At 70.9% G+C, this 113,560-nt stretch carries 106 protein-coding genes and 2 pseudogenes (2 of these 108 only partly in view); 34 read left to right on the top strand and 74 right to left on the bottom strand.

The window, feature by feature from the left end:
• Positions 1-689 carry the 5' portion of an RNase adapter RapZ gene (gene rapZ, locus G6N25_RS00250; protein WP_083074331.1) on the bottom strand. The gene continues 190 nt to the left of window position 1, outside the view, so the window shows 689 of its 879 coding nt (coding positions 1-689); the start codon lies at positions 687-689; the stop codon falls past the left edge of the window.
• The gene (uvrC, locus tag G6N25_RS00255; protein ID WP_083074330.1) at positions 686-2,629 is read right to left on the bottom strand and encodes an excinuclease ABC subunit UvrC; all 1,944 of its coding nucleotides are present in this window, start codon (positions 2,627-2,629) and stop codon (positions 686-688) included. Before uvrC ends, rapZ begins: the two co-directional genes overlap by 4 nt.
• 96 nt (positions 2,630-2,725) lie before the next feature.
• Here uvrC and G6N25_RS00260 point away from each other — a divergent pair, with 96 nt between their 5' ends.
• Positions 2,726-2,989, top strand: coding sequence for a type II toxin-antitoxin system Phd/YefM family antitoxin (locus G6N25_RS00260; RefSeq protein WP_232065668.1), 264 nt, complete (start codon positions 2,726-2,728; stop codon positions 2,987-2,989).
• A gap of 3 nt (positions 2,990-2,992) precedes the next feature.
• Entirely contained in the window at positions 2,993-3,418 is a 426-nt protein-coding gene (locus tag G6N25_RS00265) for a type II toxin-antitoxin system VapC family toxin (protein ID WP_083074329.1), read from the top strand.
• Positions 3,419-3,444: 26 nt separating this feature from the next.
• Here G6N25_RS00265 and G6N25_RS00270 read toward each other — a convergent pair whose 3' ends face one another.
• From G6N25_RS00270 to G6N25_RS00285, 4 genes are all read right to left on the bottom strand, one after another.
• Entirely contained in the window at positions 3,445-3,915 is a 471-nt protein-coding gene (locus tag G6N25_RS00270; protein WP_083074328.1) for a PH domain-containing protein, read from the bottom strand.
• Positions 3,912-4,394 carry a 6,7-dimethyl-8-ribityllumazine synthase gene (gene ribH, locus G6N25_RS00275; protein WP_083074327.1) on the bottom strand — a complete coding sequence of 161 codons (483 nt, stop codon included), beginning with the start codon at positions 4,392-4,394 and terminating at the stop codon, positions 3,912-3,914. The genes G6N25_RS00270 and ribH overlap by 4 nt, the downstream gene beginning before the upstream one ends.
• 52 nt (positions 4,395-4,446) lie before the next feature.
• Positions 4,447-5,724 (bottom strand): bifunctional 3,4-dihydroxy-2-butanone-4-phosphate synthase/GTP cyclohydrolase II, encoded by a 1,278-nt coding sequence (locus G6N25_RS00280; RefSeq protein ID WP_083074326.1) that lies wholly within the window; start codon positions 5,722-5,724, stop codon positions 4,447-4,449.
• A 226-nt stretch (positions 5,725-5,950) separates the two neighbouring features.
• The gene (locus G6N25_RS00285; RefSeq protein ID WP_083074325.1) at positions 5,951-6,550 is read right to left on the bottom strand and encodes a riboflavin synthase; all 600 of its coding nucleotides are present in this window, start codon (positions 6,548-6,550) and stop codon (positions 5,951-5,953) included.
• Positions 6,551-6,634: 84 nt separating this feature from the next.
• Between G6N25_RS00285 and G6N25_RS00290 the strand changes: the two genes are divergently transcribed.
• Together G6N25_RS00290 and G6N25_RS00295 are read left to right on the top strand one after the other, a co-directional pair.
• Positions 6,635-7,351 (top strand): LppX_LprAFG lipoprotein, encoded by a 717-nt coding sequence (locus G6N25_RS00290; RefSeq protein ID WP_083074324.1) that lies wholly within the window; start codon positions 6,635-6,637, stop codon positions 7,349-7,351.
• On the top strand, positions 7,348-8,997 hold the full coding sequence (locus G6N25_RS00295) for an MFS transporter (protein ID WP_083074323.1): 1,650 nt from the start codon (positions 7,348-7,350) through the stop codon (positions 8,995-8,997). The genes G6N25_RS00290 and G6N25_RS00295 overlap by 4 nt, the downstream gene beginning before the upstream one ends.
• A gap of 3 nt (positions 8,998-9,000) precedes the next feature.
• On the opposite strand, the gene ribD is transcribed toward G6N25_RS00295, so the two are convergent.
• Genes ribD through fmt form a run of 4 tightly spaced genes read right to left on the bottom strand, consistent with a single transcriptional unit; the run spans position 9,001 to position 13,038 of the window.
• Positions 9,001-10,029 carry a bifunctional diaminohydroxyphosphoribosylaminopyrimidine deaminase/5-amino-6-(5-phosphoribosylamino)uracil reductase RibD gene (gene ribD / locus G6N25_RS00300; RefSeq protein WP_083074322.1) on the bottom strand — a complete coding sequence of 343 codons (1,029 nt, stop codon included), beginning with the start codon at positions 10,027-10,029 and terminating at the stop codon, positions 9,001-9,003.
• The gene (gene rpe, locus G6N25_RS00305; RefSeq protein WP_142272653.1) at positions 10,026-10,721 is read right to left on the bottom strand and encodes a ribulose-phosphate 3-epimerase; all 696 of its coding nucleotides are present in this window, start codon (positions 10,719-10,721) and stop codon (positions 10,026-10,028) included. The genes ribD and rpe overlap by 4 nt, the downstream gene beginning before the upstream one ends.
• A 23-nt stretch (positions 10,722-10,744) precedes the next feature.
• Complete coding sequence (locus tag G6N25_RS00310; protein ID WP_083074320.1) at positions 10,745-12,109, bottom strand: RsmB/NOP family class I SAM-dependent RNA methyltransferase; 1,365 nt, start codon at positions 12,107-12,109, stop codon at positions 10,745-10,747.
• The gene (gene fmt, locus G6N25_RS00315) at positions 12,106-13,038 is read right to left on the bottom strand and encodes a methionyl-tRNA formyltransferase (RefSeq protein WP_083074319.1); all 933 of its coding nucleotides are present in this window, start codon (positions 13,036-13,038) and stop codon (positions 12,106-12,108) included. The genes G6N25_RS00310 and fmt overlap by 4 nt, the downstream gene beginning before the upstream one ends.
• A gap of 180 nt (positions 13,039-13,218) precedes the next feature.
• Between fmt and G6N25_RS00320 the strand changes: the two genes are divergently transcribed.
• The gene (locus tag G6N25_RS00320) at positions 13,219-14,037 is read left to right on the top strand and encodes a class I SAM-dependent methyltransferase (protein WP_083074318.1); all 819 of its coding nucleotides are present in this window, start codon (positions 13,219-13,221) and stop codon (positions 14,035-14,037) included.
• A 12-nt stretch (positions 14,038-14,049) separates the two neighbouring features.
• Here G6N25_RS00320 and G6N25_RS00325 read toward each other — a convergent pair whose 3' ends face one another.
• From G6N25_RS00325 to G6N25_RS00335, 3 genes are all read right to left on the bottom strand, one after another.
• Positions 14,050-14,538, bottom strand: coding sequence for a MarR family transcriptional regulator (locus G6N25_RS00325; RefSeq protein ID WP_083074317.1), 489 nt, complete (start codon positions 14,536-14,538; stop codon positions 14,050-14,052).
• 129 nt (positions 14,539-14,667) lie between these two features.
• Positions 14,668-16,668, bottom strand: coding sequence for a primosomal protein N' (locus G6N25_RS00330; RefSeq protein WP_179961636.1), 2,001 nt, complete (start codon positions 16,666-16,668; stop codon positions 14,668-14,670).
• A gap of 21 nt (positions 16,669-16,689) precedes the next feature.
• On the bottom strand, positions 16,690-17,442 hold the full coding sequence (locus tag G6N25_RS00335; protein WP_083074316.1) for a lysoplasmalogenase: 753 nt from the start codon (positions 17,440-17,442) through the stop codon (positions 16,690-16,692).
• On the opposite strand from G6N25_RS00335, the gene G6N25_RS00340 reads away from it, so the two are divergent.
• Both G6N25_RS00340 and G6N25_RS00345 read left to right on the top strand, forming a co-directional pair.
• Positions 17,441-18,424, top strand: coding sequence for an alpha/beta hydrolase (locus G6N25_RS00340; RefSeq protein ID WP_083074315.1), 984 nt, complete (start codon positions 17,441-17,443; stop codon positions 18,422-18,424). The two genes, G6N25_RS00335 and G6N25_RS00340, sit on opposite strands and share 2 nt — an antisense overlap.
• Positions 18,425-18,497: 73 nt before the next feature.
• Positions 18,498-20,009, top strand: coding sequence for a flavin-containing monooxygenase (locus G6N25_RS00345; protein ID WP_083074314.1), 1,512 nt, complete (start codon positions 18,498-18,500; stop codon positions 20,007-20,009).
• Positions 20,010-20,077: 68 nt separating this feature from the next.
• On the opposite strand, the gene metK is transcribed toward G6N25_RS00345, so the two are convergent.
• From metK to mihF, 5 genes are all read right to left on the bottom strand, one after another.
• The gene (gene metK, locus G6N25_RS00350) at positions 20,078-21,289 is read right to left on the bottom strand and encodes a methionine adenosyltransferase (RefSeq protein ID WP_083074312.1); all 1,212 of its coding nucleotides are present in this window, start codon (positions 21,287-21,289) and stop codon (positions 20,078-20,080) included.
• 96 nt (positions 21,290-21,385) lie between these two features.
• Complete coding sequence (gene coaBC / locus G6N25_RS00355) at positions 21,386-22,627, bottom strand: bifunctional phosphopantothenoylcysteine decarboxylase/phosphopantothenate--cysteine ligase CoaBC (RefSeq protein ID WP_083074309.1); 1,242 nt, start codon at positions 22,625-22,627, stop codon at positions 21,386-21,388.
• 22 nt (positions 22,628-22,649) lie between these two features.
• On the bottom strand, positions 22,650-22,973 hold the full coding sequence (gene rpoZ, locus G6N25_RS00360) for a DNA-directed RNA polymerase subunit omega (RefSeq protein WP_083074307.1): 324 nt from the start codon (positions 22,971-22,973) through the stop codon (positions 22,650-22,652).
• 61 nt (positions 22,974-23,034) lie between these two features.
• Complete coding sequence (gene gmk / locus G6N25_RS00365) at positions 23,035-23,661, bottom strand: guanylate kinase (RefSeq protein WP_372506968.1); 627 nt, start codon at positions 23,659-23,661, stop codon at positions 23,035-23,037.
• A gap of 53 nt (positions 23,662-23,714) precedes the next feature.
• Entirely contained in the window at positions 23,715-24,032 is a 318-nt protein-coding gene (mihF, locus tag G6N25_RS00370; RefSeq protein ID WP_003407240.1) for an integration host factor, actinobacterial type, read from the bottom strand.
• A 422-nt stretch (positions 24,033-24,454) separates the two neighbouring features.
• Between mihF and G6N25_RS00375 the strand changes: the two genes are divergently transcribed.
• Positions 24,455-24,877, top strand: a complete 423-nt coding sequence (locus tag G6N25_RS00375) for a TOBE domain-containing protein (RefSeq protein WP_083074302.1) — start codon at positions 24,455-24,457, stop codon at positions 24,875-24,877.
• A gap of 170 nt (positions 24,878-25,047) precedes the next feature.
• Here G6N25_RS00375 and pyrF read toward each other — a convergent pair whose 3' ends face one another.
• The 7 genes from pyrF to pyrR all read right to left on the bottom strand — a co-directional run bounded on the left by pyrF (position 25,048) and on the right by pyrR (position 33,793).
• Entirely contained in the window at positions 25,048-25,884 is an 837-nt protein-coding gene (gene pyrF, locus G6N25_RS00380; RefSeq protein ID WP_083074300.1) for an orotidine-5'-phosphate decarboxylase, read from the bottom strand.
• Positions 25,881-29,228, bottom strand: coding sequence for a carbamoyl-phosphate synthase large subunit (gene carB / locus G6N25_RS00385; RefSeq protein WP_083074298.1), 3,348 nt, complete (start codon positions 29,226-29,228; stop codon positions 25,881-25,883). Before carB ends, pyrF begins: the two co-directional genes overlap by 4 nt.
• A 109-nt stretch (positions 29,229-29,337) precedes the next feature.
• Positions 29,338-30,468 carry a glutamine-hydrolyzing carbamoyl-phosphate synthase small subunit gene (gene carA / locus G6N25_RS00390; RefSeq protein WP_083074296.1) on the bottom strand — a complete coding sequence of 377 codons (1,131 nt, stop codon included), beginning with the start codon at positions 30,466-30,468 and terminating at the stop codon, positions 29,338-29,340.
• Positions 30,465-30,962, bottom strand: a complete 498-nt coding sequence (locus tag G6N25_RS00395) for a PH-like domain-containing protein (RefSeq protein ID WP_083074293.1) — start codon at positions 30,960-30,962, stop codon at positions 30,465-30,467. Before G6N25_RS00395 ends, carA begins: the two co-directional genes overlap by 4 nt.
• A gap of 49 nt (positions 30,963-31,011) precedes the next feature.
• Positions 31,012-32,304 (bottom strand): dihydroorotase, encoded by a 1,293-nt coding sequence (locus G6N25_RS00400; RefSeq protein ID WP_083074291.1) that lies wholly within the window; start codon positions 32,302-32,304, stop codon positions 31,012-31,014.
• Entirely contained in the window at positions 32,301-33,245 is a 945-nt protein-coding gene (locus tag G6N25_RS00405) for an aspartate carbamoyltransferase catalytic subunit (RefSeq protein WP_083074289.1), read from the bottom strand. The genes G6N25_RS00400 and G6N25_RS00405 overlap by 4 nt, the downstream gene beginning before the upstream one ends.
• Positions 33,242-33,793, bottom strand: a complete 552-nt coding sequence (gene pyrR / locus G6N25_RS00410) for a bifunctional pyr operon transcriptional regulator/uracil phosphoribosyltransferase PyrR (RefSeq protein WP_083074286.1) — start codon at positions 33,791-33,793, stop codon at positions 33,242-33,244. The genes G6N25_RS00405 and pyrR overlap by 4 nt, the downstream gene beginning before the upstream one ends.
• 127 nt (positions 33,794-33,920) lie before the next feature.
• Between pyrR and G6N25_RS00415 the strand changes: the two are divergent.
• The 5 genes and pseudogenes from G6N25_RS00415 (at position 33,921) to G6N25_RS00435 (ending at position 38,569) form a co-directional block, all read left to right on the top strand.
• Positions 33,921-34,789: pseudogene (locus G6N25_RS00415) on the top strand (HNH endonuclease).
• Positions 34,790-34,799: 10 nt separating this feature from the next.
• A complete protein-coding gene (locus tag G6N25_RS00420) occupies positions 34,800-35,456 on the top strand; it encodes a class I SAM-dependent methyltransferase (protein ID WP_083074367.1) in 657 nt (218 codons plus the stop codon).
• A 5-nt stretch (positions 35,457-35,461) separates the two neighbouring features.
• Positions 35,462-36,667: a serine hydrolase domain-containing protein gene (locus G6N25_RS00425; protein WP_158084878.1), complete on the top strand. Its 1,206-nt coding sequence runs from the start codon at positions 35,462-35,464 to the stop codon at positions 36,665-36,667.
• Positions 36,668-36,671: 4 nt separating this feature from the next.
• Positions 36,672-37,211 (top strand): GNAT family N-acetyltransferase, encoded by a 540-nt coding sequence (locus tag G6N25_RS00430; RefSeq protein ID WP_083074284.1) that lies wholly within the window; start codon positions 36,672-36,674, stop codon positions 37,209-37,211.
• Between the two features lie 128 nt (positions 37,212-37,339).
• Positions 37,340-38,569: an FAD-dependent monooxygenase gene (locus tag G6N25_RS00435; protein WP_083074282.1), complete on the top strand. Its 1,230-nt coding sequence runs from the start codon at positions 37,340-37,342 to the stop codon at positions 38,567-38,569.
• On the opposite strand, the gene G6N25_RS00440 is transcribed toward G6N25_RS00435, so the two are convergent.
• The 7 genes from G6N25_RS00440 to G6N25_RS00470 form a co-directional block, all read right to left on the bottom strand.
• Positions 38,536-41,220 (bottom strand): fumarate reductase/succinate dehydrogenase flavoprotein subunit, encoded by a 2,685-nt coding sequence (locus G6N25_RS00440; RefSeq protein WP_179961637.1) that lies wholly within the window; start codon positions 41,218-41,220, stop codon positions 38,536-38,538. The two genes, G6N25_RS00435 and G6N25_RS00440, sit on opposite strands and share 34 nt — an antisense overlap.
• Positions 41,217-41,954, bottom strand: coding sequence for an ABC transporter ATP-binding protein (locus tag G6N25_RS00445; protein ID WP_083074278.1), 738 nt, complete (start codon positions 41,952-41,954; stop codon positions 41,217-41,219). Before G6N25_RS00445 ends, G6N25_RS00440 begins: the two co-directional genes overlap by 4 nt.
• A complete protein-coding gene (locus tag G6N25_RS00450) occupies positions 41,951-42,808 on the bottom strand; it encodes an ABC transporter permease (protein ID WP_083074276.1) in 858 nt (285 codons plus the stop codon). The genes G6N25_RS00445 and G6N25_RS00450 overlap by 4 nt, the downstream gene beginning before the upstream one ends.
• Positions 42,805-44,193 carry an ABC transporter substrate-binding protein gene (locus G6N25_RS00455; RefSeq protein ID WP_083074274.1) on the bottom strand — a complete coding sequence of 463 codons (1,389 nt, stop codon included), beginning with the start codon at positions 44,191-44,193 and terminating at the stop codon, positions 42,805-42,807. Before G6N25_RS00455 ends, G6N25_RS00450 begins: the two co-directional genes overlap by 4 nt.
• Positions 44,194-44,209: 16 nt before the next feature.
• A complete protein-coding gene (locus G6N25_RS00460) occupies positions 44,210-44,437 on the bottom strand; it encodes a 4Fe-4S dicluster domain-containing protein (RefSeq protein WP_067014183.1) in 228 nt (75 codons plus the stop codon).
• Complete coding sequence (locus G6N25_RS00465; RefSeq protein WP_083074273.1) at positions 44,434-45,171, bottom strand: GntR family transcriptional regulator; 738 nt, start codon at positions 45,169-45,171, stop codon at positions 44,434-44,436. Before G6N25_RS00465 ends, G6N25_RS00460 begins: the two co-directional genes overlap by 4 nt.
• 123 nt (positions 45,172-45,294) lie before the next feature.
• Positions 45,295-46,797, bottom strand: coding sequence for an FAD-dependent oxidoreductase (locus G6N25_RS00470; protein ID WP_083074270.1), 1,503 nt, complete (start codon positions 46,795-46,797; stop codon positions 45,295-45,297).
• Between the two features lie 83 nt (positions 46,798-46,880).
• Here G6N25_RS00470 and G6N25_RS00475 point away from each other — a divergent pair, with 83 nt between their 5' ends.
• Entirely contained in the window at positions 46,881-47,498 is a 618-nt protein-coding gene (locus tag G6N25_RS00475) for a TetR/AcrR family transcriptional regulator (protein WP_083074366.1), read from the top strand.
• Here the strand turns inward: G6N25_RS00475 and G6N25_RS00480 are convergent.
• The 4 genes from G6N25_RS00480 to G6N25_RS00495 are packed head-to-tail and all read right to left on the bottom strand — an operon-like array spanning position 47,479 to position 52,503.
• Entirely contained in the window at positions 47,479-50,328 is a 2,850-nt protein-coding gene (locus tag G6N25_RS00480; protein ID WP_083074268.1) for an aminotransferase class I/II-fold pyridoxal phosphate-dependent enzyme, read from the bottom strand. The two genes, G6N25_RS00475 and G6N25_RS00480, sit on opposite strands and share 20 nt — an antisense overlap.
• A complete protein-coding gene (gene nusB, locus G6N25_RS00485; protein ID WP_083074265.1) occupies positions 50,325-50,825 on the bottom strand; it encodes a transcription antitermination factor NusB in 501 nt (166 codons plus the stop codon). Before nusB ends, G6N25_RS00480 begins: the two co-directional genes overlap by 4 nt.
• A complete protein-coding gene (efp, locus tag G6N25_RS00490) occupies positions 50,822-51,385 on the bottom strand; it encodes an elongation factor P (protein ID WP_083074263.1) in 564 nt (187 codons plus the stop codon). The genes nusB and efp overlap by 4 nt, the downstream gene beginning before the upstream one ends.
• A gap of 14 nt (positions 51,386-51,399) precedes the next feature.
• Positions 51,400-52,503 (bottom strand): M24 family metallopeptidase, encoded by a 1,104-nt coding sequence (locus G6N25_RS00495; protein ID WP_083074262.1) that lies wholly within the window; start codon positions 52,501-52,503, stop codon positions 51,400-51,402.
• Positions 52,504-52,536: 33 nt separating this feature from the next.
• On the opposite strand from G6N25_RS00495, the gene G6N25_RS00500 reads away from it, so the two are divergent.
• Complete coding sequence (locus G6N25_RS00500) at positions 52,537-53,214, top strand: B-4DMT family transporter (RefSeq protein ID WP_083074261.1); 678 nt, start codon at positions 52,537-52,539, stop codon at positions 53,212-53,214.
• A gap of 2 nt (positions 53,215-53,216) precedes the next feature.
• Here the strand turns inward: G6N25_RS00500 and aroQ are convergent, their stop codons facing one another.
• The 10 genes from aroQ to G6N25_RS00550 form a co-directional block, all read right to left on the bottom strand.
• Positions 53,217-53,651 carry a type II 3-dehydroquinate dehydratase gene (aroQ, locus tag G6N25_RS00505; RefSeq protein ID WP_083074260.1) on the bottom strand — a complete coding sequence of 145 codons (435 nt, stop codon included), beginning with the start codon at positions 53,649-53,651 and terminating at the stop codon, positions 53,217-53,219.
• Positions 53,648-54,745, bottom strand: coding sequence for a 3-dehydroquinate synthase (gene aroB / locus G6N25_RS00510; RefSeq protein WP_083074259.1), 1,098 nt, complete (start codon positions 54,743-54,745; stop codon positions 53,648-53,650). Before aroB ends, aroQ begins: the two co-directional genes overlap by 4 nt.
• Entirely contained in the window at positions 54,742-55,299 is a 558-nt protein-coding gene (locus G6N25_RS00515) for a shikimate kinase (RefSeq protein ID WP_083074365.1), read from the bottom strand. Before G6N25_RS00515 ends, aroB begins: the two co-directional genes overlap by 4 nt.
• Entirely contained in the window at positions 55,299-56,504 is a 1,206-nt protein-coding gene (gene aroC, locus G6N25_RS00520; protein WP_083074258.1) for a chorismate synthase, read from the bottom strand. Before aroC ends, G6N25_RS00515 begins: the two co-directional genes overlap by 1 nt.
• A 98-nt stretch (positions 56,505-56,602) precedes the next feature.
• Positions 56,603-57,019 carry a prepilin peptidase gene (locus G6N25_RS00525; RefSeq protein ID WP_083074257.1) on the bottom strand — a complete coding sequence of 139 codons (417 nt, stop codon included), beginning with the start codon at positions 57,017-57,019 and terminating at the stop codon, positions 56,603-56,605.
• A gap of 10 nt (positions 57,020-57,029) precedes the next feature.
• Entirely contained in the window at positions 57,030-57,827 is a 798-nt protein-coding gene (locus G6N25_RS00530; RefSeq protein WP_142272651.1) for a shikimate dehydrogenase, read from the bottom strand.
• Positions 57,814-59,025, bottom strand: coding sequence for an endolytic transglycosylase MltG (locus G6N25_RS00535; RefSeq protein WP_083074256.1), 1,212 nt, complete (start codon positions 59,023-59,025; stop codon positions 57,814-57,816). The genes G6N25_RS00530 and G6N25_RS00535 overlap by 14 nt, the downstream gene beginning before the upstream one ends.
• The gene (gene ruvX / locus G6N25_RS00540; protein ID WP_083074254.1) at positions 59,018-59,524 is read right to left on the bottom strand and encodes a Holliday junction resolvase RuvX; all 507 of its coding nucleotides are present in this window, start codon (positions 59,522-59,524) and stop codon (positions 59,018-59,020) included. The genes G6N25_RS00535 and ruvX overlap by 8 nt, the downstream gene beginning before the upstream one ends.
• Positions 59,525-62,233: an alanine--tRNA ligase gene (gene alaS, locus G6N25_RS00545; RefSeq protein ID WP_083074251.1), complete on the bottom strand. Its 2,709-nt coding sequence runs from the start codon at positions 62,231-62,233 to the stop codon at positions 59,525-59,527. It lies immediately after the preceding gene.
• 129 nt (positions 62,234-62,362) lie between these two features.
• Positions 62,363-62,752, bottom strand: coding sequence for a secondary thiamine-phosphate synthase enzyme YjbQ (locus G6N25_RS00550; protein WP_142272650.1), 390 nt, complete (start codon positions 62,750-62,752; stop codon positions 62,363-62,365).
• A gap of 137 nt (positions 62,753-62,889) precedes the next feature.
• On the opposite strand from G6N25_RS00550, the gene G6N25_RS00555 reads away from it, so the two are divergent.
• Positions 62,890-63,513, top strand: coding sequence for a hypothetical protein (locus G6N25_RS00555; protein WP_083074247.1), 624 nt, complete (start codon positions 62,890-62,892; stop codon positions 63,511-63,513).
• A gap of 159 nt (positions 63,514-63,672) precedes the next feature.
• Here the strand turns inward: G6N25_RS00555 and G6N25_RS00560 are convergent, their stop codons facing one another.
• Positions 63,673-65,016 (bottom strand): replication-associated recombination protein A, encoded by a 1,344-nt coding sequence (locus tag G6N25_RS00560; protein ID WP_083074246.1) that lies wholly within the window; start codon positions 65,014-65,016, stop codon positions 63,673-63,675.
• Positions 65,017-65,143: 127 nt separating this feature from the next.
• Between G6N25_RS00560 and G6N25_RS00565 the strand changes: the two genes are divergently transcribed.
• The gene (locus G6N25_RS00565; RefSeq protein WP_163672328.1) at positions 65,144-66,172 is read left to right on the top strand and encodes a hypothetical protein; all 1,029 of its coding nucleotides are present in this window, start codon (positions 65,144-65,146) and stop codon (positions 66,170-66,172) included.
• Between the two features lie 51 nt (positions 66,173-66,223).
• Positions 66,224-68,722 (top strand): annotated as a pseudogene (locus tag G6N25_RS00570) (circularly permuted type 2 ATP-grasp protein); the annotation flags it as partial.
• Here G6N25_RS00570 and G6N25_RS00575 read toward each other — a convergent pair.
• Both G6N25_RS00575 and G6N25_RS00580 read right to left on the bottom strand, forming a co-directional pair.
• Positions 68,719-69,774: a zinc-binding metallopeptidase family protein gene (locus tag G6N25_RS00575; protein ID WP_083077429.1), complete on the bottom strand. Its 1,056-nt coding sequence runs from the start codon at positions 69,772-69,774 to the stop codon at positions 68,719-68,721. The pseudogene G6N25_RS00570 and the gene G6N25_RS00575 sit on opposite strands and share 4 nt — an antisense overlap.
• Positions 69,767-70,705 (bottom strand): transglutaminase family protein, encoded by a 939-nt coding sequence (locus G6N25_RS00580; protein WP_083077424.1) that lies wholly within the window; start codon positions 70,703-70,705, stop codon positions 69,767-69,769. Before G6N25_RS00580 ends, G6N25_RS00575 begins: the two co-directional genes overlap by 8 nt.
• A gap of 69 nt (positions 70,706-70,774) precedes the next feature.
• On the opposite strand from G6N25_RS00580, the gene G6N25_RS00585 reads away from it, so the two are divergent.
• Positions 70,775-71,164 carry an MmcQ/YjbR family DNA-binding protein gene (locus tag G6N25_RS00585; RefSeq protein ID WP_083077423.1) on the top strand — a complete coding sequence of 130 codons (390 nt, stop codon included), beginning with the start codon at positions 70,775-70,777 and terminating at the stop codon, positions 71,162-71,164.
• Between the two features lie 6 nt (positions 71,165-71,170).
• On the opposite strand, the gene G6N25_RS00590 is transcribed toward G6N25_RS00585, so the two are convergent.
• The 3 genes from G6N25_RS00590 to aspS all read right to left on the bottom strand — a co-directional run bounded on the left by G6N25_RS00590 (position 71,171) and on the right by aspS (position 74,631).
• Positions 71,171-72,226: an FUSC family protein gene (locus G6N25_RS00590; RefSeq protein ID WP_083077421.1), complete on the bottom strand. Its 1,056-nt coding sequence runs from the start codon at positions 72,224-72,226 to the stop codon at positions 71,171-71,173.
• Between the two features lie 195 nt (positions 72,227-72,421).
• Positions 72,422-72,853 (bottom strand): nitroreductase family deazaflavin-dependent oxidoreductase, encoded by a 432-nt coding sequence (locus G6N25_RS00595; protein WP_083077420.1) that lies wholly within the window; start codon positions 72,851-72,853, stop codon positions 72,422-72,424.
• On the bottom strand, positions 72,850-74,631 hold the full coding sequence (gene aspS / locus G6N25_RS00600) for an aspartate--tRNA ligase (RefSeq protein WP_142272887.1): 1,782 nt from the start codon (positions 74,629-74,631) through the stop codon (positions 72,850-72,852). The genes G6N25_RS00595 and aspS overlap by 4 nt, the downstream gene beginning before the upstream one ends.
• A 54-nt stretch (positions 74,632-74,685) precedes the next feature.
• Between aspS and G6N25_RS00605 the strand changes: the two genes are divergently transcribed.
• Complete coding sequence (locus G6N25_RS00605) at positions 74,686-75,573, top strand: oxidoreductase (protein ID WP_179961694.1); 888 nt, start codon at positions 74,686-74,688, stop codon at positions 75,571-75,573.
• 10 nt (positions 75,574-75,583) lie between these two features.
• Positions 75,584-76,462, top strand: coding sequence for a KPN_02809 family neutral zinc metallopeptidase (gene ypfJ, locus G6N25_RS00610; RefSeq protein ID WP_083077416.1), 879 nt, complete (start codon positions 75,584-75,586; stop codon positions 76,460-76,462).
• On the opposite strand, the gene G6N25_RS00615 is transcribed toward ypfJ, so the two are convergent.
• Positions 76,459-77,337 (bottom strand): dihydrodipicolinate synthase family protein, encoded by an 879-nt coding sequence (locus G6N25_RS00615; protein ID WP_083077415.1) that lies wholly within the window; start codon positions 77,335-77,337, stop codon positions 76,459-76,461. The two genes, ypfJ and G6N25_RS00615, sit on opposite strands and share 4 nt — an antisense overlap.
• An 8-nt stretch (positions 77,338-77,345) precedes the next feature.
• Positions 77,346-78,131: an aldolase gene (locus tag G6N25_RS00620; protein WP_083077413.1), complete on the bottom strand. Its 786-nt coding sequence runs from the start codon at positions 78,129-78,131 to the stop codon at positions 77,346-77,348.
• A 54-nt stretch (positions 78,132-78,185) separates the two neighbouring features.
• Here G6N25_RS00620 and G6N25_RS00625 point away from each other — a divergent pair, with 54 nt between their 5' ends.
• Entirely contained in the window at positions 78,186-78,707 is a 522-nt protein-coding gene (locus G6N25_RS00625) for a helix-turn-helix domain-containing protein (protein ID WP_083077407.1), read from the top strand.
• Positions 78,704-79,042 carry a gamma-glutamylcyclotransferase family protein gene (locus G6N25_RS00630; protein ID WP_083077406.1) on the top strand — a complete coding sequence of 113 codons (339 nt, stop codon included), beginning with the start codon at positions 78,704-78,706 and terminating at the stop codon, positions 79,040-79,042. Before G6N25_RS00625 ends, G6N25_RS00630 begins: the two co-directional genes overlap by 4 nt.
• On the opposite strand, the gene G6N25_RS00635 is transcribed toward G6N25_RS00630, so the two are convergent.
• Complete coding sequence (locus G6N25_RS00635) at positions 79,043-79,483, bottom strand: hypothetical protein (protein ID WP_083077404.1); 441 nt, start codon at positions 79,481-79,483, stop codon at positions 79,043-79,045.
• Between the two features lie 70 nt (positions 79,484-79,553).
• Between G6N25_RS00635 and G6N25_RS00640 the strand changes: the two genes are divergently transcribed.
• Complete coding sequence (locus G6N25_RS00640; protein ID WP_083077402.1) at positions 79,554-81,125, top strand: purple acid phosphatase family protein; 1,572 nt, start codon at positions 79,554-79,556, stop codon at positions 81,123-81,125.
• A 1-nt stretch (position 81,126) separates the two neighbouring features.
• On the opposite strand, the gene G6N25_RS00645 is transcribed toward G6N25_RS00640, so the two are convergent.
• The 4 genes from G6N25_RS00645 to G6N25_RS00660 all read right to left on the bottom strand — a co-directional run bounded on the left by G6N25_RS00645 (position 81,127) and on the right by G6N25_RS00660 (position 85,699).
• Positions 81,127-82,155: an Rv2578c family radical SAM protein gene (locus G6N25_RS00645; RefSeq protein WP_083077401.1), complete on the bottom strand. Its 1,029-nt coding sequence runs from the start codon at positions 82,153-82,155 to the stop codon at positions 81,127-81,129.
• A gap of 46 nt (positions 82,156-82,201) precedes the next feature.
• Entirely contained in the window at positions 82,202-83,701 is a 1,500-nt protein-coding gene (locus tag G6N25_RS00650; RefSeq protein ID WP_163672330.1) for an HNH endonuclease signature motif containing protein, read from the bottom strand.
• 76 nt (positions 83,702-83,777) lie between these two features.
• Entirely contained in the window at positions 83,778-85,040 is a 1,263-nt protein-coding gene (hisS, locus tag G6N25_RS00655) for a histidine--tRNA ligase (RefSeq protein WP_083072598.1), read from the bottom strand.
• Positions 85,037-85,699 carry an MBL fold metallo-hydrolase gene (locus G6N25_RS00660; RefSeq protein WP_083072845.1) on the bottom strand — a complete coding sequence of 221 codons (663 nt, stop codon included), beginning with the start codon at positions 85,697-85,699 and terminating at the stop codon, positions 85,037-85,039. The genes hisS and G6N25_RS00660 overlap by 4 nt, the downstream gene beginning before the upstream one ends.
• 103 nt (positions 85,700-85,802) lie before the next feature.
• Here G6N25_RS00660 and G6N25_RS00665 point away from each other — a divergent pair, with 103 nt between their 5' ends.
• The gene (locus G6N25_RS00665) at positions 85,803-86,705 is read left to right on the top strand and encodes a peptidylprolyl isomerase (protein ID WP_083072599.1); all 903 of its coding nucleotides are present in this window, start codon (positions 85,803-85,805) and stop codon (positions 86,703-86,705) included.
• A 38-nt stretch (positions 86,706-86,743) separates the two neighbouring features.
• Positions 86,744-88,447, top strand: a complete 1,704-nt coding sequence (locus tag G6N25_RS00670) for a protein kinase domain-containing protein (protein ID WP_083072847.1) — start codon at positions 86,744-86,746, stop codon at positions 88,445-88,447.
• A 99-nt stretch (positions 88,448-88,546) separates the two neighbouring features.
• Here G6N25_RS00670 and G6N25_RS00675 read toward each other — a convergent pair whose 3' ends face one another.
• From G6N25_RS00675 to yajC, 8 genes are all read right to left on the bottom strand, one after another.
• Positions 88,547-90,904, bottom strand: coding sequence for a RelA/SpoT family protein (locus tag G6N25_RS00675; protein ID WP_083072848.1), 2,358 nt, complete (start codon positions 90,902-90,904; stop codon positions 88,547-88,549).
• 108 nt (positions 90,905-91,012) lie between these two features.
• A complete protein-coding gene (locus G6N25_RS00680; protein ID WP_083072600.1) occupies positions 91,013-91,525 on the bottom strand; it encodes a hypothetical protein in 513 nt (170 codons plus the stop codon).
• On the bottom strand, positions 91,509-92,582 hold the full coding sequence (locus G6N25_RS00685; RefSeq protein WP_083072601.1) for a hypothetical protein: 1,074 nt from the start codon (positions 92,580-92,582) through the stop codon (positions 91,509-91,511). The genes G6N25_RS00680 and G6N25_RS00685 overlap by 17 nt, the downstream gene beginning before the upstream one ends.
• Positions 92,583-92,703: 121 nt before the next feature.
• The gene (locus tag G6N25_RS00690) at positions 92,704-93,246 is read right to left on the bottom strand and encodes an adenine phosphoribosyltransferase (protein ID WP_083072602.1); all 543 of its coding nucleotides are present in this window, start codon (positions 93,244-93,246) and stop codon (positions 92,704-92,706) included.
• Entirely contained in the window at positions 93,243-94,901 is a 1,659-nt protein-coding gene (locus G6N25_RS00695) for an ABC transporter substrate-binding protein (RefSeq protein WP_083072603.1), read from the bottom strand. Before G6N25_RS00695 ends, G6N25_RS00690 begins: the two co-directional genes overlap by 4 nt.
• Positions 94,902-94,906: 5 nt before the next feature.
• On the bottom strand, positions 94,907-96,175 hold the full coding sequence (gene secF, locus G6N25_RS00700) for a protein translocase subunit SecF (RefSeq protein ID WP_083072604.1): 1,269 nt from the start codon (positions 96,173-96,175) through the stop codon (positions 94,907-94,909).
• 4 nt (positions 96,176-96,179) lie between these two features.
• Complete coding sequence (gene secD / locus G6N25_RS00705) at positions 96,180-98,033, bottom strand: protein translocase subunit SecD (protein WP_083072605.1); 1,854 nt, start codon at positions 98,031-98,033, stop codon at positions 96,180-96,182.
• Positions 98,034-98,105: 72 nt separating this feature from the next.
• Complete coding sequence (yajC, locus tag G6N25_RS00710) at positions 98,106-98,444, bottom strand: preprotein translocase subunit YajC (RefSeq protein WP_083072606.1); 339 nt, start codon at positions 98,442-98,444, stop codon at positions 98,106-98,108.
• 120 nt (positions 98,445-98,564) lie between these two features.
• Here yajC and gabT point away from each other — a divergent pair, with 120 nt between their 5' ends.
• Both gabT and car read left to right on the top strand, forming a co-directional pair.
• Complete coding sequence (gene gabT / locus G6N25_RS00715) at positions 98,565-99,914, top strand: 4-aminobutyrate--2-oxoglutarate transaminase (RefSeq protein ID WP_083072607.1); 1,350 nt, start codon at positions 98,565-98,567, stop codon at positions 99,912-99,914.
• A gap of 147 nt (positions 99,915-100,061) precedes the next feature.
• Positions 100,062-103,547, top strand: a complete 3,486-nt coding sequence (gene car / locus G6N25_RS00720; RefSeq protein ID WP_083072608.1) for a carboxylic acid reductase — start codon at positions 100,062-100,064, stop codon at positions 103,545-103,547.
• Position 103,548: 1 nt separating this feature from the next.
• Here car and G6N25_RS00725 read toward each other — a convergent pair whose 3' ends face one another.
• Complete coding sequence (locus tag G6N25_RS00725) at positions 103,549-104,238, bottom strand: hypothetical protein (RefSeq protein WP_083072609.1); 690 nt, start codon at positions 104,236-104,238, stop codon at positions 103,549-103,551.
• A 248-nt stretch (positions 104,239-104,486) separates the two neighbouring features.
• On the opposite strand from G6N25_RS00725, the gene G6N25_RS24545 reads away from it, so the two are divergent.
• Positions 104,487-106,007, top strand: coding sequence for a PE family protein (locus G6N25_RS24545; protein WP_232065901.1), 1,521 nt, complete (start codon positions 104,487-104,489; stop codon positions 106,005-106,007).
• Between the two features lie 4 nt (positions 106,008-106,011).
• Here G6N25_RS24545 and ruvB read toward each other — a convergent pair whose 3' ends face one another.
• The 3 genes from ruvB to ruvC are packed head-to-tail and all read right to left on the bottom strand — an operon-like array spanning position 106,012 to position 108,226.
• Positions 106,012-107,064: a Holliday junction branch migration DNA helicase RuvB gene (gene ruvB / locus G6N25_RS00735; protein ID WP_083072611.1), complete on the bottom strand. Its 1,053-nt coding sequence runs from the start codon at positions 107,062-107,064 to the stop codon at positions 106,012-106,014.
• Entirely contained in the window at positions 107,061-107,651 is a 591-nt protein-coding gene (gene ruvA / locus G6N25_RS00740) for a Holliday junction branch migration protein RuvA (protein WP_083072612.1), read from the bottom strand. Before ruvA ends, ruvB begins: the two co-directional genes overlap by 4 nt.
• Positions 107,648-108,226 carry a crossover junction endodeoxyribonuclease RuvC gene (ruvC, locus tag G6N25_RS00745; RefSeq protein WP_083072613.1) on the bottom strand — a complete coding sequence of 193 codons (579 nt, stop codon included), beginning with the start codon at positions 108,224-108,226 and terminating at the stop codon, positions 107,648-107,650. Before ruvC ends, ruvA begins: the two co-directional genes overlap by 4 nt.
• Before the next feature lie 142 nt (positions 108,227-108,368).
• On the opposite strand from ruvC, the gene G6N25_RS00750 reads away from it, so the two are divergent.
• The 5 genes from G6N25_RS00750 to G6N25_RS00770 are packed head-to-tail and all read left to right on the top strand — an operon-like array spanning position 108,369 to position 111,968.
• Entirely contained in the window at positions 108,369-108,983 is a 615-nt protein-coding gene (locus G6N25_RS00750) for a DUF4178 domain-containing protein (RefSeq protein ID WP_083072614.1), read from the top strand.
• Positions 108,984-109,496, top strand: coding sequence for a DUF2617 family protein (locus G6N25_RS00755; protein ID WP_083072615.1), 513 nt, complete (start codon positions 108,984-108,986; stop codon positions 109,494-109,496).
• A complete protein-coding gene (locus tag G6N25_RS00760; protein ID WP_083072850.1) occupies positions 109,493-109,924 on the top strand; it encodes a DUF4247 domain-containing protein in 432 nt (143 codons plus the stop codon). The genes G6N25_RS00755 and G6N25_RS00760 overlap by 4 nt, the downstream gene beginning before the upstream one ends.
• A 44-nt stretch (positions 109,925-109,968) precedes the next feature.
• Positions 109,969-110,424 (top strand): DUF350 domain-containing protein, encoded by a 456-nt coding sequence (locus tag G6N25_RS00765; RefSeq protein WP_083072616.1) that lies wholly within the window; start codon positions 109,969-109,971, stop codon positions 110,422-110,424.
• The gene (locus G6N25_RS00770) at positions 110,421-111,968 is read left to right on the top strand and encodes a polyamine aminopropyltransferase (RefSeq protein WP_083072617.1); all 1,548 of its coding nucleotides are present in this window, start codon (positions 110,421-110,423) and stop codon (positions 111,966-111,968) included. The genes G6N25_RS00765 and G6N25_RS00770 overlap by 4 nt, the downstream gene beginning before the upstream one ends.
• Here G6N25_RS00770 and G6N25_RS00775 read toward each other — a convergent pair whose 3' ends face one another.
• The 3 genes from G6N25_RS00775 to tesB all read right to left on the bottom strand — a co-directional run.
• A complete protein-coding gene (locus tag G6N25_RS00775; RefSeq protein ID WP_083072618.1) occupies positions 111,969-112,721 on the bottom strand; it encodes a YebC/PmpR family DNA-binding transcriptional regulator in 753 nt (250 codons plus the stop codon).
• A gap of 203 nt (positions 112,722-112,924) precedes the next feature.
• Positions 112,925-113,521, bottom strand: coding sequence for a pyridoxal 5'-phosphate synthase glutaminase subunit PdxT (gene pdxT, locus G6N25_RS00780; RefSeq protein WP_083072619.1), 597 nt, complete (start codon positions 113,519-113,521; stop codon positions 112,925-112,927).
• Positions 113,518-113,560 carry the 3' end of an acyl-CoA thioesterase II gene (gene tesB, locus G6N25_RS00785; RefSeq protein ID WP_083072620.1) on the bottom strand. 803 nt of this gene lie beyond the right edge of the window, so the window shows 43 of its 846 coding nt (coding positions 804-846); the start codon falls outside the window, past its right edge; its stop codon occupies positions 113,518-113,520. Before tesB ends, pdxT begins: the two co-directional genes overlap by 4 nt.

Here is a 113,560-nt window from a genome sequence, read left to right on the forward strand (position 1 = left end):
GCGTCGAGGAACTCGTCCGCGCCGGGCTGGTTCAACACGTAGTCACGCACCGCCGGATGCTGGCCGGTGAGGGGGCGCAAATCGTCGACCCAGTGCGGGTTGGGCAGGAACCGGACGTCCATCACCATGTCGGCGTCCATGGGCAGGCCGTACTTGAAGCCGAACGACTCGACGGTGACGCTGGTGGACGCGCCGGTGTCGCCGCCGAAGGCGCGCTCGATGCTTTCCCGCAGGCCCCGCACCGACAGCGTCGAGGTGTCGATGATCAGGTCGGCGGTGGCGCGGACCGGGGCCAGCATCCGGCGCTCGGCGGCGATGCCCTCGGCCAGGGTCTGCTCGCCCTGCAGCGGGTGGCTGCGGCGGTTCTGTTCGTAGCGGCGCACCAGCATGTCGTCGGAGGCCTCCATGAACACCACGCGCGGGGTGATGTTGCGGGTGGCCAGCTCGGTGCGCACGGAGTCCAAATCGCCGGTGAATCCCCGCGATCGCACGTCCATCACGACCGCCAGCTGGGTGATCCGCGACCCGGCCGCCAGCCCGAAATCCACCATCCGGGTGATCAGCTGGGGCGGCAGGTTGTCGGCCACATACCAGCCGAGGTCCTCGAGCACCTTGGCCGCGGTGCCCCGCCCGGCGCCCGACAGCCCGGTCACCAGAACGACGTCGATGCCGGCGGCGTTCGCGGTCATCCCGAGGCCCCGTGCCGCTCGGGTCGCAGCGCCTCCAGGACGGCCGCGGCGGTGGCCACGCCGATGCCCGGGACGGCGGTGATCTGGTCGACGGTGGCCTCCTTGAGGCGGGCTATCGATCCGAAATGGGCCACCAGCGCCTTGCGGCGATGTTCTCCCAATCCCGGCACCGAATCCAGCGCCGAGGCGGTCATTCGCTTCGATCGCTTGCTGCGATGGTAGGCGATGGCGAACCGGTGCGCCTCGTCGCGCACGCGCTGCAGCAGGTAGAGCCCCTCGCTGTTGCGTGGCATGATGATCGGGTCCGGCTCCGAGGGCACCCAGACCTCTTCCAGCCGCTTGGCCAGGCCGATCACCGCGACGTCGGTGATGCCGAGTTCGTCGAGCACGGCGCTGGCCGCGTTGACCTGCGGCGCGCCGCCGTCGACGACGTAGAGATTGGGCGGGTACGCGAAGCGGCGCGACCTTCCTTCCGGCGCAAGCATATTCGGATCGTTTTTGTCGCTTAGGTGCCGCACGAACCGGCGGCGGGTCACCTCGGCGATGGAGGCGACGTCGTCGGAGCGTCCCTGGCCGGCGGCCTCCCGGATCGCGAAGTGGCGGTAGTCCGATTTGCGCGGCAGGCCGTCCTCGAACACCACCAGCGAGCCCACCACGTCGGTGCCCTGCACGTGGCTGATGTCCACGCATTCGATGCGCAGCGGCGCGTCGGCCAGGCCCAGGGAGTCCTGAATGTTCTGCAGCGCAGCCGATCTGGCGTTGAAGTCGCCGGCCCGCTTCAGCTTGTGTTGCTGCAGCGCCTCTTTCGCGTTGCGCTGCACCGTTTCGGCCAGCGCCCGCTTGTCGCCGCGCCGCGGCACCCTGATGGCGACCCGGGATCCGCGCAGCCCGGACAGCCAGCTCGTCAACTCGTCGGCGTTGGACGGCAGGCACGGCACCAGCACCTCGCGGGGGACGGGGTTGGTCGATTCGTCGGCGGCGCCATCCAGCTCGGCCTGTTCGCCGTAGAACTGCGTCAGGAATTGCTCGACGAGCTGTTCCTCGCCGGAATCGCCGGGGTCGCCGGGCTTTTCGACGATCCAGCCGCGCTGGCCGCGGACCCGGCCGCCGCGCACGTGGAACACCTGCACCGCCGCCTCCAGCTCGTCGTCGGCGAAGGCGACCACGTCGGCGTCGGTGCCGTCGCCGAGCACCACGGCCTGCTTCTCCATGGCCCGCTTGAGCGCCGACAGGTCGTCGCGAAGCCGCGCGGCCCGCTCGAAGTCGAGTTGCTGGGCCGCGGCGTTCATCTGCTGCTCGAGGTCGCGGGCGAACCGGTCGGTCTTGCCGGACAGGAAGTCGCAGAAGTCGTTGACGATTTGGCGATGCTGCTCGGCGCTGACCCGGCCGATGCACGGCGCCGAGCACTTGTCGATGTAGCCGAGCAGGCAGGGGCGGTCGATCTGGTTGTGCCGCTTGAACACCCCGGCCGAGCAGGTTCGCGCCGGAAACACCCGGGTGAGCAGATCGAGGGTTTCCCGGATGGCCCACGCGTGCGAGTACGGCCCGAAATAGCGCACGCCCTTGCGGCGCGGGCCGCGGTAGACCATCAGCCGCGGGAACTCCTCGCCCAGGGTGACGGCCAGCACCGGGTAGGACTTGTCGTCGCGGTAGCGGACGTTGAAGCGCGGATCGAACTCCTTGATCCAGTTGTATTCCAGCTGCAACGCCTCGACTTCGGTGTTGACCACCGTCCACTCGACCTTGGCCGCGGTGGTCACCATCTGCCGGGTGCGCGGGTGCAGGCCGGCGACGTCGGCGAAGTAGGACGTCAGCCTGCTGCGCAGGCTCTTGGCCTTGCCGACGTAGATGACGCGCCCGTGCGAGTCCCGGAACCGGTACACGCCGGGCTCGACCGGGATGGACCCGGGCGCGGGGCGATACGTCGCGGGATCTGGCACGTGTCCAGGCTAATAGCCGCCAAAAGAGCACCCGGGGGCCGCCATTCGACCGGCATTAACGTACAAATGATTATAGTTCTGTTGTACACTACCGTGATGCAGGTGGCGATCAGTACGTTGCGGGCCGAGCTGGCGGACTGGATCGAGCGGGTCCGCGCTGGCGAGGAGGTCGTGGTCACCGATCGCGGAACGCCGGTAGTTCGGCTGGTGGCCGTGGACACCGCACCGCTGCTCGAGCAACTGACCAAGCAGGGTGTGGTGAGCCGACCGCGCTCGGCCGGCCGGCCCACGGCCACCGGGGCACCACGCGTGCGCGCTCGCGGCTCGGTCTCCGACCTGGTGAGTGAACAACGCCGCTGACCCGTGCCGATCGTTTATTTCGACAGCAGCGCGTTCGTCAAACTCCTGGTCGAGGAGGATGGCAGCGACATCGCCGCGGCGCTGTGGGACGGCTGCGACGCCGCGGTCTCTTCTCGTTTGGCTTACCCCGAGGTGCGTGCCGCGCTGGCGGCCGCCGGACGCGCCCACCGCTTCGGCGCCGACGAGCAACTCCAGTCCCAAGCGATGTGGGAGGAGTACTGGGCGGCCACCCGGGCGGTGGAGCTGACTGAGAACATCGCCCAGCACGCCGGGCATTTGGCCACCGCACACGCCCTGCCTGGCGCCGAGGCGGTCCACCTTGCCAGCGTCCTCGCCGTCGGGGTCGACGACACCGTGTTCGCCGTATGGGACCAGCGCCTACGCACCGCAGCGCAAGAGGCCGCCGTAAGCCTGGCGCCGGGACGGTAACCACGTCCCCGCCGATCTTTCGGCGCTCAGCCCGCGCGCAGGTCCGGCCGATATCGCGCCAGCAGCGACCGCACAGTGTCCATGGCGGCCACGGCGCGCTCCTTGTCGACGGCCTGGATCGCCATCAGCGGGATGTACTCGTCGTCGGGCAGGTCGATGCGCGCCCACCGTCTGCCGGCGGGAAACGACACACCGACCACGTCCGGCCACGGAATAAGCCTGTATCCGAAGAGGTTTCGCACCGACAGCCCGGCCGGCCCCACCCGCAGCCGGGGCCGCGCGAACAACAGCACGGCGCCGGCGATCACCAGACCCAGGATGGCGATCGCCACCTGGTCGGAGGTGTGGAAGATCACGCCGCTGGAGCTGATCTTGAGCAGCAGACCCACCACGATGTGCGCGGCGGCGATCAGAAACGCCGCGGCGTAAACGAATAACGGAGTCCGGTGCGGGCGCAGCTCGACATCCCAGACCTCACCCCGCGCCGGCGGCCTCACGACCGAGCGCGCAGGTCGCGCAGGGTCAGCGCGGCGGTCAGGGCCGCCCCGGCGGCCTGGGCCCCCTTGTCCTCGGCCGACGCCGGAAGCCCGGCCCGGGCCAGCGCCTGCTCCTCGGTGTTGGTGGTCAACACCCCGTTGCCGATCGGTGTGCGGGCGTCCAGCGAGACCCTGGTCAGCCCCTGGGTCACCGAATCACACACGTAGTCGAAATGTGGAGTCTCACCGCGGATTACGACACCCAGCGCGACGACGGCGTCATGATCGCGGGCCAATTCCTGGGCCACCACCGGGATCTCGATCGCGCCGAGCACGCGGACCACCGTCGGGTTCTCGACGCCCGACTCGGCGGCCATTTTGCGGGCACCCGCGAGCAGCGCATCGCAGATTTGGCCGTGCCAGGTGCTCGCCACGATGCCGAGCCGCAGGCCGGACGCGTCAAGCGCCGGAATCTCCGGCACCCCGGCGCTTCCGCTCATCAGCGCCGCTCCTCCTCATCGCTTCGCTCTGCATCGTCGCGGACGCGGACGCTCACAGAGCACCGCCGAATTCCCCCGGCAGATGCACGGATTCGTGGAAGTCGTCCAGCCCGGCGAGGTCGTGGCCCATCTTGTCACGCTTGGTCATCAGGTAGCGGATGTTCTCGGCGTTGGCCCGCACGGGCAGCGGCACCCGCTCGATGATGTGCAGCCCGTAACCGTCCAGCCCGACCCGCTTGGCCGGGTTGTTGGTCAGCAGCCGCATCGAGCGCACCCCGAGGTCGACGAGGATCTGCGCGCCGATGCCGTAATCCCTTGCGTCGGCGGGCAATCCGAGCTTGAGGTTGGCGTCCACGGTGTCGTCACCGGCGTCCTGCAGCTGGTAGGCCTGCAGCTTGTGCATCAGGCCGATGCCGCGGCCCTCGTGGCCGCGCATGTACAGCACCACGCCGCGCCCCTCCCGGGCGACCATCGCCATCGCGGCGTCCAGCTGGGGCCCGCAGTCGCAGCGGCGGGACCCGAACACGTCACCGGTCAGGCATTCGGAGTGCACGCGGACCAACACATCGTCGCCGTCGGCGTTCGGGCCGGCGATCTCGCCGCGGACCAGCGCCACGTGTTCGACGTCCTCGTAGATGCTTGCGTAGCCGATGGCGCGAAACTCGCCGTGCCGCGTCGGGATCCGTGCCTCGGCGATCCGCTCGATGTGCTTCTCGTGCTTGCGCCGCCATTCGATCAGGTCGGCGATGGTGATCAGCGCGAGGTCGTGCTCGTCGGCGAAGACCCGCAACTCGTCCGTCTGGGCCATCGAGCCCTCGTCCTTCTGGCTGACGATCTCGCAGATCGCGCCCGCGGGCTGCAGCCCCGCCATCCGGGCCAAATCGACCGCGGCCTCGGTGTGGCCGGGCCGGCGCAGCACGCCGCCGTCCTTGGCGCGCAACGGAACCACGTGGCCGGGGCGGGTGAAATCGTCGGCGACGCTGGCGGGATCGGCCAGCAACCGCATCGTGGTCGCGCGGTCGGACGCCGAAATCCCGGTGCCGACACCATTTTTCGCGTCGACCGTGACGGTGTAGGCGGTGCCGTGCTTGTCCTGGTTCACCGCGTACATCGGCAGCAGCCCGAGCCGGTCGCAGATCGCGCCGTCCAGCGGCACGCACAGATATCCCGAGGTGTAGCGGACCATGAAGGCCACCATCTCCGGCGTCGCCTTTTCGGCGGCGAAGATCAGGTCGCCCTCGTTCTCGCGTTCCTCGTCGTCGATGACGATGACGGCCTTACCGGCCGCGATGTCGGCAACCGCCCTCTCGACGGAGTCCAACCTCGTCATCTTTTGCTGCCTTGCTCTCGTAGGGCCCCTAGGAGAAGCCCAAGTGTCGCATTCAGTATGAACCACCGTGGCGGGGCGGTTATTGCCACGGCTTTTCCGGGCGGACGCCTCTCTCCCGACGCCCTGTTCGTCGAGATCGACGGGAGCGCGGAAAAGTGCGGGTGACCATCACGGTAACGTCGATTTCGGCGTGCTGCCGGCGCGGTAAAGCCTGATAGCGGCCGTACTAACGCGACAGGAGCCGCTCGACGTACTTGGCGATGACGTCGGCCTCGAGGTTCACCGGCGTCCCGACCGGGGCGCGGCCCAGGGTGGTCAGTTCCCGGGTCGTCGGGATCAGCGAGACCTCGAACCAGTCCCGGGGCTCGGAGCCCAGCCCGGAGACCGTCAGGGAAATCCCGTCGACGGTGATCGACCCCTTCTCGACGACGTAGCGGGCCACCGCCTCGGGAACCTCGATCCGCACCACCTCCCAGTGCTCCGAGGGTGCGCGGGACACCACCCGGCCGGTGCCGTCGACGTGGCCCTGCACGATGTGCCCGCCGAGCCGGGCGTTGACGGCCGCGGCGCGCTCGAGGTTGACCCGGCTGCCGATCTCCAGCGCGCCGAGGTTGGACCGGCTCAGGGTCTCGCCCATCACGTCGGCGGTGAATCGGCCGCCGGGCAGCAGCTCGGCGACCGTCAGGCACACGCCGTTGACGGCGATCGAATCGCCGTGTCCGGCATCGGTGGTCACGACCGGCCCGCGAACCGTCAGCCGGGCGGCATCCGCGAGCACGTCCCGGCCGGTGATCTCCCCGAGCTCCTCGACAATTCCGGTGAACATTGCACCAGGTTAATGGGCCGATGCGCGGCGACGCGGCCCCCGCGTTCCGAAAGCCGGTCACCGGCACCCTCTACGATGCAGGGTATGCAAAACCCCCGCCGTCTGTCGGCCGTCCTTGCATTCTTGAGCCTCGCCACCGCCCTGATCGCCGGCTGCTCGTTCAGCTCGTCGAAGAGCGGGGGCCCACTGCCCGACGGCACGACGCTGGTGAAGCAGTCCACGGACGCCACCAAGAACCTCAAGAGCGCGCACCTGGTGCTGACGGTGACCGGAAAAATCGCTGGGTTGCCCGTCAGGACTTTGACCGGCGACCTCACCACGACGCCCAGCACCGCGGCGCAGGGCAACGCCGAGATCACCCTGGCCGGGCAAGACATCAGCGCCGACTTCGTCGTCGTGGGCGGTGACCTCTATACCAACGCCCTCAACCCCGGCGACAAGACGATGACCGATGTCGGTCCGGCCTCCCAGGTCTATGACCCGTCGGCGATCCTGAACCCGGACACCGGCCTGGCCAACGTGCTGGCGAACTTCACCAACGCCAAGGCCGAGGGCCGCGACCAGGTCAGCGGCCAAACCACCGTCCGCATCAGCGGCAACGTCTCCGCGGACGCCGTGAACAAGATTGCGTCCCCCTTCAAGGCGACCCAGCCGGTGCCGGCCACGGTCTGGATCGTCGAGAGCGGTGACCACCAGCTGGCCCAGGTCAACCTGCAACAAAGCCAGGGCAACAGCGTCCAGATGACCTTGTCGAAGTGGGGCCAGCCGGTGCAGGTGACCAAGCCCGCGGCGAGCTCATGAGCGGGCTGGCGGGGCGCCGGGTCGCGATCGGCGCGGGCAGCCTGGCGGTCCTGCTGGGCGCCCTCGACGCGTACGTCGTGGTCACCATCATGCGCGACATCATGCACGACGTCGGCATCCCGATTAACCAGCTGCAGCGGATCACCCCGATCGTCACGATGTACCTGCTGGGCTACATCGCGGCCATGCCGTTGCTGGGCAAGGCGTCCGATCGGTTCGGCCGCAAGCGGCTGCTCCAGGTCAGCCTGGCCACCTTCATGCTCGGCTCCGTGATCACCGCGCTGTCGGTGCAGATCGGCAACTTCGACGTGGCCACCGTGAACATCGAGATTCTCGGGCACCCGCTCCGGGACCTGGTGGTCCTCGGGTACCCGATACAGAACTTTCACGTGTCGAGCCTTCACGTGCTGGTCGTGGGCCGCACCGTCCAGGGCGTCGCCAGCGGCGCGCTGCTGCCGGTCACCCTGGCCCTGGGCGCCGACCTGTGGGCGCAGCGCAACCGCGCGGCGGTGCTCGGCGGCATCGGCGCGGCGCAGGAGCTGGGCAGCGTGCTGGGCCCCCTGTACGGGATTTTCATCGTCTGGTTGCTGCGCGACTGGCGGGACGTGTTCTGGATCAATGTGCCGCTGACCCTGGTCGCCATGGCGTTGATCCAGATCAGCCTCCCGTCGCACGACCGCAGCGCCGCGCCCGAGAGAATCGACCTGATCGGCGGTGTGCTGCTCGCCATCACCCTCGGCCTGGCGGTCATCGGGCTGTACAACCCCAACCCGGACGGCAAGGAGGCGCTGCCCAGCTACGGGTTGCCCCTGGTGATCGCGGCGGCCGTCGCCGCGGTGGCCTTCCTGCTCTGGGAACGCTTCGCGCGGACCCGGCTCATCGACCCGGCGGGCGTGCAGTTCCGGCCGTTCCTGGCCGCGCTGGCCGCGTCGTTCGCCGCCGGCGCGGCGTTGATGGTGACGCTGGTCGACGTGGAGCTGTTCGGCCAGGGCGTGCTGGGGAAGAACGAGAACGAGGCGGCCGGGATGCTGCTCTTCTTCCTGGTCGCGCTGCCGGTCGGTGCGGTGGTGGGGGGCCTGATCGCCACCCGGGCCGGTGACCGCGCGGTCACCGTCGCAGGGCTGCTCATCGCCGCCGGCGGCTACCTGCTGATCTCGCACTGGCCGGTCGACCTGCCGCACTACGGCTACGACGTCGTCGGATTGGTCACCCTGCCCGCGATGCAGACCGACCTGCTGATCGCGGGTCTGGGGCTTGGGCTGGTGATCGGGCCGCTGACGTCGGCGGCGCTGCGCGTCGTCCCGGCGGACGAGCACGGCATCGCCTCGGCGGCGGTGGTGGTGGCCCGGATGACCGGCATGCTGATCGGCGTGGCCGCGCTGAGCGCCTGGGGGTTGTACCGCTTCTACCAGATCCTCAACAGCAAATACGCCGCGCTGCCGAGCGACCTGACCGGGACGGATCGGGCGATCGCCCAGGCGCATCAGGTCCTGCCGTCGTTCGCGGCGATGTACGGCGAGATATTCACCATCACCGCGATCGTCTGCGTGGTGGGAGCGCTGCTGGGCCTGCTCATCAGCGGTCGCCACGAACACGCCGACGAGCCGAAAGTCCCCGAGGAAAAGGCCTTCGCGCCCGCCCCCTGAGCGCTAGCCGCCGTGCGGCACCAGGCTGAGCACCAGGTCGGGGCCGGCCCGGTCGATGCCGTCGAACTGCCAGCGCAACGCCCGGGCGATGGTGGGCACCCCCACGTCGCCGACCGCCGCGCCGGGGCCACCCACCAGGATCGGCGCCACGTAGGCCAGGATGCGGTTGATCGCCCCCGCCCGCAGGAAGGCGCCGGCCAGGGTGGGGCCGCCCTCCACGAGCACGTCGGTGCGGTCCGACAGCGCCTTGATCACCTCCATGGGGTCGTGGGTGCGGATCACCATGGTGCGCGAGTCGTCGTTGAGAACCTTCGCGTCCGGCGGTATTTCGCGCATGCCCACCACCACCCGGAGGGGTTGGCGGCGCGCCAGCGAGCCGTCGGCCAGCCGGGCGGTCAGCGCCGGGTCGTCGGCCAGCACGGTGCCGGTGCCGACGACGATCGCGTCGGCGATGGCGCGGCGCCGGTGCAGGTCCAGCCGCGCGGCCTCGCTGGAGATCCACTGGCTGGTGCCATCGGCGGCGGCGCTGCGGCCGTCGACGCTGGCGGCGTACTTCCACGTCACGTGGGGCAGCCCGGTCCGGACCTTGTGCAGCCATTCCCGCAGCGGCCCCGCCGCCACCAGGTCGGCGAGCACGCCGGACCGCACCTGCACGCCCGCGGCCTGCAGCCGGCCCGCGCCGCCGCCGGCGATCGCGTTCGGGTCGCCGACGGCGTACACCACCGTGCCCACCCTGGCCTCGATCAGGGCGTTCACGCACGGCGGCGTCTTGCCGTAGTGGTTGCACGGCTCGAGGGTGAGCACGGCGATGCCGCCGGCGGCCAGGCCGCCGGCGCGCCGCAGGGCCAGCACCTCGGCGTGGTCGCCGCCGGCGGGCTCGGTGGCGCCGACGCCGACCACCCGGCCCTGCGGGTCCACGATGACGGCCCCGACCGGCGGATTCGGATAGGTGGTGCCCTTGACCTGGTAGGAGTGTTCCATCGCCAGGCGCATGGCCGCGTCGATGCTGTCGACCGACTGGGGCTGGTTCATGCGCGTAGATGCGGTGACGCGGCCGCGGCCTGTTGCCGTAATGCTTCCACCGCGGCCTCCGGGTCCTCCGCGCCGTACACCGCCGACCCGGCGACGAAGCAGTCGACGCCGGCCTCGGCGGCCTGCTCGATGGTGTCCTCGTTGATGCCGCCGTCGATCTCGACCAAAATCGTCAACTCCCCCGCCTCGATCAGCTTGCGCGCGGTGCGGACCTTTCCGAGCACCTCCGGGATGAAGCTCTGGCCCCCGAACCCGGGCTCGACCGACATGATGAGCAAAGTGTCGAAGTGCGGCAGGATCTCCAGGTAGGGCTCCAGCGGGGTCCCCGGCTTCACGCTGATCCCCGCCCTGGCGCCCGCGGCGCGGATGTCGCGGGCCACCGCGATCGGATTGTCGGTGGCCTCGGCGTGGAAGGTGACGTTGTAGGCGCCCGCCTCGGCGTACGGGGGCGCCCAGCGGTCGGGGTCCTCGATCATCAGATGGCAATCCATCGGGATGGTGCAGGCCGCCAGCAGGCTCTCCACCACGGGCAGGCCGATGGTCAGGTTCGGGACGAAGTGGTTGTCCATCACGTCGATGTGCAGCCAGTCGGCGCCGGCCACCGCGGCCGCTTCGTCGGCGAGCCGGGCGAAGTCGGCGGCGAGGATCGACGGGGCGATCAACGGTCCCGTACGGCAAGGCATGAGCGACAGACTACGCAGCCCGGCCGCCAACCTCACTTCAGGCGGCGCAGCGCCGCCGCAAACATGGCGTCGGTGCCGTGCCGGTGCGGCCACAGCTGCGCGTGCGGGCCCTCCCCCAGGCCCACGGGCTCGAACAGCGGGCGGGCATCCAGCGCCGACACCGGGTGGCGGCGCAGCGCGTCGCCGACGACCCCGCTGGTTTCGGCGAGGTGCGGCGAGCAGGTCGCATACAGCACCACGCCGCCGGGCCGGGTCAGCGCGATCGCGGCGGCCAGCAACTCGCGTTGCAGCTTCGCCAGCGCCGGCACGTCGGCCGGCTGGCGCCGCCAGCGGGCCTCGGGCCGCCGGCGCAGCGCGCCCAGCCCGGTGCAGGGGGCGTCGACGAGCACCCGGTCGAAGCCCGGCTCGAGACCGGTCTGCCGCCCGTCGACCCGCAGCACGTCGACCGGCAGCCCGCGGGTGTTTTCCGCGACGAGGTCGGCGCGGCGTGGCGACGGCTCCACCGCCGTCACGCGGGCGCCCGACGGCACGCCCAGCGCGGCCAGCAGCGCGGTCTTGCCGCCCGGCCCGGCGCACAGGTCCAGCCAGCGCCCGGTGTCGCCGTCGACCGGTGCCAGCGTCAGCGCGCGGGCCACCAGCTGGCTGCCCTCGTCCTGGACCAGCGCGGCGCCGTCGCGCACGGGCGCCAGCCGCCCGGGGTCGCCGCCCGGCAGGTACACCGCATACGGCGAATAGCGGCCGACGGTGCCGCCCACCGCCTCGGCCAGCTCGGCGGCCGTCAGCACGCCCGGGCGCGCCGCCAGGTGCACCTGGGGCCGTTCGTCGTCGCTGGCCAGCACCGCGTCGAGTTCCGTCGCGGCCGCGCCCAGCGCGTCGGCGAAGGCCTGGGCGATCCAGCGCGGGTGCGCGTGCACGAACGCGGCGTGGCCGATCGGATCCCGCGACGGGTCGGGGGCCAGCTCGCCGACCCAGGATTGCTCGTCCCGCCCGGCGATGGTGCGCAGCACGCCGTTGACGAAACCCGCTCGGGCCGAGTCGAATTCGATGCCAGCCTGTTCGACGGTGGTGGACACCGCGGCGTGGGCGTCGACGCGGGTGCGCAGCAGCTGGTAGGCGCCGAGCCGGAGCAGGTCGAGCAGCACCGGGTCGATGGCCTCCGGCGCGCGCCCGGCCGCCGCGCCGATGATCGCGTCGAGCAGGCCCCGGGCGCGGCAGGCGCCGTAGGTCAGTTCGGTGGCGAAAGCGGCGTCGCGGCCTGCGATCCCGCGTTCGCGCAGCAGCGCGGGCAGGGCCAGGTTCGCGTACGCGTCGCGCTCGCTGACGGCCCGGAGCACCTGGAACGCGGCGGCGCGCGCCGGGTCCAGCGGCCGGCGCCGCCTGCGCGGTGGGGCGCTCATGTCGCCCGCGCGGCGGGGTCGAGCCGGGCGCCGCGCGCCCAGTCGGCGGCGTTCATGAATGTCTTTCCGGGCGGCTGGATTTGGCCCAGCCACACCGGATCCGAACCGGTGCCGATCCACACGCCTTGGCGGTCTATGCGAATGGCGCCGGGCGGCAAGGGTTTTGGCGCTTCCGGGTCGAGGCGCACCGGCCCGAGCTTGATCCGCAGGTCGCCGACGAGCGTCCAGGCGCCCGGGTTCGGCGTGACGGCGCGGATCCGGCGCTCCACCACCGGCGCCGGCAGGTCCCAGCGCACCCGGGCCTGCTCGACGGTGATCTTGGGCGCCATGCTGACCCCGTCGGGCGGCTGCGGTCGCGCCGTCAGCGTCCCGTCGGCGATGCCGTCCAGCGTGGTCGACAGCAGCGCCGCACCCGAAAGAGCAAGGCGCTCAAGCAGATCGCCGGCGGTGTCGGTCGGCCAGATGGCCTCGGTGACGACGCCGTAGACCGGGCCGGAGTCCAGGCTCGGCTCGATCCGAAAGGTGGTGGCCCCGGTGATGGCATCCCCCGCGGCGATCGCGGCCTGCACCGGCGCCGCGCCGCGCCAGGCGGGCAGCAGCGAGAAGTGCAGGTTGATCCAGCCCCGCGGGGGCACCGCGAGCAGGTCGTCGCGCAGCAGCGCGCCGTAGGCCACGACCGCGCAGCAGTCCGGCGCCAGCTCCGACAGCTCGGCGACGAACTCGGGCGAATTCGGCCGCGCCGGCCGCAGCAGCGGGACGCCCCGGTCGAGCGCCTCGCGGGCGACCGGCGACGGTTCCGGCCTGCCGCGCCGGCCCGACGCCGCGTCGGGGCGGGTCAGCACGGCGACCACCTGGTGCCGCGGCGAGTCGATGAGGCGCCGCAGCGCGGGCAGGGCGGGCTCGGGGGTGCCGGCGAAGACGAGGCGCACGGCCTCAGTCTAGGAAGCGGCCGATCCCGGCCCGACACGCCGGCATAGATTGCATGCGTATACTATCGTCGATAAATATTATTTCTAACGGTAATGGTTGGGGCGCGTGAGCCGCACCGCCGTGCCAGCGACGACGACGTCGAGTGGGCAGCCCGTTCATTGCATCTACGAGGAGGTCTGATGACTCTCGACACCACCGTCCGCGACGACCTCGCGGCCACGCACCGAACGATGTGGGCGCTGGGTGACTACGCCCTGATGGCCGAGGAGGTGATGGCCCCGCTGGGCCCGGTCCTGGTCGCCGCCACGGGCATCGCGCCGGGCGCCCGGGTGCTCGACGTCGCCGCCGGCTCGGGCAACATCTCGCTTCCCGCCGCCAGGGCGGGCGCCGCCGTCGTCTCCACCGACCTCACGCCCGAGCTCCTGCGGCGGTCCCAAGCCAGGGCCGCGGTGCAGGGGTTGACGCTCGACTACCGGGAAGCCAATGCGCACGCGCTGCCATTTGGCGACGGCGAATTCGACACGGTGGTGTCGGCGATCGGCGTGCAGTTCGCGCCGGACCACCGGCGCGCCGCCGACGAACTGGTCCGCGTCTGCCGGCCGGGCGGGATGATCGGTGTGATCAGCTGGACCCCGGAGGGGTTTTTCGGCCGGATGCTGACCACCATCAGGCCGTACCGGCCGAGCCTGTCGCCGGCGGTGCCCCCGGCGGCGTTGTGGGGGCGCGAAGGCTATGTCGCCGCGCTGCTGGGCGATCGCGTGGGCCGGGTCACGACGGTGCGGGCCGATTTGGAGGTCACCCGGTTCGACAGCGCCGAGGCGGTGCACGGCTACTTCAAGACCCACTACGGCCCGACGATCGAGGCCTACGCGAACATCGGCCACAACCGGGTGCTGGCCGACGAGCTCGATGCCCAGCTCGTCGAACTCGCGCGGCACTACCTGGCCGGCGGCGCGATGCGCTGGGAGTACCTGTTGCTCACCGCCGAAAAGCTGTGAAAACGGGCCGGGCTACAGGTCCATGTCGACGTCGAGGTGGACGTCGGGCTCGCCGCCGGCGGCGGTGAAGGCCGTCAGCGCCCGCACCAGCCCGTGGCGCTCCGGCGCCGGCATCTTCTCCACGATGGCGGCGAGCTCGGCGCGCCGGTGCGCGGTGACCCGGCGGACGACCTCGCGCCCGCGCTTGGTCAGCTCGGCGAGCAGCTCGCGCCGGGAGGTCGGGTGCGGCAGGCGGTCGATCAGCCCGGCGGCGACGAGCCGGTCGACCATCCGGCCGGTGGCCGACGGTTGCACGCCCAGCAGGCCGGCCAGCGTGGCGAGGTTGACCGGGCCCCGGTTGGACAAAATCACCAGGGTGCGGAACTGCGGGATGGTGATGGTGTCGTCGACCTGCCCGATCGAGCGGGCCGAGATGGCCACCAGCAGCCGGGAAGCCGTCAGCAACGCATCGGTGATCACATCGAGTGACTCGTCAGCCGTCGTCGCGTTGTCCGCCGCCATCGCGCCCCTCCTCCGAGCCTTTTCCGGGCCACCAGCAAAGAGTTGAAAGTGTAACAGCCTTCCAATATCGAAGTCAGAGACTGTTTCTCACGCATACTATCGCCGCCAGTCAGATTCGGTCCGGCGCGGCTATCCGATGTGCAGCGGGTCGATCTGCACCCTGACCGGCTCGTGGGCCTGCCGCGCGCTGAGCACGCCGACCCCGCGCCGCAGGCTCGCGGCCAGCGCCAGGCCCTGCTCGCGGCGAACACGGACCAGCATCCTGGTCACCGGCGCGCCGGCGGGGGTGCCCGCCGGTCGGCGCACGCCCGGCGGCAGGTCCACCGGGCCGAGCAGGTCGGCCCCCTCGGGCAGCCGGGCCTCGTCGAGCAGGGCGGCGACGGCGCCGGCCGTCCCGTCGAGGGCGGCCATGTGCACGCTGGGCGGCAGGCCGACCTCGGCGCGGGCCGTCAGTTCGGCCTCCGCGTGCCCCACCGGATCCCAGCGGATCAGCGATTGCACTGTGGGGATGGACGATTCGGCGACCACCAGCACCACGCCGCCGTCGCCGCGGGCACGCACCAGCGCGGCGGCGGTCATCCAGCGCCACAGGGCGTCCTCGGCCGCGCGCAGGTCCTGCCGGCCCAGCAGCGCCCAGGTGTCCAGCAGTAGCGCCGCCCCGTACCCGCCCGGGGCGTGGGGCTCGGCGCCCGGGGTGGCCACCACCAGGGCCGGGCGGGCCGCGACCTCCGCCACGATGGCGTCGCCCGCCGAGGTGACGACCGGCGTGCCGGCGAACGCGCGGCCCAGCTCCTCGGCCGTGCGCCGGGCCCCCACGACCACCGCGCGCACCGCGTCCGACCCGCACCGCGCGCACCGCCGGATCGGGTCGACGCGGCCGCACCAGCGGCAGACCAGGGCCGGCCCGCTCTCCTGCGGCGACCCGGCCAGCGACAAGGGGCCCGTGCAGTGCCGGCATCGGGCGATGGCGCGGCAGCGCCCGCACGCCAGCGAAGGGACATACCCGCGCCGCGGCACCTGCACCAGCACCGGCGCGCCGGCCTGCAGCGACGAGCGGGCGGCGCGCAGGGCGATGGACGGGATGCGCGCGGTGCGCGCCGCGGGGTCGCGTTCGTCGGCGTAGCCGCTGTCGTCCAGGGCGATCACCCGCGGGGTGCGGGCCCGCACCACCGGCCGGGCCGCGACGATGTCGTGCGCCCATCCGCTGCGCACCAGGGCGTGGGCCTCGGCGGTCCGGGCGTAGCCGCCGATCAGCGCCGCGCACCGGGCCTGGTGCGCGCGCAGCATCGCCACCTCCCGGGCGTGCGGGTACGGCGCCCGCGGCTCGGCCAGGGTGTCGTCGGCGTCGGCCCACACCATGACCAGGCCCAGGTCGCTCAGCGGCGCGAACACCGCGCTGCGGGTGCCGATCACCAGCCGCGCGCCGCCGCGCAGCGCGGCGAGCCACCGCCGGTAGCGGGCCGCCGGGCCCAGGCCCGCGGACAGCGCCGCCACGCATCCCTCGTCGATCCGGGTCGTCGCGGCCGCCCACAGCGCGTCCAGGTCGCGCTGGTCGGGCACGATCGCCAGGACCGCCCGCCCCGCCCGAATGGTTTGCGCCGCGGCCTCGGCGAAGCGGTCCGCCCAGGACTCGCCCGGCAGCGCCTGCCAGACGGCGCGGGCGGCGCGGGACTCGGCCAGCGCGGCCAGGAACTGCGCGCCGCGGCCGTACGGTTCCCAGCCCGCCGGGTCGACGGGCGCGGGGACGGACGGCGGGGTTGTCGGCGCCGGTTCCCGCTCCACCCTGGCGTGGCGGGCCGGGACCGCCAGCCGCAGCACGTCGGGCCGCGTCCCCGCGTAACGGGCCGCCACCGCGTCGACCAATCGGCGGATTTCCGGCGTCAGCACCGGTTCGGGCGACACCACGCGGTCGAGCCACCCGAGCTTGCCGGTGTGGTCGGTGTCGTTGCGGCGCTCCAGCACGAACCCGTCGACCAGGCGGCCGTGGAACCGCACCCGCACCCGCACCCCGGGCTGGGCATCGTCGGACTGCTCGGCCGACACCAGGTAGTCGAACTCGCGGTCCAGGTGCGGCACCGACAGCATGGGCAGCACCCGCGCGATCGGTTCCACCTCGACCGGGGTGCGCATCCTTCCCGCCCGGGGCAACGCCTAGCCTTCGTCGGCCTCGGGCTCGTAGTCGGCCTCGTAGTCGGGCTCGTAGCCGGCGTCCTCGCGACCGAAGAAGAACCCGGCCGTGATCAGGATCTGGGCCGCGGCGTACAGCCACCAGATCGGGACCGCCAGCGCGTCGTTGTACAGGACGAACCGGCCGATGGCGATCATCGCATCGGACACCCCGAAACACACCGCCCCCACCGCGGTCCAGATGGTCGGCAGTTCCGCCAGCAGGGCCACGCACACCATCGCGGTCAGCACGATCACGTAGGCCGTCACCGGAATCGTCAGCTTGTCACGGCCCAGGTGCGGCCAGAACCATGCCAGCAACGACACGGACACGAGGCACACCAGGACGATGGCGGCCAGCCGCACCCGCGACGACCGGGCCAGGGGAAGCAGCGCGGCCACGAAGCACAAGTGCGCCAACAGGAATGCCGCCAACCCGAAGCCGAACGACAGCGTCCACCACGGGATCGCCAACAGCCAGTCGCCGACGGCCGACAACGCCAGCGCCGGCATCAGCCAGCGCCGCTCCCGGACGATGGGGTGCGCCACCGCGGCGACGGTCAGCAATATCGCCATCGATGCCTTGAACGGGGGCTGCAGGACCCAGTGTCCGGTCAACTCCGCTCCCGGCGCGGAGCGCAACGCGAGCACGGTCAGGTAGACGCCGTAGCCGAGGCCCGCCCAGCCGGCCATCACCCAGGCGCCGGACACCAGGCGAGGTGCGTACGGTACTTCCATGCCCAGCTTGGACAGCACACCCGACGAGAAACCCGGTATCGACCCCATCCTGCAGAAGGTACTGGATGTGGTTCCATTCCGGCTAACAACCGACGATGGTGTCGACGCCGCGCGGCAGCGGCTCCGCGACCTGCCGCGCCGCCCGCTGCACCCCGAGCTGCGCGTCGAGGACCGGGCCATCCCCGGCCCCGAGGGCCCCCTCGGCATCCGGATCTATTGGCCGCCAACCGATCCCGCGGCCGGCGGAACCCCCGTCGTGCTGTACTTCCACGGCGGCGGGTTCGTCGTGGGCGACCTCGACACCCACGACGGCACGGCCCGCCAGCACGCGGTGGGCGCCCACGCGATCGTGGTCTCCGTCGACTACCGGTTGGCGCCCGAGCACCCCTACCCCGCCGCGGTCGAAGACGCCTGGGCGGCAACGCTCTGGGTCGCCGAGCACGGGCCCGCGATCGGCGCCGTGACCGACGGGGGGACCACGCGGATGGCCGTCGCCGGGGATTCGGCCGGCGGGACCATCGCCGCGGTGACCGCACAGCGCGCCCGCGACAACGCCGATCGGGGCGGCCCGGAGCTGGTGTTTCAGCTGCTGTGGTACCCGTCCACGCAGTGGGATCCGTCGCTGCCGTCGTTCACCGACAACGCCACCGCGCCGATCCTCGACGCCAGGGCCATCACCGCGTTCTCCCGTTGGTACGCGGGCGAAGTCGACCTGGCCGACCCGCCGCCGGGCATGGCGCCGGGACGGGCGAAGAACCTGGCCGACCTGCCGCCGGCCTACATCGGCGTCGCCGGGCACGACCCGCTGCGCGACGACGGCATCAGGTACGGCGAGCTGCTGGCGGCCGCCGGCGTCGCCGTCGAGGTGCACAACGCCGAGACGATGGTGCACGGCTACCTCGGCTATGCGGGCGTGGTCCCCGCCGCCACCGCCGGGATGGAGCGGGGCCTGGCGGCACTGCGGGCGGCGCTGCACCCGTAAGATTTTCTGCGGCAAGGGCTTTCACCGCGGTCGGTGCGGCGGCTCGGCGTGGTCGGGTACACTGGGTGGCTCAATGTGGGACATCACCGACCGCCGCCGCGAATTCGTCACGCCCGACTATCACACCCTGATCGTCGGCGCCGGATTCTCCGGCATCGGCGCCGCCATCAAGCTGGACGGGGCGGGGCTCTCCGATTACCTGCTGGTCGAGGCCGGCGACGGCGTCGGGGGGACGTGGCACTGGAACACCTATCCCGGTATCGCCGTGGACATTCCGTCGTTCTCCTATCAGTTCTCCTTCGAGCAGAGCCCGCACTGGTCGCGGACCTACGCGCCGGGCCGCGAGCTGAAGGCCTACGCCGAGCACTGCGTCGACAAATACGGCATCCGGTCGCGGATCCGGTTCAACACCAAGGTCGTATCCGCCGACTTCGACGACGAGCGATCGTTGTGGCGGGTGCAGACGGATCCCGGCGGCGTACTCACGGCGAGATTCCTGATCGGCGCCAGCGGCGTGCTCACCGTGCCGAACCTGCCCGACATCGACGGCGTGGACTCCTTCGCCGGCGTCACCATGCACACCGCGCGGTGGGATCACGGCCAGGACCTGACCGGCAAGCGCGTCGGGATCATCGGCACCGGCGCCTCGGCCGTGCAGGTCATCCCGGAAATTGCGCCAATCGTCAAGCGGCTGACCGTGTTTCAGCGCACCCCGATCTGGTGCTTCCCCAAGTTGGACGTCCCGCTGCCCGCGCCGGCCCGCTGGGCGATGCGCGTCCCCGGCGGCAAACTCGGCCAGCGGCTGCTCAGCCAGGCCTTCGTCGAGCTGACCTTCCCGATCTCGGCGCACTACTTCACGAAGTTCCCGCTCGCCCGGCGGATGGAGTCGGCCGGGCTCGCCTATCTGCGCCAACAGGTCCACGACCCGGCGGTGCGCGAGCGGCTCACCCCGCGCTACGCCGTCGGCTGCAAGCGGCCCGGCTTCCACAACGGCTACCTGGCCGCCTTCAACCGCGACAACGTCAGGCTGGTTACCGAGCCGATCGACACGATCACGCCCACGGCGGTGGCCACCAGGGACGGCGAGGCCCACGAGATCGACGCGCTGGTGCTGGCCACCGGCTTCAAGGTGATGGACACCGATCACGTCCCCACCTTTGCGGTCACCGGCAGTGGCGGCAGGTCCTTGAGCCGGTTCTGGGACGAGCACCGCCTGCAGGCCTACGAGGGCGTCAGCGTTCCCGGCTTCCCGAACATGTTCACCGTGTTCGGCCCGTACGGCTACGTCGGCTCCTCGTATTTCGCGCTCATCGAGACCCAGGCCCACCACATCGTCCGGTGCCTGACGCGGGCCCGGCGGACCTCCGCGACCCGCGTCGAGGTCACCGAGGAGGCCAACGGCCGGTACTTCGCCGAGATGATGCGCAAGCGGCACCGGCAGGTGTTCTGGCAGGACAGCTGCCGGCTGGCCAACAGCTACTACTTCGACAAGAACGGCGACGTGCCGCTGCGCCCCACCACCACGGTCGAGGCCTACTGGCGCAGCCGGCGGTTCGACCTCGACGACTACCGGTTCACCACGTAGCGCGAGCAGTCGCAGAATCGCACGCGCGGGGCCCGCGCAGTGCGATTCTGCGACTGCTCGCCAAGGAACTAGATCGCGCGCTTGAGCTCGTCGACCTTGTTGAGCTGCTCCCACGGCAGGTCGATGTCGGTGCGGCCGAAGTGCCCATAGGCGGCGGTCTGCGCGTAGATCGGGCGCAGCAGGTCCAGGTCGCGGATGATCGCGCCGGGCCGCAGGTCGAAGACCTCGGGGATGACCTTCTCGATCTTGACGGGGTCGACCGCCTCGGTGCCGAAGGTCTCGATGAACAGGCCGACGGGGGCGGCCTTGCCGATGGCGTAGGCGACCTGCACCTCGACCCGCTCCGCCAGGCCGGCCGCGACGATGTTCTTGGCCACCCAGCGCATCGCGTACGCCGCCGACCGGTCCACCTTGGACGGATCCTTGCCGGAGAAGGCCCCGCCGCCGTGCCGGGCCCATCCGCCGTACGTGTCGACGATGATCTTGCGGCCGGTCAGTCCCGCGTCGCCCATCGGCCCGCCGAGGACGAACTTGCCGGTCGGGTTGATCAGCAACCGCGTCGACGAGGTGTCCAGCGTGTCGTGGGCCAGGTCGTCGAGCACGGTGTTGAGCACCTTCTCCCGGATGTCGGGCGTGAGCGTGTGCTCCAGGTCGACGTCGGCCGCGTGCTGGGTGGAGATGACCACGGTGTCGAGTGCGACCGGAACGTTGTCCTCGTAGGCGATGGTGACCTGCGTCTTGCCGTCCGGCCGCAGGTACGGCAGCACCCCGTTCTTGCGGACCTCGGTCAACCGCCGCGACAGGCGATGGGCCAGCGCGATCGGCAGCGGCATCAGCTCCGGGGTGTCGTTGATCGCGTAGCCGAACATCAGGCCCTGGTCGCCGGCGCCCTGCGCGTCCAGCGGGTCCGCCGCGCCCTCGACGCGGGCCTCGTGGGCGGTGTCGACGCCCTGGGCGATGTCGGGCGACTGCGCGCCGATGCCGATGTTGACCCCGCACGACGCCCCGTCGAAGCCCTTCTCCGACGAGTCGTAGCCGATCTCCAGGATGCGCTCGCGCACGGTGTTGGTGATGTCGGCGAACGCCTCCTTCGCCGTCGTCGTCACCTCGCCCACCACGTGCACCTGGCCCGTGGTCACCAGCGTCTCGACCGCGACGCGCGAGCGGGGGTCCTGTGCCAGCAGCGCGTCGAGGACCGAGTCGCTGATCGCGTCGCAGATCTTGTCGGGATGCCCCTCCGTCACCGACTCACTGGTAAACAGCCGACCCTTTTCGCTCACAGTCCCAATCCTTCCCAATAATTAGTTAGCCGAAGTATATCCGCCGGCGTCATGCTCGTGCTCCAGGAGCCCCGCAGAACCGGGCCCGCGGATTCGCTATCCGCCCCCGCCGTCCAGGAACGTGACGATCGCATCCACGATACGACTGGCCATCAGCGTCTTGGAGCCGTGCTGCAGCGCCGACTCCGTGCCGTCGGACGCCAGCAGCCAGCCGTCGTTGCTGTCCACCTCGAACGCCTTGTTCTCGCCGACGGCGTTGACCACCAGGAGGTCACAGCCCTTGCGCCGCAGCTTCGCCCGGGCGTGAAACAACACGTCGCCGTTGGCGTCGCCGGTCTCGGCGGCGAAGCCCACGATGGCCCGCATGTTGGGCAGCTGGCCGTGCGCGCGGGCCCGCACCGCTCCGGCCAGCACGTCGTCGTTGCGGACCAGTTCGATCGTCGGCGGCGCGTCGGCCCCCTTCTTGATCTTGGCGGACGCGACCTGCGCGGGCCGGAAGTCGGCGACGGCCGCGGCCATCACCAGCACGTCGGCCTCGGGCGCGTGCTTGGACACCGCCTCGCCCAGTTGCTCGGCCGAGCTGACGTGCACCACGTTGACGCCCGCGGGGTCGACCAGCCCGGCGGTGTGCCCGGCGATCAGGGTGACCTCGGCGCCGCGCTGGGCGGCGACCCGCGCCACCGCGTAGCCCTGCTTGCCCGAGCTGCGGTTGCCGACGAAGCGCACCGGGTCGATGGGTTCGCGGGTGCCGCCGGCGGTCACCAGCAGCCTGCGGCCGGCGAGGTCGTAGGGCAGCGCGTCGTGGCGCTCCAGCAGCAGGTGGGCCAGCGTGGTGATCTCCTCGGCCTCGGGCAGCCGGCCCGCCCCGCTGTCGGTGCCGGTGAGCCGCCCGGACGCGGGTTCGAGCACCACCGCGCCGCGACGGCGCAGCGTGGCCACGTTGTCGACGGTGGCCGGGTGCAACCACATCTCGGTGTGCATCGCCGGCGCGAACAGCACCGGACATCGGGCCGTCAGCAGCGTCGCGGTCAGCAGGTCGTCGGCGCGGCCGTGCACCGCCCTGGCCAGCAGGTCGGCGGTGGCCGGCGCCACCACGACGAGGTCGGCCCGCTTACCGAGCTGGACGTGTGGCACCTCCGGGACGTCGTCGAAGACGCCGGTGTGCACCGGCAGGCCGGAGAGCGCCTCGAACGTGGCGGCCCCCACGAAGCGCAAGGCGGATTCGGTGGGGATGACGCGGACCTGGTGGCCGGCCTCGGCGAGCTGACGGACGACGGTACAGGCCTTGTAGGCGGCGATGCCCCCGGAGACGCCGACGATGACCTGTTTGCCGTCCACAGCGCGCCCGGCCCCTGCCCTGTTACTCGCCCTCGGTGTGCTCGAGCAGGTCGGCGTGGATCTCGCGCAGCGCGATGGACAGCGGCTTTTCCTGCAGCCCGGGCTCGACCAGCGGGCCCACGTACTCGAGGATGCCCTCGCCGAGCTGGTTGTAGTAGTCGTTGATCTGCCGGGCCCGCTTGGCCGCGTAGATCACCAGGGCGTACTTGCTGGACACGCGGTCCAGCAGCTCGTCGATGGGTGGGTTGGTGATGCCCAGCGGGGTGTCGTAGGCGCCCTGCCCGCCTGCCGACGGGTCGAACTGGTCGACGGCGGTCAGCGACGCGTCGGACGGGGAAATGCTCACGTAGGTCAGTCTCCTGGCGGATCGAGGTCGTGTGAAAGTGGTCTGGCTGCCACCAGGCCGTTCATGCCGGGCCCGGTGCAGTTCCCACCAGCAAGGATACCAATTCGGCGCACGCGGATTCCAATCGACCGTTGACCACGATCTCGTCGAAGTCGTCTTGGGCCGCCATCTCGACGCGGGCGGTGTCGAGGCGGCGCCGTATCGCCTCGGGTGTCTCGGTGCCGCGGTCGACGATCCTTTTTTCCAGGTCCTCCCAGCTGGGCGGCGCCAGAAACACGGTGATGGCCTCGGGCATCGCCCTCTTGACCGCCCTGGCCCCGGCCAGGTCGACCTCGATGAGCACCGGGAGTCCGGACGCGGTGGCGGCGCGCACCGGCTCGGCCAGGGTGCCCGATCGGTGCAGGCCGCCGTGGATGTCGGCCCACTCCAACAGGGCGCCCTCGTCGATCAATCGCTGGAAGCGGGCGGGCGTGACGAAGTGGTAGTCGACGCCGTCGACCTCGCCCGGCCGCGGCGCGCGGGTGGTGGCCGAGACGCTGAACTGCAGGTCCGGAATCCGCTCGCGCAGACAGCGGACCACGCTCGACTTGCCGACCCCGGAGGGACCGGACAGCACGACCACACGCCCCTGACCCGTTGGGTGGGGGCGTGTCCCCCGTGCGACGTCCGGTCCCACGCCGGCGCTCACCGGCGCCACCGGGTCGGCGCCCCCACAGGCCATGCGGCCTGCATCGTCGCGATTTAGGCGGAGCCGAACTTTTCCAGCAGGGCCTTGCGCTGCCGGTCACCGAGGCCGCGCAGGCGGCGGGTGGGGGCGATTTCCAGCTCGGTCATGATCTCCTGCGCCTTGACCTTGCCCACCTTCGGCAACGCCTCAAGCAGCGCAGACACCTTCATCTTGCCCAGGACTTCATCGCTCTCGGCGTCCTTGAGCACCTGGGTGAGGTTGGTGCCGCCGCGCTTGAGCCGGTCCTTGAGCTCTGCTCGCGCTCGACGTGCGGCAGCCGCCTTCTCCAACGCGGCCGCGCGCTGCTCGTCGGTCAACTGGGGAAGGGCCACGATTCCTCCGTATCTGATCGATCATCAAAATCGATCGCTTTTTGTCCCTGCCGGGTACTTCTGCCAGCGGAGACGACCGTACTCAGGCTTCCTAACGAAATCTAACCCGACCCCCTGGTTAATGGGGCAAATGCGCAGTATGAGCTTGGCGGGCGGGGCCCGCCAGGCGGCCGTGACACCGGTTCGGGAGGGTGTCGCTTCGGGGTGGTCGCCGCCGGCGGCCGCATCAAAAATAGGCTATTTACCTGCGGTTTTGTCTCAGGCGGGCGCGGCGGACGGGTGCCGGCGGCCGCCCCGGTTCCGGGGGCGGACGGCCACAAGTCGCGGTGCGACGAGGTCACGCATTTCTCGTGGCGTGTCGCGCGTGTCGCGCCCGCGGCCGATCGGCCGGCCGGCGGCCGGGAAGGCGTTACGATCGAGCCGTGCCCAACCTGCGCATCCGTCAGGCGGCTGAGCTGCTGGGAGTCAGCGACGACACCGTCCGGCGATGGATCAACCAGGGCACGTTGTCGGTGAGTCACGACGCGGCCGGCCGCAAGGTCATCGCCAGCGAGGATCTGGCCGAGTTCTCCCGGACCAACGCGCCCGCCCCGCCGCCGGATCCGCTGAGCATCGGCAGCTCGGCGCGCAACCGGTTCGTCGGCCTGGTCACCAAGGTCATCAGCGACAAGGTGATGTCGCAGGTCGAAATGCAGTGCGGTCCGTTCACCGTGGTTTCGCTGATGAGCACGGCCGCCGCCGAGGAGTTGGACCTGCGGCCCGGCAGCGTTGCGGTGGCCGTCGTCAAGGCCACCACGGTCATCATCGAAACCGCCAGGCCCAGCACGGCGATAGCGTCGGACTGAAGTCCGGCCGTTGTGCGGCCGGTCCACGGCGTTCGGTGTGAGCTGACGGCTTTCGGTGTGAGCCCAGGGCGCGATGTGGGGCGCGATTTCTCCGCCGTGGGCTCACACGCAGCGCCGTGGGCTCACACTCAAACCCGGACACCGTCCCGCCGCGGCGTAGCGCCCCCCGCCTACCCGTCGGACAGGTACGCGACGGCGTCCAGCATCCGCTCCCCCGCCGCCCGCAGGTCCGACACGCCTGGTCCGGCCCGCAGCACCTCGCGCGCCACCGCGGGCAGCAGCTGGCCCGGCGCCGCGTTGCCCAGGCCGCGGAGCGCCTCGGGCCGTCCGCCCTGCACGCCGACACCGGGCACCAGCACCGGTCCGCCCAGCCCGCTGACGTCGGGCGCCTCGAACACCGTCGCCCCCACCACCACGCCGACGTATCCGGGCTCGGACGGGGTGGCGGACCGGTTGGCTTCGTTGACCAGGGCCGCCTGGTCGACGATCAGCTGGGACACGGTGCGGCCGTCGAATGTCGCGCGCTGCACGGTGGCGCCCTCCGGGTTGGAGGTCGCCGCCAGCACGAACACCCCGCGGTCGTGCGCGGCAGCGGCTTCCAGCAGCGGGCGCAGCGAGCCGAACCCCAGGAACGGCGAGGCGGTCACGGCGTCGGCGGCCAGCGGCGAATCGCCGGCCCAGGCGGTGGCGTAGGCCGCCATCGTCGTCCCGATGTCGCCCCGCTTGGCGTCGGCCAGCACCAGGACTCCCTTGGCTCGCAGCGCGGCGATGGTGCGTTCCAGCACCGTGAATCCGGCGGCGCCGTAGGCCTCGAAGAAGGCCACCTGCGGTTTGACGACGGCGAAACCGGCGAACGCGTCGACGCAGGTGTCGCAGAACGCGGCCAGCCCGTCGGCGGTCGTCGGCAGGTCCCAGGCCCGCAGCAGCTCGGGGTGCGGGTCGATGCCCAGGCACAGCGGCCCGCGGCTGCGCTTCGCCTCTACCAGCCGGGCGCCGAACCCGGTCACCGGGCGCCGTTCCCGATCGCGCTGTGCAGCTCCTGCAGCGACCGCACGCCGATGTCGCCGCGGATGCCCGCCTCGATGCCCTGCACGGCGGCCGACGCGCCCTGCACCGTCGTGACGCACGGGATGTTGACACTTACGGCGGCAGAACGGATTTCGTAGCCGTCGATGCGCGGGCCGGAGTTGCCGTAGGGCGTGTTGATCACCATGTCGACCTCGCCGGCCTTGATGGCGTCGACCGCCGACGCCGCAGGGCGGCCGGGCCGCTGCTCCTCGAAGTGCTTGCGCACCTCGTCGCAGGGAATCCCGTTGCGGCGCAACATCTCCGCGGTTCCCTCGGTGGCCAGGACGCGAAATCCCAAGTCGGCCAGCCGCTTGACGGGGAACACCAGCGACCGCTTGTCCCGGTTCGCGACCGAAACGAATATCGTGCCCCGCGCCGGCAGCGACCCGTAGGCGGCCGTCTGGCTCTTGGCGAAGGCGCTGCCGAAGTCACGGTCGATGCCCATCACCTCGCCGGTCGATTTCATCTCCGGGCCGAGCAGCGAGTCGATGCCCGAGCCGTCGGCGCGGCGGAACCGGTGGAACGGCAGCACGGCCTCCTTGACCGCGATCGGCGCGTGGGGCGGCGCGTGGGCGCCGTCCCCGTCGGACGCCAGCAGTCCCTCGCCCCTCAGCTCAGCGATGGTGGCGCCCAACATGATTCGCGCACACGCCTTGGCGAGCGGGATCGCGGTGGCCTTGGACACGAACGGGACCGTGCGGCTGGCGCGAGGGTTGGCCTCCAGGACGTAGAGGACGTCGTCCTTGAGGGCGTACTGCACGTTGAGCAGCCCGACGACGCCGATGCCCTGCGCGATCGCCTCGGTCGCTTTCCGGACCTTCTCGATGTCGCTGCGGCCCAACGTGACCGGCGGCAGCGCGCAGGCGGAGTCGCCGGAGTGGATGCCGGCCTCCTCGATGTGCTCCATGATCCCGCCGATGTAGACCTCGGCGCCGTCGCACAGCGCGTCGACGTCGATCTCGACCGCGTCCTCGAGGAAGCGGTCGACGAGCACCGGGTGCTCCGGGGACAGCTCGGTGGCGCGGGTGATGTAGCCCTTCAGCGTCTCCTCGTCGTAGACGATCTCCATGCCGCGGCCGCCCAGCACGTACGACGGCCGCACCAGCACCGGGTAGCCGATCTCCTCGGCGATCCGGCGGGCCTGCGCGAAAGTCGTTGCGGTGCCGTACTTCGGCGCGGGCAGGCCGGCGGCGCCCAGCACGTCGCCGAAGGCGCCGCGGTCCTCGGCCAGGTCGATGGCCTCCGGCGGGGTGCCCACGATCGGAACGCCGGCGTCGAAGAGCCGTTGTGCGAGCCCGAGCGGGGTCTGGCCGCCGAGCTGCACGATCACGCCCACCACACCGGGACCGCCCTCGCCCGACTGGGTTTCGGCGCGGAACACCTCGAGCACGTCCTCGAACGTCAGCGGCTCGAAGTAGAGCCGGTCGGCGGTGTCGTAGTCGGTGGACACCGTCTCCGGGTTGCAGTTGACCATCACGGTCTCGAAGCCGGCCTGGCTCAACGTGGTTGCCGCGTGCACGCAGCTGTAGTCGAACTCGATGCCCTGGCCGATCCGGTTCGGTCCGGAGCCGAGGATCAGCACCTTGGGCCTCTCGGCCTGCGGGGCGACCTCGGTCTCGGCGGCGGGGTCCAGTTCGTAGCTGCTGTAGTGGTACGGGGTCTTGGCCTCGAACTCCGCGGCGCAGGTGTCCACCGTCTTGTACACCGGGTGGATGCCGAGGCGCTCCCTGAGCGAGCGAACCCCGTCCTCGCCGGCCAACTCCGGTCGCAGCGCGGCGATCTGGCGATCCGAGAGCCCGCTGTGCTTGCCGCGCCGCAGCAGCTCGGCGTCCAGCACCGGGGCGGCGGCCAGATCGGCGCGCAGCTTCACCAGCTCGCCGATCTGCGCGACGAACCACGGGTCGACGCCGGAGGCCTGCGCGACGCTTTCGATCGAAGCGCCCAGCCGCAGCGCCAGTTCGATGTCGTAGAGCCGGCCCTCGGTGGGCGTCTGCAGCCGGGTCAGCACCTCGCCGAGGTCGCCGTCGGGATCGGGCTTGGTCCAGAACCCGGCGCGGGTGGTCTCCAGGGAGCGCATTACCTTGCCGAGTGCCTCGATAAAGTTGCGGCCCAACGACATTGCCTCTCCGACCGACTTCATCGTGGTGGTCAGGGTGGGGTCGGCGCCGGGGAACTTCTCGAACGCGAATCGCGGCGCCTTGACGACGACGTAGTCGAGGGTGGGCTCGAAGCAGGCCGGCGTTTCCTTGGTGATGTCGTTGACGATCTCGTCGAGGGTGTAGCCGATGGCCAGCTTGGCGGCGATCTTGGCGATCGGGAAGCCGGTGGCCTTGGACGCCAGCGCGCTGGAGCGGGACACCCGCGGGTTCATCTCGATCACGATGAGCCGGCCGTCTTTCGGGTTGACCGCGAACTGGATGTTGCAGCCGCCGGTGTCCACGCCGACCTCGCGCAGGATCGCGATGCCCAGGTCGCGCATCCGCTGGTACTCCCGATCGGTGAGCGTCATGGCGGGCGCGACGGTGACCGAGTCGCCGGTGTGCACGCCCATCGGGTCGACGTTCTCGATCGAGCACACCACCACCACGTTGTCGTGGCCGTCGCGCATCAGCTCGAGCTCGAATTCCTTCCAGCCGTAGATCGATTCCTCGATCAGCACGTTGGCGCTGGGGCTCGCGGCCAGCCCGGCGCCGGCCATCCGGTCGACCTCCTCGACGGAGCGCGCCATGCCCGAGCCCAGCCCGCCCATGGTGAAGCTGGGCCGCACCACCACCGGCAGGCCGAGCTCGTCGACCGTCTCGCGGACCTCTTCCATGGTGAAACAGACTCGGCTGCGGGCGGATTCGCCGCCGACCTTGGCGACGATGTCCTTGAACCGCTGGCGGTCCTCGCCGCGCTGGATGGCGTCGAAGTCGGCGCCGATGAGCTCGACGCCGTAGCGCTCCAGGGTTCCGCTCTCGTACAGGGCGACCGCGGTGTTGAGCGCGGTCTGCCCGCCCAGCGTGGCCAGCAGCGCGTCGATCTTGTTGCCGCGCTGGGCCTGTTGGGCGATCACCCGCTCGACGAAGGCCGGGGTGATGGGCTCGACGTAGGTGTGGTCGGCGTACTCGGGGTCGGTCATGATGGTGGCCGGGTTGGAGTTAATCAGGCTCACCTGCAGGCCCTCGGCCCTTAATACCCGGCAGGCCTGGGTGCCGGAGTAGTCGAACTCGCAGGCCTGCCCGATGACGATGGGCCCCGAGCCGATGACCAGCACGTGGTTGAGGTCGGTCCGACGCGGCACTAGCGCCCCCCTTCGGTCCGGGCGCGAGCGTGCGCAGTTGTACACCGTTTACGGCGTGTCCCCGTACAGACACGCACGCTCGCAAGCGGGAGGCACCCCCAGCTCGCGGTCATGGGCGGGCCGCCATCAGGTCGGCGAAGCTGTCGAAGAGGTATTCGGCGTCGTGTGGGCCGGCGGCGGCTTCGGGGTGATATTGCACCGAAAACGCCCGGCCGCTGGCGAGTTTGACGCCCTCGACCGTCCCGTCGTTGGCGCAGGTATGGCTGACGATCGCCGGGCCGAACGGCGTGTCAAACCGCTGGCCCGCCTCGCCTTCCAGCGCGAAGCCGTGGTTCTGCGCGGTCACCGCGACCCGGCCGGTGGCGTGGTCGATGACCGGGATGTTGATGCCGCGGTGGCCGAACACCATCTTGTAGGTGGACAACCCCAGCGCCCGGCCCAGGATCTGGTTGCCGAAACAGATGCCGAACAACGGGATTCCGGCGCCCAGCACCTCGCGGGTGAGCGCGACGACGTGGTCGGCGGTGGCGGGGTCGCCGGGGCCGTTGGACAGGAACACGCCGTCCGGCTTGATCTCCGCGATCTGTTCGAAGGTCGCCGACGCCGGCAGCACGTGGCTGCGGATGCCGCGGCGAGCGAAGTTGCGCGGGGTGTTGGTCTTGATCCCCAGGTCCAGCGCGGCCACCGTAAAGCGTTGCGGGCCCTCGGGTTCCACGACGTAGGCGCCGGGGGTGCTGACCTCGCCGGCGAGGTCGGCACCCAGCATGGAGTCCTGGCCCCGCACCTGTTCCACCAGCGCCTCTATGTTCACGGGCTCGGTCGCTGCGTCGCCGGAGAACACCCCCGCCTTCATCGAGCCGCGGCTGCGCAGGTGCCGCACCACCGCCCGGGTGTCGATGCCGGCGATCCCGACGACGCGCTGGCGGGTCAGCTCGTCGTCCAGCGTGGACGTGGCGCGCCAGTTGGAGGCGCACGGCGACGGGTCGCGCACCGCGTAGCCGGCGACCCAGATCTTGTCGCCGCGGCTCTCGGCGTCCTCGCCGTTCCAGCCGGTGTTGCCGATCTGCGGCGCGGTGGCCACCACGATCTGGCGGTGGTAGCTGGGGTCGGTCAGCGTCTCCTGATACCCGGACATGCCGGTGGAAAAGACGGCCTCGCCGAGGGTTTGGCCGATCGCGCCGAACGGCGTCCCGGTGAAGACGCGCCCGTCCTCGAGGACCAGCAGGGCTTTAGAATTCACGCGGCCTCCTGAAGCCACTCGGCGTACTCGTCGCGGTGGTTGGCCCGAAACCCGGTGTCGATCTCGACCCCGGACGGCAGCCGCCACCGGATCGCCAGGATCCCGATGCGGGCCACGACCTTACCGGCGATCCCGCGCTCCATGCGGATCGCCGTGGTCGACTCCCGCGGAATCCAAATCGGCTTGGCACGCACGCGTTCCAGCAGGATCCCGGCGGGGTAGCGGGTCAACACCGCCTTGCTGCGGTAGCCGAGATCGCCGGCCGTGATCCGCTCGTTCCAGGCCGGCGCCATCGTGCAGCCGCAATAGAGGCCGCGGGTGGTGGCGATCGCGGTGCCCACCTCGTCGGGCACCTCGGGCAGGCCGCCGATCAGCTCCTCCTGCCGCCGCGCGCGGCGCTGCCAGCCGCGCATCATCAGCTGGACGAGCACCGCGATCACCACCACCAGCACGGCCGCGAAGATCAGCGACCCCACCAGCGTGGCGGAGTTCATGCGCGCCGCTCCTTCTCATCGCTTCGCTCTGCATCGTCGCCGGCGCGATTCATGCCGGGCTCTTTCCGTCCCGGGCCGTGACCTTCCCGCGCAGCAGGGTCGCCGTCACGGTGGCGGGCAGGGTCATCGACTCGTACGGCGTGTTGGCCGACCGGCTGGCCAGGTCGCCACCGGTGACCGTCCAGGTCGCATCCGGGTCCACCACGGTCAGGTTGGCCGGCTCCCCCACCTCCAGCGGCCGGCCGTGATCGGGCAGGCCGACGATGCGCGCCGGGTTCTCGCTCATCACCCGGGCGACGTCGCGCCAGGTCAGCAGCCCGGGCGCCACCATCGTCCGCACCACCACCGACAGCGCCGTCTGCAACCCCAGCATGCCGGGCCGCGCCGCGGAGAACTCACAGCACTTCTCGTGCTCGGCGTGCGGGGCGTGGTCGGTGGCCACACAGTCGATTACCCCGTCGGCCAGCGCTTGACGCAACGCGACCGCGTCGGCGGCCTCGCGCAGCGGCGGGTTGACCCGGTTCACCCCGTCGTAGCCGGCCAGCCTGCCGTCGTCGAGCGCCAGGTGATGCGGGGTGACCTCGGCGGTGATCGAAATGCCTTGCGCCTTAGCCCATCTCACGATCTCGACGGTTCCGGCGGCCGACGCGTGGCAGATGTGCACCCGGGCGCCGGCGTCGCGGGCCAACAGCGCGTCCCGGGCGACGATCGATTCCTCGGCGGCCCGCGGCCATCCCGACAGGCCCAGCCGGGCGGCGGTGGGGCCCTCGTGGGCGACCGCGCCGACGGTCAGCCGCGGCTCCTCGGCGTGCTGGGCGATCAGCACCCCCAGCCCGGTGGCGTACTCCAGGGCGCGGCGCATCACCAGCGGGTCGTGCACGCAGACGCCGTCGTCGGAGAACATCCGCACCTGCGCGGCGCCGGCGGCCATCATGCCCATCTCGGTGAGCTCGGTTCCGGCCAGGCCGACGGTGACGGCGCCGACGGGATGCACGTCGACCAGGCCGACCTGCTGACCGCGGTGCCAGACGTGGTCGGTGACCACCGGGCTGTCGGCGACCGGGTCGGTGTTGGCCATCGCGAACACCGCCGTAAATCCGCCCAAAGCCGCTGCCGCCGAGCCGGTTTCGATGTCCTCGGCGTATTCGCGGCCGGGCTCGCGCAGGTGGGTGTGCAGGTCGACGAATCCGGGCAGCAGCACCTGCCCGGTGGCGTCGATGACGTCGGCATCGACGGGGATCGCCAGGCCCGGACCGATTTCGGCGATCTGGCCGTCGTCGACCAGCACGTCGACGCGCTCGCCCACGCCGTAGAGGCGCACACCGCGGATCAGGACGGTCATGCCACGGCCTCCTCGGCCCCCACCAGCACGTGGAACAGCACCGCCATCCGCACGTGCACCCCGTTGGAAACCTGTTGCAGCACAGCAGATTGCGACGAGTCGGCCACCGACGACGCGATCTCCATGCCGCGCAGCATCGGCCCCGGGTGCAGCACCACGGCGTGGCCGGGCAGCATCGCCTGCCGGCGATCGGAGAGCCCATAGAGGGACGAATACTCGCGCACGGACGGGAAGAAGCCGCCGTTCATCCGCTCGGCCTGCACCCGCAGCATCAGCACCGCGTCGGCGGCGGGCAGCTCGGCGTCGAAGTCGTTCGACACGGTAACCGGCCAGCCGTCGACCCCGACCGGCAGCAGCGTCGGGGGCGCGACCAGCACCACCTCGGCGCCCAGGGTGGCCAGCAGCGTGACGTTGGAGCGGGCGACGCGGCTGTGCAGGATGTCGCCGACGATCACGACGCGCCGGCCCTCGATGCCGCCGAGCCGCTGGCGGATGGTCAGCGCGTCCAGCAGCGCCTGCGTCGGGTGCTCGTGGGTGCCGTCGCCGGCGTTGATCACCGACGGGCCGCCGTCGTCTACGGCGGTCCACTCGGCCAGCAGGTGCGCGGCGCCGGAGGCCGGGTGGCGGATGATCAGCGCGTCGGCGCCGGCGGCCCGCAGCGTCAGCGCCGTGTCGCGCAGCGACTCCCCCTTGCCCACCGACGATCCGCTGGCGCTGACGTTGACGACGTCGGCGCTCATCCACTTTCCGGCCACCTCGAAGGAAACCCTTGTGCGGGTTGAGTTCTCGTAGAACATCGTGACCACGGTGCGCCCGCGCAGCGTCGGCAGCTTCTTGATCTCGCGACCGACCAGGGCCTGCGCGAACCGGTCGGCGTCGTCGAGGATGGCGGTGGCGTCGTCGCGGCTCAAATCGGCCGCGGTAAGTAGGTGGCGGGTCATCGCGAGATCACCACGCCGTCGCGGCCGTCGTGCTCACGCAGTTGCACGTGCACGCTCTCGCCGCGCGAGGTCGGCACGTTCTTGCCGACGTAGTCGGCGCGCAGCGGCAGTTCGCGGTGGCCGCGATCGACGAGCACGGCCAGCTGCACCGCCCGCGGCCGGCCGACGTCGCGCAGCGCGTCCAGGGCCGAGCGCACCGAGCGCCCGGAGTACAGCACGTCGTCGACGAGGATGACCAGCGCGTCGTCGATGCCGCCGGCCGGAATCGAGGTCGCCTCCAACGGCCGCGGCGGCTTGGTCATCAGGTCGTCGCGGTACAGCGTGATGTCCAGCCCGCCGTGGCCGACCTCCACACCGCTGTACTCGCCGATGTTGGCGGCCAGGCGGTTGGCCAGGGTGACGCCGCGGGTCGGGATGCCCAGCAGCACCACCCGTGGCGCGTCGGGGCCATCCAAAGCGGTCTTTTCGATGATCTGGTGCGCGATGCGGGAAATGGTGCGGCCCACGTCGGCCGCGGACATCAGTTCCCTGCCGGTGGCGGCAGCCATGCGAGATCCTGACCTCCTTCTCCGCCTCGCCGGACGGATCGTTAAAGGATGTCGACTGGACGGCAGCGTAGCACTTCCGAGCCGCGGGCCCGTGACGTGTCGGCCCCCGCGTGTACTATCCGAAAGTATGTTCGAATCAGAAGGGGCCTCGCTGATCGCGCGGATCGCCGAGCTGGAGCGCGCGAAGTCGGCGGCCGCCGCGGGCCAGGCGCGGGCGGCCGCCGCGCTGGACGCGCTGCGCCGCTCGAACGAGGCCGACGCCGGGGTGCCGGCGGCCCAGCGTGGCCGCGGCGTGGCCAGCGAGGTCGCACTGGCGCGACGCGATTCTCCGGCCCGGGGCGGGCGGCACCTCGGCTTCGCGAAGGCGTTGGTGTACGAGATGCCGCACACGCTGGCCGCCCTGGAATGCGGGCGGCTGTCCGAGTGGCGGGCCACGCTGATCGTGCGCGAAAGCGCCTGCCTGGACGTCGACGATCGCCGCGCGTTGGACGCCGAACTGTGCGCCGACTCGACGGGTACGGCCCCATCCCGGCGGCCGTGGCCCGGCACCTGGTGAGCGGCGCGGTCGCCGATTCCCGGTCGCGGGCCACGCTGCGTCGGCTCTACCGGCATCCGGGTTCGGGGGCGTTGGTGGCCATGGAGTCGCGGGCGCGCTGCTTCCCGAAGGGGCTGGCCGCCTTCATCGGGTTGCGGGATCAGCGCTGCCGCACCCCCTACTGCGACGCCCCCATCCGCCACCACGACCACGCCCAGCCGCATCGACGCGGGGGACCGACCGCCGCGGCGAACGGGCTCGGGCTGTGTGAGCGCTGCAACTATGCCAAGGAGGCGCCCGGCTGGCGGGTCACCGCCGGGGTGGACGAAAGCGGTTCGCACACAGCGGAATTCATCACACCGACCGGGGCGCACTATCGCTCCGGCGCGCCACCGCCGCCTGGGGCGCCCGGGGCGCCCGCCCCGCTCGATGCTCCCGGCGCCGAACCGCACGCCGCGTAAGCTGGCGGAAATGACAGGCCCCCACTTTCCACGCCTCGATTTCGACGCCCTTTACCGCGGCGAAAGCCCGGCAGAAGGCTTCCCCGCGGTGACCACGCCGCCGTGGGACACCAAGGCGCCCAAGGAGAACGTCATCGCGTGGCACGAGGGCGGCTGGATCCACGGCGACGTCCTCGACATCGGCTGCGGACTCGGCGACAACGCCGTCTACCTGGCCAGGAACGGCCACCGCGTGACGGGGCTGGACATCTCCCCGACCGCGCTGATCACCGCCGAGCGGCGGGCCAAGGACGCCGGGGTCGACGTGACGTTCGCGGTGACCGACTCCACCAAGCTCGAGGGCTACACCGACGCGTTCGACACCGTCGTCGACAGCGGCATGTTCCACTGCCTCGACGACGACGGCAAGCGCGGCTACGCCGCCGCGGCGCACCGGGCGACCAGGCCGGGCGCCACGCTGCTCATCAGCTGCTTCTCCGACGCCACCCCACCCGATGAGGAGTGGCCGCGGCCGGCGGTGTCCGAGCAGACGCTGCGCGACGTCCTCGGCGGCACCGGCTGGGACATCGAGTCGCTGGAGCCGGCCACGGTGCGCCGCGAGGCGGACGGTGCGCAACTCGAAATGGCGTTCTGGTACGTCCGCGCGCGGCGGCGCGCACTACCCTGAACCGGGTGAATCTCGACGTCAACCAGGCCTCCATCCGCGAAGTGTGCGACGCCGGCCTGCTCGCCGGCGCGGTGACGGTGGTCTGGCAGCGCGGAGAACTGCTGCAGGTCAACGAGATCGGCCACCGCGACATCGACGCGGGCCTGCCGATGCGACGGGACACGCTGTTTCGCATCGCGTCGATGACCAAGCCGGTCACCGTCGCCGCGGTGATGAGCCTGGTCGACGAGGGCAAGCTGGCGCTCAAAGACCCGGTCGCGCGCTGGGCCCCCGAGCTGGCCGACGTGCGGGTGCTCGACGACCCGCACGGCCCGCTGGACCGCACGCATCCGGCGCGCCGCGCCATCCTGATCGAGGACCTGTGCACCCACACCAGCGGCCTGGCCTACGGATTCTCGGTGTCCGGCCCGATCTCGAAGGCCTATATGCGGCTGCCCTTCAACCAGGGCCCGGACGCCTGGCTGACCGAGCTGGCCAAGCTGCCGCTGGTGCACCAGCCCGGCGAGCGGGTGACCTACAGCCACGCCATCGACCTGCTGGGCGTCATCGCGTCCCGCGTCGACGGCAAGCCCTTCCACCAGGTCCTCGACGAGCGGGTCCTGGGTCCGGCGGGCATGCCCGACACCGGGTTCTTCGTCTCCCCCGAGGCGCGCCGCCGCGCCGCGACCATGTATTCCCTCGACGACAATCACCGGCTGCGGCACGACGTGATGGGGCCGCCGCACATCACGCCGCCCTCGTTCTGCAACGCCGGCGGCGGCCTGTGGTCGACCGCCGACGACTACCTGCGGTTCGTGCGGATGCTGCTGGGCGACGGGACGATCGACGGGGTGCGGGTGCTGTCGCGGGAGTCGGCGCGCCTCATGCGCACCGACCGGCTCACCGACGAACAAAGGCGGCACAACTTCCTGGGGGCGCCGTACTGGGTGGGCCGCGGGTTCGGGCTGAACCTGTCGGTGGTGACCGACCCGGCGCGGTCCGCCCCGCTGTTCGGGCCCGGCGGGTTGGGGACGTTCAGCTGGCCCGGCGCCTATGGGACGTGGTGGCAGGCCGACCCGAGCGCCGACCTGATCCTGCTGTACCTGATCCAGAACCTGCCCGACCTGACCGTCGACGCGGCCACGGCCGTCGCGGGCAACACGTCGCTGGCGAAACTGCGCACCGCGCAACCGAAGTTCGTCCGCCGCACCTATCAAGCGCTCGGCCTCTAACACCATGGTCGATTACCCACCCGACCGCATCGTCGGCGCGCGGCTGGTGCTGCGCCCGCCGGCGCTCGACGACGCCGGCGCGATCTTCCAGAGGGTCGCCCGCGATCCCGAGGTCACCAAGTACCTGCTGTGGGCGCCGCATCCCGACGTGGCGGCGACGCGGCGGGTGATCACCGAAAAGCTCAACGCCAACGACGACGAGCGGACCTGGGCCATCGAGCTGAGGCACAGCGGCGCCGTGATCGGGCTGACCAGCTGCCGGCGCCCAGTGCCGCACTCGGTCGAGATCGGCTACTGCCTCGGCAGGCGTTGGTGGGGCAAGGGTTTCATGTCCGAGGTGCTCGAGATGCTGCTGGGCGCGCTGGACGCCGATCGGGGCGTATACCGCGTCTGGGCCACCTGCAGCGTCGACAACGAACGCTCGGCGCGGCTGCTGGAGCGCGCGGGTTTTTACCTGGAAGGCCGGCTGGCCCGCCACGCCGTCTACCCCACCATGGGGCCCGAACCACAAGACAGCCTGCTCTACGCGAAGGTGCTGCGGTAGCCGCGGCTTTCGCGTGTGCGCTGACGGCTTCGAGTGTGAACGCAGGGCGGAAAAATCGCCGAAATCCGCGCCCTGGACGCACACTCGAAGCCGTCCGCGCACACGCGGTAGCCCCTAGGCTGGGTCGCATGTCGAAGCCGACCGTTCTGATCAGCGGCGCGGGCATCGCCGGTCCCGCCCTGGCGTACTGGCTCGACCGGGCCGGCTACCGGGTCGTGGTGGTCGAGATCGCCGACGGCATCCGCCCGGGCGGCCAGACCGTGGACCTGCGCGGCGCCGGGCGGGCGGTCGTCGAACGGATGGGCCTGCTGGAGCAGATGCGCGCCCGCTGCGTGGAACAGCGCGGCATTCGGTGGGTCGGGGCCGACGGGCGGTGCCGTGCCGAGATGCCGGTCGAGGCATTCGGCGGCAACGGTGTGGTCAGCAAGCTCGAGATCCTGCGCGGCGACCTGGCCGACGTGTTGTACCGGGCCGCCGCGGCGGGCACCGAGTACCGATTCGGCACCCGCATCACGGAATTGGCGCAATCGGACGACGCTGTGGCGGCGACGTTGTCCGACGGCACCACGGTTCGCGCCGACCTGGTCGTCGGGGCCGACGGCCCGCATTCGGCGGTGCGGCGGTTGGCCTTCGGACCCGAGGAGAAGTTCGTCAGGCCGCTGGGCGGCTACCACGCCTGGTTCACCGCGCCGGACACCGTCGTGCTGGACGGTTGGTTTCTGATGTATGTGGCGCCCGGTGGTCTCAACGCGTCGATGCGCCCATCGCGTGACCCCGCGATGGCCAAGGCGGGCTTGGCATTTCGCTCGGAGCCGCTGCGCTACGATCGCCGTAACCTCGACGAGCAACGGGAACTGCTGGCCGCCCGGTTCACCGGCGCCGGTTGGCGCTCCGATGCCCTGGTCGCCGCCGCACGCGAGGCCGACGACTTCTACTTCGACGCGTTCGCCCAGGTTCACCTGGGCACCTGGTCGTCGGGGCGGCTCACGCTGGTCGGCGACGCGGGTTACTGCGCGTCGCCGCTGAGCGGCATGGGCACCAGCCTGGCGCTGGTCGGGGCCTATGTCCTGGCCGGTGAGCTGGGCCCGGCCGCGGACCTCGACGCCGGTCGGCTGGCGGCCGCCCTGGATCGCTACCACACGGTGATGCGGCCCTACGTCGACAGATGCCAGAACCTGCCGAACGGTATCGACGGCTACGTGCCGAAGTCCGCTTTCGACGTTCGCCTCATGATCCTGGTGATGAAGTACGTGCAGCGCTGGCCGTTTCGAGGCCTCGCCGAACGCAAATGGTTCACCACCGCCGACGCCATCAACCTGCCCGACTACCCGCCCTGTGCCAAGGCGCGACGCGCGTAGGCCCGCACGTCGGCGTCGCCGTCCTTGAGCGCGATCGCGAGCGCGTCGCGGGCGGCGGGCTCGCCGGCCCATTGGGTCAGGCTGAGCACCGCCGCCTTGCGCACGTCCAGATGCGCGTCGGCGACGGCGCCGGACAGCAGCGGCACGGCAGGCTCGGCCGCCGCGCCCGCCAGCGCGCGGGCCGCACCCTCCCGCACCTGCCACGCCGGCGCCCGTAGCGCGCGTTCGACGGCATCGAGATCGCCGTCTCCGCAACCGATTTCACCCAAAGCGGCCAGCGCGGCGGCGCGCACCAGCGGGTCGGGGTCGGCGAGCAGCGCGCTCACGGCGTCACCGCCGCCGCGCAGCGTGGCCAGGCCGGCGGCGGCGGCGATGCGGACCTCCCGGTTCTCGTCGGCGGTGGCCGCGACGACCCCGGCGACGTCGTCGACCGACACCAGCGCCCGCACCGCCTCGATCCGCACCCGGTGGTCGGGATCGTCGAGCGCGCGGCGGTATTGGCCGGCGTCACCGGCGCGCCGCGCGGCCAGCAGGTAGACGGCGGCCGCGCGCACCAGCGTGTCGCGGGAGCCCAGGTATGCCCGGGCGCCGGCGGGGTCGGGCAGCACCTCGACCAGCTCGCGGATTCCCTCGGCGCCGATGCGGCGCACCGCGGCGTCGGCGTCGTCCAGCGCCGCGAACAGGGCGGGCCCGTATCCGTCCGGAATGTGCTCGGCCAGCGTGGCCACCGCGGTGCGGCGCACCCCGGGATCGGGGTCGACCAGATACGGCCCCAGGCCGGCGATCGTCGGCTCCTCGAGGGCCAGCACCTCGGCGATGCGCGGCGAGGGCGGCTCGAATGCGGTTGCGGCCGAGGCGACTCGGGACCGCGTGGTGGCCGGGGCCTGGCCGCCGATCAGCGGCGGCTGCGCCACCCGGTGCACCGTCTGGTCGACGGGCGGCAGGCCGTCCAGCTCCGGGACCGGCACGAAATACGGTGCCACCGGCCGCTTCAGGAACGCCATCCGGCCGTCGGGCCCCTGAAGCAGGTTGAGGTGATACCCCCATTGGGCGTCGTCGCGGACGGGCAGGTCGGCGCGGTCGTGGTAGAGGCCCCAGCGCGATTCGGTGCGGGTGAGCGAGGACCGGGCGGCCATCTCGGCGCAGTCCCGGATGAACGACACCTCGACGGCGCGCATCAGCTCGTGCCGGTTGCGGGCGCCCATCTCGGCGATCTCGTCGCGCATCCGGTCGAAGGCGCGCACCGCGAGGGACAGCTTGGCCGCGGTCTTCGGCGGCGCCACATAGTCGTTGACGAACCGCCGCAGCTTGTATTCGACCTGCGGCTGCGGCGGCCCGTCCGGATGGCGCAGCGGGCGATAGATCAGCTCGTGCGCGGCGCGAAGTTGTTCGGCCGGGAGTCGTTGTGGCGCGGCCACTTCCGAAAGAGTCGACGCGGCGTGCGTGCCGGCGAGGTCGCCGAAGACGAACGCGCCGATCATGTAGTTGTGCGGGACGCAGGCGAGGTCGCCGGCGGCGTACAGCCCGGGCACCGTGGTGCGGGCGTGCTCGTCGACCCAGACCCCGGACGCGGAATGGCCGCTGCACAAGCCGATCTCGGAGATGTGCATCTCCACGTCGTGGGTGCGGTAGTCGTGGCCGCGGTTGGCGTGGAAGGTGCCGCGGGTGGGCCGTTCGGTGGTGTGCAGGATGTTCTCCAGCGCGGTCAGCGTCTCGTCGGACAGGTGCGACACCTTGAGGTAGATCGGCCCGCGGGCGGAGTCGATCTCGCTCTTGACCTCGGCCATCATCTGCCCCGACCAGTAGTCGGAGTCGACGAACCGCTCGCCGTGCGCGTTGACCTGGTAGCCGCCGAACGGGTTGGCCACGTACGCGCAGGCCGGCCCGTTGTAGTCCTTGATCAGCGGATTGACCTGGAAGCACTCGATTCCCGACAACTCCGCGCCCGCGTGGTAGGCCATCGCGTACCCGTCGCCGGCGTTGGTCGGGTTCTCGTAGGTGCCGTACAGGTAGCCCGACGCGGGCAGGCCGAGCCGCCCGCACGCCCCGGTCGCCAGGATCACCGCCTTGGCGCCGACGGCGACGAACTCGCCGGTGCGCGTCTGCAGCGCGGCGGCGCCGACGGCGCGGCCGTCCTGAACCAGCACCCGCACCGGCATCAGCCGGTTCTCGATGCGGATCCTCTCCCGCATCGAGCGTTGCCGCAGCACCCGGTACAGCGCCTTCTTGACGTCCTTGCCCTCCGGCATGGGCAGCACGTAGGAGCCCGAGCGGTGCACCCGGCGCACCGCGTACTCGCCGTGCTCGTCCTTCTCGAACTTCACCCCGTAGCGCTCCAGCCGCTGGACCATGGCGAACCCGCGGGTGGCGGTCTGATAGACGGTGCGCTGGTTGACGATTCCGTCGTTGGCGCGGGTGATCTCGGCGACGTAGTCCTCCGGTTCGGCCTTGCCGGGGATGACGGCGTTGTTGACGCCGTCCATGCCCATCGCCAGCGCGCCGGAGTGCCGCACGTGGGCCTTCTCCAGCAGCAGCACCCGCGCGCCGTGCTCGGCGGCGGACAGGGCCGCCATGGTGCCCGCGGTGCCGCCGCCGATGACCAGCACGTCGCAGTCGAGGCGGGCCGGCGCCAGATCGGGAATGTCCATCATGCGGCCACCGAATGATCCAGCGCGGCAATGATTTCCGCGCGCAACCCGTCGGCGGGCGGCCCGCTTCGGGGGTCGGGCACGTCGATCGACGCGCGTATCGGCTCACCGGCGCGGCCCAGCACGACGATCCGGTCCCCCAGCGCCAGCGCCTCGTCGACGTCGTGGGTGACGAAGACGATGGTGGTCGGATGGGTGCGCCAGGTGTCGATGAGCAGCCGCTGCATCGCGGCCCGGGTTTGGGTGTCCAGCGCCCCGAACGGCTCGTCCATCATCACCGCGCGCGGCGCGCCGGCCAGGCCGCGGGCCAGCTGGACGCGCTGGCGCATCCCGCCGGACAGGCTCTTGGGCAGGTAGTGCCCGAAGCCGGTGAGCCCGAGCTCGTCGATCCAGCGCTCGGCCGCCGCGCGCCGGGTGGCGCGGGGCTCACCCCGAAGCCGCAGCGCCAGTTCGATGTTGGACCGCACCGTGCGCCACGGCAGCAGCGCGTTGTCCTGGAACACCACGCCGCGGTCGCCCGACGTGCTGGTGACCTCGACGCCGTCGGCCAGCACCCGGCCGCCGTCGGGCGACAGCAGGCCGGCCAGCGCGCGCAGCACCGTCGACTTGCCGCACCCCGACGGCCCGGTGAGCACCAGGATCTCCCCCGGCCGCACCGCCAGGCTCAGGCCGTCGATCACCGGAACCCCGGTGTAGGACAACCGAACCCGATCCAGTTCGAGGCTCATCGCGGTCATCGCTGGCCCTCCTGCGCGCGCGGCAGCCAGCGCGTCACGCGGCGGCCCACCAGCTCGACGGCCGCGGCCGTCACGAACCCGAGCACGCCGATGGTGATGATGCCGACGAACACCTGCGGGTAGGCCAGCACGGTGTAGTCCTGCCAGGTGCGGTAGCCGACGCCGAGCCGCCCGGAGATCATCTCCGCCGAGATCACGCAGATCCACGCCACGCCCATGCCGACCGACAGGCCGCCGAACACCCCCGGCAGGATGCCCGGCAGCACCACCCGGCTCAGCACGTCCCACCGGCCGCCGCCGAGGGTGCGCACCGAGTCCTCCCACAGCGTGGGCAGCGCCCGCACCGCGTGCCGGGTGCTGACCAGGATCGGGAAGTACGCGGCGAGGAAGGTGATGAACACGATCCCGGCCTCGTCGGTCGGGAACAGCAGGATCGCCACCGGCACCATCGCGATGGCGGGAACGGGCCTGACCAACTCCGTCAGCGGGCCAAAGGTGTTGGCGAACCACCGGGAACGGCCCAGCAGCACCCCGGTCGCGACGCCGACGACGGCGGCCAGCCCGAAACCGGTGAGAATGCGGATCAAGGACTGCGCCAGGTCCAGCCAGTAGTCGTAGGTGCCGAGCCGGCGGTGCAGCGCGTTCACGATCTCGGTGACGGTGGGCAAGGTGTCGAACCGCAGCACCAGCCGCACCTTGCCGGCGGTGAGCAGCTGCCACAGCCCGATCGCGGCGGCCACCGACGCCAGCCGCACCAGCCACGACCGCCACGGCGAGGCCGGCCGGCGGGGTGGCGCCGGCGCGGGCGCCGGGACCGTGTCCAGAACGTGGTCGGACACCACTTGGGTAGTCATACCGAACCTCCCAGTGCCTGTTGGTAATCCACGGCGACGCTGCCGGGATGCGCGGCGAGATAACGACGGGCCCCGGCCGGGGTGCCGAAGGGCAGGAATTTCTGGCCGTCTCGCACCCAGGCCGCCTTGTCGGCGAACCAGCGGGTGCCCAGCTCGGCGTCGGGGACGTAGGCCGCGCGGACCCTGGCGCCGTGGGCGGTCGCGTCGGCGATCGCGCGCAGCAGGGCGGCGGGGTTGGCGACCGTCTGGGTCGCGTCCGATCCGTCCAGCCACAGCTCGCTCGCCAGCGCGGGGTCGCCGGACAGCGCCGACGGGTTGGCGGTGGCCGCCCGGGCCGCGTCGTAGTTGCGCCCGCGGGCGGCGAACACCGCGCGCAGCGGCTCGTCCACGATGAACTTCCCGATGTCGAGGTCGGCGAAGTCGCCGATCGACTTCAGGTAGGGCACATCGCTTTTCAGGGCGTCGGCCAGCGACGGCTTGAGCGTGGTGTCGAACGACGTGCCGCCGGGCCCGTTGTAGAGGTAGACCACCTCCTGGGGCAGACCGCTGCCCTGGGCGACGATGCGGGCGGCCTCCAGCGGCTTGCGGTTGAGGAAATCGGTGGCGTCCAGCTGCGCCTGCAGGAACGCCGCGAGCACCTCCGGGTGGGCCGACGCGTACGAGCGCCGCACCACCACGCCGTGCAGGGTCGGCAGGTTCAGCTCGGCCCCGTCATAGAGCAGTTTGGCCTTGCCCTGGTAGACCAGCAGCCCGGGCCAGGCGACGAATTGCGAAAGCCCTTGCACCTGGCCGGATTCCAGCGCGGACGCGCCGATCTGCGGCTGCTGGTTGAGCACCTCGACACCGGTGATCCCCGCCCGGGCCAGCGCGCGGACCAGCGTGCCGTGGCCGGCCGAGCCCACGCTGGCCGAGACCTTGGCGCCGGCCAGGTCGGCTAGCGTGGCCGCCGACGAACCCGGCGCCACCACCACCATGTTCAGCGCGCCCTTGGGGTTGTAGCCGGTGACCGACACCATCTCGGTGCGGGCCAGCGGGTTGGCCTGCGTCTTGGAGCCGTTGATCAGCATCGGGTAGTCACCCATCGAGCCGATGTCGATCTTCTCGGCGAGCATCTGCGCGGTGATCGGCGCGCCGGTGTCGTAATCCTGCCACCGCACCGCGTATTTGGTGCCGGTGCGGGCGGTGATGTCGGCGAGCCGGTGCTCCAGGTAGCCCTGCGCGCGCAGCAGCGTGCCCGCGGTGACGGTGTTGATGGTCTTCGACTGGTATCCCACCACGACGTTGACCACACCGGAGGACTGCGAAAGGGATTCCAGCGAGCAGCCGGTGGCGACCGCGGCGACCGCGATCACCGCCGACACCAGCCGGAGGGCGTGTCGTTTCATTGCGGCTCTTCGTGTTTCAGCGGAGGAGATAGGGCATGTTGACCGTGACGGCGCCCGTCGGGCAGCGGGCCGCGCACGGCCCGCAGTACCAGCATTCGTCGACGTGCATGAAGGCCTTGCCGGTGTCGGGATCGATGGCCAGCGCGTCCAGCGGACAGACCTCGACACACAGGGTGCAGCCGTCGATGCACAGCGACTCGTCGATCGTCACGGGCACGTCGGCGCGGTGGTTGACCAGCGTTATGGCTTGCTCCTGATCAGGCTGCCGCGCATGGTGATTCGATCGCCACGCATCCGGATGTACTCCAGGTCGACGGGTCTGCCGTCGTCGAGGCTGGTGAGCCGCTCCAGCATCAGCAGCGCCGCCCCGTCGGGCACCTGCAGCGTGGCCGCCGAGTGCGCGTCGGCGGGGATCGCCTCCAGCGCCAGCGACGCCGAGCCCAGCCGCTGCCCGCTCACCTGCTCGATGAGCGCGAACAGATCGTTGGTCTCCAGCGGATGGTCCAGGATCGACGTTCCGATGTCCGGCGCCAGGTAGGTCAGGTCGAGGCTGAGCGGCAGGTCGCCGAGGTAGCGCAGCCGCTCGACGAACACCGCCTGGTCGCCGGGTCGCAGCCGCAACCGGCGGGCCACCGAGGGCGGCGCGGTCACCGGCATGGCGGCCCGCACCTCGTTGCGGACCTCGCCGAGATTTTTGAAGGTTTCCTTCAGGCCCAGCAGCGCGTCGAGCCCGTGGGAGTACTTGCGCTGCGCGACGTGGGTGCCGACCTTGGGGCCGCGGTCGATCAGTCCCTCGTGTTTGAGGACGGCGAGCGCCTCGCGAATGGTGTTGCGGGACACCGAGAATTCGGCCGCCAATTCGAGCTCGGCCGGCAGCCCGTCCGGGTAGGCGTCGGCGTGGATCTGCTGGCGCAGCACGTCGGCGACCCGGCGGGCCCGGTCCGCCCGCGGCCCGCCAATCGGTACTGGTTGCGCCACGCCGCCACGCTAACGCAGCTCAGGGGCTCATTCGGGGCCGCCGATCGGCGCGCGCGGCGGCGGGCCGGCCTATTGCGCCGGGCCGGATTCGGCGCCGACCAGTCAAAACCCGCGGCGGCCCGGCTATTGCGCCACTTTGGCGGAGAAGCCGCCTTTGCGATCCGGATGAGCGGAACTTCCGTGGGGCAGCAGCCGGTCCGCGTAGGCCTCCAGCGCGGCCTGGCGGGTGGTGATGGCGCCGATGTGGCCATCCGGGCGGACGAGCACGGCCGCGCCGTCCCGGAGCCGATAGGCCCGCTGGACGTGCGGGTCGCCGCCGACCCGGTGGGAGCGGACCGCGCCGTGGTCCAGGCTCGGCGCGTCGCCGCCGAAGCGCAGCAGCGTCCAGTGGGGGCCGGCGAACAGCGTGAACAGCCGCGCCGGGTCACCGTTTGCCCGCGGGCCTGGCGCGTCGGGCGCGCGGTCACCGGCGGAAAGCGTGGCGCTGCAACCGTCGTCGAGGGTGAGCGGCCCGTCGCGGTAGCTCAGGTCCAGTTGCCGGGTGTGTTCGCCGCGCTCGAGCGCGTCGTCGCTGCCGCGCACGGCCTTGTCCATCAGCTCGGTGCTGATCCCGAGCACCCGGGCGGCGACGGGAAGCCGCTCGGCCTGGTAGCTGTCCAGCAGCGCCTCGGCATCCGGGGCAGCCTTTGTCAGCGCGGCGGCCAGCTTCCAGCCGAGGTTGTAGGCGTCCTGCACGCCGGTGTTGAGCCCCTGCCCCCCGGTCGGCGGGTGCACGTGCGCCGCGTCGCCGGCCAGGAACGCCCGTCCGGCCCGAAACCGTTGCGCCATGCGCACATTCGACCGCCATACGGTGGACCACGTCAGCTCGCGCAACCGGACGTCGGTGCGCCGCGACACGGCGTCCAGGGTGGCCTGCAGCCCGGGCAGGCTCGGCTCCACGCCGGGCGCCATGGTGCTCAGCACGAAGGTGTCGGCGCCCCCGGCAAGCGGGGTGAAGCCGAAGAAGGAGCCGTCCAGCATCCAGCCGTGCCCGTGGTCGTGGTCCAGGCCCTCGACGCGCACGTCGGCCAGCAGCATGCGCACCCGCTCGTCGGTCGCGCCGAGGAAGGGGATCCCCAGCCGACGGCGCACCGTGCTGCGCCCGCCGTCCGCGCCGACCAGGTAGGCGGCCCGCAGCGTCTCGCCGGTGCGCAGGCGAACCGTCACCGCGGCCGCGTCCTGCTCGACCGCCACCGCCTCGGCGCCCAGCCGCACGTCGACGCCGTGGCCCGACAGCGCGGACCGCAGGATCTCCTCGGTGCGCCACTGCGGCACGAACCAGGCGTTCGGGTAGGGCGTGTCCGGGCGGGGCGGCTCCGGCTCGGCCATCCGGCCTTCCCACACCACCGACCCGCCGTCGTAGATGCGCATCGGCGGCTCGGCGATGCCGGCGGCGAACACCTCGTCGAGGACGCCGAGGTCTTCGAAGACCTCCAGCGTGCGCGGCTGCAGGCCGTCACCGCGGGAGCCGGGCGGGAACCGCTCCGCCCGGTCGACGACGCGGACGTCGATTCCGCGGCGGGCCAGGTCGAGAGCCAGGGTGAGCCCGGTAGGCCCGGCCCCGACGACGAGCACCTGTGTGTCCATTGACGCCCCTTCGATCGAATCTTAATTCAGTGAATCTTGATTCAGTCTGCGCGGGTGCTAACTTTCCTGTCAAGGAGGTGGGCGTGAAACGCGTGGAACGGGCCGCCGGCACCGAGGCCGCGCTCAAGGAGGCCGCCCGGCGGGTGTTCGCGCAGAAGGGCTACCTGAACACCAAGATCACCGACATCACCGCCGAGGCGGGCCGGGCCGCCGGATCGTTCTACAACCACTTCGGCGGCAAGGAAGACCTGCTCAGGGGGCTGCTGGCGGACCTGCTCGCCGAGAGCGACCGGGATGTCGCCGCCGCGGACTCCCGGCACAGCGGGGACTTCACCGACCGCGCCGCCGTGCGCTGGCATGTCGCGGCATACTGGCGCTTCCACACCCGCCACGCCGTGGTGCTGACCGCGCTCCGCCAGGCGGCGCTGGTGAACGCCGAGTTCGGCGCCCAGGTGCAGGCCATCATGGACCGCGACATCGGCCACATTCGCGACCACCTCGACCCCATCACCGCCGCCGGCCGCACGCTGCCGGCCCGCCCGGACGTAGTCCTGGCGATGTTCGCCGGGTTGCTGGACGGATTCGGGTCACACTGGCGGGTTTCGGGCGGCCGGTTCGGCGACGGCCACGTCGACGACGACGAGGCGATCGACGCGCTGACCGATTTCGTCTACCGCGCGCTCAACGGGCGGCCCGCGTAGCCTCGGCGGCCCCATTCCCGGCGGAGGCAGCGGAGGCAGCGGACGCATCGGCGGGCAGCTCGAAAGGCGGGTACGCGGACCCGACCGCGGCCGTCGCCGCGTTCCGCTGGGCCTCCATGCGCGCCAGCGCCGCCTCGGTGAACACCGACAACCCGAGGTCGGGGTTGTAGCCGTGGATCTCCTTGACGTCGAGCTGGGCGAGGAAATAGACGATCTCCTTGGACACCACCTGGCCCGGGACCAGCACCGGGAAGCCGGGCGGGTAGGGCACCACGAAGGTGGTGGACACCAGGGTCTTGCCCTCGGCCAGCCGCCGCCCGGCGTTGCCGATCAGCACGTGCTCGCGGTCGGACTCCTCGTATCCGGCGTAGAAGGCCGACCGCATGTCGCCGAACCTGCCGGCGTCGACGGGCCGGAAGGCGATGTCGAATTCGCTGAAGTCGGGCAGGTGCGGCAGGTCCTCGGTGATCTCCTCGACGCGGCGCTGCTGCAGCGCGCGGTCGTCCTTGCCGCCGACGCTCTGGCTGCGCTCGAAGTCGGTCGCGATCCGCCGCAGCACGTCGAGCAGGTAGTGCACGCTCGACCAGGTGACCCCGATGGTGAAGATCAGCAGCACGCTGTTGATCGAGGTCTTGTTGATCTGGATGCCGAACCGCTCCATCAGGATCTTCTCGCGGAAGTCGTAGCCGTTCATCCCGGTCTTGCCGACGAACAGGGTGACCCGCGTCGCGTCCAGCACGAACTGGTCGGACCGCCACGCCTCGTTCCACTCGGCCAGGGCGCCCTGCCTGACCTGCCGGTACGAGCTGACCGACGACGCCCGGAACTCGTCGGGCACCAGGTCGGACTCGTCGAGGATGCGGAACCACTTGCTGATCAGCCGGTCCTTGCGCACCCGGTGCCGGAAGACCAGCGCCATGTTGTAGACGTTGCGGACCAGCTCGAAGCCCTCGATGTCGACCTGCCGGCGCGCCAGGTCCAGCGACGCGAGCAGCTGCTGGTTGGGCGACGTCGAGGTGTGGGTCAAAAACGCCTCGGCGAACGCGTCGCGGGTGAGCGCCTTGAAATCCTGGTCGCGGATGTGGATCATCGACGCCTGCCGCAGCGCCGACAGCGACTTGTGCGTGGAGTGCGTCGCGTACACCCGCACCCGCGCGCGGGCGGGGTCGGGAAGCAGCCGGCGGTCGAGCCACCCGGACCGGTCGACCCCCTCGATCTCCGTGGCCCAATCCCGGTATTCCGCGGCGTATTCCGGGGACGCCAGCATCTGCTCGAGGCGCTCGGCGGACACCATCGCGGTCCGCTGCCGGGCCCAGGGCACCGCGGTCGCGAACGCGTACCAGGCCTCGTCCCACAGGAAGCAGATGTCCGGCTTGATGGCCAGCACCTCCTCCATCACGCGGCGCGGGTTGTAGACGACGCCGTCGAAGGTGCAGTTGGTGAGCAGCAGCATCCGCACCCGGTGCAGCTGCCCGGCGGCCTCCAGGTCCAGCAGCGCCTTCTTGATGGTGTGCAGCGACACGGCCCCGTAGATCGCGTACTGCGGCAGCGGGTAGGCGTCCAGGTACAGCGGGTAGGCCCCGGCGAGCACCAGGCCGTAGTGATGCGACTTGTGGCAGTTGCGGTCGATGAGCACGATGTCGCCCGGGCGGGTCAGGGCCTGCACGACGATCTTGTTGGCGGTCGAGGTCCCGTTGGTGACGAAATAGGTGTGGTTGGCGTTCCAGGTCACGGCCGCCTTGTTCATCGCGGCCCTGATGTTGCCGTGCGGGTCCAGCAGCGAGTCGAGCCCGCCGGAGGTGGTCGACGTCTCGGCCATGAAGATGTTGCGGCCGTAGAACTCGCCCATGTCCTGCAACGACTTCGAGTTGAAGATGCTGGCGCCCCGCGCGACGGGAAGCGCGTGGAATTGGCCGACGGGAGCCGACGCGTAGGCCCGCAGGGCGTCGAAAAACGGTGTGGCGTAACGGTTCCGCAGGCCCGCGAGCACGGTGCTGTTCAGGTCGGTGACGTCGTTGAGCCGGTAGAACGTGCGGTCGTAGACGTCGGGCTCGTCCTCGGTCTCCGCGGCGATCGACTCGTCGGTGAGCAGATAGAGGTCGATGTGCGGCCGCAGCTCCCTGATCCATTCGGCGCACTCGACCCAGTCCTGGGTGCCGTCAGCCACCACGTCGTCGCAGTCGCCGCACCCCAGCAGGGTGTTCATCAACGGCACCCGGTCGCGGGACCGCAGCGGCAGGTCGTGGCGGACGATCGCCGCCTGGATCTCGCCGTTCAGCGCGACCGCGGTGATGGCGTCCTCGATGCTGGGCACCACCAGCAGCTCGTACTGCACCTCGTCGGCCGGGTTGCGCAGCGCCCGCAGGCATTCGGCCAGGCTGTCGGGGGCCGTCGCCGCGGCGTCGTCGGCGAGCAGCACCGTGTAGAACTGCTGCTTCTTGGCCTGCGCGACCAGCTCCTGCTCGGCCAGCGACGCCGAGGTGTCGAACAGCGCCGTCCGGTCGCCGTATTCGCTCAGCAGCCGCACGGCCAGCGACACCTCCTCGGCGAGCCGGACCGTCGACAGGCTTTCCAGGTGGGCGCGGAAGGTCGCCAGGTTCGCCGCGCCCGGGTACAGCCAGTACCGTTCGTAGGCGCCGATGCGGTCCATCAGCCGCGTGACCTTGGCGATGTCGTGGGTCTTGTCCAGGCCGGCGAGGTCGACCTCGGCGAGGCGGCGGCACGCGTCGTCGAGCAGGTTCCAGGTGTCCAGGCGCGTGTACGACGGGTTGGCGACCGCCGCGAGCGCGGACACGCGAAGCCGCCGCGGGCGGACACTGTCTCGGTTCATGTCGTCACCTGTCCTTGCGGGTAGCCGCTATTGTGCCCCTGCTCGCGGACCGCTTGCGCAGCCGCCCGGATCTGCGGCGTCACCAGCATGACCTGGCCCAGCACCCCGTTGACGAAGGCCGGCGACTCGTCGGTGGACAGCTCCTTGGCCAGCTGCACGGCCTCGTCGACGGCGACCGGCTCCGGCACGTCGTCACCGTAGAGCAGCTCCCACACCGCGACCCGCAGGATCGCCCGGTCCACCGCGGGCAGCCGGTCCAGCGTCCAGCCCTGCAGGTGCGAGCTGAGCAGGTCATCGATATGAGCGCTGTGCGCGGCCACTCCGAGGGCCGCCGCGGCGGTGTAGGGATTGAGCGGCGCCACATCGGGATTCGCGCCGGCCAACGCGGTACGGCCGTCGACGACCTCCGCCGGGCTCAGCCCGCGGGCCTCGGCCTCGAACAACAGGTCGACGGCACGCTTGCGGGCCTGATGGCGCCCCTTAACGGGCCTGCTCACGCGTTGACGCGTCCCAGGTAGCTGCCGTCACGGGAGTCCACCTTCAGCTTGTCGCCGGTGTTGATGAACAACGGCACCTGGAGCTCGGCACCGGTCTCCACGGTCGCCGGCTTGGTGCCCGCGCTGGACCGGTCGCCCTGCAGGCCAGGCTCGGTGTGGGTGACCACGAGTTCGACGGTCACCGGCAGCTCGAGGTACAGCGGCGCACCGTTGTGGAACGCCACCTGCACGGGCAGCCCCTCCAGCAGGAAGCGGGCGGCGTCGCCGACCAGCGACTCCGGCAGCGGGTGCTGCTCGTAGTCCGCGCTGTCCATGAACACGAAGTCGGAGCCGTCGCGGTACAGGTAGGTGGCATCGCGGCGGTCGACGGTGGCGGTGTCCACCTTCACCCCGGCGTTGTACGTCTTGTCGACGACCTTGCCCGAGAGCACGTTCTTGAGCTTGGTGCGCACGAACGCCGGGCCCTTGCCCGGTTTGACGTGCTGAAACTCGACGATCTGCCACAGCTGGCCGTCGATCGCCAGCACCAGTCCGTTCTTGAAGTCGGCAGTCGTTGCCACGGTCGGTATGTCTCCTACAGGATGGCCAGTTCCTTGGGGAACCGGGTCAGCAGTTCTGGGTTTTCACCGGCCACTACCAAGGTGTCCTCGATGCGGACACCACCGCGGCCGGGTAAATAGACGCCGGGCTCCACGGTCACGACGGAGCCCGCAAGCAGTGTACCGGCGGAGGTGGCCCCGATCCCCGGCGCTTCGTGGATCTCCAGGCCCACGCCGTGCCCCAGGCCGTGGCCGAACTGCTCGCCGTAGCCGGCGTCGGCGATCAGCCGGCGGGCCGCCGCGTCCACGTCGCGCAGGCCGGCGCCGGGCTTCAGCGCCTCCCGGCCGGCCCGCTGCGCCTCGGCGACCAGCTGATAGATCTCGAGCTGCCAGGCCGCGGCTTTACCAGCCTTGCCGAGGACGAACGTGCGCGTCATGTCGGAGTGGTAGCCGGCGACCAGCGCGCCGAAGTCGATCTTGACGAAATCGCCGTCCTCCAGCACCGCGTCGGTCGGGCGGTGGTGCGGGATCGCCGAGTTCGGCCCGGCGGCCACGATCGTCTCGAACGAGACCGCGTCCGCGCCGTGGTCGAGCATCAGGGAATCCAGCTCGCGGCTCACCTCCCGTTCCGACCGGCCCGCCCGCAGGCCGCCGCGGGCCATCAGATCGGTCAGCGCGGCGTCGGCCGCCTCGCAGGCCAGCCGCAGCAGCGCCACCTCGCCGGCGTCCTTGACCTCGCGCAGCGCCTCCACGGTTCCGGCGGCCCGCACCAGCTCGGTCGCCCCCCCGCGCTCCTCCACCGCGCAGGTCAGCGCGTCGAAGCCGTCGACGGTGACGGCGTTGCTTTCGAAACCCAGCTTCCCCACGTCCGCGTCGGCGGCCCACCCCGCCAGGTAGCGCCCGACGGCCCGCTCGATGGCGACCTCGAGGTCGGGTGCCTGCTCCGCGGCCTGGGTGCGGTAGCGGCCGTCGGTGGCCAGCACGGGGGCGCGGTCGTCGGCGAACACCAGCAACGCGCCGTTCGATCCGGTGAATCCCGACAGGTATCGCACGTTGACCAGGTCCGTGACCAGCATCGCGTCCAGCCCGCTGCCCCCGATGTGCGCTTTCAGATTGTATCGACGCTGGGAATATGTCACGGCTCTTGACGGTACTCGCTACGCTTTCCCTCCATGAGGAACTGGATGCTGCGCGGACTGGCGTTTGCCGCGGCCATGGTCGTCGTCCGTTTGTTTCAAGGGGCACTGATCAACGCCTGGCAGACGCAGGCCGGGCTGATCAGTGTGCTGCTGCTGCTTCTGTTCGTGATCGGCGTCGCCGTGTGGGGGGTGATCGACGGCCGAGCCGACGCCGTGGCACACCCGGATCCGGATCGCCGCGAGGATCTGGCGATGACCTGGCTGCTGGCCGGCCTGGTCGCGGGGTTCCTCAGCGGCGCCGTCTCCTGGCTCATCGCGCTGGTGTACACGGCCCTGTACACCGGGGGCCTGATCAATGAGGTGACGACGTTCGCGGCGTTCACCGCGCTCATCGTCTTCCTGCCGGGGATCATCGGGGTGACCGCCGGCCGCTGGCAGGTGGACCGCAATCCGCCGCCCCGCCGCGAGGCCGCGGCGGACGAGGAGCGGGCCGACACCGACGTCTTCTCCGCGGTCCGCGCCGACGACGCGCCCACCGGCGAGATCCCCGCGCAGGCGGCGGCCGGGGCCCAGGCCGAGGAACACACCGCGGCGATCGCGACCGCCGAGCGCGACGCGCCCACCGAGGCGATCGCGACGGCCCAGCCCGACGCGCCCACCGAGGCGATCCCCACCGCCGCCGACGACGACGCGAAGACCGATCAGCCCTAGGATTAGCCCGTCGTCGGCTCGGCCAGGTAGCGCAGGGCGAGCAGGTAGCCCTGGATTCCCAGCCCGACGATCACGCCGGTCGCGACGGGGCTGATGTAGGAGTGGCGCCGAAACTCCTCGCGCGCATGCACATTGGAGATGTGCACCTCGATCAGCGGCGCGCTCAGCTCGGCGCACGCGTCGCGCAGCGCGACCGAGGTGTGGGTGAGGCCCCCGGCGTTGAGGATCACCGGTTCGCCGGCGTCGGCGGCCGAATGGATCCAGTCCAGCAGTTGGGCTTCGTCATCGGTCTGCCGCACAACGGCTTTCAGGCCGAGGGCGGCGGCCTCGCGCTCGATCAGCGCGGCCAGCTGGTCGTGTGTCGTGTCCCCGTACACGTCGGGCTCGCGCCGGCCCAGCCGGCCCAGGTTCGGGCCGTTGATCACGTGCACGGTCATCGGGCCTCCAGCCCCGCTAGCCCGTCATAGGCGGCCGCCAGCAGCGACGGGTCCGGGCCCGTCAACCGGCCCGGCTTGGCCAGCCCGTCGAGGACGACGAACCGCAGCACTCCGGCGCGGGTCTTCTTGTCCCCGGCCATGTATTCCAGCAGCTGCGGCAGCGCGTCGGCGTCGTAGCCGACCGGCAGGCCGAGCGAGGTCAGGATGCTGCGGTGCCGTTCGGCGGTGGCGTCGTCGAGCCGGCCGGCGAGCCGGGCCAGCTCCGCGGCGAACACCAGGCCCACCGACACCGCGGCGCCGTGGCGCCACCGGTAGCGCTCCCGGCGCTCGATCGCGTGCGCCAAAGTGTGTCCGTAGTTGAGGATTTCGCGCAGCTCGGACTCCTTCTCGTCGGCGGCGACGACCTCCGCCTTGACCGCGACGGCGCGCCGGATCAGCTCCGGCAGCACGTCGCCCGCCGGGTCCAGCGCGGCCCGCGGGTCGGACTCGATGAGGTCCAGGATCACCGGGTCGGCGATGAACCCCGCCTTGACCACCTCGGCCATCCCGGCGACGAGTTCGTTGCGCGGCAACGTTTTCAGCGCCGCCAGGTCGACCAGGACCGCGAGCGGCTGATGGAACGCGCCGACCAGGTTCTTGCCCGCCTCGGTGTTGATGCCGGTCTTGCCGCCGACGGCCGCGTCGACCATGCCGAGCAGCGTGGTGGGCACGTGCACGATGTCGACGCCGCGCAGCCAGGTGGCCGCCGCGAAGCCGGCGACGTCGGTGGCCGCGCCGCCGCCGAGGCTGACCAAGGCGTCCTTGCGGCCGATCCCGATGCGGCCCAACACTTCCCAGATGAATCCCACGACGGGCAGGTCCTTGCCGGCCTCGGCGTCCGGGATCTCGATGCGGTGTGTGTCAATCCCCTTGTCGGCCAAGCGGTTTCGGATATCCTCGGCGGCTTCCGCCAGCACCGGCTGGTGCAGGATCGCGACGCGGTGCCGGCCGGCGAGCAGGCCTTCCAGCTCGCCCGTCAGCCCGGTGCCGATCACCACCGGGTACGGCGGCTCGACGGCCACCCGCACGGTGACCGGTGCGCTGGTGCCGGTCATGTGGCCGCCTGGCTCGGGCTGGGTGCCGGCAGCCGCTCCGCCTCCAAGCGAGCCTCCAAGCGAGAAAGAATGTAGCGGACCACCGCCCCGGGATTGCGCCGGTTGGTGTCGACCCGGATGGTCGCGACACGCCGGTAGAGCGGGGTCCGTTCCGCCGCCAGGGCTTTGAATTTCGCCGCGCGGTCTCCCCCGGCCAGCAGCGGTCGCACGGTGCTGCCGCCGGTGCGCCGGACGCCTTCGGCGGCGCCGATCTCCAGGTAGACGACGGTGTGGCCGGCGAGCGCCTCGCGCACCCCCGGGCTGGTGACGGCTCCGCCGCCGAGCGACACCACGCCGTCGTGCTCGGCCAGCGCGGCGCGCACCACGTCCTCCTCGATGCGGCGGAACTCCGCCTCCCCGTCGGTGGCGAAGATGTCGGCGATGGTGCGGCCGGTCCGCTGCTCGATCGCCACGTCGGTGTCGAGCAGGCCGACCCCGAGCGCCCTGGCCAGCCGCCGCCCGATGGTGGACTTGCCGGAGCCCGGCAGCCCGACGAGTACCGCCCTGGGCGCCATCACGCGGTACCCCGCGCGGCCGGGGATTCCCGGTCGGCGACCGCGCGCCGGTACGCCTCGGCGTTGCGGCGGGTCTCGGCCAGCGAGTCGCCGCCGAACTTCTGCAGCGCCGCGCGGGCCAGCACCAGCGCCACCATGGTCTCGACCACGACCCCGGCGGCCGGCACCGCGCACACGTCGGAGCGCTGGTGGATGGCGACGGCCTCGTCGCCGGTGGCCATGTCGACGGTGGCCAGCGCCCGCGGCACGGTCGAGATGGGCTTCATCGCGGCCCGCACCCGCAGCGGCTGGCCGTTCGTCATGCCGCCCTCCAGCCCACCGGCGCGGTTGGTCGAGCGGACGACGCCGTCGGGCCCGGGGTACATCTCGTCGTGGGCGCGGCTGCCGCGGCGGCGTGCGGTCTCGAAGCCGTCGCCGATCTCGACGCCCTTGATCGCCTGGATTCCCATGACGGCGGCGGCCAGCTGGCCGTCGAGCCGGTTGTCGCCGCTGGTGAACGATCCCAGCCCGACGGGCAGGCCCAGCGCCACGACCTCGACCACGCCGCCGAGGGTGTCGCCGTCCTTCTTGGCCGCCTCGATCTCGGCGATCATTGACTTCTCGGCGGCCTTGTCGAATGCGCGGACCGGGCTGGCGTCGATGGCGGGCAGGTCCTCGGCCCGCGGCGGCGGGCCGTCGTAGGGCACCGACGGGCCGATCGCGATGACGTGGGAGAGCACCTCGACGCCCAGCGCCTGACGCAGAAACAACCGCGCGACGGTCCCCGCCGCCACCCGGGCCGCGGTCTCGCGGGCGCTGGCCCGCTCCAGCACCGGGCGGGCGTCGTCGAAGCCGTACTTGAGCATGCCCGCGTAGTCGGCGTGGCCTGGCCGGGGCCGGGTGAGCGGGGCGTTGCGGGCCGAATTTTCCAGGTCGGCGGGGTCGACCGGGTCGGCGGCCATCACGGTTTCCCACTTGGGCCATTCGGTGTTGCCGATCTCGATGGCGATGGGCCCGCCCAGCGTGACGCCATGGCGTATCCCGGACAGCACGGTCACCGCGTCGCGCTCGAACGCCATCCGCGCGCCGCGACCGTAGCCCAGCCGGCGGCGGGCCAGCTGGTCGGCGATGTCGGTCGACGTGACCTCCACGCCGGCGACCATGCCGTCGACCACGGCCACCAACGCGCGGCCGTGCGACTCCCCGGCGGTGATCCAGCTCAACACCCGACCATCTTCCCACGCCGCGGCCGATGCCCCGTTCACGCCGTTGACTCTGCGCCCACCAGGCAAAAGTACGAGTAGAGACCCTGGTGGACGCAGAATCAACGCAGGAGTGGGAGCAAGACCAGCCCGGTGGCCAGGCACATCGACGGGCCGTGCGGCACGCAGCGCACGCCTCGCCACCCGGCGACCACACCGCAGAGCGCGGTCAACAGCGGCGCGCCCAGCGCCGCCAGGAACCACACCCCGGCGCCGAAGCAGCCGGCGAGCCCGCCCAGGCCGATCGCCAGCTTGACGTCGCCGGCGCCCATGCCCGCCGGGGCCGCCAGGTGCACCAGCAGGTACGTCCCGGCCAGCGCCGCCGCCCCCGCCAGCGCGGGCAACCCACGGCCGGCCAAGCCGGCGGCCAGCAGGATCGCGCCGGCCCCGGGCAGCGTCAACCAGTTGGGCAGCCGGCGTTGCCGGATGTCGTAGCCGCTCAGCGCCCCCATCCACAGCAGCACCGCCCCCGCCAGCATGCCCGGCAGGCTAACGCAGCGCGGCCGCCATCGCCGCTCGCGGCGCGGGCAGCCCGGTGAACTGCTCCACCTGGGAAAACGCCTGATGCAGCAGCATCTGCAGGCCGCCGATCACCCGGCCGCCGGCGGCGGCCACCGCGTCGGCCAGCGGCGTGGGCCACGGATCGTAGACGGCGTCCAGCAGCACCGGCACCCCCGCGAGCGCCTCGGCATACCGCGCCGCCACGTCAGCCGGCAGCGTGTTGACCAGCGCCTGAGCGGCCGCCACCTCTGCGGCCAACGAATCGCTGTCCGGTTCGCAGAACCGGACGGTCACCCCGACCCGGCCGCCCAGGTCCACCAGCCGGGCCGCCTTCTGCGCGTCCCGCGCCACGACGGTGATGCCGGTGACGCCGAGCCCGGCCAGGCCCACGACGGCCGCCGGCGCGGTGCCGCCCGATCCACAGACCAGCGCCCGTCCCGAGACCGGGCCCAGCGCGCCAGCCACCCCGTCGACGTCGGTGTTGTCGGCCCGCCAGCCGGCCGGCGTGCGCACCAGGGTGTTGGCCGACCCGACCAGGGCCGCGCGCTCGGTGCGCTCGTCGGCGAAGTCCAGGGCGGCGAACTTGCCCGGCGCGGTCACCGACACGCCGACCCACTCCGGCCCCAGGCCCGAAACCACCGCCGGCAGCTCCTCGGCGCCGCACTCGATGCGCTCGTAGGTCCAGTCGTGCAGGCCCAGCGCCCGATACGCGGCTAGGTGCAGGTCCGGGGACTTCGAATGGGCGATGGGGCGCCCGAGCACCCCGGCCTTTCTAGCGCGCTGAATCGAGGACACCGTTGCGCTTAGCCAGCTCGATATTGGCCAAATGCTGTTGATAATCCTTGGTGAACAGCGTCGTGCCCTGGGCGTCGATGGTGACGAAGTACAGCCAGTCACCCGGCTGGGGATGCTCGGCCGCGCGCAGCGCGTCGACGCCGGGCGAACAGATCGCCGTGGCGGGCAGGCCCTGGGACACGTAGGTGTTCCAGGGGGTCCGCTGGGCGCGGTCGCCGTCGGTGGTGGCCACCTCGCGGCGGTCCAGCGGATAGTTCACCGTCGAATCGAATTCCAGCGTGTGGTGGGCGTGCAGGCGGTTGTAGATGACCTGCGCCACCTTGGGAAAGTCCTGCGAGTCGGCCTCCTGCTGCACCAGCGACCCCACCACCAGGATGTCGTACGGCGACAGCCCCATTGCCTGGGCGGAGTCCAGCAGGCCGGACTTCATGTACTCCACGGCGCCGGCGCTGATCAGGCCCGTCAGGATGCTTTCGGCCGACGCCGCGGGGTCGACGTTGAAGGTCCCCGGCGCGATCAGGCCCTCGATCCTGCGGTGGTCCTTGCCCAGCTCGGTGACCGGCTCGATGGCCCACGGCGGCACCGCCAGCACCGCGGGCGCGCTGTTGCCGGCCGCCGCGCGCAGGGCGTCCACCGACACGCAGCGCCGGTTGCCGTCGAGGTCCACGCAGGTGGCCCGGGAGATCAGGGTGAGTATGCCGGGGTTGACCTTGTTGGTCTTCATGTCGGTGGTGTCGTCGAGCTGCCGGCCCTCCGGGATGACCAGCCGCCCCACCCGGTTGTTCGGGTCGGCCAGCCGCGCGACGGCGTTGGCCGCCGGGATCTCGGTGCGCAGGCGGTAGAAGCCGGGCTGGATCGAGTTGATCGCGCTGTTGCCGTGGGCGGCGTTGACGAACGCCCGCACCGTCTTGACCACCTGCTGGCTCTGCAGCGTCTCGCCGACCATGGTGGTCGAGTCGCCGGCCTGGACCTGGATGACGATGTCGCGCTGGCCGCCGCCGGTGTAGTCGTCGCCGGAGCCGAACACCACGTGCCACAGCTTGGTGCCGGCGAAGACGGCGGCCACCGCGACCACGACGATCAGCGCGAGCCCGACCCGGACGGCGAGGCGGCGCCGCTTCTTGCTCTGCTCTTCGCGCCGGCGCGCTTCTCGGGCGACGCGGCTGGTCCTGCGCGCGCTGTCAACCACGGGTGGCCCCCCGGCGCTGGTCGAGCCAGCTCTGCAGGATCGCCACCGCCGCCGCCTGGTCGATCACCGCCCGCTGCTCCTTGGCCCGCACCCCCGCCGCCCGCAGGGAACGCTGGGCGCTCACCGTGGTGAGCCGCTCGTCGGCGAGCCGCACCGGCGTGGGGGCGATCCGCGCGGCGAGGGCCTCGGCCACGTCGATGGCGTCTTTGGCCGACGCCCCGGTGCGGTCGGCCAGGGTGCGCGGCAGCCCGACGACGACCTCGACGGCCTCCAGCTCGGCGGCGAGCTGGGCCAGCCGGCGCAGGTGCCTGCCGGAACGGTCGCGGCGCACCGTTTCCACCGGGGTGGCCAGGATGCCGTCGGGGTCGCTGACGGCCACGCCGATGCGCACGCTACCCACGTCGACGCCGATGCTTCTCCCGCGCCGCGGCCCCTGCCCCGGCTGATCCTGGTCAGGATCGCCGGGCCGGTCGGGTAGCCGGTGCTGTGCGGAAACCACTCAACCGGCCCGCGCTATCACGGCGATCGCGGAGCGGACCGCGTCGAGCGCCGCGTCGATGCCGGCCGGATTCTTCCCCGAGCCCTGCGCCAGGTCGGCCTTGCCGCCGCCCCTGCCGTCGACGGCCACGGCGAAGTGCTTGACCAGGTCGTCGGCGCGGAGGCCGAGGTCCTGGGCGGCCGCGTTGACGGCGACCGCGTACGGCACGGTGTCGCCCCCCGAGACGAGCGCGACCACGCCGGGATCGCCGCCCAGCTTGCCGCGGACGTCGCCGACCAGGGAGCGCAAATCGGCCGCCGTCATCCCGTCCGCCATCCGCTGCGCCACCACACGCACGTTACCGATGCGCTGCGCGCCGGCCGCGGCGTCGGTCGCGGCGGCCCGGGCGCCCGCCAGCCGGGCGCGCTCGAGTTCCTTCTCGGCGGCCCTGAGCCGCTCCACCAGGTTGGCCACCCGGGCGGGCACCTCCTCGGAGGGCACCTTCAGCGACGACGCCAGCCCCGCCATCAGCGCGCGCTCCTTGGCCAGGTGCCGGAACGAGTCCAGCCCGACGTAGGCCTCCACCCGGCGCACCCCGGAGCCGATCGACGATTCGCCCAGGATGGTCACCGGGCCGATCTGCGCCGAGTTGTGCACGTGCGTTCCACCGCACAGCTCCAGCGAGAACGGCCCGCCGATCTCCACCACCCGCACCTCGTCGGGGTAGGCCTCGCCGAAGAGCGCCATCGCCCCCATCGCCTTGGCCTTCTCCAGCCGCTCGGTGAAGGTGTGCACCTCGAAGTCGGCCTGCACGGCCTCGTTGGTGACCTCCTCGATCTGGGTGCGCTGGGTGTCCGATAGCGGCCCCTGCCAGTTGAAGTCGAACCGCAGGTAGCCGGGGCGGTTCAGCGAGCCCGCCTGAACGGCGTTGGGCCCCAGCACTTGTCGCAGCGCGGCGTGCACCATGTGGGTGCCCGAGTGCCCCTGGGTGGCGCCCTTGCGCCAGCCCGGGTCGACCGCCGCGACGACGGTGTCGCCCTCCACGAATTCCCCGGACTCGACGTTAACCCGGTGCACGTACAGGGTTTTGGCGATCTTCTGCACGTCGGTGACGGCCGCGCGGGCGCTCTCGTTGGCGCCGGTTCCGCTGATGGTGCCCTCGTCGGCGATCTGGCCGCCCGACTCGGCGTAGAGCGGGGTGCGGTCCAGCACCAGTTCGACCCGGTCGGCGCCGGCCGCGTCCCCGTGCAAACCGTGCGCGACCACCGGCACCCGCTTGCCGTCGACGAAGATGCCCAAAATCTTTGCCTGGGAGGCCAACTCGTCGAAGCCGGTGAACTCGGTGGGCCCGGCGTCGACCAGCTCGCGGTAGGCGCTCAGGTCGGCGTGCGCGTGCTTGCGCGCGGCGGCGTCGGCCTTGGCGCGGCGGCGCTGCTCGGCCATCAGTTCCCGGAAGCCGATCTCGTCGACGTGCAGGCCGGCCTCCGACGCCATCTCGAGGGTGAGGTCGATCGGGAAGCCGTAGGTGTCGTGCAGGGTGAAGGCGTCCGACCCGGAAATCGCCCCGGCGCCCGCCGCCTTGGTGGCGCCCGCGACCTCCTCGAACAGCCTCGAGCCCGACGCCAGCGTGCGATTGAACGCGGTCTCCTCGGCGACGGCGATGCGCCGGATCCGGTCGAAATCGGTGACGAGTTCGGGGTACGAGGGGCCCATCGCGTCGCGCACGGTGGCCATCAGGTCGCCGACGATCGGATCCTCGATGCCGAGCAGCTTGGCCGAGCGGATCACCCGGCGCAGCAGCCGGCGCAGCACGTACCCGCGTCCCTCGTTGCCGGGGCTGACGCCGTCGCCGATCAGGATCGCCGCGGTGCGGCTGTGGTCGGCGATGATGCGGTAGCGCACGTCGTCCTCGTGGTTTCCGACGTCATAGGGGCGTGGGCCGCGGGCGGCGACAAGGTCGATGACCGGGCGCAGCAGGTCGGTCTCGTAGACGTTGTGCACGCCCTGCAGCACGAACGCCACCCGCTCGACGCCCATGCCGGTGTCGATGTTCTTGCGCGGCAACGGCCCGAGGATCTCGAAGTCGGTCTTGCCGGTGCCCTCGCCGCGTTCGCTCTGCATGAACACCAGGTTCCACAGCTCGACGTAGCGGTCCTCGTTGGCGATCGGGCCGCCGCCGACCCCGAATTCCGGGCCGCGGTCGTAGTAGATCTCCGACGACGGGCCGCACGGACCGGGGATCCCCATCGACCAGTAGTTGTCCTCCATGCCGCGGCGCTGGATGCGCTCCACCGGCAGCCCGGCGATCTCCTGCCACAGCCCGAAGGCCTCGTCGTCATCGAAATAGACTGTGGCCCAAAGCCTTTCGGGGTCCAGACCGTATCCGCCGTCGTCGATGCTGTCGGTCAGCAGGCTCCACGCCAGTTCGATGGCCTCGCGCTTGAAGTAGTCGCCGAACGAGAAGTTGCCGGCCATCTGGAAGAAGGTGTTGTGCCGGGTGGTGATGCCCACCTCGTCGATGTCGGGTGTGCGGATGCACTTCTGGATGCTGGTGGCCGTCGCGTACGGCGGCGTGCGCGCGCCCAGGAAGAACGGCACGAACTGGACCATGCCGGCGTTGACGAAGAGCAGGTTGGGGTCGTCGAGGATCACCGACGCGCTCGGCACCTCGGTGTGGCCCGCCTTCACGAAATGATCGAGGAATCGCTTCCTGATCTCGTGTGTCTGCACTTCTCGTCCGCTTCTTCCTGTTGTTTGGGCGTTGGTTCCCAGCCTAATTCCCCGGGTTATTGGAAGGCTGTCTAACGACGCTCGTCGACCGCACACAGTACCTGCCCGGCGCGGTCCCTCACCGTGTCGCTAACCCTCCAAAAAGCTCAACCGCACCGACCGCCGCGGATTGTCCCGGTTGAGGTCGACCAGCACGATGCTTTGCCAGGTGCCCAGCTGCGGGTCGCCGCTGGCGACCGGCACCGTCACCGACGGCGCGACGATCGCCGGCAGCACGTGGTCGGCGCCGTGGCCCTCGGAGCCGTGCGCGTGCCGATAGCGGTCGTCACGCGGCAACAGCCGCTCCAGCGCGTCGACCAGGTCGTCGTCGGAGCCGGCGCCGGTCTCGATGATCGCGACCCCGGCCGTCGCGTGCGGGACGAACACGTTGCACAAACCGTCGCCGTAGCTGAAGCAGAACCGGCGCACCGCATCGGTGAGATCGACGATGCGGCGACGCGCGGTATCCACCTCCAGCACATCGGTATGCACCCGGTCCAGACTACCGGCGGCCCGACGCCCACAAATGATTGCGAGAGGGTCACCGAGAGGAGGAAGGTATCTGGTGGGACCGGTGGCGCCACCGGGGCGCCGCCCCGACATGGGAGGGGTCGATCGTGTACGCACGCTCCACCACCATCCAGGCGCAACCTCTGTCGGTCGACATTGGCATTGCGCACGTTCGCGACGTCGTCATGCCCGCGTTGCAGGAGATGAACGGGTACGTCGGGCTGTCGCTGTTGGTGGACCGCCAGTCCGGCAGATGCATCGCGACCAGCGCGTGGCAGACCATGGAGGCGATGCGCACCGGCGCCGAGCGGGTGGCGCCCATCCGCGACCGCGCGGCGCTGATGTTCGACGGCAGCGCGAGAGTCGAGGAGTGGGACATCGCTTTGCTGCACCGCGACCACCATTCGCGCGACGGGTCGTGCGTGCGCGCCACCTGGCTCAAGGTGGTGCCGGATCAGCTGAGCCGATCCCTGAACTTCTACCGCGCGTCGGTGCTGCCGGAGATGGAGGGCCTCGACGGGTTCTGCAGCGCCAGCCTGATGGTCGACCACCCCGCGTGCCGCCGGGCCGTGTCCTGCTCGACGTTCGACAGCATGGAGGCGATGGCCCGAAACCGCGACCGGGCGACCGAGTTGCGCAGCAGGCGCGTCCGGGAGCTGGGCGCCGAGGTCGTCGACGTGGCCGAGTTCGAGCTGGCGATCGCCCACCTGCGGGTGCCCGAGCTGGTCTAGAGCGGGCCGGGCCTCGCCGGCTTCTCGCCGGCCGGCTTCTCGCCGAGCGTCACGCCAGCGTGGCAGTGGCCGCCGAATGCCACGCTGGCGTGACGCTCGGTGGCCGCGGCGGGGAAGGACGCTCGGCGGCCGCGAACGGGGACGGCGGCGCGGCGCCGTTCACCGTTTCCCGCGGATGATCGCCCGCAGCCGGCCCAGCCGGCCCGCTATCTCGCGCTCGCCGCCGCGGCCGGTGGGCCGGTAGTAGTCCACGCCCACCAGCTCGTCGGGCGGATACTGTTGGGCGACAACGCCATCCGGGTCGTCGTGCGAGTACCTGTAGCCCTGCGCGTTGCCCAGCGCCGCCGCGCCGGAGTAGTGGCCGTCGCGCAGGTGGGCCGGCACCGTCCCGGCCCGGCCCGCCTTGATGTCTCCCATCGCGGCGGCCAGCGCGGTGGTGACTGCGTTCGACTTCGGCGCGGTGGCCAGGTGGATGGTGGCGTGCGCCAGCGTCAGCTGGGCCTCGGGCATGCCGATCAGCTGCACGGTCTGGGCGGCCGCGACCGCGGTCTGCAGCGCGGTCGGGTCGGCCATGCCGATGTCCTCGCTGGCCAGGATCATCAGCCGGCGCGCGACAAACCGCGGGTCCTCCCCGGCGACCAGCATGCGGGCCAGGTAGTGCAGCGCGGCGTCGACGTCGGAGCCGCGCACCGACTTGATGAAGGCGCTGATGACGTCGTAGTGCTGGTCGCCGTCGCGGTCGTAGCGCACCGCGGCCTCGTCCAGGGACCGCTCGACGGTCTCGACGGTCACCGTCTCGTTGGCCTCGGCCGCCACCTCCAGCGCGGTCAGGGCGCGCCGGGCGTCGCCGGCCGCCAATCGCACCAGCAGGTCGACGGCCTCGGGCTCCACCGCCACCCGGCCGCCCAGGCCGCGGGGGTCGTCGATCGCGCGCCGCACCACGGCGCGGATGTCGTCGGACGTCAGCGGCCGCAGCTGCAGGATCAGCGATCGCGACAGCAGCGGCGCGACCACCGAGAACGACGGGTTCTCGGTGGTCGCCGCCACCAGCGACACCACCCGGTTCTCCACGGCGGAGAGCAGGGCGTCCTGCTGGGTCTTGGAGAACCGGTGCACCTCGTCGATGAACAGCACCGTCTGCTCGCCGGAAAGGACGCCGTAACGGGCTTTTTCTATGACGGCCCGAACGTCCTTGACGCCGGCCGACAGCGCCGACAGCGCCTCGAACCGGCGCCCGGTCGCCTGCGAGACCAGCGCGGCCAGGGTCGTCTTCCCGCTGCCCGGCGGGCCGTACAGGATGACCGACGCCGCGCCCGAGCCCTCGACCAGCCGCCGCAGCGGCGACCCGGGCGCCAGCAGGTGGTCCTGCCCGACCACCTCGTCCAGCGACGCCGGCCGCATCCGGACGGCCAGCGGCGCACCGGCCGACACGCCCAGGCCACGGCCGGTCGTCTGCGGCGCGCCGGGGAGGTCGAACAGACCGTCGGACACGGCTTCAGGCATACCACGTCGCGGCGACGAGGTGCGCCGCCGAAAACAATCCGCGCGCCCCGGCCACTTATTTGCTAAGTTCCGGTTTGCCGACTTTCCGTGCGCGTGTCACAAGTTGAATCCAACAGCTAGGACGGACATGAGCCAGCCTCCCGAGTATCCGGGCACCCCGAACGCCCCCCACGGGGGAAACCAGAACCCCCCGGGCTACCCGCCGCCCCCCGGTTACGGCGCGCCGCCCCCGCCTCCTCCCGGTTACGGCGCACCGCCCCCGCCTCCTCCCGGTTACGGCGCGCCGCCCCCGCCTCCCCCGCCGCCGGGTTACGGCCCGCCGCCGGGCGGCTACGTCCCACCCGGCCCGCCCCCGGAGGCTGGACCCCTTCCCGGTTACGGCGCGCCCCCGCCCGGTTACCCACCCCAACCGGGTTACGGCTGGCCACCCGGCGGCCAGCCGGCCCCGGCTTTCAGCGTGGGTGAGGCGTTCGGCTGGGCATGGAACAAGTTCACCCAGAACGCGCTGGCGTTGGTCGTTTCCGTCCTCATCTACGGGGTGCTGATCGGTGCCGCCTGCGGCGCGAGCGCACTGGGCGGCACGATGGGTGACATCACCACGATGACAAGCTCCGACGGCTTCAGCAGCGCCACGACGAACATCAGCGCGGGCGGGGTGGTGATCATGATCGTCGGCTACCTACTCGCCTACGCCGTGGGAATATTCGCCCAATCCGCGTTCCTGTCCGGGTGTCTCGACATCGCCGACGGACAGCCGGTGAGCATTGGCTCGTTCTTCAAGCCGCGCAACCTCGGCATGGTGATTCTCGCCGCGATCATCGTCGGCATTCTCACCGCACTCGCCTCGATCATCTGCTTCATTCCCGGCCTGATCCTGGGCATCTTCGCCCAGTTCACCATCCCGTTCGTCATCGACCGGTCGCAGTCCGCCATCGACGCGCTGAAGTCCAGCTTCTCGACCGTCTCGTCGAACTTCGGCAACGCGCTGCTGGCGTGGCTGGTGCAGGTGGCGGCGGTGGTCGTCGGCGTGTTGGCCTGCGGTGTGGGCCTGCTCGTCGGGGGACCCATCGCCGCGCTCGTCCTGATCTACGCCTACCGCAAGCTTTCCGGCGGGCACGTCGTCCCGCTGCAGCCGCCGGGCTACCCGGCGGCCTAGCACTTCCGCCGGGCCGTGGCCGTTGACCCGGGCGGATCGGCGGCGGCCGCTGGTCCCGGCGGCTATGACGAGTTCGTCGACCCCGACGGAAACGTGCGGCCGGCGTGGTCCGAGCTCGCCGACGCCGTCGCTGAGCGCGGCAGGGCCGGACTGGACCGGCTGCGCTCGGTGGTCAACAGCCTGATCGACAACGACGGAATCACCTACACCGCCGTCGATTCCGGCCTCGAGCCGCGGCCGTGGAGCCTGGACACCCTGCCGATCGTGGTTTCCGCGGCCGACTGGGAGGTGCTCGAGGCCGGGCTGGTGCAGCGGTCGCGGCTGCTCGATGCCGTGCTCGCGGACCTCTACGGGCCGCGCAGCCTGCTCACCGAGGGCGTCCTGCCACCGGAGCTGGTGTTCGCGCACCCCGGTTACGTGCGTGCCGTCAACGGCATCGAGATCCCCGGGCACCACCAGCTTTTCATGCACGCCTGCGACGTCAGCAGGCTGCCGGACGGCGGCTTCCAGGTCAACGCCGACTGGACGCAGGCGCCCTCCGGCGCCGGCTACGCGCTGGCCGACAGACGCGTTGTGGCGCACTCGATTCCGGACCTCTACGAGAGGATCGCACCGCGCCCGACGACACCGTTCGCCCAGGCCTTGCGGCTGGCGCTCATCGAAGCCGCGCCCGACGTCGCCCAGGATCCGCTGGTCGTGGTGCTGTCCCCGGGCATCTACTCGGAGACCGCGTTCGATCAGGCGTATCTGGCGACCCTGCTGGGCTTTCCGCTGGTGGAGAGCGCGGATTTGGTGGTGCGCGACGGCACGCTGTGGATGCGCTCGCTGGGCACGCTGAAGCGGGTGGACGTGGTGCTTCGCCGGGTCGACGCCGAGTTCAGCGACCCGCTGGACCTACGGGCCGACTCGCGGCTCGGCGTGGTCGGCCTGGTGGAGGCGCAGCACCGCGGGACGGTGACCGTCGTCAACACGCTGGGCAGCGGCGTCCTGGAAAGCCCTGGGCTGCTGCGTTTTCTGCCCGAGCTGGCCGAGCGCCTGCTCGGCGAGGCCCCGCTGCTGCGCACCGCGCCGGCCTACTGGGGCGGCATCGCCGGCGAACGCTCACACCTGCTGGCCAACCTCTCGTCGTTGCTGATCAAGTCCACCGTGGGCGGGAAAACCCTTGTGGGGCCGATGCTTTCGTCCGGGCAGCTGGCGCGATTGGCCGCGCGAATCGAGGACGCGCCGTGGCAGTGGGTGGGCCAGGAGCTGCCACGGTTCTCGTCGGCGCCCACCGATCACGCCGGCGTGCTGTCCTCGGCCGGGGTCGGCATGCGGCTGTTCACGGTGGCCCAGCGCAGCGGCTATGCCCCGATGATCGGCGGCATCGGCTACGTGTTGGCGCCCGGGCCCGCCGCATACACGCTGAGAGCCGTTGCGGCAAAGGATGTCTGGGTGCGCCCAACGGAGCGGGCGCGGGCCGAGACGGTCACCCTTCCCTCGGCGCCGGCGAAGACCGCCGCCGGCACCTGGGCGGTCAGCTCGCCGCGCGTGCTGTCCGACCTGTTCTGGATGGGACGCTACGGCGAGCGGGCCGAGGGGATGGCCCGGTTGCTGATCGTCGCGCGCGACCGCTTCCACGTCTATCGCCACCGGCAGGACACCGAGGAAAGCGAGTGCGTGCCGGTGCTGATGGCCGCGCTGGGCGCGATCACCGGGAGCGACACCGGAGCCGACGGCGATCAGGCCGAGATGATCGCGATCGCCCCCTCGACGCTCTGGTCGCTGACCGTGGACCCGGACCGGCCCGGATCCCTCGTCCAGTCGGTGGACGGGCTGGCGCTGGCCGCCCGGGCGGTGCGCGACCAGTTATCCAACGACACCTGGATGGTGCTGGCCGGGGTGGAGCGCGCGGTGGCGCTGCGCTCCGACCCGCCGGATTCGCTCGCCGAGGCCGACGCCGTGCTCGCGTCGGCGCAGGCGCAGACGTTGGCCGGGATGCTGACGCTGTCGGGGGTGGCCGGCGAATCGATGGTGCGCGACGTGGGCTGGACGGTGATGGACATCGGCAAACGCATCGAACGCGGCCTGTGGCTGACGGCATTGCTGCGCGCCACGCTGACCGACGTCCGCGGCGCCGCCGCCGAGCAGACGATCATCGAGGCGACGCTGGTGGCGTGCGAATCGTCGGTCAGCTACCGGCGCCGCACCGTCGGCAAGGCCAGCGTGGCCGCCGTGGCCGAGCTGATGCTGTTCGACGCCGACAACCCGCGGTCGTTGCTCTATCAGCTGGAGCGGCTGCGCTCCGACCTCAAGGACCTGCCCAGCTCGTCGGGGTCGTCGCGTCCGGAACGGTTGGTCGACGAGATCAGCACCCTGTTGCGCCGGTCGCATCCCGAGGAGCTGGAAGCCGTCGCCGACGGGCGCCGCGCCAAGCTGGCGGACCTGCTCGAGGCGATACACGCCGAGCTGCGTGACCTGGCCGAGGCCATCACCGCGACGCAGTTGGCGCTCCCGGGCGGCATGCAGCCGCTGTGGGGCCCCGACCAGCGGCGGGTCATGCCCGCCTAACCGGCGACCGCGGCGGCGCGTCCCGATCCCGAGGTCACCTCGTCGATCACGTCGTGAATGAACCGCATCTTGTCCAGCACCGCCACCGGCAGCACGAAGGGGTACAGGTCGTCGTGGCCCATCGAGCGGTTGACCATGTTCAGCGACCACGACAGCGGCAGCCACATCTCGATGATCGTCTGAAAGGCGCTGGGGCCCAAGGCGGGCCGGTCGAACGTCGCCGACGCCGGCGCCAGGCCGCACCAGGCCGAGGTGTCCAGGGCGTCGCGGATGTGCAAGTAATGGGCGAACGTCTCGGCCCAGTCCTCGGCCGGATGCATGGTCGCGTACGACGACACGTAGCTTTCCTGCCACCCCTCGGGCGCACCGTCGCGGTAGTGCCGATCCAGCGCCTCGGAGTAGTCGGCGTCGGGATCGCCGAACAACTCGTTGAATCGCGCCAGGTACCCGCCCGACGGGGTGATCAGCCGGTAGAAGTAGTAATGCCCGACCTCGTGCCGGAAATGCCCGAGCAGCGTCCGGTACGGCTCTTCCATCTCGACCCGCAGCTGCTCGCGGTGGACGTCGTCGCCCTCGGCCAGATCCAGTGTGATGACGCCATTTTCGTGGCCGGTGAGCACCTTCTCGTACGCGCTGGACAGCAGCCGGAACCCCAGCCCGTGGTCCGGGTCGCGGTCACGCCCGACGATCGGCAGCTTCAGCTCGTGCAGCTCAGCGATCAGCCGCCGCTTGGCCGCCTCGGCGCGGGCGAACACGGCCAGGCCCTCGGTGTCGGTGTCGTTGGGCCGTTCCAGGGTGAGCGCGCACGACGCGCACAGCCCGCCGGGCTGACCAACGGGCACCAGCCAATTGCATTCCGCGAGATGCAGATTGGCGCACAGGTGATAGTCGTCGGCGTCCACGGCGCCGGCGTGGTCGCCGCCTTCGCCGCTCGCGATCACCAGCAGTGCCATCTGCTCGAGGGAAAACCCCAGCGCGCTGCCGCACGACAGGCACGCGGAGTTCTCGAACGTCAGCCGCTGGCCGCACTGGGGGCAGTGGAAGTCACGCATCCAGCACATCGCCTTCGTAGGGCACGACGTCGACGGCGACGTCGATCACGCTGTGCTCGGAGTCGGTGTAGATGATGCCACGCAGCGGCGGGACGTCCGCGTAATCGCGCCCGCGCCCCACGACGATGTAGCGCTCGTCGACCATCTGGTCATTGGTGGGATCGAGCCCCAGCCACTCGAACCGGCCCTGCGAGGGCTGGGTGGGTATCCATACCGCCGGCCAGGCATGGGTGGCGTCGATACCGATCATCCGGTCCTTTCCCAACGGGGGGTCGGTGGCCAGGTAACCGGACACGTAGCTGGCCGCCAGACCGTTGGCTCGCAGGCAGGCGATCGCCAGCCTCGCAAAGTCTTGGCATACCCCCTCGCGGGCCCGTAGAACCTCGTCGACCCCGGTGGAAATCGTCGTCGACCCCGAGCGGTAGGTGAAGTCGGTGAAGATCCGCGACGCCAGGTCGCGCAGCACGTCGATCAGCGGGCGTTGCGGCACGAAGCTGGGGGCGGCGTACTCGCGGACCGCATCGGTGATCTCCGGCGGGTTCAGATCCAGGGCGAATTCGGTCGCGAGCGCTCCCGTGCGGCCGGCGGGGCGCGCGGCCTCCCACGGCTGCACCGCCGGGCCGGTCGTGTACCGCCCCGGAGCCGGCGGATACACGTCGACGAGGGAGTCGCTGGTGATCGTCAGGGCGCGGTGCGGCTCGGTCACGTGGAAATACGAGCTGACGTTGCCGTAGCTGTCGCGGCTGGTGGAGCTGTCGGCGGCGGCCGGTTCGATGGTCAGCCGATGGTCGATGCAGCGCTGCCGCGGCGAGTCCCGGGGCGTGAGGAAACCGCGGCCATACGAGCTGGTCACGACGTCGGAGTAGCGGTACTCGGTGCGGTGGGTGACCCGATGGCGGCGCGCGACCGGGGCCTCAGTTTCTGACGCCACGGGCTGATTGCACCACAAAACCGGCCCATCCCGGAGCCAAGCCGGCCGCGGCCGGAGCACAATCGAGAGGTGGCCGTGTGGGGCGACGTCGCCCGCATCGTTGGTGGGCTGGCGCTCACCTCCGAGCCGTCACCGCACGAGTGGCGGGTCGGCAGGAAGCTGCTGGCATGGGAGCGGCCGCTGCGCCCGTCGGACCGCGAAGCGCTGACGGGGAGCGGGGTGGAGCCACCGGAGGGCGACATCCTGGGCGTCCGGGTGTCCGACGAGGGCGTCAAGTTCGCGTTGATCGCCGACGAGCCGGGCGTGTACTTCACCACCCCACACTTCGACGGGTATCCGGCGGTGCTGGTCAAACTGGCCGGGATTTCGGTCCGCGACCTCGAGGAGCTGATCACCGAGGCGTGGCTGACGCAGGCGCCGAAGAAGCTCGTCCAGGAGTTCCTGGCCGACTCGTTGTGAGCGGCGTCAAGCCTGGCGTAGCTCGATCACCCGCTGCAGGTCGTCGACGCAGGCCTGCACGACGTCGGCGAGCACCACCTCGGTTCTCTCGCGGGCGTCCGACTGCAGCTTCGCGGCGTGGCCGCGCGCCGCGGCGATGTATGCGGACGCCCCGGCGGGATCCGAGTCGGCGAGTGCAGTCGCCGCCGCGAGTTCGACCAGCACGGCCCGCACGGGTTTCGGAAGCCGGTCGCAGCAGCCGTCGACGGCGGGCGCGACGGCGCGTGCGAGTTGCAGCACGGAGCCGGCGAGCAGGGCCACGTGGACGGCCTGGTGATCCGCGGCCTCGACGGCGTCGCGCAGTCCCCAGCGCCGCGGCGAGATCCGCACGACGTGACGGGCGGTGGTGCGGGCCTGGATGAGCCCGCCCAGCTGTTCATGGACCCGGTCGACGACCGACAGCGGCCAGTCGGGCGCGGGCACCCTGCGTCCGGCGGCGACGTCCGCGGCGCGCGCCAGCACGCCCTGCAACACACGCAGCACGCCGATGCGCGCCCGGCGGAGCACCCTCAGCGGGTCGGCCGGGAACAGCAGGACGGCGAACACGATGGCCAGGCAACCGCCGATCAGGGCGTCGTCGATGCGTTCCCACCCGACGCCGCTGCGGAACAGCGCCAGCACCAGGATCGACGACACGACGGTCTGGTTGGCGAACATCATGCCCTGCCCGATGTAGCCCTGGCCGACCACGACCGCCACCGACAGCGCGAGCAACGCCGCGAGGGCGATGGGGACGGCCCCGGTCCCCAGCAGGCCCTGCACCAGGGTGCCCAGCCCGATCCCCAGGGTCACGCCGATCATCATCTGAACGGCGCGCTGCGCGCGCAGGACGTTGGTGATCGACAGGCACACCGCGGCGGCGATGGGCGCGAAGAACGGCTGGGGGTGACCGAGCACGTCGTGCGCCAGGTACCAGGCCAGGCCCGCGGCGACCGAGGTCTGCACGAGGTTGAACCATCGGTCACGCAGCCGCTTGACGGCCGCGTACGCGGCGGGTGGCACCGTCCGCAGCGAAGTGGTCATGAAGGATTGCTTACCTCAGGCCACGCGCCATCGCTCGCCGTGGCGCTATCGCGCCGGCTTGGCCGGCTATGCCCGGACCCTTCGCCGAGCCCCTTCGCCGAGCCCGTTCGCCGAGCCTGTAAGTATGCAGAAGAAGTGCGAGTGAGGGCCTGCAGATTTACAGGCTCGGTGAATTGGCGCGTCGCGTCGCGCCGGCTATGCCCGCCGCAACTCGAACAGCGGAATCACCCGGCTGGTCTTGGACTGATACTCCGCGAAGCCGGGCGCCGCGGCGGTGACCTTCGGGAAAAGCTCCTCGCGCTCCGCGGCCGACAGTTCGCGGGCCGTCACGTCGAACGTGTTGGTACCGACCTCGACGTGTGCCCGCGGGTTGGCGCGCAGGTTGTGCACCCAGGCCGGGTTGACGGGGGCGCCGGCGAAGGATCCGACGACGATCAGCCTGCCGTCGATGCGGAAGTAGGCCAGCGGCGACACGCGCGGTTGGCCGGACTTGGCGCCCGTCGTGGTCAGCAGCAGCAGGTCGGCGCCCGCGAACTGGCCGCCGACCTTGCCGTCGTTGGCCCGGAACTCGTCGATGATGCTCGTGTTGAACGCGTTGATCGTCTCGGTGTCAGGAATCTCGGTCATGCCCGCTCAACCCGCTCCGGCCTGGCGTCTATTCCGGACTCCTTGCGCTGCTGGGCGGTGATCGGCGCCGGCGCGTCGGTGAGCGGGTCGACGCCACCGCCGGTCTTCGGGAAGGCGATCACCTCGCGGATGGAGTCGACCCCGGACAGCAGCGCGTTGATCCGGTCCCAGCCGAACGCGATGCCGCCGTGCGGGGGCGCGCCAAACGTAAACGCCTCCAACAGGAATCCGAACTTCTCCTGCGCCTCGGCCTTGTCCAGGCCCATCACCGCGAACACGCGTTCCTGGATGTCGCGGCGGTGGATGCGGATCGAGCCGCCGCCGATCTCGTTGCCGTTGCAGACGATGTCGTAGGCGTCGGCCAGCACGCCGCCGGGATCTTGATCGACCGCGTCCTCGTACTCCGGCTTGGGCGAGGTGAACGCGTGATGCACCGCCGTCCACGCCCCCGACCCGACGGCGACGTCCCCGGCGGCGGTCGCCTCCTCGGCGGGCTCGAACAGCGGCGGGTCGACCACCCAGACGAACGCCCACGCGTCCGGGTCGATCAGGCCCAGCCGCGTGGCGATCTCGCCGCGGGCCGCGCCGAGCAGCGCCCGCGAGGATTTGACGGGGCCCGCGGAGAAGAAGATGCAGTCGCCGGGGTTGGCGCCGACGTGGCCGGCGAGGCCGGAGCGTTCGGCGTCGGACAGGTTCTTGGCCACCGGGCCGCCCAGCTCGCCGTCCTCGCCGACGAGGACGTAGGCCAGGCCCTTGTGCCCGCGCTGCTTCGCCCACTCCTGCCAGCCGTCCAGCGTGCGCCGCGGCTGCGAGGCCCCGCCGGGCATGACGACCGCGCCGACGTACGGGGCCTGAAAGACGCGAAAGGTGGTGTCTTTGAAGAACTCTCCGCATTCGACGAGCTCCAGCCCGAACCGCAGGTCGGGCTTGTCGGAGCCGAACCGCCGCATGGCGTCGGCGTAAGCGATCCGCGGGATCGGGGTCGGCAGCTCATAGCCGATCAGCGCCCACAGCGCGGCCAGGATCTCCTCGGAGATCGCGATGACGTCCTCGGCGTCGACGAAGCTCATCTCCATGTCGAGCTGGGTGAATTCGGGCTGGCGGTCGGCGCGGAAGTCCTCGTCGCGGTAGCAGCGCGCGATCTGGTAGTAGCGCTCCATGCCGGCCACCATCAGCAGCTGCTTGAACAGCTGCGGGCTCTGCGGCAGGGCGTAGAACGAGCCGGGGTGCAGCCGGGCCGGCACCAGGAAGTCGCGCGCCCCCTCCGGCGTCGAGCGGGTGATGGTCGGCGTCTCGATCTCGACGAAGTCGTGCCGCGCCAGCACCGCGCGCGCGGCGGCATTCACCTTGGAGCGCAACCGGATTGCGGCCGCCGGGCCGTCGCGGCGCAGGTCCAGGTAGCGGTATTTCAGCCGCAGCTCCTCCCCGGCGGGCTCGTCGAGCTGGAACGGCAGCGGCGCGCTCTCGCCGAGCACCGTCAGCGAGGTGGCGTTGACCTCGATGTCGCCGGTCGCGATCTCGGGGTTGGCGTTGCCCTCGGGGCGGATCTCGACGATGCCCTCGACGGCGACGCAGAACTCGGCGCGCAGCCGGTGCGCCTGGGCCAGCACGTCGGAAGCCCGGAACACCACCTGCGCGATGCCGGAGGCGTCCCGCAGGTCGATGAAGATGACGCCGCCGTGGTCGCGGCGTCGGGCCACCCAACCGGCCAACGTCACCTTGTGGCCGGCGTCGCTACTCCGTAGCGATCCCGCAACGTGGCTGCGCAGCACAAACACTCCCCTTCGCCGTGAACGACTGACCAGTCTAAGGGGCGGTGTAACTTCGCTCTTATCGCCACGAACATCGCACTGGTCGGTCCCGGTGCCGTCGGAACGACGGTCGCCGCGCTGCTGCACAAGGCCGGGCATTCGGTGCTCGTGTGCGGGCGCACCCCACGCGACAACATCGAGCTGCGGCCCGACGGCGCCGCCCCGATCGTGGTGCCCGGCCCGGTGCACACCGACCCCGGCGAGGTGACCGGGCCGGTCGACCTGGTGGTGCTGGCCGTCAAGGCCACCCAGAACGACGCGGCCGCCGGCTGGCTGGCCCGCCTGTGCGGCGCGCACACGATTGTCGCGGTGCTGCAGAACGGTGTCGAGCAGGTCGAGCAGGTCAAGCCGCACTGCCCGTCGTCGCCCGTCGTCCCGGGCATCGTCTGGTACTCGGCCGAGACCCAGCCGCAGGGGTGGGTGCGGCTGCGCGGCGAGGCGGCGCTGGTGCTGCCCAGCGGGCCGTCGGCGGAGACGGTCGCCGAGCTGCTGCGCGGCGCGGGCTGCCGGGTGGACTGCGACCCCGACTTCATCACCGCGGCGTGGCGCAAGCTGCTCGTCAACGCGCTGGCCGGGTTCATGGCCCTGTCCGGGCGGCGGTCCGGCATGTTCCGCCGCGACGACGTCGCCGCGCTGTCGCGCCGCTATGTCGCCGAATGCCTGGCCGTCGCGCGGGCCGAGGGCGCCCGGCTGGCCGACGGCGTGGTCGACGAGCTGGTCGACCTCTTCCGCACGGCCCCCGAGGACATGGGCACCTCGATGCTGGCCGATCGGGAACACCACCGGCGGCTGGAATGGGACATCCGCAACGGCGTGATCGTTCGCAAGGCCCGCGCCCACAACCTGGCGACGCCGATCGGCGACATCGTGGTCCCGCTACTGGCCGCGGCCAGCGACGGACCGGGCTAGGTTATTAGCCATGACCTTCAACGAGGGTATGCAGATCGACACCAGCACGGCGTCGTCGTCCGGCGGGGGCGGCATGCGGATGGCCCTCGGGGGCGGCATCGGCGGGCTGCTGATCCTCGTCATTGCGATGTTCCTCGGCGTCGACCCCGGCGGCGTCGTCACCCAGCAGCCCATGGACACCCGCGACGACGTCGCGCCCGGTTTCGACCTGAGCCAGTGCAGGACCGGGGCCGACGCCAACAAGTACGTGCAGTGCCGCGTGATCGCCACCGGCAACTCGGTGGACGCGGTGTGGCATCAGCTCATGCAGGGCTACACCCGCCCGCACGTGCGGCTGTTCACCGGTTCGGTGGAGACCGGCTGCGGGCACGCCACCACCGCGGTGGGGCCGTTCTACTGCCCGGTGGACCGAACGGCGTACTTCGACACCGACTTCTTCAAGGAGCTGGTCGACCGATTCGGTTCCAGCGGTGGACCATTCGCGCAGGAGTACGTGGTCGCCCACGAATACGGCCATCACGTGCAGAACCTGCAGGGCATCCTCGGCCGCGCCCAGCAGGGCGCGCAGGGCGCCGGCGGCAACGGCGTGCGCGCGGAGCTGCAGGCGGACTGCTACGCGGGCATCTGGGCGCACTACGCGTCGACGGTCAAGCAGGAGAGCACCGGCGTACCGTACCTGGAGCCGTTGAGCGACAAGGACATTGCCGACGCCCTGTCGGCTGCGGCGTCGGTGGGCGACGACCGGATCCAGAAGGAGACGAGCGGACGCGTCAACCCCGAGTCGTGGACCCACGGGTCGGCCACGCAACGGCAGAAGTGGTTCACCGTCGGCTACCAGAGCGGTGACCCGCACCAGTGCGACACCTTCGCCGCCACCAACCTCGGCTAAACGCCACTCAGCAAGCCCCGCAACGTGGTTCGGCCCTGCTCGTCGAGCGGTAGTAGCGGCGCGCGCGGGTCCCCGGCCGGGAAACCCAGCAGGTCCAGGCCGGCCTTCACGGTGGTGGCCAGCCCGCCCGCGACGATGAACTCCAGCAGCGGCCTGAGGTCGTCGTACAGCGCCTGCGCCTTGTCGAGGTCGCCCGCGCGCACGGCGTCGTACAGGTCGATGCACGGCTGCGGCCGCAGATTCGGTGCGGCCGTGCACCATCCGGAGGCGCCGGCCTTCAGGGCGTCGAGCACCAGCGGGTTGCTGCCGTTGTAAAACGGCAGCCGGCCGCCGGACAGTTCGGCGATGCGCCGCATGCGCGACAGGTCGCCGGTGGATTCCTTGACCATGGTGACGTTGTCGATGGTCTCGAACATGTCGACCAGCAGTTCGGGGCGCATGTCGACGCCGCTGGTGGCCGGGTTGTTGTAGGCCATGATCGGGATCCCGATCGCGTCGCCGATGCTGCGGTAGTGCTGGGCGATCTCGCGCTCGGTGAGCTTCCAGTACGACACCGGCAGGATCATCACCGCGTCGGCGCCCGACCGTTGCGCGTACGTGGCGCGCCGAATCGTCTTGGCGGTGGTCACATCCGACACGCCGACGACGACGGGCACCCGGCCGGCGACGGCGGCCATCGTGGCGTCGACGACGGCGTCGAACTCGGGCTCGTCGAGGTAGGCCAATTCGCCGGTGCTGCCCAGCGGGGCGATCGCGTGGACGCCGGAGGCGACGAGCTTCTCGACCAGCGCGGCCAGCCGTTTGGCGTCGATGCCGCCTTCGTCGAACGGCGTCACCGGGTAGGCGATGATGCCGTGGATCTTAGGCTCGGGCACGGGGCTCCTTAGCTCGTCAGGGCGTCGGGGTGGCGGGCCAGCGCGCGGCGGGCGTAGTAGGCGAAGTTGGCGCGGCTGCGCTGCGGCGACAGGGTCCAGTCGTGGGCCTCGCGGGCGAGACGCTCGGGGAGTTCCTTGACGGTGCCGGCGGCCATGGCCGTCAGTTGCAGCTTGGCGGCGCGCTCGATCAGGACCGCCAGCGAGCAGGCCTCCTCGACGCTCGCGCCGGCCACCACCTGGCCGTGATGGGCCAGCAGGATCGCCTTCTTGTCGCCGAGCGCGGCGCTGATGATCTCGCCCTCCTCGTTGCCGACCGGCACCCCGGGCCACTCGGCGAGGAACGCGCAGTCGCCGTAGAGGGGCGTGGTGTCCATGTGGGAGACGATCAGCGGGACCTCCAGCATCGACAGCGCCGCGACGTGAAAGGCATGGGTGTGCACGATGCATTGGACGTCGGGCCGCGCCCGGTAGATCCAGCTGTGAAAGCGGTTGGCGGGGTTGGGGATTCCGTCCCCGTCGAGGACGTTGAGATCCTCGTCGACCAGCAGCAGATTGCCTTCGGTGACCTCGTCGAAGCCGAGGCCCAGCCGCTGGGTGTAGTAGGTCCCGGCGGCCTCGGCCCGGCCGGTGATCTGTCCGGCCAGCCCGGAATCGTGCCCGGCGTCGAACAGCGCGCGGCAGGTCAGCGCGAGCTTCTGCCGGGTGGTCAGCCGCGAATCGGCTTGGTCGGCGGCCAGCTGTTCGGCGGCCCGACGCATCAGGTCGGACTTCGAGTCGGAAAACGTGGCGGCCATGTGACACAATGGTAGCACCATAGGAAACCTTGTGTCATGAGAGGGGGGCCGCCGGTGACGGCTTTGCTTCGCGCCGTCCGCAGGCAACGCGGCCTCACCCTCGAGCAACTCGCCGGGCAGACGGGGCTGACCAAGAGCTACCTGTCGAAGATCGAGCGCCGCCAAAGCACACCGTCGATCGCGGTGGCCCTGCGGGTCGCGCGGGCGCTCGACGTCGACGTCGGGCGGCTGTTCTCCGACGAGGCGGCCGAGGAGAAGATCGCCGTCGACCGGGCCCCGGGCGGCGCCGGCGGCGGGCGCTACCGGGCGCTGGCGTCGTCGCTGCTGGGAAAGTCCATGTCGCCCTTCGTGGTTCGCCCCACGAAGAACCCGGCCGACGATCCCCGCCCCGAGCACGCGGGCCAGGAGTTCGTGTTCGTGCACGCCGGACGTGTCGAGCTCGATTACGGGGATCGGACGATCGCGCTCGGCGCCGGTGACAGCGCCTACTTCGACGCGTCCGTTGGTCACACGATGCGGGCGGTCGGCGCCGAGCGCCCCGAAGTCGTCGTCGTCGCACACGGCGAGCCGCGATGACCGAGCTGCTGTTCTCCTACGGCACCTTGCGGCAGCCGGAGGTCCAGCGCGCGACGTTCGGCCGCGAGCTCGACGGCCACCTCGACGCCATCGTCGGATACGACCTGGACTACGTCACCATCACCGACCCGCACGTCGTCGCGACCAGCGGCAGCGACCGCCACCCGATCCTGCGGCCGTCCGATCGGGCCGACGCGCACGTCGACGGGACGGTGTTCGCCATCAGCGAGGCCGAGCTCGCCGCCGCCGACCAGTACGAGGTCGACGACTACCGCCGCATCGCGGTGCCGCTGCGATCGGGTGCGACCGCGTGGGTGTACGTGTTCGCGGGCTGACTACCAGGGCCGCGTCGCGCAGGTGACGGCGGAGGTGGCGTCCTGTTTCGCGACAACCTGGCCGTCCACGGCGATCTCGCAGTGAAACGAGGCGGGGCCGTTGCCCGAATCCGGCCAGTGCAGGATGCCGCTGGCGGTGACGATCGCCCACTGGTTCGGGTTTGCCAGCGTGGTCGAGTAGACGACGGGCTGCCCGCCGCTGAGCGGGGCCTGCACGTTGTTCATGTACTTCGACGAGTCCGCGTTGTACGCCGCCTGGCTGGGTGGGTCGGAGTTCATGTACTGGACGGTGGCGGTCAGGTTGTTGGGACTCGTCACGGTGTAGGTCACCTGATGGCCGGCCGGGTCCGCGTGTGAGGTCGCGGGCGTGATCGCCACCGCCGCGGCGGCTGCAAACGTTGCCAACGCGACCCCGCTGGTCACTTTTCGCACGTTCGTCATATCGGGAACGCTACCGGATTCGTTACCGCGAGTTCGGCGGAAGGGAGCCTGGCTCGGGTATGAATCAGGCATGAGTGACGATCCCGCCTCCGGCATCAGCCGCCGCAGGCTGTTGACTACGGGCGCGGTCTCGGCCGCCCTCGGGGCGGGCATTGGCGGTGGGGCCGCGCTGGTGTGGTCTGCGCCCCGCGGACCCGGTGTCTGGTTTCAGCCGGATCGCGACGGCGCGCCGCCGGTGACGGGCCTGCACCTGCAATTCGGCGCGAACGCCGCCACCGAGGTGGTGGTGTCCTGGCACACCACCGAGCCGGTCCGCAACCCGCGTGTCGCGCTGGGCACGCCGGCGTCCGGGTTCGGGCGCACCGTCGCGGCCGAAACCCGCACCTACCGGGACGCCAAGTCCCACAACGAGGTTCGCGTCAACCACGCCCGCCTGACCGGCCTGACCCCGGACACCGACTACGTGTACGCCGCGATGTACGACGGCGCCGAGCCGGAGCAGGGGACGGTGCGGACCGCGCCGTCGGGGCGAAAGCCGCTGCGCTTCACCAGCTTCGGCGACCAGTCCACCCCGACGCTGGCGAGGTTGCCCGACGGTGGTTATGCCACCGACAACATCGCGTCGCCGGCGGCCGGGGACACCACGCTGGCGATCGAGCGGCTCGGTCCGTTGTTCAACCTGATCAACGGCGACCTGTGCTACGCCAACCTCGCGCACGACCGGATCCGCACCTGGTCGAACTGGTTTGAGAACAACACGCGCTCGGCGCGGTACCGGCCGTGGATGCCGGCGGCGGGCAACCACGAGAACGAATGGGGCAACGGGCCAGTCGGTTACGGCGCCTATCAAACCTACTTCGCGTTGCCGGATTCGGGATCCGGTCCGGAGACCCGTGGGCTGTGGTACTCGTTCACCGCCGGCTCGGTGCGGGTGATCAGCCTCAACAACGACGACGTGTGCTTCCAAGACGGCGGCAACTTCTACGTGCGCGGCTACTCCGGTGGCGAGCAAAAGCGCTGGCTCGCAGGAGAACTCGCCGCCGCGCGGCGCGACCCGGACGTCGATTGGATAGTCGTCTGCATGCATCAGACGGCGATCTCCACCGCCGACAAGACCAACGGCGCCGACCTGGGGGTCCGCGAGGAATGGCTGCCCCTGTTCGACCGGTATCAGGTCGATCTGGTGGTGTGCGGCCACGAGCATCACTACGAACGGTCGCATCCGCTGCGCGGAACGCTGGGCACCGATACCCGGACGCCGATGCCCGTGGACACCGGCAACGAGCTGATCGACTCGACCCGGGGCACCGTGCACGTCGTCATCGGTGGCGGCGGCACGTCGCTGCCGTCCAACGGGATGTTCTTTCCCGAGCCGCGGTGCCGCGTGCTGACCGGCGTCGGGGCATTCGATCCCGGGCTCGGCCGCAAGGCGCCGATCTACGTCCTGGAGGACGCGCCATGGTCGGCGTTTCGCGATCGCGATAACCCTTACGGTTTCGCGGCTTTCGAGGTCGACCCGGGTTTGCCCGGCGGGAACACCTCGATCAAGGCGACGCATTACGCGCTGAGCGGCCCGTTCGGCGAGGTCACCGCGGTGGACCGGTTCACGCTGACCAAGCCTCGCGGTGACGGGCACGGCTAGCTCAAAACAGCGTCTGCTGAACGGGTTCCGGCGGGGCTGCCGGTGCGGCGGGCGGCGGGAACGGGCGACGGTCGCCGGCCAGCCGATGCTTGGCAATCAGCGGCGCGGCCCGGTCCCGCAGCGCCTCGCGGTAGGCCGGCGGCAGGTAGGCGCCGCGCCGGTACAGCTCGCGGTAGCGGCCGACCAGTTCCGGATGCGAGCGGGCCAGCCAGGACATGAACCAGCCGCGCGTCGAGCCGCGCAGGTGCAGGCCGAGAACCGTCACGCCGGTGGCGCCCGCCGCGGCGATCTGGCCGAGCAGCCCGTCGAGGTGCTCGGTGGAGTCGGTGAGGTGCGGCAGCACCGGCGCGACCATCACATGACAGCCCAGCCCGGCGTCGCGGACGGCGGCGATGAGGCCCAGGCGCGCCCGCGGCGTCGGGGTGCCCGGCTCCACGTCGCGGTGCAGCTCCGGGTCGCCGACCGCCAGCGACACCGCGACCGATACCGGAACCCGTTGCGCCGCATCGGCGATCAGCGGTAGGTCGCGCCGCAGCAGCGTGCCCTTGGTCAGGATGGACAGCGGCGTGCCGGATGCGGCGAGCGCGCCGATGATGCCCGGCATCAGCGCGTAGCGGCCCTCGGCGCGCTGGTAGGGATCGGTGTTGGTGCCCAGCGCGACCGTCTCGCGCTGCCACGACGGCCTGCGCAGCTCGCGTGTGAGGACTTCCGCGACGTTCGTCTTGACCACCACCTGGGTGTCGAAGTCGGCGCCGCTATCGAAGTCGAGGTACTCGTGGCTGGGGCGCGCGAAGCAGTAGCGACACGCGTGCGAGCAGCCGCGGTAGCCGTTGACGGTGTACCGAAACGGCAGCGCGGCGGCGTTGGGCACCTTGTTGAGCGCCGACTTGCACAGCACCTCGTGGAAGGTGATTCCCTCGAATTGCGGCGCGCACACGCTGCGGACGAGGCCGATGCGCTGCAGCCCCGGGAGTGCCCCGTCATCGACGGGGTCCCCGTTGACCGCGACGGCCTGGCTGGCCCAGCGCATGCCTTCTATTCGAACAATAGTTCGATTGCTAGTCAAGCTCAGAAGGTCAGAAGGGTGGTGGGTCGTCGGGTGGTGCGGGGCCGGTGTGTTTGGTTTGGGTGGCCAGGCGGGTTTGGCGGTTGTGGTGGCGTTCGGTGGCGATGCGGGTGGCGCGGTCGTGGGTGCGGGTGCGGCGGCGTCGGGGCATCATGGCGGTGCGCTCGCTGCGGCGCTCGCTGTGGCGCTCGGTGGTGGTGGGTGGGGTGGGTAGTTCGCCGGTGGGTGCGCACAGGCTGGGGAATAGCAGGGCGCTGCCCGGGGTGCTGACGTAGGTCTGTCCGGTCGGGGAGGTCAAGATCAGTGTCGCGTCGGGTAGTTGCTGGTCGGTCCAGCCGCAGAACGTCTTGATTAAGTGGTGAGTTCTGCAGTAGCACTTGAGGTTGGACGCATGCGTGGCCCCACCGGCGGTGTAGGGGATGGTGTGGTCGATGTCGCAGCCGACGGCGGGGCGATCACAACCGGGCCAGCGGCACGTCAGATCCCGACAGCGCACGAAATCAGCGAGCGCTTTGGAGGGCACGTAGCCGTTCTCCGGCGCGGCATCCAGGGGGTGGACCAGCGACACCAGCCTGGCCGACATGGCCAGTTCGGCGATCAGCTCCGGCGCGATGAGCCCGTCGGCGCCCAGCGCCGAGGCGGGTCCCGCCGAGCGGCCCGCGAGGGTGGCCTGCTCGGCGATCACATGAATGACCACCGGGCCCGCCGCCGGCCGCTTTCCGGCCGCGCAATCGCCGCGTCCACAGCGGCACCCCAGCCGGTCGGCGCCGGCGGCCAGCGCCCCCACCGCGTCGGCGCGGCGCTGGGCACGGGTGCGCGGATCGTGGGTGCACACCGTGGCCGCCAACGCCGTGAGGCGCTGATCGAGGGCGCGGGCATCCGGGGTCAACACGGTCGCACTGATGTCGGAGAGCCCATCACCCACCGGCCCGATACACACCTCGCGGCCGGTCACGCGCTCGCGGCGTCGCCGCACCGCATCGGCGTCAGCGTTGGCCACGATCTTGTCCACCTGCGCACCCAACCGGCCCTGCGTCATCGACGGCCACCGCACCACACTGGCCGCCAGCTGCGCATCGACGGTGGCGAGCACGTCGGGATCGGTGATCAAATCCGTGCGATACACCAGTAGCTGAAATGTCCGGTAGTCGATATCGCCGGCCTTAAACACCTCACCCACCTTCGGTAGGCGCTCACGCAGCGCCCGGGCATAGCGCAGCCGACTGGACGCCAACCCTTGGCTGATCCGCAGCGCCGCGCCGATCTCGGCGGCCACCGCCTCCATCGTGTCAATCGCCCACTCCTCGGTCTCACCACACCGCGACAACCGATACGCGAACAACCGCCCGATCAACTCCAGCTGGGCCGCCGCCGCCCGATTCTCCGCCCGCGAAGCCGCACCAATCCGATCCAACAAGGCCGCCGACTCCGCCGTCGTCGACGGATAACGCCGCTCGAACATCTCATCGAACCGAGCGTGAACCTCACGCCGCACCTTCTCATCGAACATACATTCGACTATAGCGAAGGGGGCCGACACAAAACACCCAACGCCTCCGGGCTGTGGACAACGTCCCCCGCGACGCTCAGCCGCCGAGGCGCCCCAGCACGTCGGCGACGACAGAGTCCGTCGGCACCGACACCTGGTCACCCGTCGCGAGGTCCTTCACCGCGACCGTCCCGGCCTCGATATCACGATCGCCCAGCACCAGCGCGAGACGCGCGCCGGAACGATCGGCGGCGCGCATCGCACCCTTGAGGCCCCGGTCACCGTAGGCCAGATCCACCCTGATACCCGACGCGCGCAACTGCGCGGCCAGCACCGCCAGCCGCAGCTTGGCCGGCTCGCTCAGCGGCACGCCGAACACGTCGCAGCGCGTGGTCTCCCCCACGCTCTTGCCCTCGGCGCGCAGCGCCAGCAGGGTCCGGTCCACCCCGAGCCCGAACCCGATGCCCGACAGGTCTTGCCCGCCGAGCTCGCGCATCAGGCCGTCGTAGCGGCCGCCGCCGCCGATGCCGGATTGCGCGCCCAGGCCATCGTGCACGAACTCGAACGTGGTCTTGGTGTAGTAGTCCAGCCCGCGCACCATCCGCGGGTTGAGGACGTAGGGCACCCCGAGCGCGTCCAGGTGGGCCAGCACGGTGTCGAAGTGCTGCTTGGCCACGTCGGACAGGTGATCGAGCAGCACCGGCGCGCCGGCCGTCATCGCCCGCACCTCCGGTCGCTTGTCGTCGAGCACCCGCAGCGGGTTGAGTCGCGCGCGCCGCCGGGTCTCCTCGTCGAGGTCGAGCCCAAACAGGAACTCCTGCAACAGTTCCCGATACTGGGGGCGGCAGCTCTCGTCGCCCAGCGAGGTGATCTCCAGCCGGAACCCGTCGAGGCCCAGCGAGCGGAACCCGGCGTCGGCGACGGCGATCACCTCGGCGTCCAGCGCCGGGTCGTCGACGCCGATCGCCTCCACGCCGACCTGCTGCAGCTGGCGATAGCGGCCGGCCTGCGGGCGTTCGTAGCGGAAAAACGGCCCCGCGTAACAGAGTTTGACCGGCAGCGTGCCGCGGTCCAGACCGTGCTCGATCACCGCGCGCACCACCCCGGCGGTGCCCTCGGGCCGCAGCGTCACCGAGCGGTCGCCCCGGTCGGCGAACGTGTACATCTCCTTGGACACCACGTCGGTGGATTCGCCGACGCCCCGGGCGAACAAAGCGGTGTCCTCGAAGATGGGCAGCTCGACGTCGCCGTAGCCGGCGCGGCGCGCGGCGCCCAGCAACCCGTCGCGCACCGCGACGAAGCCCGCCGAATCGGGCGGGACGTAGTCCGGCACCCCTTTGGGAGCGAAAAACTGGGTCACCCGCTCAGGCCCTCCAGGAATGGATTGAAGCGCCGCTCCGCACCGATGGTCGTCGAATTGCCGTGTCCCGGCAGCACGACGGTGTCGTCGTCGAGCACCAGCAGCTTGTCGATGATCGAGGTCAGCAGGTCGCGGCCGCTGCCGCCGAACAGGTCGGTGCGGCCCACCGAGCGCTCGAACAGCGTGTCGCCGGTGAAGACGACATCCTGGTCCCCGAAAACCCGGAAGACCACCGACCCGCGGGTGTGCCCCGGGGTGTGGTCGACGTTGACGGTCACGCCGCCCAGATCGAGCTTGTCGCCGTCGCGGTCCAGCTCCACCACCTGCTTGGGCTCGCGAAAGAAGGCGCCCGCCGCCACCTGCGCGACCCGCGGACCGAAGCCGTAAATCGGGTCGGTCAGCATGAACCGGTCCTCGGGGTGGATGAAGGTGGGGCAGCCGTAGGTGTCGGAAACCTTGCGGGCGGACCACATGTGGTCGATGTGCCCGTGGGTGAGCAGCACCGCGGCCGGCGTCAGCCGGTTCTCGTCGAGGATGCGCCGCAGCGGGCCCATCGCGCGCTGACCGGGGTCCACGACGACGGCGTCCGTTCCGGGCCGGTCGGCCAGCACATAGCAGTTGCACTGCAACGCGCCGGCGGGAAATCCGGTGATCAACACGATTCCCAGTTTCCCACGGGGCCCACTTGACACCTCCCGCGACGCCCACATTAGCCTGGGCTGGCTACCGCGGGCCCCTATCGAACATGGAGGCATACCGGCCGTGCCGACCAATGAACAGCGACGCGCCACAGCCAAGCGCAAACTCGAACGGCAGCTGGACCGCCGGGCGAAGCAGGCCCGACGGCGCCGGATTCTGGTGATCGCCAGCGGCTCGATCGTGGCGGTGGCCGTGATCGCCGCGGTAGCGATCGCGGTCGTCAACACCAAGCACGGGCACACGAGCAACACCGCGGCAACGACCAGCACCACGGCCGCCAGCAGCTCCCCGGAGGCCACGACGTCCGCCGGGCCGACGCCGCATGTCCCGCCGTTGCCGGCGTTCACGCCGTCGGCCAACCTGGGCGCCAACTGCCAGTACCCGGCGACACCCCAAGAGCCGGCCGCCAAGCCGGTCAAGCCGCCGCGCACCGGCAAGGTCCCGACCGATCCGGCCCAGGTGAGCGCGAGCATGGTGACCAGTCAGGGCAACATCGGGCTGATGCTGGCCAACAACGAATCGCCTTGCACCGTCAACAGTTTCGCCAGTCTCGCCGGCCAGGGCTACTTCAACAACACGAAATGCCATCGGCTGACCACCTCGGAGACGCTGGGCGTCGTGCAATGCGGCGACCCCAAGGGCGACGGGACCGGCGGTCCCGGTTACCAATTCGCCAACGAGTACCCCACCGACCAATACCCGCCGAACGATCCCAAGCTGCAGGAGCCGGTGCTCTACCCGCGCGGCACGCTGGCGATGGCCAACGCCGGGCCCAACACCAACGGCAGCCAGTTCTTCATGGTCTACAAGGACTCCCAGCTGCCGCCCCAGTACACGGTGTTCGGCACGATTCAGGCCGACGGGCTGGCCACGCTGGACAAGATCGCCAAGGCCGGCATCACCGGCGGCGGCGAAGACGGGGCGCCCACCGCCGAAGTGACCATCAAGTCGCTGCTGCTCGATTAACCGCCTAAGCGGCGCCTGCGGGGAGGAGACCGGTGGCGATGGCCTTGTCCGGGAAGTCATTTGGCCAGTACCAATTGCTGGATGTGCTGGGTCACGGCGGGATGGGGCAGGTGTACCGCGCCTATGACGCCACCACCGACCGGGTGGTCGCGCTCAAGGTCCTGCCGCCGCATCTGGCCGAGGACCACCAGTTTCAGCAACGGTTTCGCCGCGAGGCCCGCATAGCGGCCAGCCTCAACGACCCGCACGTGGTGCCCATCCACGGCTACGGCGACATCGACGGCCGGCTGTATGTCGACATGCGCCTGATCGAGGGCCGCGACCTGCCGCAGTACATCGCCGAAAACGGCGGACGGCTCAGCCCCGAACGCGCGGTCGCGGTGATCGAACAGGTTGCGGCGGCGCTGGATACCGCCCACCGGGCGGGATTGATACATCGCGACGTCAAACCGAAGAACATCCTGGTCACCTCCGCGCGGGACTTCGTGTATCTGATCGATTTCGGGATCGCGCGGGCCACCACCGACACCACGCTCACCAACACCGGGCACACGATGGGCACCGTGGCGTACATGGCGCCCGAACGCTTCAGGGGGACAACGGATCACCGCGCCGACGTGTATTCGTTGGCCTGCGTGCTGTACGAGTGCCTGACCGGAAGCCGCCCCTACCCCGGCGACAGCCTTGAGGAGCAGCTCAACGCGCATGTGAACGCGCCACCGCCGCGGCCGTCCCTCGCCGCACCCGGCGTGCCGCCGGCCCTCGATGCGGTGGTGGCTCGCGGGATGGCCAAGGACGTCGAATCCCGCTACCAGTCGGCAATCGAGCTCGCCGAGGCCGCCAGAGCCGCACTGGCCGCTCCCCTCGGCGCGGTAGCGCCCCGCCCACGGCAAGCGCCCCCGCAGCCTCCGACGAGGGCACTGAGCAGGCGCATGGTGCTGGGCATCGTCGGCGGGTCGGTCGTCGCGCTGGCGGCGGTGGTCGCCCTGGTCATCTCCCTGGTGACCCAGAGCCACGGCCCCTCAAACAGCGCGGCAACCACTACCCCGACCCGCGCCCGGGTGCCGGCCAGGGCCGGATCGTCGCCGACGGCCGCCCAGACCGTGCCGCCGTTGCCGGCGTTCGCGCCTCCCGCCGACCCCGGCGCCGACTGCCAGTACCCGGCCTCGCCGGACCCGGCCAGCAAGCCGGTGAACCCGCCGCCGTCGGGCAGGGTGTCCACCGACCCGGCCCAGATCCACGCCACCATCTCCACCAATGTCGGCGATATCGGCATCCAACTCGCCAACGCCGAATCTCCTTGCACGGTAAACAGTTTCACCAGCCTGTCCACGCAACGATTCTTCGACAACACCGAATGCGGCCGCCTCGTCGACGCGCCCGACGGGGGGACGCTGCTGTGCGGCGGCCCCGATACCGAGGGCAGCGGTGGGCCGGGCTATGAATTCGCCGACGAATATCCCACCAACCAGTACAAGGCCGGCGATCCCGCGCTCAAGGCGACGGTGATCTACCCGCGCGGCACCGTGGCTATGGCCACCAGCGGACCCAACACCAACGGCAGCCAGTTCTTCATGGTGTACCGCGACGCCGAACTGGAGCCGCAGTGCACCGTGTTCGCCACGGTCGACCAGGCGGGCCTGGTGACGCTCGACAAGATCGCCAAGGCGGGCGTCGCCGGCAATCGTCAAAGCGGCATGCCCGCCGGCACGGTCACGATCACCTCGGTGCGGCTGGGCTGACCCGTTCGGTTATCGCGTGTGAGCTGACGGTGTGATTTTCGGCCGCAAATTTGCGCCCTGGGCGCACAGTCGACGCCGTCAGCGCACGCTGGATGGCCGTCAGGCGGCGGACGTCACCCGGTAGACGTCGTAGACCCCTTCGACGTTGCGCACGACGTTGAGCAGATGCCCGAGGTGCTTGGGGTCACCCATCTCGAAGGTGAACCGGCTGATCGCCACCCTGTCGCCCGAGGTGGTGACCGAGGCCGACAGGATGTTGACCTTCTCGTCGGCGAGCACCCGGGTGATGTCCGACAGCAGCCGGTGCCGGTCGAGCGCCTCGACCTGAATGGCCACCAGGAACACCGACGACGCCGACGGCGCCCACAGCACCTCGATGATGCGCTCGGACTGCTGTTGCAGCGACGCGGCGTTGGTGCAGTCGGTGCGGTGCACGCTGACCCCGCCGCCGCGGGTGACGAACCCCATGATCTGGTCGCCGGGCACCGGCGTGCAGCATTTGGCCAGCTTGGTCAGGATGCCCGGGGCGCCGGGGACCGAGACTCCGACGTCGTCGCTGCCGCGCGGGCGGCGCAGCATGGTCGTGGGCGTGGACCGCTCGGCGAGGTCCTCTTCGGCCTGATCGATGCCGCCGAGCTCGGCCAGCAACCGCTGCACGGCGTGCCGGGCGGACACGTGGCCCTCGCCGATGGCGGTGTAGAGCGCGGACACGTCGGCGTAGTGCAGCTCGCGGGCCACCGCGGCCATCGACTCGCCATTGACCAAGCGCTGCAACGGAAGTCCGCCCCGGCGGACCTCGCGGGCCATGGCCTCCTTGCCGGCCTCCAGCGCCTCCTCGCGCCGCTCCTTGGCGAACCACTGCCGGATCTTCGTCTTGGCGCGCGGCGACACCACGAACTGCTGCCAGTCCCGCGACGGCCCGGCGTTGGGCGCCTTGGAGGTGAAAACCTCGACGACTTCGCCGTTTTCGAGCTTGCGTTCCAGCGCGACCAGCCGCCCGTTGACCCGGGCGCCGATGCAGCGGTGGCCGACCTCGGTGTGCACCGCGTAGGCGAAGTCCACCGGCGTCGACCCGGTCGGCAGGGTGATGACGTCGCCCTTGGGGGTGAACACGAAGATCTCTTGCACCGCAAGGTCGTAGCGCAGCGACTCCAGGAACTCACCCGGGTCGGCGGCCTCCCGCTGCCAGTCGAGCAGCTGGCGCATCCAGGCCATGTCGTCGATCTCGGCGGCGGCGTGCGGATGCGGAACGCCGTTGCGGCCCTTGGCTTCCTTGTAGCGCCAGTGCGCGGCGATGCCGTATTCGGCGGTGCGGTGCATGTCGCGGGTGCGGATCTGCACCTCCAGCGGCTTGCCCTCCGGCCCAACCACGGTGGTGTGCAGCGACTGGTACACGCCGTATCGGGGTTGGGCGATGTAGTCCTTGAACCGCCCCGCCATCGGCTGCCACAGCGAATGCACCACGCCGACGGCGGCATAGCAGTCGCGGATCTCGTCGCACAGGATGCGGATGCCGACCAGGTCGTGGATGTCGTCGAAGTCGCGGCCCTTGACGATCATCTTCTGGTAGATCGACCAGTAGTGCTTGGGCCGGCCCTCCACCGTCGCCTTGATCTTCGAGGCGTTGAGGGTGTTGACGATCTCGGTGCGCACCTTGGCCAGATAGGTGTCGCGGGACGGCGCGCGGCCCGCGACCAGCCGGACGATCTCCTCGTACTTCTTGGGGTGCAGGATCGCGAACGACAGGTCTTCCAGCTCCCACTTGACGCTGGCCATTCCCAGCCGATGCGCAAGGGGCGCAATGACTTCCAGCGTCTCGCGGGCCTTGCGCGCCTGCTTTTCCGGCGGCAGGAAGCGCATTGTGCGCATGTTGTGCAGCCGGTCGGCGACCTTGATCACCAGCACCCGCGGATCGCGGGCCATCGCGGTGATCATCTTGCGAATGGTCTCGCCCTCGGCGGCGCTGCCCAGCACCACCCGATCCAGCTTGGTCACGCCGTCGACGAGGTGGCCCACCTCCTCGCCGAATTCCTCGCTCAACGCCTCGAGCGTGTAGCCGGTGTCCTCGACGGTGTCGTGCAGCAGCGCGGCCACCAAAGTGGTGGTGTCCATGCCCAATTCGGCCAGGATGTTGGCGACGGCCAGCGGGTGGGTGATGTAGGGATCGCCGGAATGGCGCAACTGACTGGCGTGGCGCTGGTCGGCCACCTCGAAGGCCCGCTGCAGCATCGACAGGTTCGCCTTGGGATAGATCTCCCGGTGCACCGCCACCAGCGGTTCGAGCACGGGATTGAGCGTGCTGCGCTGGGCGGTCATCCGCCGGGCCAGCCGGGCCCGGACCCGGCGAGAGGCGCTGCTGGACGTCTTCAGCGTCTCGGCCGGCGGCTCCGGCGTCTCGGTGACCGGCGGTTCCGCGGGCGCGTCAAGGGCCTGCGTCGTGCTCTGGTCGTCCGCCACGTTGGTCACCTCCGATCTCGAGGATATCGCCAAAACCGCGCACGGCCGGGTGCCCTGCGGCAAACGATCTCCTGGACCGTTGGCCATCCGTGCGATCTGACGGCTGGTTTAGGGGCCTTCCGGCGAAAGTGGATCCGCGTATCGCCGAGGCTCGGTGGTCACGGGCCGACTGGGTTCTCGGCGGTGCCCCGCACAGGACGCTCCCATCGACGGCGTGTACCGATAGGCCTCGGGGATGTCCGACGGGCGCTCTGGAAGACCTGCGTGCCGATGACCGAACCAGCGAATGCTGTCGGGCTCCCCGGGCTGGCGCGAGAACCGACCCGGCCAATCCTCCTCGAAATCGAGCAGGTAGTAGTACAGCACCGCCTCGTCCAGATCCGGCCATGGGCTCGGATTGATGATTGACTTCCTGGTATCGCGGACCAATCCCCAGGTGATGTCGGACGGCGGGGCGGTGTACACCACGTACATCATCGGGCCCTCGGTCCAGGCATGTGAGACCAGAAAGGCGTAGCGTCCCTCGTTCTTGCTTTCACATTCTATGTGCCGCAATAACTTTCGCAGCACGGCCGCGGCGAACCCACATTGGGCGTCGGTGGCGTCAGTTGATGGGTACATTGTTGTTCACCCAGGGCGGAGTCCACGTCCATTTCGGCCCCAATTCGACCACTCCACTGCCTCCTGGAAGGGGATACATCGCGATCACCCCTTTCTGCCCGCCGCCCGGTACGTCAGGATTTCCGTCATTAACGTTCGCCACAATTCTCATCGTCACGCTCTCGCCCGTGTCCTGGCAATTGGCAATCCCTAATAGACCCTCGGAGCAGTGAGTACGGTTGATCTGGACGTCATAGACGAGGGTTCCGTTTGTGTTGCTCACCGGCCGGCTGTGCGAAATAAGGTCTCTGAACACGTTTGGATTCACTACGCCGTGCTTCCAGTAGGCCTTGTCCCATCCGAACCCCTCTCGCGTGGTCGCGTCGTAGTAACCGCGCCGGAGCACGACATGGTTGCCATCCTGGTCGGTTGCCTCGGCGATCACCTCATTGATCGGGTATGGCGGTGACTGTGGTGGAGGATCTTGCTTGAAGGTGTGGTTGTCGACGGCGTGGACCCGGTTGTGGTCCCGCTGAGCGCTAGGGCCCGGGTTCTGTGGGAAAGTATCGCGGATTCCGGCCACGGCCGCGGTGACCTTGGCCGCAACTTGCTGGTCGAGGCCCACCAGCTGGGCGGCACGCTGACGAATGTCGCCGGCGAAAGTGTGCGCTTGCGCTTGCCGAGCGGCCCGCTGCACGGGCGGACGACCGCTGAACCGGTCGGTGACTGAGAGTTCTTCCCCGATATCGAATCCCGCCCTGCGGGCGTCTTCCACCGCGTAGCGAACCCGTGAGCGCGCTGCATACAGATCCGAAGCCCCGCTGCGGGCAACTTTGGCCGCCTCGTGCAACTGGTCAGCTACCGCGCTGGTCGTCAGCATGTCGGCGTGGGTTACGGTGCGCAGCGCGTCGGCGGCTTCGCCGTGCCATTCGATCGATAGCGCGTCTCGCCAGACCTGATTGGCGACCAGGTAGCTGCGCCCGCCGACGGCCTCCCAATGGTCGGCCGCCTCCGTGAGATGTTCGGTGGGCCAGGCCAAAAGCTGCGAAAGGCCGGGAAATCCTGCGACCGCCGACATCGCTACACGGTCATCCGGTGGGCCACAGCAGCCAGCTCGTTCGTTGAGTCGGCCTCGTTAGCTGCTGCACAGGCGGAAGTGTAGGCAGGCCTGTGGCTGCCTACCAGTCACCGCGGATGGCTTAGGCGCGACTCAGGCTGTGCACCGGCAGCGGCGCGAGCGCCTCGCGACCGCCCAGCCCGGTCAGCTCCATCACCACCGCCGCCGCGGGCACGTGGGCCCCGGCGCGCTGCAGCAACCGGGCCGCCGCGGCGATGGTGCCGCCGGTGGCCAGCACGTCGTCGATGATCACGACGGTGCGGCCGGGCAGCTCGATGCCGTCGGCGGGGATTTCCAGGGTGGCGCTGCCGTACTCCAGGTCATAACGCTCGGCGTGCACCGGCGGCGGCAGCTTGCCGCTCTTGCGGATGGCCAGCACGCCGGTGCCCAGGCGGGTGGCGACGGCCGCCGCCACCAGGAAGCCGCGGGAGTCGATGCCGGCCACCAGGTCGGCACCGGACGCGACGTCGGCCAGCGCGTCGGTCACCGCGGCCATCGCCCGCCGGTCGGCGAAGACCGGGGTGAGGTCCTTGAACTGGATGCCCGGCTCCGGAAAATCGGCGACCTCGCGGGTCAGAGACGCGATCAGCTCGGCCACGGGGGTCGCCCCGCCGGCGCCCGTCATTCGATCAGCGCCCATCGGTCCATGTTCCAGCCCGCGCCCCAGCGCGTCGGATTCCTGCCGACGGCATACATCTTCTTCGACGCCAGCAGCGTCCGCTGCTGGCGGTACAGGGGCAAGGTCGGCATGTCGGCCCAGAGCAGCGGGGCCGCCTGCGCCAGCAGCCTGACCCGCTCGGCGGGGTCGGCCGACACCGCCAGTGCCCCGATCACGCTGTCGACCTGGGGATTCACGTAGCCGGACAGGTTGTTGCCGTTCCCGCTGTGCAGGTCGTAGGCGTCCATCGCCGACGATCCGGTCGATCCGCTGCCGGTGGCCCCACCGGTGCTGGCCAGCAGCACGTCGATCTTTCCGTCCTTGAGCGCCTGCGGCCCCGGGGAGTCCAGGGTGACGTTCGAGACGGTGATGCCGGCAGGGGCGCAGGATTTGGTGATGACCCCGACGGTGACCGCCAGCCGCGCGTTGGGTCCCTGGTAGCCGACCCGCACCGTCTGGGGCGCACCGCCCAGCGCGTTGCGGGCGGCGGCGGGATCCGCGTGGCCGAACGGCGCGGCCTCGTTGACGCCGTCGGCGGCGGCGATGGCGTCCTCGGTGGCCGGCTGGAGGCGCGAATTGGCGATCGGCGCCCCGGCGTCGCGCGCGATCGTGTCGCGCGGCGTGCACAGCGCGAACGCGCGCCGGGCCTTGGGCTGCGACAGCGGTCCCTGCGGCGCGAAGATCAGCTGCTCGATGCCGTCCGACGGGGTGTCGCTGCGCTGGTAGTTGTCCGGGGTGGCCAGCGTTCCCGACGACCCGGCCGCGACGTCGACCACGTCGACGCTGCGGTTGTTGACGCGGTCCTGGATATCGGCCGCCTGCGGCCACACGGTGATCCGCTTGGTGATCGCCTTGGGACCCCACCAGCGGTCGTTGGCGACCAACACCACCGCGCCGCCGTCGAGGACCCGGTCGATCTTGTACGGTCCCGACGACGGGAATCGCTTCAGGTCCACGCCGGGCCTGAGGTCCCAGGTGGTGTTCCACAGCTTCGCGACCCGCTCCACCAGCTGCGTGTTGTTGCTCAGCACCGCCGCCGTCACGTCGACGTTGAGCTGATCGGCGATGACGTGCGACGGCATCATCGAGGTCGCGGAGAACAGCTGCGTGTAGTCGACGACGCCGCGGTCCGGGACGAACGACACCCGGGCCTTCTTCTGGCCCGGGATGCACCCGACGTTGGCGATGTCGACGTAGCCGGCCTGCGTGGCGGCGTCGAATCCGGGGAACCGGCCGGATTGGGCCGCCCAGGTCAGCACCAGGTCGTCGCAGGTCACCGGCTTGCCGTCGCTGTAGACGGCGTTGTCGGCGATCTGGTAGTCGAGGACCAGCGGCGCGCCGCCGACCACCGAGACGGTGCCGAAGTCGCGGTCGGCGACGACCTGCCCGTCGGGGCCGTGATAACCGAAGCCGGTGAGCGTGCGGGCGAAGGCCTGCGCCCCGGCCGATGCGGCACCCACCACGGTGTTGGTGTTGTAGGTGACCAGCGGGCCGTCGACCACGTAGTCGATCTGCGAGGCGGCGCTGCCGGAGCACGCGGTGAGGGCGAAGGCCGCCACGAGCGTCGCGGCCAACCCGACGGATGCACATCCCCTTGGCCCCCGCCAGCCGGCTCGCACCATCGGGCCTACCGCCGGCCGGCGTTTCGCTTGCCGGTCGGGCGCCGGACCCCGGTGGGCCGCACCGGGCGTGCGCCCGGAGCCGGCTTGTTCGGTGCGGGCGTGGTCGACGCCGCGGCGGCGGTGGCCTCCTCGGCGGTTTCCGCGGCCGACGGCGTCGCTTCCTCGGCGGCCTCGGCCGTGGGGCTGCGCCGTTTGACGACCCGGCGGGTGTGACCGCGCACCAGCTGCGTGCGTTCACGCAGGGTGACCAGCAGCGGGGTGGCGAAGAAGATCGAGGAGTAGGTGCCGACCAGGATGCCGACCAGCTGCACCAGCGCCAGGTCCTTCAGCGTGCCGACGCCCAGCAGCCAGACCGCCACGACCATCAGCGCCAGCACCGGCAACACCGAGATCAGGCTGGTGTTGATGGAACGCATGAACGTCTGGTTGATCGCCAGGTTGGCCTGCTCGGCGAAGGTGCGCCGGGTGGTGTGCTGGAAGCCGTGGGTGTTCTCCTCGACCTTGTCGAACACGATGACGGTGTCGTAGAGGGAGAAACCGAGGATGGTCAGCAGGCCGATGACCGTGGCCGGGCTGACCTCGAACCCGACCAGTGAGTACACGCCGGCGGTGACGGTCAGGTCGAAACACATGGTCGTCAGCGCCGAGATCGCCATGTAGCGCTCGTAGCGCACCATGATGTACAGGCCGACCAGCACCAGGAAGACCGCCAGGGCGATCAGCGCCTTCTTGGTGATCTGACCGCCCCAGGTCTCCGATACCGCCGAGTCGCTGATGGCCGCCTTGCTGGGCTTGCCGTCGCTGCCCTTGGGCTGGAAGGTGTCGAACAGGGCGTTGCGCAGCTTGGTGGTCTCGTCGTTGGTCAGCGTTTCCGAGCGAATCTGCACGGTCGCCGAGGAGCCGTTGCCGACGATGACGACCGATTCCGGGTCACGGCCGATGGTCTTTTTGAAGAGGTCGGACACCTGCGCGGTCCGGACCGTGCCCGCCCCGCCCGTCGCGGGCATGGACACCGTCGTGCCGCCCTTGAAATCGATCCCGAAAATGAAGCCCCGCAGGATGATGCTCGCGATCGCGATCGCGACGATCGCGCCGCTGATGCCGTACCACAGCCGGCGGCGCCCCACCACCTCGAACGCGCCGGTGCCGGTGTAGAGGCGGGAAATGAAACCGTGGCGCGGCAGCCGGGCGGCGCCGTCGGCCGGCTCCACGGCCTCGGCCTCGGTGATCTCGGTCGCCTCGGTTTCGGCGCCGGTGTTGTCGTTGGACGCCATCGCGCTATCCCCGTCCCGTCGTCACGTGCGCGGCGGCCCGGCGTTCGCGGGCGACCTGCTGAACGGCTCCAAGGCCGTTGTACGCCGGCTTCGCCAGCCTCGCGGACTTGGATGCCAGGTACACCAGCGGCCAGGTCACCAGGAACACCACCACCAGGTCGAGGATCGTGGTGAGGCCCAGGGTGAAGGCGAACCCCTTCACCTGGCCGATCGCCAGGAAGTACAGCACCGCGGCGGCCAGGAACGTGACGGCATTGCCCGACACGATCGTCTTGCGCGCCCGCACCCAGCCGCGTGGCACCGCCGAGCGGAACGATCGGCCTTCGCGGATCTCGTCTTTGATGCGTTCGAAGAACACCACGAACGAGTCGGCGGTGGTGCCGATGCCGATGATCAGACCCGCGATGCCCGCCAGGTCCAGCGTGTAGTTGATATAGCGACCCAGGAGCACCAGGATCGCGAAAACCATTGCGCCGGAACAGATCAGCGACAGGGCCGTGAGCAACCCCAGCACCCGGTAGTACAGCAGCGAATACAGCAGCACCAGGATCAAGCCGATCCCGCCGGCCACCAGGCCCGCCCGAAGCGAGGTCAATCCCAGTGTCGCCGAGACGGTTTGGGCTTCCGAGGACTCGAAGGACAGCGGCAGCGACCCGTATTTCAGGACGTTGGCGAGCTGGCGCGCCGTCGAGGCGGTGAACGGCGGGTCGCCGCCGGTGATCTGGGTCCGCCCGCCCGGGATGGCCTCCTGGATCAGCGGCGCGCTGACCACCTGGGAGTCCAGGGTGAACGCGGTCTGGGTGCCGATGTGGGCGGCGGTGAAGTCCGCCCAGGTGCTGGCCGCCGCGGGCTTGAACTGCAGGTCGACGACGTAGCCGATGCCGCGCTGGTTCATGCCCGACGTGGCGTTTTGGATCTGGTCACCGCTGATGATCGACGGCCCCAGCAGGTATGCCGCCTTGTGGTCGGTCGAGCAGGTCACCAGGGGCAGCGTCGGGTCGTCGTTGCCGGCCAGGATGTCGTCTTTGTTGCATTGGGTCGCCTGGAATTGCAGGGCCAGGTATTGGATGCCCTGCCGGGTGTTCTGCCGCCACTTCTTCTCGTCGGAGATGCGCTCGGCGAGGTCCTTGCGCGGGTCCGCCGGCGCGGGCGGGGCGGCCGGCGGTGCGGGCTGCTCGGCCGGCGCCCCGGGCGCCGGCGCGGGCGCGGGATTCGGCTCCGGGCTGGGTGTCGGCGGCGGGTCCTGCGGGTACGGCCGCGGTTGGGCGCCGGGTTGGCCGGGCGGCGCGGGTGGGGCCGGCGGCGGCGCGACCGCACCGGGTTGGCCGGGCGGCGGCGCGACGGCCCCGGGTTGGCCGGGCGCCGGTTGGCCGGGCGCCGGCCCAGCGGGCCCGGCCGGTCCGGCCGGTCCAGGTTGACCGGGAGGGGCGCCGGGCGGCGTTCCCGCCTGGGGTCCGGGCTTGGGCTCGGGCGCCTGCGCCGGCACCGAGTTGAGCACCGGCCGGATGTACAGCCGCGCCGTCTGGCCCAGGTTGCGGGCCTCGTTGCCGTCGTTTCCGGGCACCGTGATGACCAGGTTGGCGCCGTCGACGACGACCTCCGAACCCGACACGCCGAGCCCGTTGACCCGCGCGCCGATGATCTGCTGCGCCTGCGCCAACGACTCCCGGCTCGGCGCCGAGCCGTCCGGGGTGCGGGCCGTCAACGTGACGCGGGTGCCGCCCTGAAGATCGATGCCGAGCTTGGGCGCGGCCCGCTTGTCGCCGGTGAGAAACACCAGCAGATACGCGCCGATCAGCAGCAATAGGAAAACCGACAGGTAGCGGGCAGGGTGGACCGGCGCCGAAGACGATGCCACGTTCCTTGTATCTCCTTGACGAATCGGTTTCTTACCCCGACAGAGCCTACGTGCCGCTGCCGCCCGGGTCGGTCAGGAATCCTTAATCACCCGTTCGCCGGAGTCTTCCGGGTCGCCGGCGCCCTCGTCGTCGCCGGGGTCCGCGTCGTCCTCGGGCGGGATGCGGTCGCGGACGGCCAGCTTCATCCACGTGGTCACCACGCCGGGCGCGATCTCGAGATCGACGGTGTCGTCGGTGATCGCGACGATGCTGGCCCGCAGCCCGGACGTGGTGTGCACCCGGTCGCCCGGCCGCAGCGAGTCGTGCAGGTCGATGGTGGCCTGCATCGCCCGCCGCTGCCGGCGCGACGCGAAGTACATGAAGCCGCCCATGATGAGCAGGAACGGCAAGAACAAGACCAAACTCTCCATGACGGCCAGTCTGCCAGCACCGCAGGTCGCGCACGACGCCCGCTCCGCCCGGCCGACGCACGGCCTACCGGATAGGCTTGATCCGCGACGCGACAAGCGCGCCGCGGTGAGGAGAGCGTCGTGGCCAGCCTCGAGCAGAGCCGCCAGCTGGTCACCGAAATCCCCGGTCCCGCATCGCTGGAACTGAACCGGCGCCGGGCCGCCGCGGTGTCCCGCGCGGTGAACGTCTCCCTGCCGGTGTTCGTGGCGCGCGCCGGCGGCGGCATCGTCGAGGACGTCGACGGGAACCGGCTCATCGACCTGGGTTCCGGCATCGCGGTCACTACGATCGGCAACTCGTCGCCCCGGGTGGTGGAGGCGGTGCGCGAGCAGGCGGCCGACTTCACCCACACCTGCTTCATGGTGACGCCGTACGAGGAGTACGTCGCCGTCGCCGAAGAGCTCAACCGGATCACCCCGGGCCCCGGCGAGAAGCGGTCGGTGTTGTTCAACTCCGGCGCCGAGGCGGTCGAAAACGCCGTCAAGGTCGCGCGCTCCTATACCCGCAAGCCCGCCGTGGTGGCGTTCAACCACGCCTACCACGGCCGCACCAACCTGGCGATGGCGCTGACCGCCAAGTCCATGCCGTACAAGAGCGGCTTCGGCCCGTTCGCGCCGGAGATCTACCGGGCGCCGCTGTCCTACCCCTACCGGGACGGCCTGCTCGACAAGGAACTGGCCACCGACGGCGAAAAGGCCGCCGCGCGGACCATCGGCGTGATGGAGAGCCAGGTCGGCGCCGACAGCCTGGCCGCCATCATCATCGAGCCGATCGCCGGCGAGGGCGGATTCATCGTTCCCGCCGAGGGATTCCTGCCCGCCCTGCTCGACTGGTGCCGCCGCAACGACGTGCTGTTCATCGCCGACGAGGTGCAGACCGGGTTCGCGCGCACCGGCGCGATGTTCGCGTGCGAGCACGAGGGCCCCGACGGCCTCGAGCCCGACCTGATCTGCACGGCCAAGGCCATCGCCGACGGGCTGCCGCTGTCGGCGGTGACCGGCCGCGCCGAGATCATGGACGCCCCGCACGTCGGCGGCCTGGGCGGCACGTTCGGCGGCAACCCGGTCGCGTGCGCGGCGGCGCTGGCCACCCTCGCCACCATCGAGGGCGACGGCCTGATCGAGCGGGCGCGGCAGATCGAAAGGATCCTGACCGGGCGGCTGCTGCGGCTGCAGGCCGCCGAAGACCGGATCGGCGACGTGCGCGGCCGCGGCGCCATGATCGCCGTGGAGCTGGTGAAGTCGGGGACGGCCGATCCCGACCGTGAACTCACCGAAAAGCTCGCCACCGCGGCCCACGCCGCCGGTGTCATCGTGTTGACGTGCGGCATGTTCGGCAACGTCATCCGGCTGCTGCCCCCGCTGACCATCGGCGACGAGCTGCTGGTCGAGGGGCTCGACATCCTGGGCCGGATCCTGGGCGACCTCTAGACCCCTGGATCGCCGGGTGCGAAATCTCACACACCTTCCCGCGCCGAGATCGTTGAGGAATACCGTTAGTTTAGCTAACGTTCTATTGGTCAGCGCAATGTCGCGCGATCGAACTACCCAGCTGTTAAGCGCTAAGAGGGATTTGTCATGCCGGCTATCACCACTCAGGAAGAGCGGCTCGCACGCCGCGTCGACGACCTGACCGCCAACGACCCGCAATTCGCCGCCGCCAGGCCCGACCCGGCCGTCGCCGCGGCCCTCGAACGGCCCGGGCTGCGGCTGCCCCAGATCATCCGGACCGCGCTGGCCGGTTACGCGGAACGACCGGCGCTGGGACAGCGCGTCGTCGAGTTCGTCGAGGACCCCAAGACCGGGCGCACCTCGCTGGAGCTGCTTCCCCGCTACGAGACCGTCACCTATGGCGAGCTCGGCGACCGGGTCGACGCGCTGGCGCGCGCCTTGACGCACGGCTCGCTGCGGCCGGGCGACCGGGTGTGCGTGCTGGGCTTCAACAGCGTCGACTACGCCACCATCGACATGGCGTTGGGCGTCGTCGGCGCCGTGTCGGTCCCGCTGCAGACCAGCGCCGCCCTCACCCAGCTGCGGCCGATCGTGGCCGAGACCGAGCCGAGCCTGATCGCGTCGAGCGTCGACCAGCTGCCCGACGCCGTCGAGCTGATCCTGAGCGGCGTTCACGCCAGCCCCGCGCCCGCCACGCTGGTGGTGTTCGACTACCACCCGCAAGTCGACGACCACCGCGAGGCCGTCGACGCCGCCCGCGCCCGGCTGGCCGGCGCCGCCGTGGTCGTCGAGACCCTCACCGACGTCCTCGAGCGCGGGAAGGCCCTGCCCGCGACGACCGTCGCGGCGCCCGAGGAGCAGGACCCGCTGGCCCTGCTGATCTACACCTCCGGCAGCACCGGCGCGCCCAAGGGCGCGATGTACCCGCAGAGCAACGTCGGCAAGATGTGGCGGCGGTCGAGCCGGAACTGGTTCGGCGAGAGCGCCGCGTCGATCACCCTCAACTTCATGCCGATGAGCCACGTCATGGGGCGCGGCATCCTCTACGGCACCCTCGGCAACGGCGGCACCGCCTACTTCGCCGCCAAGAGCGACCTCTCGACGCTGCTGGAGGACCTGGAGCTGGTGCGGCCGACCGAGCTGAACTTCGTGCCGCGCATCTGGGAGACCCTCTACGGCGAATACCAGCGGCAGGTCGACCGCGGGGCCGGCGAGGCCGAGGTGATGGACGAGCTGCGGCAATACCAGCTGGGCGGGCGATTCATCTTCGCGATGACCGGCTCGGCGCCCATCTCCCCGGAGCTGAAGGAGTGGGTCGAATCCCTGCTCGAGATGCACCTGGTGGACGGCTACGGCTCCACCGAGGCCGGAATGGTGTTGTTCGACGGCGAAATTCAGCGTCCGCCGGTCATCGACTACAAGCTGGTCGACGTCCCGGACCTGGGCTACTTCGCCACCGACCGGCCGTATCCGCGCGGCGAGCTGCTGCTCAAGACGCAGAACATGTTCCCCGGCTACTACAAGCGGCCCGAGGTCACCGCGGGCGTGTTCGACGCCGACGGCTACTACCGGACCGGGGACGTCGTCGCCGAGGTCGGCCCCGACCGGCTGGTCTACGTCGACCGCCGCAACAACGTGCTGAAGCTGGCGCAGGGCGAGTTCGTCACCGTCGCGAAGCTGGAGGCGGTGTTCGGCAACAGCCCGCTGGTGCGCCAGATCTACATCTATGGCAACAGCGCGCACCCGTACCTGTTGGCGGTCGTCGTGCCGACCGACGAGAACGCGTCGAAGCGGGCGATCGCCGAGTCGCTGCAGCGCGTCGCCAAAGAGGCGGGACTCCAGTCCTATGAGGTGCCGCGCGACTTCCTCATCGAGACAACGCCATTCACGCTGGAGAACGGTCTGCTGACCGGCATCCGCAAGCTGGCGTGGCCGAAGCTGAGGCAGCACTACGGCGAGCGGCTCGAGCGGCTGTACGCCGAGCTGTCCCGGGGGCAGGCCGACGAGCTGGCCGAACTGCGCCGCACCGGCGCCGACCGTCCCGCGCTCGAGACGGTCAGCCGGGCCGCGGCCGCCCTGCTGGGCGCGTCGACCACCGACCTGTCCCCCGATGCGCACTTCACCGACCTGGGCGGAGACTCGTTGTCGGCGTTGACATTCGGCAACCTGCTGCGCGAGATCTTCGACATCGACGTGCCGGTGGGCGTCATCGTCAGCCCGGCCAACGACCTGGCGGCCATCGCCGACTACATCGAGGGCGAACGGCGGGGCACCAAGCGGCCCACCTTCGCCTCGGTGCACGGCCGGGACGCGGTCGAGGTGCACGCGAGCGACCTGACACTGGACAAGTTCATCGAGGCCTCGACGCTGGCCGCCGCGCCGACGCTGCCGCGGCCCAGCGCCGAGGTGCGCACCGTGTTGCTCACCGGCGCAACGGGTTTTCTGGGCCGCTACCTGGCGCTGGAGTGGCTGGAGCGGATGGACCTGGTCGACGGCAAGGTGATCGCTTTGGTGCGGGCCAAGTCCGACGCCGCCGCGCGGGAACGGCTGGACGAAACCTTCGATAGCGGCGACCCCACGCTGCTGGCCCACTACCGGGAACTGGCCGCCGACCACCTGGAGGTCATCGCCGGCGACAAGGGCGAGGCCAACCTCGGCCTGGACGCGGCGACCTGGCAGCGGCTGGCCGACACCGTCGACCTGATCGTCGACCCCGCCGCCCTGGTCAACCACGTGCTGCCCTACAGCGAGCTGTTCGGGCCGAACGCGCTGGGCACCGCGGAGCTGATCCGCATCGCGCTCACCACGAAGCAGAAGCCGTACGTCTACGTGTCCACGATCGGGGTGGGCGACCAGATCGAGCCGGGCATGTTCGTCGAGGACGCCGACATCCGCCGGGTCAGCCCGACGCGGCGGATCAACGACGGCTACGCCAATGGCTACGGCAACAGCAAGTGGGCCGGCGAGGTGCTGCTGCGCGAGGCCCACGACCTGTGCGGCCTGCCCGTCGCGGTGTTCCGCTGCGACATGATCCTGGCCGACACCACCTACGCCGGCCAGCTCAACCTGCCCGACATGTTCACCCGGCTGATGCTGAGCCTGATCGCCACCGGCATCGCGCCCGGCTCGTTCTACGAGCTGGACGCCGACGGCAACCGGCAGCGCGCGCACTACGACGGGCTGCCCGTCGAGTTCATCGCCGAGGCGATCTCCACGCTGGGCACGCGGGGCGGCGAGGGCTACCGGACGTATCACGTGATGAACCCGTACGACGACGGCATCGGCCTCGACGAGTACGTCGACTGGCTCGTCTCGCCAACTAACGGGGCCGGCTACCCGATCCAGCGCGTCGCCGACTACGGCGAATGGTTGCGCCGGTTCGACGGGGCCATGCGGGCCCTGCCGGAGCGGCAACGCCAGTACTCGCTGCTGCCGCTGCTGCACAACTACCAGAAGCCGGAGAAGCCGATCCGCGGATCGCTGGCGCCGACCGACCGGTTCCGCGCCGCGGTGCAGGACGCGAAAATTGGCCCGGACAAAGATATTCCGCACGTCGGCGCGCCGATCATCGTCAAGTACGCCACGGACCTGGAATTGCTCGGACTGCTCTGAGTCAGCCCTGGGGGTGTGGCCACCGCAGATACGCGGCGCCCGGCGACCCCGCCGCCGCGCCCCGGCGGCGCCATCCCCGCTTCGGCTCGCCTTCCGAAGGCCCGGATCGCTCCACCCGCGGCCTGGTCAGCGCGTCGGAGGCCGGCTCCTCCAACCCCGATAGGTACGACGGTTCGCCGCCCGGCGCCGACGGCACCGGTTCGAGGGGTTCGACGTCGCGCGCCAGCCGCACCGCGGTGCGGGCCAGGACGATCCCGGCCACGAAGATGATCAGCGCGCCCAGGCCCGAGAAATAGGACACCTCGAGCGCGGCCCGCTTGCGTTCGGTGGCGGCGACGGGATCGCCGGCGGACCCGATTCCCAACAGCGGCGCGATCTCGCCGCCGACGACGAACCACGCGCCGGCCACGACGGCCAGCCAGCCTCCCAGCATCGCGCTGACGCGATTTCCGGAAACGATCAACAGCAAGCCGCCCACCACGGTGGCGGCCCCGGGCAGCACCTCGAGCCAGCCCCGGGCCGATGTCCACGCCCAGTCCTGGTCGGGCGTGTACGCGAAATTGAAGTGGGGGCCGACGAACGGGATCAACGCGCCCCAGGCACCCAGGATGACCAGGAGCACGCCGCTGACCGCCCCGCGCGAACGCGGCATGCCCACCCTGCCTGAGTAGTCTTTTTCTGCGTGTTTCATCACATCTCCTCGATTGGCACCGGCTACACGGGCATCCGCTGGGTACCCGACCGCGCCGGGATGTAACCCGCTTGGCACCGCGAGCGCGGCCGGCAGGGGAAGCCCCCGCGGGAGCCCTGCACGCCCCGCTCGGTTGGGATAAGTTCTTGCTAGCGGTCACATGTCAAATAAGTGGTGGCTCCCCTTGACGTTATGTGGCGCTGACTTCGATGGAGGTTTCTGGCTTGTTCGCGATCGCAAACCCAGAGATGCTGGCGGCGGCGGCGCAGGACGTGGCGGGCATCGGCTCGACACTGACCGCGGCCCACGCGGCGGCAGAAGTGCCCACGACGGGCGTGCTGGCGGCCGCCGGTGACGAGGTGTCGGCGGCTATTGCGTCGACGTTTTCCGAATACGCGTCGGCATACCAGGCGCTGAGCGCGCACGCGTCGGCGTTTCACTCCCAGTTCGTGCAGGCGCTGGGTGCGGCGTCCGGGGCGTATGCCGGCGCCGAGGCGGCCAACGCGGCGCAGTTGCAGACGTTCGAGCAGAACGTGCTGGGTTTGATCAACGCGCCGACCAACGCGCTGTTGGGCCGCCCGCTCATCGGCAACGGCGCCAACGGCACGTCGGGCAATCCCAACGGCGGCGCCGGCGGGATTTTGTACGGCAACGGCGGTAACGGCTATAGCTTCACCAGCGGGACCACCACCGAGGTCGGCGGCAACGGTGGCGTTGCGGGGCTGATCGGCACCGGCGGGGCCGGCGGCGCCGGCTTTCTCGGCGGGGCCGGCGGTGCCGGCGGTCATGGCGGGTGGTTGTTCGGCAACGGCGGCGCCGGAGGCGCCGGAGGCGCGACGACCGTCACAGGCGCGACAGGTGGTGCCGGCGGGGCCGGCGGCAACGCCCCCATGTTCGGCTGGGGCGGCAAGGGCGGAGCCGGCGGTGACGCCGTCAATGGAACTGGTGGGGCCGGCGGCAACGGCGGCGCCAGCAGCGGACCCGGAGCGGTCGGCGGCGCGGGCGGCGCCGGCGGAAAGGGCTATACCGCCGGCGGTGCCGGGGGCACCGGCGGCGACGGAGGCGGTCTGCTCTTTGGCATGGGCGGTGCCGGCGGCGCCGGCGGCACCGGCCATGACATCGGGGGCGTCGGCGGCCAGGGCGGCGAGGCCTCTGCGCTCCTCGGCGCCGGCGTCGGCGGTGCCGGCGGCAGCGGCGGCACCGGCACCGACACCGGCGGCGCGGGCGGCCAGGGCGGCGTGGGCGCCGCCCTCATCGGCGCAGGCGTCGGCGGGGTCGGCAGCATCGGGGGCACCGGCACCGGCCTCGGGGGCGTTGGCGGCGCCGGCGGGCAGGGCGCCGCGCTCATCGGCGCGGGTCTCGGCGGGGTCGGCGGCGTCGGCGGGTTCGCCACCGACACCGGCGGCGCCGGCGGCCACGGCGGGCAGGGCGCCGCGCTCATCGGCGCGGGTCTCGGCGGCGTCGGCGGCGTCGGCGGTTTTGGCAGCTCCACTCACGTCGGAACCGGCGGCCATGGCGGCGACGGCGGCGACGGCGGCGGTCTCCTCAGCCTCGGCGTCGGCGGCCATGGCGGCACCGGCGGCAGCGGCGTCGAGCCTGCCGATGGCGGCAACGGCGGCAACGCCGGCTTAACTTCCGACGGCTCCTTCGAGCCGGCACTCATCGGCTACGGCGGTAACGGCGGCAACGGCGTCAACGGTGGGCATGGCGGCGCCGGCGGCAGCGGCGGTACATACGGTGGCGCTGGCGGGGCGAACGGATCGTCGTAGCCGCCTACTCGAACAGCCCGGCTTGGCCGAGCCCGGCGGCCCCGGCCGGCGGGGTCATGCCGAGGTGCGTCCAGGCCTGCGCGGTGGCCACCCGGCCGCGCGGGGTGCGCGCGACCATGCCGGCCCGGACCAGGAACGGCTCGCACACCTCCTCGACGGTGGCGGCCTCCTCGCCCACCGCGACCGCCAGCGTCGACACCCCGACCGGGCCACCGCCGAAGCCGCGGGTCAGCGCCGACAGCACCGCCCGGTCCAGCCGGTCGAGGCCCAGCTCGTCGACGTCGTAGACCGCGAGCGCGGACTTGGCGACGTCGCGGGTGATCACCCCGTCGGCGCGCACCTCGGCGAAGTCGCGGACCCGGCGCAGCAGCCGGTTGGCGATCCGCGGCGTGCCCCGCGAGCGCCGGGCGATCTCGGCACCGGCCTCGGCGCCCAGCTCGATGCCCAGGATCCCGGCCGAACGCGCCAGCACGCGCTCCAGCTCGGCGGGCTCGTAGAAGTCCATGTGCGCGGTGAAACCGAACCGGTCGCGCAGCGGGCCGGTCAGCGCGCCGGACCGGGTGGTGGCGCCGACCAGGGTGAAGGGCGCCACCTCCAGCGGAATCGACGTCGCCCCGGGGCCCTTGCCGACGACCACGTCGACCCGGAAGTCCTCCATCGCCAGGTAGAGCATCTCCTCGGCGGGCCGGGCGATGCGGTGGATCTCGTCGATGAACAGCACGTCGTGCTCGACCAGGTTGGACAGCATCGCGGCCAGGTCGCCGGCGCGTTCCAGCGCCGGGCCGGACGTCACCCGCAGCGAGGACCCCAGCTCGGCCGCGATGATCATCGCCAGCGACGTCTTGCCCAGCCCCGGCGGGCCCGACAGCAGGATGTGATCCGGTGTGCCGCCGCGGTTCTTGGCGCCCTCGATGACCAGCTGCAGCTGCTCGCGGACCCGCGGCTGGCCGATGAACTCCCCCAGCGAGCGGGGCCGCAGGCTGCCGTCGATGTCGCCCTCGCCGACGGTCAGCGCCGGCGAGACCTCGCGCTCGTCCGGGTCGTCGAACTCGCTCATTTCGATTTCCCGAGCAGCGACAGGGCGGCACGCAGGGCGCTGGACGTCGTCGCGTCGTGCTCGCCGGCCAGCACCTTGTCGGTGGCCTCCTCGGCCTGCTTGACCGCGAAACCGAGGCCCACCAGCGCCTCCACCACCGGGCCCCGCACCGCGTGGCCGTTGAGCGCCGGCGCGGCCCCGGCCGCCAGGCCGCCCACCTTGTCGCGCAACTCCAGCACCATCCGTTCGGCGCCGCGCTTGCCGATGCCGGGCACCCGGGTGAGCGCGGCCACGTCGCCGTCGTGCAGCGCCTGCCGCAGCGCCGCGGCGTCGTACACCGCCAGCGTCGCCATCGCCAGCCGGGGCCCGACCCCCGACACCGACAGCAGCGTGAGGAACAGGTCGCGGGTGTCGGAATCGGCGAACCCGTACAACGTCATCGAATCCTCGCGCACGATCATCGCGGTGATCAGCCGGGCCTGGGTTTCGGCCCGCAGCGTCGCCAGCGTCGACGGCGTGGCGTTCACCCGGTAGCCGACGCCGGCCGCCTCGATCACCACGTGGTCGAGCGCCACCTCGAGCACCTCGCCGCGCACCGAGGCGATCATCGGGCGGCCTTCGGCTTCGCCGCCAACGCGGCCCGGTGGGCGTGCCGCTGCCGGGCGGCCAGGGCGTCGGCCTTGGCTTTGGCCTCGGCCATCCGGGCGATCATCGGCGCGCGCCAACAGTGACAGATCGCCAGGGCCAGCGCGTCGGCCGCGTCGGCCGGCGTCGGTTTGGCTTGCAGCGCAAGGATTTTCGTGACCATCGCGGTGACCTGCGCCTTGCCGGCTGACCCGCTGCCGGTGACCGCGGCCTTGACCTCGCTGGGGGTGTGGAAGTGCACGTCGATGCCGCGCCTGGCCGCCGCCAGCGCGATGACGCCGCCGGCCTGCGCGGTGCCCATCACCGTCGTCACGTTGAGCTGGGAGAACACCCGCTCGATGGCCACGACGTCCGGGCGATGGGTGTCCAGCCAGTGCTCGACGGCATCGCCGATGGTCAGCAGCCGCCTGGCCAACGGGGCGTCCGACGGGGTGCGCACCACGTCGACGTCGAGAGCGACGACGTTTCGCCCGCGCCCGCTCTCGACGACCGACAGCCCGCATCGGGTCAGTCCGGGGTCGACGCCCATCACGCGCATTACCCGCTCCTTCGTACGAACAGCTGTTCGATAGCCTAGCGGTCGGGACCGACGGGTCCCGGTAGGACACGCGGCGCCCCGGCAAAAGCTGTTAACTTAAAGCCCACATTCGCTCGGCCGCCGCGTCAACGGAAGGGTTCGCGTGGGAACACTGCTGGTCGTCCTCGCGGCGGTGTTGTTCATCGCGTCCATCGTGGTGCTGGTGATCGCTTTGCGGCGCCCCGGGAAGGCGGCCCGGCCGGGCGGGCGTCAGGACCCGCTGTCGTTCAACGCGATGCCCCAGTTCGGGCCCCGCCAACTCGGCCCCGGCGCCATCGTCAGCTACGGCGGCGTCGACTACGTGGTGCGCGGGTCGGTGACGTTCCGCGAGGGCCCGTTCGTGTGGTGGGAGCACCTGCTGGAGGGCGGCGACCAGCCGATCTGGTTCAGCGTCGAGGAGGACGACGGGCGCCTGAAGCTGGCGATGTGGGTCACCCGCAGGGACGTCGCGCTGCAGCCCGGCGACCGGTACGTCGTCGACGGCGTGACGTTTCACGAGTCCGAGCGCGGCCGCTCCTCCTACACCACCGAGGGCACCACCGGCCTGCCGGCGGGCGGCGAGATGGAATTCCTCGACTGCGCCAACGCCGACGAGTCCGCGCTGCTGTCGTTCGAGCGCTGGGCCCCGGACATGCCGTGGGAGATCTCGACGGGCAAGCCTGTGGTGCCCGGCGAGCTCACCGTCTACCCGGCGCCGCCGCCCACTCCGGGATCGTAGGTGCCGCTTCATCGGCTCGCCGTGACCCCGGCGGACGTCTCCGGGGAAAGGCTGGGACTCGCGCTGAACGCGCCCGCGCCGCCGCCGCTGGCGGCCTGTTCGCTTGAGCACCCCGACGGCGGCGCGCTGCTGCTCGGGGTCCTCGGCGCCTCGCACGTCGTCGCGGTCGAGCACGCCGCGGGCCGCTTCTCCGAGCAGGTTTCCTGCACCGCCCGCGGCCATGGGGGCGACCTGCCGGACCGCACCGACGCCCCCGGCTACAGCCTGCAATCTCGGACCGAGACGCGCGACGAGGCCGCCTTCCGGCGTCTGGCCCGCGAGCTGCGCGACCGCTGCGCGCGCGAACCCGGCTGGCTGGGCGGCACCTTTCCGGGCGATGACGCCGCCCTGACCGCGCTGGCCGCCGAGCCCGACGGCGCCGGCTGGCGGTGGCAGACCTGGCACCTGTATCCGCGCCACCCCGTGGGGTCCGGCGGCACGGTGGTCCACACGGCGAGCCGGTGGCGTCCATGAGCCGCAATCGCCTGTTCCTGATTTCGGGCGCGCTGGCCGTCGCCGCCACCGCGTCGCTGATTTTTGGAATCACGTTGCTGCACAAGAACATCGCGTCCTACATTGCCAGCCACTACCAGGAGTACTCCTGGGACGCGAACGGGACGCGCTATGTCTGCACCGGGTCACCGGCCCGGGTCGCCGACGCGCTCGCCGCCTACCAGGCCCCCGAGGCGCGGGCCGCCAACGGCGACAACCAATACCTGCGCTACAGCAACGACATCGTGATCGTCGGGCCCGACGGCGATCGCCCGTGCAGCATCCGCGTGGAAAGCCTGAACGCCGGATACAACCACGGCGCGTTCATCTTCCTCGGCCCCGGATTTACCCCCGGATCCCCGTCGGGCGGTGCCGGCGGGACCCCCGGCGGTCCCGGTGGGACCAAGTGACGCCGCACCGGAGGAAAACACCCCTTTAGTTCAAGGAGACAACCATGTATCTCGCCGTCGAGATCGGAACCGTCGACCTCAACCCCGTTTTCAAGGGCGTGGTCGCGACGATCCTGTACTTCCTGGTCGGCATGGCGGTGCTGGTCGTGGGGTTCTGGATGGTCGACGTGTTGACCCCGGGGAAGCTGCGCCAACTGGTGTTCGTCGATCGCCGGCCCAACGCCGTCGTCATCGCCAGCGCGATGTACATCGCGCTCACCACCGTCATCATCAGCGCCATCGCCAACAGCTACAGCCAGCTGGGGCAGGGCCTGGTGGGCGTGGCGGTGTACGGGTTGATGGGCGTGCTGCTGCTGGGCGTGGCGCTGTTGACGCTGCACGTGGTGATACCGGGCAGCTTCCACGAGCACGTCGACGAGCCCGAGCTGCATCCGGCGTCGTTCGCGGTGGCGCTGATGCTGCTGGCCGTCGGAGGGGTGACCGCCGCCGCGGTGTCATGACGTCGGTCGAGGCCCCGGTTTCGGGGCGCTGGCGCGCGGTGCTGCTGGCCGCCGTGGCGGCGTGCGCGGCGTGCGGCATCATCTACGAGCTCGCGCTGCTGACGCTGTCGGCGAGCCTCAACGGCGGCGGCATCGTCGCCACCTCGCTGATCGTGGCGGGCTACATCGCCGCGCTGGGCGCGGGCGCCCTGCTGGTCAAGCCGCTGCTGGCGCACGCGGCGATCGCCTTCATCGCCGTCGAGGCTCTGCTGGGCATCGTCGGCGGCCTGTCGGCGGCGGCGCTGTACGTGGTGTTCGCGTTCCTGGAGGCCTCGGTCGGATCGACGTGGGTGCTGGCGGCGGGCACGGCGCTGATCGGCGGCCTGGTCGGCGCCGAGGTGCCGCTGCTGATGACGCTGCTGCAGCGCGGCCGCACGGCGCGCGCGACCGAGGCCGGCCGCACGCTGGCCAACCTCAACGCCGCCGATTACCTCGGCGCGCTGCTCGGCGGGCTGGTCTGGCCGTTCCTGCTGCTGCCGCAGCTGGGGATGATCCGCGGCGCGGCGGCCACCGGCATCATCAACCTGGCGGCGGCGGCCGTCGTCTCGGTCTTCGTGCTGCGCCGCGTCGTTTCCCCGCGCCAGCTGGCGACGGCGCTGTGCGCGCTGGCCGCCGCGCTCGCGCTGCTCGCCACGCTGCTGGTGCGGTCGGCCGACATCGAAACCACCAGCAGGCAACGGCTTTACGCCGACCCGATCATCGCCTACCGGCACACGGCCTATCAGGAGATCGTGGTGACCCGCCGCGACAACGACACGCGCCTCTACCTCGACGGGGGCCTGCAGTTCTCCACCCGCGACGAGTACCGCTACACCGAGAGTTTGGTCTATCCCGCGCTCGGCGGTGGCGCGCGCTCGGTGCTCGTGATCGGCGGCGGGGACGGCCTGGCTGCCCGCGAACTGCTGCGCCAGCCCGGCGTCGGAAGGATCATGCAGGTCGAGCTGGACCCCGCGGTCATCGACGTGGCCCGCACCACGCTGCGCGACGCCAACGCCGGCGCGCTGGACAACCCGCGCGTCGACGTCGTGATCGGTGACGCGATGACGTGGCTACGCGGTCCCGGCGGCCTCTTCGATGCGGTCATCGTCGACCTGCCCGACCCCGACACCCCCGTGCTGGGCCGGCTGTACTCGACGGAGTTTTACGCGCTCGCCGCCCGTGCGCTGGCCCCCGGCGGGCTGCTGGTCGTGCAGGCGGGCAGCCCGTTTTCCACGCCGGCGGCGTTCTGGCGCACGGTCTCGACGATCCGGGCCGCCGGCTATGCGGTGACGCCGTATCACGTGCACGTGCCCACGTTCGGTGACTGGGGCTTCGCCCTGGCGCGGCGCGGCGACGTCGCGCCGGCCCCGAAGATGCCCGCCGACGCGCCCCCGCTGCGTTTCCTCAACCAGCGGGTGCTGGACGCCGCCACCGTCTTCTCCGGGGACGTCGGCCCGCGCCTCTTGGAGCCGTCGACCCTGGACAACCCGCGCGTCGTCGACGACATGCGGCACGGGTACGAGTAGTCACTCCTCGATCAGGGCCAGGATCTCGTCGGGGATGTCGGCGTTGGTCCAGACGTCCTGCACGTCGTCGCTGTCTTCCAGGGCGTCGACCAGTCTCATGACCTTCTGGGCGCCGTCGGCGTCGAGGGGAACGGTTACCGACGGCTGGAACCCCGCCTCGGCGGAGTCGTAGTCGATGCCGGCGTCCTGCAGGGCGGTCCGCACCGCGACCAGGTCACCCGGCTCGGTGATGACCTCGAAGCTGTCGCCCAGGTCGTTGACGTCCTCGGCGCCGGCTTCGAGGACGGCGGTCAGCACGTCGTCCTCGGTCAGGCCGTTCTTTTCCAGGGTGACGACGCCCTTGCGGGAGAACAGGTAGGCCACCGACCCGGGGTCGGCCATGGTGCCGCCGTTGCGCGTCATCGCCACCCGCACCTCGCTGGCGGCGCGGTTGCGGTTGTCGGTCAGGCACTCGATCAGGACCGCCACGCCGTTGGGGGCGTAGCCCTCGTAGGTGATGGTTTGCCAGTCGGCGCCACCGGCTTCCTCGCCGGCGCCACGCTTGCGGGCCTTTTCGATGTTGTCGTTGGGCACCGAGCTCTTCTTCGCCTTCTGGATGGCGTCATAGAGCGTGGGGTTGCCCGCCGGGTCGCCGCCGCCGACGCGGGCCGCGACCTCGATGTTCTTGATCAGCCGGGCGAACATCTTGCCGCGGCGGGCGTCGATGACGGCCTTCTTGTGCTTGGTGGTGGCCCACTTGGAATGGCCGCTCATCGGTGTGACATCCCTCTTCTGCACCTCTTCTGTCGCTCGAAAGTCGCCCAACGAGTCTACGTGGGCGCGGACACTCGCCGAACGTCACGCCAGCGTGGCGGTCGCCGCCGGCGGTCACGCTGGCGTGACGCTCGGCGACGCGGGCTGGTCGGCGACGCGGGCTGGGTCAGGCGACGCGGGCTGGGTCGCCGACGCGGGGTGGGTCAGGCGACGCCGTTGACGATGTCGACGAACAGGTGGTGGATGCGACGGTCGCCGGTCATCTCCGGGTGAAACGCCGTCGCCAGCATCGGGCCCTGCCGCACCGCCACGATGTGGCCCGCCGCGCGGGCCAGCACCCGCACGCCGTCGCCGGCCCGCTCCACCCAGGGCGCGCGGATGAAAACCGCGCGCACCGGACCGTCGAGGCCGACGAACGCGATGTCGCCCTCGAACGAGTCGACCTGACGCCCAAAAGCGTTGCGCCGCACCGTCATATCGATTGCGTGCAGCGGCAGCGCCTGGCGGCCCCGCGCGCCCGCGTCGAGGATCTCGCCGGCCAGCAGGATCATCCCGGCGCACGCGCCGTAGGCGGGAAGCCCCTCGGCCAGCCGCGCCCGCAGCGGCTCGAGCAGGTCGAAGTCGAGCAGCAGGTGGCTCATGGTGGTGGATTCGCCGCCGGGGATGACCAGCCCGTCCACCGCGTCCAGCTCGGCGCGGCGGCGCACCGGCATCGACTCGGCCCCGGCCTCGCGCAGCGCCGCCAGGTGCTCGCGGGTGTCGCCCTGCAGCGCCAGCACCCCGATCCTTGGCGCGCTCACCGGCGTGCGGGCTGATGCCCGCGGGCGAAGCGGGTCAGG

Source organism: Mycobacterium heidelbergense (genome assembly GCF_010730745.1).
GTDB classification, from domain to species: domain Bacteria; phylum Actinomycetota; class Actinomycetes; order Mycobacteriales; family Mycobacteriaceae; genus Mycobacterium; species Mycobacterium heidelbergense.

What these genes read in the sequence shown, in the direction of transcription:
- G6N25_RS00590 (WP_083077421.1), bottom strand. Translation starts at nt 72,226, where the DNA reads ATGACCACTTCGCTGCGGACGGTGCCACCCGCCGCGTACGCGGCCGTC.
- G6N25_RS00630 (WP_083077406.1), top strand. Translation starts at nt 78,704, where the DNA reads ATGACCGAGCTGCTGTTCTCCTACGGCACCTTGCGGCAGCCGGAGGTC.
- G6N25_RS00295 (WP_083074323.1), top strand. Translation starts at nt 7,348, where the DNA reads ATGAGCGGGCTGGCGGGGCGCCGGGTCGCGATCGGCGCGGGCAGCCTG.
- G6N25_RS00775 (WP_083072618.1), bottom strand. Translation starts at nt 112,721, where the DNA reads ATGAGCGGCCATTCCAAGTGGGCCACCACCAAGCACAAGAAGGCCGTC.
- G6N25_RS00405 (WP_083074289.1), bottom strand. Translation starts at nt 33,245, where the DNA reads ATGACCCGCCACCTACTTACCGCGGCCGATTTGAGCCGCGACGACGCC.
- ruvA (WP_083072612.1), bottom strand. Translation starts at nt 107,651, where the DNA reads ATGATCGCCTCGGTGCGCGGCGAGGTGCTCGAGGTGGCGCTCGACCAC.
- G6N25_RS00340 (WP_083074315.1), top strand. Translation starts at nt 17,441, where the DNA reads ATGCCCAGCTTGGACAGCACACCCGACGAGAAACCCGGTATCGACCCC.
- G6N25_RS24545 (WP_232065901.1), top strand. Translation starts at nt 104,487, where the DNA reads ATGCTGGCGGCGGCGGCGCAGGACGTGGCGGGCATCGGCTCGACACTG.
- G6N25_RS00690 (WP_083072602.1), bottom strand. Translation starts at nt 93,246, where the DNA reads ATGACGGGCGCCGGCGGGGCGACCCCCGTGGCCGAGCTGATCGCGTCT.
- G6N25_RS00650 (WP_163672330.1), bottom strand. Translation starts at nt 83,701, where the DNA reads ATGTTCGATGAGAAGGTGCGGCGTGAGGTTCACGCTCGGTTCGATGAG.
- G6N25_RS00335 (WP_083074316.1), bottom strand. Translation starts at nt 17,442, where the DNA reads ATGGAAGTACCGTACGCACCTCGCCTGGTGTCCGGCGCCTGGGTGATG.
- G6N25_RS00310 (WP_083074320.1), bottom strand. Translation starts at nt 12,109, where the DNA reads ATGAGCGCCCCACCGCGCAGGCGGCGCCGGCCGCTGGACCCGGCGCGC.
- G6N25_RS00560 (WP_083074246.1), bottom strand. Translation starts at nt 65,016, where the DNA reads ATGCCTGAAGCCGTGTCCGACGGTCTGTTCGACCTCCCCGGCGCGCCG.
- G6N25_RS00290 (WP_083074324.1), top strand. Translation starts at nt 6,635, where the DNA reads ATGCAAAACCCCCGCCGTCTGTCGGCCGTCCTTGCATTCTTGAGCCTC.
- G6N25_RS00500 (WP_083074261.1), top strand. Translation starts at nt 52,537, where the DNA reads ATGAGGAACTGGATGCTGCGCGGACTGGCGTTTGCCGCGGCCATGGTC.
- G6N25_RS00680 (WP_083072600.1), bottom strand. Translation starts at nt 91,525, where the DNA reads ATGTACCCATCAACTGACGCCACCGACGCCCAATGTGGGTTCGCCGCG.
- G6N25_RS00765 (WP_083072616.1), top strand. Translation starts at nt 109,969, where the DNA reads ATGTATCTCGCCGTCGAGATCGGAACCGTCGACCTCAACCCCGTTTTC.
- G6N25_RS00430 (WP_083074284.1), top strand. Translation starts at nt 36,672, where the DNA reads ATGGTCGATTACCCACCCGACCGCATCGTCGGCGCGCGGCTGGTGCTG.
- car (WP_083072608.1), top strand. Translation starts at nt 100,062, where the DNA reads ATGCCGGCTATCACCACTCAGGAAGAGCGGCTCGCACGCCGCGTCGAC.
- G6N25_RS00450 (WP_083074276.1), bottom strand. Translation starts at nt 42,808, where the DNA reads ATGACTACCCAAGTGGTGTCCGACCACGTTCTGGACACGGTCCCGGCG.
- ribH (WP_083074327.1), bottom strand. Translation starts at nt 4,394, where the DNA reads ATGAGCGGAAGCGCCGGGGTGCCGGAGATTCCGGCGCTTGACGCGTCC.
- G6N25_RS00260 (WP_232065668.1), top strand. Translation starts at nt 2,726, where the DNA reads ATGCAGGTGGCGATCAGTACGTTGCGGGCCGAGCTGGCGGACTGGATC.
- G6N25_RS00640 (WP_083077402.1), top strand. Translation starts at nt 79,554, where the DNA reads ATGAGTGACGATCCCGCCTCCGGCATCAGCCGCCGCAGGCTGTTGACT.
- G6N25_RS00320 (WP_083074318.1), top strand. Translation starts at nt 13,219, where the DNA reads ATGACTCTCGACACCACCGTCCGCGACGACCTCGCGGCCACGCACCGA.
- G6N25_RS00285 (WP_083074325.1), bottom strand. Translation starts at nt 6,550, where the DNA reads ATGTTCACCGGAATTGTCGAGGAGCTCGGGGAGATCACCGGCCGGGAC.
- G6N25_RS00575 (WP_083077429.1), bottom strand. Translation starts at nt 69,774, where the DNA reads ATGCGTGACTTCCACTGCCCCCAGTGCGGCCAGCGGCTGACGTTCGAG.
- G6N25_RS00455 (WP_083074274.1), bottom strand. Translation starts at nt 44,193, where the DNA reads ATGAAACGACACGCCCTCCGGCTGGTGTCGGCGGTGATCGCGGTCGCC.
- G6N25_RS00330 (WP_179961636.1), bottom strand. Translation starts at nt 16,668, where the DNA reads ATGCGCACCCCGGTCGAGGTGGAACCGATCGCGCGGGTGCTGCCCATG.
- G6N25_RS00480 (WP_083074268.1), bottom strand. Translation starts at nt 50,328, where the DNA reads ATGAACCGAGACAGTGTCCGCCCGCGGCGGCTTCGCGTGTCCGCGCTC.
- G6N25_RS00670 (WP_083072847.1), top strand. Translation starts at nt 86,744, where the DNA reads ATGGCCTTGTCCGGGAAGTCATTTGGCCAGTACCAATTGCTGGATGTG.
- G6N25_RS00395 (WP_083074293.1), bottom strand. Translation starts at nt 30,962, where the DNA reads ATGAACTCCGCCACGCTGGTGGGGTCGCTGATCTTCGCGGCCGTGCTG.
- G6N25_RS00770 (WP_083072617.1), top strand. Translation starts at nt 110,421, where the DNA reads ATGACGTCGGTCGAGGCCCCGGTTTCGGGGCGCTGGCGCGCGGTGCTG.
- G6N25_RS00515 (WP_083074365.1), bottom strand. Translation starts at nt 55,299, where the DNA reads ATGGCGCCCAGGGCGGTACTCGTCGGGCTGCCGGGCTCCGGCAAGTCC.
- G6N25_RS00595 (WP_083077420.1), bottom strand. Translation starts at nt 72,853, where the DNA reads ATGACCGAGATTCCTGACACCGAGACGATCAACGCGTTCAACACGAGC.
- G6N25_RS00725 (WP_083072609.1), bottom strand. Translation starts at nt 104,238, where the DNA reads ATGAAACACGCAGAAAAAGACTACTCAGGCAGGGTGGGCATGCCGCGT.
- G6N25_RS00435 (WP_083074282.1), top strand. Translation starts at nt 37,340, where the DNA reads ATGTCGAAGCCGACCGTTCTGATCAGCGGCGCGGGCATCGCCGGTCCC.
- G6N25_RS00470 (WP_083074270.1), bottom strand. Translation starts at nt 46,797, where the DNA reads ATGGACACACAGGTGCTCGTCGTCGGGGCCGGGCCTACCGGGCTCACC.
- G6N25_RS00760 (WP_083072850.1), top strand. Translation starts at nt 109,493, where the DNA reads ATGAGCCGCAATCGCCTGTTCCTGATTTCGGGCGCGCTGGCCGTCGCC.
- G6N25_RS00635 (WP_083077404.1), bottom strand. Translation starts at nt 79,483, where the DNA reads ATGACGAACGTGCGAAAAGTGACCAGCGGGGTCGCGTTGGCAACGTTT.
- G6N25_RS00525 (WP_083074257.1), bottom strand. Translation starts at nt 57,019, where the DNA reads ATGCTGGCGGGGGCGGTGCTGCTGTGGATGGGGGCGCTGAGCGGCTAC.
- ypfJ (WP_083077416.1), top strand. Translation starts at nt 75,584, where the DNA reads ATGACCTTCAACGAGGGTATGCAGATCGACACCAGCACGGCGTCGTCG.
- G6N25_RS00345 (WP_083074314.1), top strand. Translation starts at nt 18,498, where the DNA reads ATGTGGGACATCACCGACCGCCGCCGCGAATTCGTCACGCCCGACTAT.
- G6N25_RS00420 (WP_083074367.1), top strand. Translation starts at nt 34,800, where the DNA reads ATGACAGGCCCCCACTTTCCACGCCTCGATTTCGACGCCCTTTACCGC.
- G6N25_RS00325 (WP_083074317.1), bottom strand. Translation starts at nt 14,538, where the DNA reads ATGGCGGCGGACAACGCGACGACGGCTGACGAGTCACTCGATGTGATC.
- G6N25_RS00620 (WP_083077413.1), bottom strand. Translation starts at nt 78,131, where the DNA reads ATGGCCGCCACGTTTTCCGACTCGAAGTCCGACCTGATGCGTCGGGCC.
- pyrR (WP_083074286.1), bottom strand. Translation starts at nt 33,793, where the DNA reads ATGGCTGCCGCCACCGGCAGGGAACTGATGTCCGCGGCCGACGTGGGC.
- G6N25_RS00565 (WP_163672328.1), top strand. Translation starts at nt 65,144, where the DNA reads ATGAGCCAGCCTCCCGAGTATCCGGGCACCCCGAACGCCCCCCACGGG.
- ruvB (WP_083072611.1), bottom strand. Translation starts at nt 107,064, where the DNA reads ATGAGCGAGTTCGACGACCCGGACGAGCGCGAGGTCTCGCCGGCGCTG.
- G6N25_RS00400 (WP_083074291.1), bottom strand. Translation starts at nt 32,304, where the DNA reads ATGACCGTCCTGATCCGCGGTGTGCGCCTCTACGGCGTGGGCGAGCGC.
- yajC (WP_083072606.1), bottom strand. Translation starts at nt 98,444, where the DNA reads ATGGAGAGTTTGGTCTTGTTCTTGCCGTTCCTGCTCATCATGGGCGGC.
- G6N25_RS00685 (WP_083072601.1), bottom strand. Translation starts at nt 92,582, where the DNA reads ATGTCGGCGGTCGCAGGATTTCCCGGCCTTTCGCAGCTTTTGGCCTGG.
- aroB (WP_083074259.1), bottom strand. Translation starts at nt 54,745, where the DNA reads ATGACCGGCACCAGCGCACCGGTCACCGTGCGGGTGGCCGTCGAGCCG.
- ribD (WP_083074322.1), bottom strand. Translation starts at nt 10,029, where the DNA reads ATGAACCAGCCCCAGTCGGTCGACAGCATCGACGCGGCCATGCGCCTG.
- G6N25_RS00440 (WP_179961637.1), bottom strand. Translation starts at nt 41,220, where the DNA reads ATGATGGACATTCCCGATCTGGCGCCGGCCCGCCTCGACTGCGACGTG.
- G6N25_RS00445 (WP_083074278.1), bottom strand. Translation starts at nt 41,954, where the DNA reads ATGACCGCGATGAGCCTCGAACTGGATCGGGTTCGGTTGTCCTACACC.
- secF (WP_083072604.1), bottom strand. Translation starts at nt 96,175, where the DNA reads ATGGCGTCCAACGACAACACCGGCGCCGAAACCGAGGCGACCGAGATC.
- G6N25_RS00645 (WP_083077401.1), bottom strand. Translation starts at nt 82,155, where the DNA reads ATGCGCTGGGCCAGCCAGGCCGTCGCGGTCAACGGGGACCCCGTCGAT.
- G6N25_RS00695 (WP_083072603.1), bottom strand. Translation starts at nt 94,901, where the DNA reads ATGGTGCGAGCCGGCTGGCGGGGGCCAAGGGGATGTGCATCCGTCGGG.
- ruvC (WP_083072613.1), bottom strand. Translation starts at nt 108,226, where the DNA reads ATGCGCGTGATGGGCGTCGACCCCGGACTGACCCGATGCGGGCTGTCG.
- G6N25_RS00280 (WP_083074326.1), bottom strand. Translation starts at nt 5,724, where the DNA reads ATGACGAGGTTGGACTCCGTCGAGAGGGCGGTTGCCGACATCGCGGCC.
- aroQ (WP_083074260.1), bottom strand. Translation starts at nt 53,651, where the DNA reads ATGACCGTGCACGTGATCAACGGCCCGAACCTGGGCCGGCTGGGCCGG.